This is a genomic window from Streptomyces sp. NPDC085481 (assembly GCF_044541845.1).
In the GTDB taxonomy this organism is placed as follows: Bacteria; Actinomycetota; Actinomycetes; order Streptomycetales; family Streptomycetaceae; genus Streptomyces.
In genome coordinates this window covers 507,439-619,846 of the sequence record NZ_JBITTJ010000002.1, presented here as the reverse complement: position 1 = coordinate 619,846, position 112,408 = coordinate 507,439, and the positions used below count along the sequence as shown (strand labels likewise).

The following is a 112,408-nucleotide window of genomic DNA, read 5'->3' as shown; positions in this document are numbered from 1 at the left end:
CAGTGACACCCCGCTGCCGAAGAACCTGGTCGCGATCGGCGAGGTCGGCCTCGCGGGCGAGGTCCGCCGGGTGACCGGTGTGCAGCGCAGGCTCGCCGAGGCGCACCGGCTCGGGTTCACCCACGCGCTGGTTCCCGGCGACCCTGGCAGGGTCCCGCCGGGCATGAAGGTGACCGAGGTCGCGGACATGGGCGACGCCCTGCGGGTCCTGCCGCGGGGCCGCCGGGCCCCGGCACCTCAGGAGGCGGAGGGCTAGACCGCTAGACTTTGCCCTGGTCTCGCCCATCCGTACGAGCCGGAGGAGTGCAGTGGCAGCCAAGGACAACGAGGCACTGATGCGTGCGTCGCTCAGTGCCGTCGCCCCCGGCACCGCCCTCCGTGACGGGCTCGAGCGCATCCTCCGCGGCAACACCGGCGGACTGATCGTCCTCGGGATGGACAAGACCGTCGAGTCGATGTGCACCGGCGGTTTCGTCATCGACGTCGACTTCACCGCGACCCGGCTGCGCGAGCTGTGCAAGCTGGACGGGGCGATCGTCCTCGACAAGGACATCACCAAGATCCTGCGGGCCGGCGTGCAGCTGGTCCCGGACGCGTCGATCCCCACCGAGGAGACCGGCACCCGGCACCGCACCGCGGACCGGGTCTCCAAGCAGTGTGGTTTCCCGGTGGTCTCGGTCTCCCAGTCGATGCGCCTGATCGCCCTGTACGTCAACGGCGAGCGCCGCGTCCTGGAGGAGTCGGCGGCGATCCTGTCGCGCGCGAACCAGGCGCTGGCGACCCTGGAGCGGTACAAGCTCCGGCTCGACGAGGTGGCCGGCACGCTCTCCGCCCTGGAGATCGAGGACCTGGTGACCGTCCGGGACGTCACCGCCGTCGCCCAGCGCCTGGAGATGGTGCGCCGGATCGCCACCGAGATCGCCGAGTACGTGGTGGAGCTCGGCACCGACGGCCGGCTGCTCTCGCTCCAGCTCGACGAACTGATCGCGGGCGTGGAGCCGGAGCGCGAGCTGGTCATCCGGGACTACGTGCCCGAGCCCACGGCCAAGCGTTCCCGCACGGTCGCCGAGGCGCTCACCGAGCTGGACGCGCTGACCCACCCGGAGCTTCTCGAACTGCCCATAGTGGCGCGGGCGCTCGGCTACACCGGTTCCCCCGAGACGCTGGACTCGGCGGTCTCGCCGCGCGGCTACCGGCTGCTCGCCAAGGTGCCGCGGCTGCCGGGCGCGATCATCGAGCGGCTGGTGGAGCACTTCGGCGGGCTGCAGAAGCTGCTCGCGGCGAGCGTGGACGACCTGCAGACCGTGGACGGCGTCGGCGAGGCGCGTGCCCGCAGCGTCCGCGAGGGCCTGTCGCGGCTCGCGGAGTCCTCGATCCTGGAGCGGTACGTCTGAACGCCTGCCGGCTCCAGCCCGGGGCTCGGCAGCGGCGCCTGGGGCGGCAGCGCCTCGGGCAGCGGCGCCTGGGGTGGCAGCGCCTCGGGCAGCGGCGCCTGGGGTGGCAGCGCCTCGGGCAGCGGCGCCTGGGGTGGCAGCGCCTCGGGCAGCTCAGTCCTTCGCCAGCGTGAACGAGGCCGGCAGCACCTTCACACCGGGCATCGCCGCCTCCACCAGGTAGGTGCCGGGGCCGACCGGGGCCGCCGGGGCGGTCGCGCACTGCGGGGCGCTCTGCCTGCGGTCCCATTCCACGGTGTGCGTGATCGTCGACTGGGCGGGGATCTTCAGGAGCAGCGGGCCGGCCGGGCGCGGGCAGTCCTTGGACGACCAGATCTCGTCGCTCTTGGTGTCGCTGATCGTCAACACCGCGCCGGCCGGGCCGAGATCGGCCTTGCAGGCGGCGGCCGAGGTGTTCCTGACGACCAGGTGGAAGCGGGGCTTCTCGCCGGGCTCGTAACTGACCTTGGCGCTCTTCAGCGTCAACTGCAGTGCTCCCGGGGCGCAGTTCGGCAGCGGAGAATTGGCCGGAACCTGCTGTCCGGCGCCCGTGCCGGCGCCCCCGTCGCCGCCCGCGCCGTCCGTGTCGCCGTTCTTGCCGCCGCCCGAGGCCCCCGCGTCCGTACCCGCGCCGGCGTCCGTACCGCCGTCGCCGCCGGCGCTGTCACCGCCGCCGGTCCCGCCGCCGTCGCCCGACTCGTCGCGACCGCCCGGCTGTTGGGTGATCGCCGGGCCGGTGCCCGAGGGCCCGGGAGTGATCGAGGGCGCGGGAGAGGCGCCGTTGGCGGAGTCGCTGGGCTTCTTCCCCTGTCCGCCACCGGAGCTGACGGCCCATACGGCGATCAGCGCGAGCAGGGCAACCAGGCACAGCGCCACGGCCCTCCGACGCCAGTAGATGGAGGAGGGAAGCGGCCCGACCGGATTGCGCAGAGATCCCACGCCACGAACCTTACGAGAGATCGCGGCCAACTCCCGCCCCACATGCCGCCCCAAGCATCAAGTTTTGCCGATGATCACATCCGGGCCGGAGCAGGGTTCTCCGGAAACCCCCGCACCACCCCCTACTTTCGTCGGGGTCGGCTGTCGCCCTTCGGCTCGGGTGGACCGCTGCCGGCGCCGGTTAACGTCGGTGACCATGGACAACCTCCCTGACCTCTCCGACGGCCTGTATCTCGACATCTCCGAGTTCGCCCACTCCACCCCGCACTGGTTCCAGCAAGTGGCGGAGGTGTGGACCGAGCTCGGGCTACTGCTCTTCGGGGTGCTGTTCGTGGCCGGCTGGTGGCGGTCGCGGCGGGCGCCGGGCGAGGCGATGGCGCTCGCGCTGCTCGCCCCGCTCGCGACGGCCTTCGGCTACGTGGTGAGCGAGGCACTGAAGTCGCTCGTGGACGAAGAGCGCCCGTGCCGGGTCCCCGGGGTGCCCGCCTCGCTCGTCGCCTGCCCGCCGCACGGCGACTGGTCCTTCCCCAGCAACCACTCTGCCATCGCGGGCGCTGCGGCCGTGGCGCTCGCCCTCTCCTGGCGCGGGATGGTCTGGCTGACCGCCCCGATGGCGCTCCTGATGGCCTTCTCCCGGGTCTTCGTCGGCGTCCACTACCCGCACGACGTGACGGTCGGCCTGCTGGTCGGCGGCGCGGTCGCGTTCCTCGTCGTCAAGGCGGCGAAGCGCCCCGTCCGCGCGCTGGTGGAGACGGCCCGCTCCAGTCGGAGCAGCGCGGTGGTGTGGTGCGTGGGGCGCGGGGTGCGCTCGCACGCCTCCGCGCGCCCCGAGGGCGTGCGCCACGGCGCGTACTGATCGCGGGGGGAACGTGCCAGGATCGGAAGCGACATGACTTCCATCGACACCTCCCCCAGCGACGTCCTTCCCTCCGAACTGCACGGGCCCGTCCTCGCCTGGTTCGACCGGCACGCCCGCGACCTGCCGTGGCGCCGCCCCGAGGCGGGGGCGTGGGGCGTGATGGTCAGCGAGTTCATGCTGCAGCAGACGCCCGTCGTACGCGTGCTGCCCGTCTACGAGCAGTGGCTGGCGCGCTGGCCGCGCCCCGCCGACCTGGCCGCCGAGGCGCCCGGCGAGGCCGTCCGAGCCTGGGGCCGGCTCGGCTATCCGCGGCGCGCGCTGCGGCTGCACGCGGCTGCCGTGGCCATAACGGAGCGGCACGGCGGCGACGTACCGAGCGATCACGGGCAGCTGCTGGCGCTGCCGGGGATCGGCGAGTACACGGCGGCAGCAGTGGCCTCGTTCGCGTACGGGCAGCGCCATCCGGTCCTGGACACCAACGTGCGGCGGGTCTTCGCGCGGGCGGCGGCCGGTGTGCAGTACCCGCCGAACGCCACCACGGCCGCCGAGCGCCGGCTCGCCCGGGCCCTGCTGCCCGAGGACGAGACGACGGCGGCGCGCTGGGCGGCGGCCTCGATGGAGCTGGGCGCGCTGGTGTGCACGGCGCGGAACGAGGACTGCGGGCGCTGCCCGCTGGCCGACCGGTGCTCCTGGCTGCTGGCCGGGAAGCCGGCTCACGAGGGACCGCCACGCCGTGGCCAGACGTACGCGGGCACGGACCGGCAGGTGCGGGGCAAGCTGCTCGCGGTGCTCAGGGAGGCCGTGGATCCGGTGGAACAGGCCGCGCTGGACGCGGTCTGGGACGAGCCGGTGCAGCGGGCCCGGGCGCTGGACGGCCTGGTCGCCGACGGTCTGGTCGAGCCGCTCGACGGCGGTCGCTACCGGCTGCCGCTGGCCTGAGCCGAGCGCCCGCGGGAGGCCCCGTCCGCGCCCCGACCCGCACCCCGATCCGGAACCTTTGAATCCGCTGTTACACAACCGATGGGCAGCCGTGCGTCCGCCGACGGCTGCCGCGCACAGCCCCGTGACAACCGCTCCGTAACTTCGTCGACGTAAGCAAGACAGGGCTGGTCACGGGGATCGGAGGCGGTTCGGGATGGCGCACGGCGAGGTGCTCGATTTCGAGGAGTACGTACGCACGCGGCAGGACGCGCTGCTGCGCAGTGCCCGCCGTCTCGTGCCCGACCCGGTGGACGCGCAGGACCTGCTCCAGACCGCGCTGGTCCGCACGTACGGCCGCTGGGACGGCATCGCCGACAAGTCGCTGGCCGACGCCTACCTCCGCCGGGTGATGATCAACACCCGCACCGAGTGGTGGCGCGCCCGCAAGCTCGAAGAGGTCCCCACCGAGCAGCTGCCCGAGGCCAGCGTCGACGACGCCACCGAGCAGCACGCCGACCGGGCGCTGCTCATGGACATCCTCAAGGTGCTCGCGCCCAAGCAGCGCAGCGTGGTCGTGCTGCGCCACTGGGAGCAGATGAGCACCGAGGAGACCGCCGCCGCGCTCGGCATGTCGACCGGTACGGTGAAGAGCACGCTCCACCGCGCGCTGGCCCGGCTGCGGCAGGAACTGGAGAGCCGGGCCGCCGAGGGTGACACCCGCGCTCTGCAGGCGGGGGTCCTGGAGCGGACCACGACCGTACGGACCTATGAACGGGGGCAGGAGCGGTGCGCGGCCTAGGTGCCAGAGAACGGGCGGCGAGCATCACGGCGGTGGCCGGGCTCGCCGCCGTCGGCGTGCTCGGCGCCGGAGTGCTCGTCGGCTGCTCGACCGGTGGTACCGGCTCGCGCGACGAGGGCGCGGCCCGTTCGGACGAGGTCGCCTCGACGGCCGCGGCCACCCCCACGCCCTCGGCCTCGCCGGGCGACGGTGCGCGGGAGGCCAAGCGGGTGGACCCGATCGCGCTGCTCAAGGCCGACCCGAAGATCGGCGAGCGGCTCAAGGCCGACCTGAAGCCGTGCACCGCGGACGCCTACCCGGTGGACACCTCGTACGGGAACCTCACCAACTCGACCTCGCCCGACATCGTGGTCAACGTGATGACCTGCGGGGACGCCGTGGGCATCGGCACGTACGTGTACCGCGAGGAGAACGACAAGTACACGAACGTCTTCATGGCCGAGGACGCCGCCGTGTACGGGACGATCGACCGCGGGGACCTGATCGTCACCAAGCAGGTGTACGCCGAGGGCGACCCGGTGGCGTACCCCTCGGGCGAGGACGTGATCACCTACCGCTGGCAGGGGAACAAGTTCACCCAGCACGACTGGGTGCACAACGACTACAGCCGGGCGGTCGGCGACGGCGGCATCGACGCCGCCACGCCGGAGCCGACCCCGTCCGGCGCGAACTGATCCCCTGAGTCTTACGGAGCTCCCCTCGCTGAGCTCCTCTTACGCGGAAAGGCACGCACGCCATGGCCGAGACCCATGTCCTGTTCGTCGAGGACGACGACGTCATCCGTGAGGCCACCCAGCTCGCTCTGGAGCGGGACGGCTTCGCGGTGACGGCCATGCCCGACGGCCTGTCCGGGCTGGAGGCCTTCCGTGCGAACCGGCCCGACATCGCGCTGCTCGACGTGATGCTGCCCGGCATGGACGGCGTCAGCCTGTGCCGGCGGATCCGGGACGAGTCGACGGTGCCGGTGATCATGCTGTCCGCGCGGGCCGACTCCATCGACGTCGTCCTCGGCCTGGAGGCCGGCGCGGACGACTACGTCACCAAGCCCTTCGACGGCGCCGTGCTCATGGCCCGGATCCGCGCCGTCCTGCGCCGCTTCGGGCACGCGGGCGGCCCGGGCGCAGGGGACGGCGGGGAGGCGGCGGCCGACGGCGGGGTGCTCGCCTTCGGCGACCTCGAGGTCGACACCGAGGGCATGGAGGTCCGCAAGGCGGGGGCACCGGTCGCGCTCACCCCGACCGAGATGCGGCTGCTGCTGGAGTTCTCCTCGGCGCCGGGCACGGTACTGTCCCGCGACAAGCTCCTCGAGCGGGTCTGGGACTACGGCTGGGGCGGCGACACGCGGGTGGTGGACGTCCATGTGCAGCGGCTGCGCACCAAGATCGGCCAGGACCGGATCGAGACGGTCCGCGGCTTCGGATACAAGCTCAAGGGATGAGCGGTTCAGTCGGTGGAGCGGGTCGGTCGGTGAAGCGGTCAGTCGGTGAAGCGAGTCGGTCGGTGAAGCAGGTCAGCACGTGGTGAAGGGGCTCGCCCTCCGTACGGGGGTCCGCTGGAAGATCGCCGTCGCCATCGCGGCGGTCGGCGCGCTCATCGCGGTCACGCTCAGCCTGGTCGTCCACAACGCGGCCCGCGTCTCCATGCTCGACAACGCGCGCGACGTGCAGATGTGGCGGCTGCTCTTCGCGCAGCGCGTGTACGAGACGTCCAAGCCGAAGGAGCCGCGCTTCGGCACCAAGGTCAACGACCCGGCACTGCCGCCCCAGCTCGACCGGCTGATGCGCGACGGCCGGCGCGGCACCTACGTGCAGGAGCACCACAGCGGCCCGCCGGACGTGTGGGCGGCCGTGCCGCTGGCCAACGGCGACGTGCTCTCCCTGCACGTGCCCTTCGCCGACCGCAGCGCCACGATCATGAAGGACCTCGACCGGGCCCTGATCATCGGCTCGGTGTCCGTCGTCTTCGGCGGCTGCGCGCTCGGCGTGCTCATCGGCGGCCAGCTGTCGCGCCGGCTGCGCAAGGCGGCCGCGGCGGCCGGCCGGGTCGCCCAGGGCAACACCGACGTCCGGGTGCGGGACGCCGTCGGCGGAGTCGTACGCGACGAGACCGACGAGCTGGCCCGGGCGATCGACGCCCTCACCGACGCCCTGCACGAGCGGATCGAGGCCGAGCGCCGGGTCACCGCGGACATCGCGCACGAGCTGCGCACCCCGGTGACGGGGCTGCTCACGGCGGCCGAGCTGCTGCCGCCGGGACGGCCGAGCGAGCTCGTACGGGACCGGGCGCAGGCCATGCGGACCCTGGTCGAGGACGTCCTGGAGGTCGCCCGGCTGGACAGCGCGTCGGAGCGGGCCGAGCTCCAGGAGATCGCCCTCGGCGAGTTCGTGGTGCGCCGGGTGCGGGTGCTCGACCCGGACGCGGTCGTCCGGGTCGTCCACGAGTCCTGGGTGAACACCGACCCGCGCCGCCTGGAGCGGATCCTGGGCAACCTGCTCGCCAACGCCATGAAGCACGGCAAGGGCCCGGTGGAGGTCACCGTCGAGGGCCGGGTGGTCCGGGTCAGGGACCACGGGCCCGGCTTCCCCGAGGCGCTCCTCCAGGACGGCCCGAGCCGCTTCCGCACCGGCAGCAGCGACCGCGCGGGCCAGGGCCACGGCCTGGGCCTGACGATCGCGGCCGGCCAGGCGCGGGTCCTCGGCGCCCGGCTGACCTTCCGCAACGCGGCCCCCGAGGGCACCCCGGAGGGGGCCGGCGGCGCGATCGCGGTGCTGTGGCTGCCGGACCACGCGCCGACGAACACGGGCAGCTTCCCGGTGCTGCGGCTGCCCGACTGATCAGCGTGTGATCAGTTCTCCGGGGTGGTCGCCTACGGGGTCGCCTACGAGGTCGCCTACGGGGTCGTCGCCTCCGGGGTGGTCCCGAAGTCCTTGGAGAAGTCGAGCTCCTCGTTGCGCTCGGTCAGCGAGTACCAGTTGCCGTTGTCGTCGCGGAAGATCGCCTCGACGCCGTACGGCCGCTCCTGCGGCTCCTGGAGGAACTCCACCCCCTTCGCCCGGAACTCCTCGTAGTCCCTGCGGCAGTCGTCGGTGCGGAAGGCCCCGGCACCCAGGACACCCTTGCTGACGAGCGTCTTCAGGGCGGCCGCGGACTCCTCGTCCATGGCCGGGCCCTCCGGGCTCATGAGGGCCAGCTCGACGTCCGGCTGCGCCTTGGCGCCTACGGTGACCCAGCGCATGGGTCCCATGGACAGGTCGGTCCGCACCTCGAAGCCCAGCTTCTCGGTGAAGAACCTCTTGGTGCGCTCCTGGTCGAGCGTCCAGACGGTGGTGATGCCCAGTCCCTTGATCATGGCTCCACCGTAGGCGGCCCCGCCCTCAGCCGGCTTCTTCCGTATTGCGCTGTCCGCGCCCGGGGAACGCGCCCGCGTAGAGCAGCGCGAAGCACCCGGGAATGAGCGCGGCTCCGCGGCCCACGTGGCGGGCCCGGTACTCGCTCGGGGTGAGGCCGGTCTGGCTCTTGAAGCGGGTGGAGAAGGTGCCGAGGCTGCTGAAGCCGACCAGGCCGCAGATCTCGGTGACGGTCAGGTCCGCCGTACGCAGCATCTCCTGGGCCCGCTCGATGCGCCTGCGCGAGAGGTACTGGCCCGGGGTCTCGCCGTACGCGGCCTTGAAGGCGCGGACGAAGTGGTACCGCGAATAGCCGGCAACGGCGGCCACCGCGTCCAGGTCGAGCGGCTCGCCCCAGTCGCGGTCCATGGCGTCCTTGGCGAGGCGCAGCCGGCGCAGAAGCGCCAGCCGCGCGTCGTCGGGGGTGCTGGTCGCCACCGATCAGACGGTCTCGGCGACCTTCGGGGCGTCGGCCCCTTCCTCCTTGGCCGCCGGGCCGGTCCCGCGCAGCGCCACCTCCTTGACGAAGAAGGCGAGGACGAAGCCGAGGACGGCGACGGCCGAGCCGACCAGGAAGGCCGAGTGGGTGCCGGCGGCGACCGCGAACTGGTACGCCTCACGGAGTGCGGCCGGCAGCTTGGCCAGGCTCGCCGCGTCGAGCTGGGCCGACTGCGAGGTCAGTCCCGAGCCGCCGCGGGCGGCCATCTCGTCCTGGACCCGGCTGGTGAACAGGGCGCCCATGATCGCGACGCCGAACGAGGAGCCGAGGGTCCGGAAGAGGGTGGTCGACGAGGAGGCGACGCCCATGTCCTTCATCTCGACGCTGTTCTGCGCGACGAGCATCGTGATCTGCATCAGGAAGCCCATGCCGGCGCCGAGCACCGCCATGTAGATCCCCGAGGTGAGCCGGGAGGTGCCGGTGTCCATCTGGGAGAGCAGGAACAGGCCGGCGACCATCAGGGCCGAGCCGATGATGGGGAAGATCTTGTACTTGCCGCTGCTGGTGGTGACCCGGCCGGCGATCATCGAGACGACCATCATCGACAGCAGCATCGGCAGGAGCAGCAGGCCGGAGTTGGTCGCGGAGGCGCCCTGCACGGACTGCTGGAACAGCGGCAGGAAGAGCACCGCACCGAACATCACGAAGCCGGTGAGGAAGCCGATCACGGACATGAGGGTGAAGTTGCGGCTGCGGAAGATGTGCAGCGGCATGATCGGGTCGGCCGCGCGGGTCTCGACGAACAGGAAGGCCGCGAGGGCGGCGACACCGCCGACCGCGAGACCGACGATGGTGGCGGAGCCCCAGGCGTACTCCGTGCCGCCCCAGGTGGTGACCAGGACGATCGCCGTGATGCCGAGGGTCAGCAGCGCGGCGCCGAGGAAGTCGATCCGGGTGCCGGCGGCGCGCTCCTTCTTCGGCAGGTGGAGCACGGAGCTGACCATCGCAAGCGCGATCACGCCGAGCGGCAGGTTGATGTAGAAGGACCAGCGCCAGCCCATGTGGTCGGTGATGGTGCCGCCGACCAGCGGTCCGCCGATCATGGCGAGGGCCATGACGCCGGCCATCATGCCCTGGTACTTGCCGCGGTCGCGGGGCGGGATCAGGTCACCGATGATGGCCATCACGCCGACCATCAGTCCACCCGCACCGAGGCCCTGGACGGCGCGGAAGCCGATGAGCTGGCCCATGTCCTGGGCCATGCCGCTGAGCGCCGAGCCGATCAGGAAGATCACGATCGAGGTGAGGAAGACGCCCTTGCGGCCGAACATGTCGCCGAGCTTGCCCCAGATCGGGGTGGAGGCGGCGGTGGCCAGGGTGTAGGCGGTGACGACCCAGGAGAGGTGCTCCAGGCCGCCGAGCTCGCCGACGATCGTCGGCATCGCGGTGCCGATGATCATGTTGTCCAGCATCGCGAGCAGCATCGCGATCATGAGGGCGAGGAGGACGACGCGGACGCTGCGCGGCTGTTCGGCCTTCCCCTCGGCTGTCGTCACTGTGTCTGTCGTCGCCATCGCCATTCCCTTACTTGCCGCCCGGCTAGTTACTACACTGGGGAAGGTAGACCGGTCACTAGCCGGGCGTCAAGTAAGTTTTGTTCGGCAGCGGAAGAAGCGAGAGACCATGGCCCAGGCCCGAGGCAACACCCGCCAGCGCATCCAGGACGTGGCCCTCGAACTCTTCGCCGAGCAGGGGTACGAGAAGACCTCGCTGCGCGAGATCGCGGAACGCCTCGACGTCACCAAGGCCGCGCTCTACTACCACTTCAAGACCAAGGAAGACATCCTGATCGGCATCTTCGAGGACCTCACCAGGCCCATGGACGAGCTGATCGACTGGGGCCGCGAGCAGCCCCGCACCCTGGAGACCAAGCAGGAGATCCTCCGCCGCTACCAGGAGGCGCTGCTCGCCGCCGCCCCGCTCTTCCGCTTCATGCAGGAGAACCAGGCCACGGTGCGCGAGCTGAGCATCGGCCTCACCTTCAAGGAGCGCATGATCGCGGTGATCGGCCTCATCCAGGAGCCGGACTTCACCATGACCGACAAGGTCCGCTCGGTCAGCGCGATCTTCACGATGCACGCGGGGACGTTCTTCATGGAGAACGTCGAGGGCGACCCCGAGGACAAGCACGAAGCCGTCCTCGAGGTCGCCCTCGATCTGATCGGTCAGGCCCACCAGGGCCGGTGACCGTCAGGCGTCATCCTGATCAGATGGAGACGCCGTGGGTCTGCAGGAACGCGACCGGGTTCACGGCCGAGCCGTAGTTCGGGGTGGTGCGGATCTCGAAGTGCAGGTGGGGGCCGGAGGAGTTGCCGGTGTTGCCCGAGAGGGCGATCTGCTGACCGGCGGAGACCTTCTGGCCGATGGCGACCTTGATCTTCGACAGGTGGGCGTACTGCGAGTACGTGCCGTTGGCGTGCTTGACGACGATCGCGTTGCCGTACGCGGGGCCGTCGCCGCCACCGTTCGGGCCGGCCTTCACGATGGTGCCGGCGCCGGCGGCCTTGACCGGGGTGCCGACGGGGACGGCGAAGTCCTGGCCGGAGTGCTTGTGGGCCCACATGGCGCCGCCCTGGTTGAAGCTGGCGCTCAGCGTGTAGGCGGTGACGGGCTTGACCCAGGCGGCGGCCTTCTTGGCGGCGACGACCTTGACCTGCGCCTTGGCGGCGGCGGCCTTCACCTGCGCGGCCTTGGCCTGCGCGGCGGCGGCCTTCACCTGGGCGGCGACCTGGGCCTGGACGTCGGCCTGCTTGGCGACGGCGGCGGACGCGGTGGCGACGACCTGGGTGTTCGCGGTGGCGGCCGTGCCCTCGGCGGCGAAGGCGGACCCGGCTCCGGCCACCAGCGACGCTCCCAGACCCGCGGCGGCGAGGGCGACGGCGGTGATACGGATGCTGGGCTTCATGACGCGCTTCGACATACGGGGGAGAACCTCCGGACAGAACGGGACCCGACGCGACAGCGGTCGACGCCGGGCTTGCTCATCCTTGGTAACCCAGACCCCCATCCGGGGTAAAACACCCCATCTACGACATCACGTCGTAGCGATCTCCCGGGAAGTTCAGCTCTTGACGACCCCGGCACGGGCGTACGAAATCGGACAAAGCGGCACCTTCTCACCGGTTTATCCGCACGTCGCGAGGTCCCGCACCGCCCAAATGGCCACGCCTCGTCCGCTTCGGGACCGTACGGGACCAAAGTCCCGGCGGTTCAGTCCGGAACGTCCCGGATCCGGACCAAAAGTCGCCACTATTCCGGCTAGTACCCTCCGAAACCCCTGTGCGCCTTGTCACCACGGAGCGCCCGCGAATGCGACCTGGGTCACGCAACCGAACCCCCCGGAACCCCCTCCACCGCCCCCGCGCAGCCGGACTCGTGCGCCGCGCCCTCACCGTCGAATGACAAAGGGGCGGCCCCGGAACCACCAGGTTCCGGGGCCGCCCCTTGTGCGCCAGGCGCTACCTACGCGTCACGCTTCCTTCGACAGGTTCGGGCCCGCGCCGCCCGCCGCCTCCACCGGAGGCACGTCGGGAAGTGCCGACTTCTCCTCGCCGCGGAAGGTGAACGTGCGCTCCTCGCCGTCGCCCTCCGTGTCCACGACCACGATGTGGCCGGGACGCAGGTCGCCGAAGAGGATCTTCTCCGACAGGGTGTCCTCGATCTCGCGCTGGATCGTCCGGCGGAGCGGACGGGCGCCGAGCACCGGGTCGTAACCCTTCTTGGCGAGCAGCTCCTTCGCGGACTGGGAGAGCTCGATGCCCATGTCCCGGTCCTTCAGGCGCTCGTCGACCCGGCCGATCATCAGGTCGACGATCTGCAGGATGTCGTCCTGCGTCAGCTGCGGGAAGACGATGATGTCGTCCACACGGTTGAGGAACTCCGGGCGGAAGTGCTGCTTCAGCTCGTCGCTGACCTTCGCCTTCATCCGCTCGTAGTTGGACTTCGTGTCGCCCTGGGCCGCGAAGCCGAGGTTGAAGCCCTTCGAGATGTCCCTGGTCCCGAGGTTGGTCGTCATGATGATGACCGTGTTCTTGAAGTCCACGACCCGGCCCTGGGAGTCGGTCAGACGACCGTCCTCCAGGATCTGGAGAAGGGAATTGAAGATATCGGGGTGGGCCTTCTCGACCTCGTCGAAGAGGACCACGGAGAACGGCTTGCGGCGCACCTTCTCGGTGAGCTGACCGCCCTCTTCGTAGCCCACGTATCCGGGCGGAGAACCGAAGAGCCGGGAAACGGTGTGCTTCTCGCTGAACTCCGACATGTCGAGGGAGATCATCGCGTCCTCGTCGCCGAAGAGGAATTCGGCGAGCGCCTTGGACAGCTCGGTCTTACCGACACCGGACGGGCCGGCGAAGATGAACGAGCCACCGGGGCGCTTCGGGTCCTTCAGACCGGCCCGCGTACGCCGGATGGCGCGCGAGAGGCCGATGACGGCGTCCTTCTGGCCGATGACGCGCTTGTGGAGCTCGTCCTCCATGCGGAGCAGGCGCGAGGACTCCTCCTCGGTCAGCTTGAAGACCGGGATGCCGGTGGCGGTCGCGAGGACCTCGGCGATCAGCTCGCCGTCGACCTCGGCGACGACGTCCATGTCGCCGGCCTTCCACTCCTTCTCCCGCTTGGTCTTCGCGGCGAGGAGCTGCTTCTCCTTGTCGCGCAGGGAGGCGGCCTTCTCGAAGTCCTGCGAGTCGATCGCGGACTCCTTGTCCCGGCGGACGGAGGCGATCTTCTCGTCGAACTCGCGGAGGTCCGGCGGCGCGGTCATCCGGCGGATGCGCATCCGGGAGCCGGCCTCGTCGATCAGGTCGATCGCCTTGTCCGGCAGGAAGCGGTCCGAGATGTACCGGTCGGCGAGCGTCGCGGCCTGGACGAGGGCCTCGTCGGTGATGGAGACCCGGTGGTGGGCCTCGTACCGGTCGCGCAGACCCTTGAGGATCTCGATCGTGTGCGGCAGCGACGGCTCCGCGACCTGGATGGGCTGGAAGCGGCGCTCGAGGGCGGCGTCCTTCTCCAGGTACTTGCGGTACTCGTCGAGCGTGGTGGCACCGATGGTCTGGAGCTCACCGCGGGCCAGCATCGGCTTGAGGATGCTCGCGGCGTCGATCGCGCCCTCGGCGGCACCCGCACCCACCAGGGTGTGGAGCTCGTCGATGAACAGGATGATGTCGCCGCGGGTGCGGATCTCCTTGAGGACCTTCTTCAGGCGCTCCTCGAAGTCACCGCGGTAGCGGGAGCCGGCGACCAGCGCGCCGAGGTCGAGGGTGTAGAGGTGCTTGTCCTTGAGGGTCTCGGGCACCTCGCCCTTGACGATGGCCTGCGCCAGGCCTTCGACGACGGCGGTCTTGCCGACGCCGGGCTCGCCGATGAGGACCGGGTTGTTCTTCGTACGGCGGGACAGCACCTGCATGACCCGCTCGATCTCCTTCTCGCGCCCGATGACCGGGTCGAGCTTGGACTCGCGGGCCGCCTGGGTGAGGTTGCGGCCGAACTGGTCGAGGACCAGGGACGTCGAGGGCGTGCCCTCGGCAGGGCCGCCCGCCGTGGCGGCTTCCTTGCCCTGGTAGCCGGAGAGCAGCTGGATGACCTGCTGCCGCACCCGGTTGAGATCGGCGCCCAGCTTCACGAGGACCTGGGCGGCGACGCCCTCGCCCTCGCGGATCAGGCCGAGCAGGATGTGCTCGGTGCCGATGTAGTTGTGGCCGAGCTGGAGGGCCTCCCGGAGCGACAGCTCCAGGACCTTCTTGGCACGAGGGGTGAAGGGGATGTGCCCGGACGGGGCCTGCTGCCCCTGACCGATGATCTCCTCCACCTGCTGGCGGACCGCCTCGAGCGAAATCCCGAGGCTCTCCAGGGCCTTAGCGGCGACACCCTCACCCTCGTGGATAAGGCCCAGGAGGATGTGCTCGGTGCCGATGTAGTTGTGGTTGAGCATCCGGGCTTCTTCCTGAGCCAGGACGACAACCCGCCGCGCGCGGTCGGTGAACCTCTCGAACATCGTTAATCGCTCCTCAGAGCGGTCAGTCAGTTAGGGGTCGATCCCCTCCCTGTCCTTCCGCAGCTTAGTCCCGCAAGCGGGGACCGCTCATTCCAACTGCCGACATCCGTCCGGATCACCCCCTTACTTCTTGGGGAGACCTGCTGCCGAACAGCCGACAAATGCTCCAACTCGATGGTGCGAGACGATGTTCCCGCAGGCCAAGTGGTTACCCGCGGCTCCAGTACGCCGATGGCGAACGTGAGACGCTTCTGCCCGCGAGACGCCCCTCCTCACATGGAATGTCTTACCCGTAAGCACTGACACTCCATGCGGCACACCCCCGTTCCCTCCGCTACGGGCGAACATCCTTGCGCTCTCGAATGCACCCGTACGCCCCCATCGTGGACACTCTGCGCGCCGGATCAAGGACCCTGCGTCACCGGGGAAGCGCCCGAGGGGCCCCGGGGACGTAACCAACGAGCCCTCGGCGGCGTTCCCCCGGTATGGCCTTCACCGTCCCGCCGCCCCGCTCGCCGATCGACGGCGGTGTGGCGCGGTGGTACGAGCACGAGCTCGGCTGGGCGACCGCGGCCGGACCTCCGGTGCAGCTGGTGACGGGGCTCCGCTTCGACGCCCTGGAGCTGCCTGCCGCGGCCGGCCGTGGCGTGCTGCGCCGGATGGGCTCCGCCGTGGGTCCGGTGGCCCTCATGGGGCGCAGGATGCGGCTGCTCGTGGCCGCGGGGAGCGCCGATGAGCTGCCCGGCCTGCTGGACTGGCTGGAGTGGGGCGGGATCTCACTGGATCTCGCGATGCTGGGCACCGACGGCCGGATGACCGCGCCCCGTCCCCCGGGGTGGAGCGGTTCCGGCGCGCCGGGCGCCGCGGTATGGCTGAGGGCCCCGGAGCCCGGTCGCGAGGTGGAGTCCTCGCTGCCGGCCCTGTGGCCCTCGGTGCGGGGCGGTGCGGGCGCCCCCTGTCTGGCCCGGCTCGTGGCCGCCGCCGCCGCGGAGTGCCACCGGGTGCGGCTGCTGAGTGCGGTCCGGGTCCGCCCGCGGGGGGCGGCGCCGGCGACTCAGCAGCTGGTGCCTCAGCGGTTCGCGTCCTCGTAAGCAGCCTTGATCTCCGCGGGCACGCGGCCGCGGTCGTTCACGTTGTAGCCGTTCTCCTTGGCCCACGCACGGATCTTCGCGGTGTCCGGGCTGCCACCGGAGACGGCGGTACGGCCCTTGCCACGGGCGCCCGCGCTGCGGCCGCCGGTGCGGCGGCCACTCTTGGTGTACGGCTCGAGCAGGTCACGGAGCTTGTCCGCGTTGGCGGTGGTGAGGTCGATCTCGTAGGACTTGCCGTCCAGCGCGAACGTCACGGTCTCGTCCGCCTCGCCGCCGTCGAGGTCGTCGACAAGAAGGACCTGAACCTTCTGTGCCACCGGATTTCCTTTCATCGAAAATGCAGTACGCGGAAAGGAAACCGCTTTTCCCGGAAAAACACAAACCCCTGGCAGAGGTTCAGAACCCCGGCAACGCGGGAAACGTGCGCGATTCGGACAAAGGCACTCGCTGACACCGCGCTCCGCACTCCGGTCACAGGTGCAGAAGCATCCGGCTGTTGCCCAAGGTGTTCGGCTTCACTCGTTCGAGACCCAGGAACTCGGCGACACCCTCGTCATAGGAACGCAGGAGCTCGCTGTAGACATCTCCGTCGACCGGAGTCTCGCCGATCTCGACGAAGCCGTGCTTCGCGAAGAAGTCGACTTCGAAGGTGAGGCAGAAAACCCGGCGCACCCCGAGCCAACGGGCGGTGTGCAGCAACTTGTCGAGCACGTGATGTCCCACTCCGGCGCCCTTGAAGTCGGGATCGACCGCGAGAGTACGGACTTCGGCGAGGTCTTCCCACATCACGTGGAGCGCGCCACAGCCGACGACCGTGGCGTCGTCGTCGCGTTCCGCTACCCAGAACTCCTGGATGTCCTCGTAAAGGGTCACGGTCGCTTTGTCGAGCAGGATGCCGCGGCGCACGTAGGGATCGACGAGGCGGCGGACGGCGGCGACATCGGAGGTACGGGCCCGGCGCACGGTGACGGCATTGGCGGAAGGCATGGGGGGACGTTATCGCCCCGGTTCCGCGGGCCCTGCGCCGCCCTCGGCGCCTTCCGCGGGGGCGGCGCCGGCCTCCGGGGTGTCCCGCGGGAGGATACGGATGGCGTCGTTCAGCGCTTCGCGCTGTTCCGTCGACATCATGCCGAAGAAGGCGACGAGGGCCGCGGCGGGGTTGTCGCTCTGCTGCCAGGCTTCGTTCATCAGTGCGGCCGAGTAGGCGGCCCGGGTGGAGACCGCCGTATATCGATAGGCGCGGCCTTCGACTTCCCTGCGCACCCAGCCCTTCTGGTGGAGATTGTCCAATACGGTCATGACGGTGGTGTAGGCGATGGACCGTTCCTGCTGGAGATCCTCCAGGACTTCCCGGACGGTCACCGGGCGGTTCCATTGCCATACGCGCGTCATGACGGCGTCTTCGAGCTCTCCCAATTGGCGGGGCACAGCGCCACCATAGTGCGGGATCACGGAATAAGCGCCCATTTGCGGAGGAAACACCTCACCAGGCAGCAAAAAGGACGTACGGCCAGGTGGCGGTCGTACGTCCCCAGGGGCTTGCGGGTCCGTTACGGAGCGGTGCTGCCGCCCTGCTGGCGGGCGGACTCGGCGCGGGCGAGGACGGCGTCCACGACCGCGTCCTCCTTGGCCTTGTTCGGGCCGCCCTGGCTCTTGACGATCACGACGACGAGGGCGATGAAGAACGCGGCCATCACGACGGGGGGCAGGAGCGCGGATACGTAGTCCATGCCGACCAGAGTAGCTATCCGGCGGCACGTTCCTCGGGTGGGGGCGGGGGTACGGGCCGCCGGCGCGGCGGGAACACCTCGGACGGCTTCGGTACGGGCCGTTCGCCGGGGGCGGGCGGCTTGGGGGCGGGCTTCCCCGGGGTGCCGGGCGTGCCCGGCTTGGGGCGCTCGTCGGCGGCGCGGCCGCCGGGCAGGGCCAGCAGGCGGGCGCGCGGGGCGCCGGCCGGGCGGGCGGGGGCGGGGACCGCCGCCGGGGCCGGGACCCGGACCTGCGCCTGGGCGACTCTGGCGAGGCGGGCGCGGACGGACCGCTCCGCCAGCACCTGGCAGCGGGCGAGCAGCGCGGCGGCCTGGGGGTTGCCGCGCAGGGCCCGCAGGGCGGCGAGGTCGTCCGCCCCGGGGTCGTGACCGGCGGCCAGGGCGTCCTCGAGGAGGCCCAGATAGCCGGTCAGGGAGCCGGGCAGGGCCTGGCGGTAGCGGACCAGGTCGGCGAGGAGGAAGGCGCGCAGCCGCCCGGCCTCGGCCACCGTCTCGTCCACGGATTCGGCCAGGCTCAGGCAGTCCTGGACGTCGTCGTCCTGAAGGGGGGCGGGGTTGAGGGCGATGGCGAGGGCGCGTCGGAGCACACGCAGCTCGTCCGCGCTGAACGCCATGCCGCCGCGGGGTCCGTAGGGCGTGGGCATGGACCGACGATACGCGCTAATCGGACAAATCTCTCGCCTTTCGATCTTCCCGGCGGGTCGGGCCCGGCTGGTCGGCCGGGCTGGTCGGCCCGGCTGGTCGGGCCCGGCTGGTCGGCCCGGCTGGTCGGCCGGGCTGGTCGCCCCGCCGGGAGATCACATCCGCGAGACGTTGCGCTCGTAGACCATCCGCAGGCCGATCAGGGTCAGCCAGGGCTCGTGGGCGCCTATCTCCTTGGAGTCGGCGAGCACCATCGGCGCCAGGCCGCCTGTGGCGATCACCGTCACGTCCGACGGGTCGCCGTTCGGGCCGACCAGCTCGCGCTTCATCCGCGCGACCACGCCGTCGACCTGACCCGCGTACCCGAAGACGATGCCCGACTGCATCGCCTCGACGGTGTTCTTGCCGATCACACTGCGCGGGCGGGCGAGCTCGATCTTGCGGAGCATGGCGCCCTTGACGCCCAGCGCCTCGACCGAGATCTCGATGCCCGGGGCGATCGCGCCGCCCGCGTACTCGCCACGCGCGGTGATCGCGTCGTACGTCGTCGCCGTGCCGAAGTCGACGACGATCGCCGGGCCCCCGTACAGCTCGACCGCCGCCACCGCGTTGATGATGCGGTCGGCGCCGACCTCCTTGGGGTTGTCCGTGAGGACCGGGACGCCTGTCTTGACGCCCGGCTCCACCAGGACCGCCGGAACGTCCCCGTAATAGCGGCGCGTCACCTCGCGCAGCTCGTGCAGCACCGAGGGCACCGTCGCGCAGATCGCGATGCCCCCGATGCCGTCGCTCAGCTCGACGCCGAGCAGCGGATGCATGCCCATGAGGCCCTGCAGCAGGACCGCCCACTCGTCGGCGGTACGGCGCGGGTCCGTGGAGATGCGCCAGTGCTCCACGATCTCGTCGCCGTCGAAGAGGCCGAGGACCGTCTGGGTGTTGCCGACGTCGATCGTGAGCAGCATCAGACGGCCGCCTCGCGCAGGTCGAGACCGATGTCGAGGATCGGGGAGGAGTGGGTCAGGCCGCCCACCGCCAGGTAGTCCACGCCGGTGGCCGCGTACGCCGCCGCGTTCTCCAGGGTGAGCCGGCCGGAGGACTCGAGGACGGCGCGACCGGCGACTAGCGCGACGGCCTCCTCGGTCTCGAGCGGGGTGAAGTTGTCGAGCAGGATCAGGTCGGCGCCCGCGTCCAGGACCTCGCGGACCTGGTGCATCGTGTCGACCTCGACCTCGATCGGCACCTCCGGGAAGAGCTCCCGCACGGCCTTGAACGCCTCGGCGACACCGCCGGCGGCCACCACGTGGTTGTCCTTCACCAGGGCCGCGTCCGACAGCGACATGCGGTGGTTGACGCCGCCGCCGCAGCGCACCGCGTACTTCTCCAGGGCCCGCAGGCCCGGCGTCGTCTTGCGGGTGTCGCGGACCCGCGCCTGGGTGCCCGCCAGGGCGTCGGCCCAGGCTCGGGTGGCGGTGGCGATGCCGGAGAGGCGGCACAGGATGTTCAGGGCGCTGCGCTCGCCGGTGAGCAGGTCGCGGGTGCGGGCGGTGACGCTGAGCAGCTTGTCGCCGGCCTGGACCCGGTCGCCGTCCTCGACGTGCCGCTCGACCTCGAACTCGTCGGTGCACACGATGGACAGCACCGCCTCGGCGACCCGCAGGCCGGCCACGACACCGGCCTCGCGGGCGGTGAAGTCACCGGTCGCGACGGCGTCCTCGGGGACGGTCGCCACGGTCGTCACGTCCACGCCGCCGTCGAGGTCCTCGGCGATGGCGAGGTGCGCGATGTCCTCGACCTGGACCGGGTCGAGCCCGGCGTCCGCGAGGAGCTGGGCGAGCGCCGGGTCGAGCCCGCACTCGAACTCGTCCTCGCCGCCCGCGCAGCCGCAGCCGTCGCCGCAGCCGCCGCCGGTCTCGGCAGGGGCGTTGATGTGGATCAGGGGGACGTCCACGGGCTTCGGACGTGCTTCCTCGGGCGTGCTCACGACTACGGCTCCCTGGTTGCGTCGGGGGTTACGGGCGGAAAGTCTGCGGTGCCGGTGCGGTGGACCGCCAATCGGCGGTCGGGCGTCAGCCGGACGACCAGGTGGCGGCGCCAGTTCTCGTCGTCCCGGTCGGGCCGGTCCTCGCGCCAGTGGCAGCCGCGGGTCTCCGCGCGCTCGCGGGCGGCGGCCACCAGGACGCGGGCGACGCACAGGAGGTTGGTGGTCTCCCAGGAGTCGACGCCGGGCTCGGCGGCCTTGCGCTCGTCCTCGGCGTCGAGCCGCAGCCGTTCGAGGGCGTCGGCCGCCTGGGCCAGGCTCTCGGCCGAGCGGAGCACGCCCGCGCCGCCGGTCATGATCCGCTGGATCTCCCGGCGGGTCTCGGGGACGAGCAGCGTGAGGACGGTGGGCTCGCCCGCGACGGCCGGCAGGCCCTCGCGGTGCGTTCCGTGGGCCGTGATGTCGTCGGCGATCCGCTCGGCGAAGACCAGGCCCTCCAGGAGGGAGTTCGAGGCGAGCCGGTTCGCGCCGTGCACGCCCGTGCAGGCGACCTCGCCGCACGCGTACAGGCCCGGCACGGTGGTGCGGCCGCGCAGGTCGGTGCGGACGCCGCCGGAGGCGTAGTGGGCGGCCGGGGCGACCGGGATCGGCTCGGTGACCGGGTCGATTCCGTGCGACCGGCAGGCGGCCAGGATCGTCGGGAAGCGGTGCTCCCACATCTCGGCGCCGAAGTGCCGGGCGTCCAGGTACATGTGCTCGGCGCCCAGTTCCTGCATCCGGCGCGTGATCGCCTTGGCGACGATGTCCCGCGGCGCCAGCTCGGCCAGCTCGTGCTGCCCGAGCATGAAGCGGACCCCGTCGGCGTCCACGAGATGGGCGCCCTCGCCCCGTACCGCCTCGGAGACCAGCGGCTGCTGGCCCTCGGAGCCGGCGCCCAGGAAGAGCACCGTCGGGTGGAACTGGACGAACTCCAGGTCGGAGACCTCCGCCCCGGCACGCAGCGCGAGCGCCACGCCGTCGCCGGTGGAGACGGGCGGGTTGGTGGTGGCCGAGAAGACCTGGCCCATGCCGCCGGTGGCGAGGACGACGGCGGGGGCGTGGACGGCGCCTACGCCGTCGTGCTGGCCCTCGCCCATCACGTGCAGGGTCACGCCTGCCGTGCGGCCCTCGGCGTCCTTGAGCAGGTCGAGGACGAGGGCGTGTTCGATCGTGCGCACGCCACGGTCGCGTATCGCCTCGACCAGCGCCCGGGAGATCTCGGCACCGGTGGCGTCGCCGCCCGCGTGCGCGATCCGGCGGCGGTGGTGACCGCCCTCGCGGGTCAGGGCGATCTCGCCGCCGTCGGTGCGGTCGAAGTCGGCGCCGGTCGCGATCAGCCGGCGGACGGCGTCCGGGCCCTCGGTGACCAGGGCGCGCACGGCCTGCTCGTCGCACAGCCCCGCGCCTGCCACGAGGGTGTCGTCCAGGTGCTGCTCGGGGGTGTCACCCTCGCCGAGCGCGGCCGCGATGCCGCCCTGGGCCCAGCGGGTGGAGCCGTCGTCCAGCAGGGCCTTGGTGACGACGACCGTACGCAGTCCGGCGGCCGTACAGCGCAGGGCCGCCGTCAGGCCCGCGACGCCGGAGCCGACCACGACGACGTCGGCGTCGATGGACCAGCCCGGGGCGGGCGCTTGCAGCCGTATTCCGGTCACTTCGTGACTCCGAAGGTCAGGGGGAGATTGTCGATGAGCCGCGTGCTCCCCACGCGCGCGGCGACGGCGAGGATCGCCTCTCCGTCGTGGTCGTCGTCGACCTCCGTGAAGTCGGCCGGATCGACCAGGGCCAGATAGTCCAGGGTGAGCGGCGGCTGCGCTTTCGCCGCGTCGTCGAGTACGGCACGGGCGGCGGCCCGTACGGCCTCGGCGCCCACGCCCTCGACCACCTGCGCGACCGCGTGCGCGTCGGCGGCGGCGCGGGCCTCGCCGAGCCGGGACAGCGCCTCGGCGCGGGTCTCGGCCCGGCCCTGGGCGCCGGGCAGCGCGGTGGCGCGGGCGCGCAGCGCCTCCTGGGCGGCGAGCCGGTCCCGGGCGGCGAACAGCGCGCGGGACAGCGCCAGGGCGGTGTGGCGCTGCTCGGCCGACAGGTAGCGGTTACGGCTGGACAGGGCGAGGCCGTCGGTCTCGCGGACGGTCGGCACGCCGACGATCTCGACCGGGAAGTTCAGGTCGCGGACCATGCGGCGGATCAGGGCCAGCTGCTGGGCGTCCTTCTGGCCGAAGAAGGCCAGGTCGGGGCCGGTGAGGTGGAGGAGCTTCGCGACGACGGTGAGCATGCCGTCGAAGTGGCCCGGCCGGGAGGCGCCTTCGAGGCGCTCGCCCATGGGGCCCGCGGTGATCCGCACCTGCGGCTCCCCGCCCGGGTAGACCTCGTCGACCGTGGGGGCGAACACCACGTCGGCGCCGGCCGCCTCGGCGATCGCCAGGTCGGCGTCCAGGGTGCGGGGATAGCGGTCGAGGTCCTCGCCCGCGCCGAACTGGAGCGGGTTGACGAAGACGGTGACCACGACGGTGCCGTCCGGGCCGACCCGGTCGCGCGCGGCGCGCACCAGGGTGGCGTGGCCTTCGTGCAGGGCGCCCATGGTCATGACGACGGCGCGGCGGGCTTCGGGAGGGTGCGCCCCGGGAGTGCCGCCGCCGGGGCCGTGCTCCTCGGCGGCGCGGGCCGCCGCGTCGCGGGCCGCCGCGGGATCGCGCGTGATCGCGCGGAGCTCGGCGGCCGTGCGGACCGGTGCGAAGGTCATCGGTGGTCGTCCCCCTCGGCGAGCACACCCAGCAGGTCCTCGGCGAGCTCGGGCTTGAGCAGGCCGTGCGCGAGCGCCCGGTCGGCGGTCGCGCGGGCCATCGCCAGATAGCCGGCGACGGTGCCGGGCGCGTGCTTGTGCAGCTCGGCGACGTGCGCGGCGACGGTGCCGGCGTCCCCGCGGGCGACGGGTCCGGTGAGGGCAGCGTCGCCGGAGCGCAGCGCGTTGTCGAGCGCGGCGCCGAGCAGTGGGCCCAGCATCCGGTCGGGAGCGGCGACCCCGGCCGTGCGGAGCAGCTCCATGGCCTGGGCGACCAGCGTGACCAGGTGGTTCGCGCCGAGGGCGAGGGCCGCGTGGTAGAGCGGCCGGTTCTCCTCGGCGATCCACTCGGGCTCGCCGCCCATCTCGATGACCAGGGCCTCCGCTGCCAGCCGCAGCTCGTCGGGGGCCGTCACGCCGAAGGAGCAGCCGGCCAGGCGCTGGACGTCCACGGACGTGCCGGTGAAGGTCATGGCGGGGTGCAGCGCGAGCGGCAGCGCACCGGCGCGCCGGGCCGGGTCGAGGACCCGAACCCCGTACCGCCCGGAGGTGTGCACGAGCAGCTGCCCGGGCCGGACGGCGCCGGTCTCGGCGAGGCCCTCGACGAGGCCGGGCAGGGCGTCGTCGGGGACGGTGAGCAGCACCAGGTCCGCGAGGGCGAGCACCCGGGCGGGCTCGACGACGGGGACGTCGGGCAGCAGCACGGCGGCCCTGCGGCGGGACGCGTCGGAGACCGCCGAGACGGCCACCGGACGGTGTCCGGCGAGCTGGAGGGCGGCGGCGAGGGCGGGGCCCACGCGGCCCGCGCCGACGACCCCGACGCTCAGCCGGGCGGGGCGGTCCTCGGCCCGGTCCGCCTGGTGGCGGACATCTGCCGGGCGTTCAGGTGGTGCGTTCACGATCGGGTCGGCCTTCCGTTCCAGTCCTCGGCGGGTACCGGACGATTTCTGGTCATGCTACGCCAGCGTTTCGCGCTGACTCGTGGCTGTCCACAGGGTGTGGGCGGCGGTGTGATGATCTGCCTATGGAGCATCAGAATGACGAGGAAGCGGCCCGCCGCCGGGCCCGGGCATGGCGGGAAGCACCGCGCAGGCTGTGGGACACCTCCGCCGACGGAACCGTCGGCACGCGGCTGCACGAGCTCGCCGGCTGGGCGGCGGCATCCCCGTACAGCGAGGACCCGCTCGACACGTACGGCGACGGACTCGTGGAGGAGCTCGAGCGCCGGGTCGCCCGCGAGCTGGGCTTCCCCGCCGCGGTCTTCTTCCCGACCGGCACCATGGCGCAGCAGGTCGTGCTGCGCTGCTGGGCGGGCCGCACCGGCAGCCCCGTCGTCGCCCTGCACCCGCTCGCGCACCCCGAGGTGCACGAGGGCGGGGCGCTCGGCGCGGTGAGCGGGCTGCGGACCGTGCACCCCACGGACGAGTCCCGGCTGCCGACCGCGGACGAGGTGCGCGGTCACCCCGAGCGGTTCGGGACGCTGATGCTGGAGCTTCCGCTGCGGGACGCCGGATTCGTGCTGCCGGACTGGGACGAGCTCGTCGACGTGGTGGACGCGGCCCGGGAGCGGGACGCCGTCGTCCACTTCGACGGGGCGCGGCTGTGGGAGACGGGCACCCACTTCGGCCGGGCGCCGCGCGAGGTCGCGCAGCTCGCGGACAGCGTCTACGTGTCGTTCTACAAGTCGCTCGGCGGCATGTCCGGCGCCGCCGTCGCCGGCCCCGAGGACCTGGTCGAGGAGGCGCGGGTCTGGCGCCACCGGTACGGCGGACAGCTCTTCCAGCAGTACCCGGCGGCGCTCTCGGCGCTGCGGGGCCTGGACACCGAGCTGCCGCGGCTGCCCTCGTACGTGGCGCACGCGCGGGTGGTGGCGCAGGCGCTGCGGGAGGGCTTCGCGGAGGCGGGCGCCGGCTGGTTCCGGGTGCACCCGGAGGTGCCGCACACCCATCAGTTCCAGGTCTGGCTGCCGTACGCCCCCGAAACCCTGACCGCGGCGTCGCTCGCCCTGGCGGAGGAGACCGGGACCGTGCTGTTCCGGCGCTGGTTCCCCGGACCCGCGGGCGGGACGCCCGGTGTGGCGGCCACCGAGGTGACCGTGACGGGGCCCGGACTCGAGTGGTCGGCCGAAGAGGTCAAGGAGGCGGTGCGGGGCTTCCTGGCCCGCGTCGCCTAGGGGGTGCCCGCGTCTCCTGATCCGTGCCGGCCTGCGCCTCCCGGGCGGCGGTTCGCAGGCCCCGGGGGCGGACGGAGGTCAGCAGGCCCCCGGGTGCAGCCAGCGGTGCAGGGCCGTCCGGACGCGGTGGGTGGCCGGGCGGCCGGCCAGGACCGCTTCGAAGCGGCGGTGGTCGCGGGCCGCGCGCAGTGCGGCGAGGTCGTGGGTGCCGGGGACCGGGGGTGCCGGCTCGTCGTGCAGGGCGGCCCGGTAGGCGTCGAAGAGGTACTGGTGGAGTGCGTTCATGGAGATCACCGTGCGCCTCCCGGCCGGCACCCCGCGCGTCGATTGACCGCCCTCGTCAAATGGCGCGACACCTCCCCCGGCCCGCCCCGCACCATAGGGGGGTGAGCGTGACCATCGACATCACCGGACTGCCGCACGAGCGGATCACCTTCTGCCCCTCGCCGCTGGCCGAGCTCGGCAACGCCCTGCACGCGCTGGCCGAGCCCGCCCACCACGCCCGGCTGCACGCGTGGACGACCGCGACCGCCGCCGCCATGAAACCCGAGCTCGCGGACCGGCTGCACGAGGCCGACTTCATGTGGCGGTCCACCCGCTCCGACTTCCTGCTGCCCGCCCAGCCGCGCGAGACGCTCGCCGAGGAGCTGGACGACGTCGACCGCATGGACGACGAACGGTTCGTCGGCGCGGCCCTGGAGATCTCCTGCAGCAGCCGTTACTCCGAGGGGATCCCCTCCCCGCTGGTCGACGAGGAGAGCCGGCGCCGCGCCCTCGACCTGGCGGCCGCGCGCGGGCCGCGCCAGGCCGCGTTCGTGGAGCGGATGCTGGCGGAGCCCACGGCCACCCGTGCCTGGATCCGGCGGCTCCTGGAGGACTTCGACGAGGCGTTCTTCGCCGACACCTGGCGCCGTGTGCGCGTCCAGCTCGCCGCCGACGCCCGCCACAAGACCGAGCTGCTGCGCCGCAAGGGCCTCGCCGAGGCGCTGTCGGCCGCGTCCCCGGCGCTGAGCCTGGAGGAGGGGCCGTTCGGCTCCAGGATCGTCGTCGACAAGCTGGTGCACGGGCGGACCGAGGCCCAGGGGTCGGCCGTGACGCTCGTGCCCACCGCCTTCGGCTGGCCGCACCTCTTCGCCCTGTCCGCACCCGGCTGGCAGCCGGTGATCCAGTACCCGGCGGCCGCCCGTGACGTCGGCGGCGCCGAGCCGGTCGAGACCGTCAAGCTGCGGCTGGAGGCCATCGCCCACCCGATGCGGATGCGCCTGTGCCGCAACCTGGCGCGCGGCCCGTACTCGACGAGCGAGCTGGCCGACGCGTACGGCATCAGCGCGCCCGAGGTCTCCCGGCACCTCTCGGTCCTGAAGAAGGCGGGGCTGCTCACCACCCAGCGCCGGGGCCGCTACGTGCTGCACCAGCTGGACTTCTCGGTGGTCGCCCGGCTGGGGAGCGACTTCCTGGAGTCGGTGCTGCGGTAGGGCGCGTCCGGCGGGCGCCGCCCCGCCCCGGCGGGCCGGTCAGACCTGGCCGCCGCCGGCCCGTACCAGGCCCGTCTCGTACGCGAGGACGACGACCTGGACGCGGTCGCGCAGGCCCAGCTTGGTCAGGATGCGGCCCACGTGCGTCTTCACCGTCGCCTCCGAGAGCACCAGCCGGGCCGCGATCTCGCCGTTCGACAGGCCCTGTGCCACGAGCAGCATGACCTCGCGCTCCCGGTCGGTGAGCCGGTCCAGTTCCTTGTGCCGGGGCTCGCCGCCGGAGGACGGCAGCATCGGCGAGAAGCGGTCCAGGAGGCGGCGGGTCGTGGACGGGGCGACGACGGCGTCGCCGCTGTGCACCGAGCGGATCGCGCCGAGCAGCTCGGCCGGCGGCACGTCCTTCAGCATGAAGCCGCTCGCGCCCGCCTTGAGCCCCGAGAACGCGTACTCGTCGAGGTCGAAGGTGGTCAGGATCAGCACCTTCGGCGCGTCCGGCCGGGAGCAGATCCGGCGGGTCGCCTCCACCCCGTCCAGCTTGGGCATGCGCACGTCCATCAGGACGACGTCCACCGCCGTGCCCCGCAGCACCTCCAGGGCCTCCACGCCGTCACCCGCCTCGGCCACGACCTCCATGTCCGGCTGGGCGGCGAGCACCATGCGGAAGCCGGTGCGCAGCAGCACCTGGTCGTCGACGAGCATCACGCGGATGGACATGTTCAAGGGGGTCCTCTTCTAGTGAGCGGGCTTGAGGGGGAGCAGGGCGCTGATGCGGAAGCCGCCGCCTGGGCGCGGGCCGGCGTCCAGGGTGCCGCCGACCATGCCGACCCGCTCACGCATGCCGATCATGCCGTGGCCACGGCCGTCGGCGCCGCCGTCCTCGTACATCTCCTGCGGCGCGCCCCGCCCGTCGTCCTCGACGAGCAGGCCGAGCCCGTCGTCGAAGTAGACCAGGCGGACGCTGGCGCCCACGTCGGGGCCGCCGTGCTTGCGGGTGTTGGTGAGGGCTTCCTGGACGATGCGGTACGCGGTGAGCTCGACGCCGCTGGGCAGCGGGCGCGGGGTGCCTTCGATCTTGAAGTCGACGGCGAGCCCGGCGCCGCGGACCTGCTCGACCAGGTCCTCGATCTGCTCGACGTCGGGCTGGGGGACGTACTCCCCGGCCTCCTGGTGCTCGCCGGTGCGCAGGATGCCGAGCAGGCGGCGCATCTCGGCGAGGGCCTGGCGGCCGGTGCTGGAGATGGTCTCCAGGGCCTGCTTGGCGGTGTCGGGCGAGGAGTCCATGACGTACGCGGCGCCGTCGGCCTGCACGACCATCACGGACACGTTGTGGGCGACGACGTCGTGCAGCTCGCGGGCGATCCGGGCCCGCTCGGCGGCGACGGCGACCTTGGCCTGTGCCTCGCGCTCCTTCTCCAGGCGGGAGGCGCGCTCCTCCAGCTGGGCGAAGTAGGCGCGGCGGGTGCGCAGGGAGTCGCCGAGGACCCAGGCGAGTGCGAAGGGCACGGTCATGATGACGGTGAAGAAGACCCGGGCCGGGGAGGACACGTCCACCTGCGGCCAGCGCAGCTGCGAGAGCGAGGCGGCGCTCAGCCCGCCGACGAGGGCGAGGCGGGAGGCCCAGCGGGGTCCGTCGTGCGCGGCGACGGTGTAGATGATCACGAGCATGGCGAAGTCGGCCATGAACGGGACGAGCCCGAAGGCGAGCTGGGCGAGGCCGAGCCCGACCGCGAGGAGCAGCATCTTCTGGGGCATGCGCCGACGCAGGGCGATGACCAGGGAGAACAGCGCCGCGACGAGGACGTGCCCGAGGGGGCTTCCCCCCGTCGGGTCGGAGCTCACCCACAGCAGGGAGAACCCGAACAGGACGACGGCCCAGAAGGTGTCGACGCCCGTCGGGTGTCTGCGGAGGAAGTCATAGAGGCGCTGCACGTAACCCAGCGTAGGGAAAGCGGATAGGTGCAGGGGTCAACCGTGGGGTCGATCCTTGCCGTGAGGCCCGTACTCCCCAAGGTGGAGACTGGGGCGCGTGACGGATGAGACGTGTCAGCGGCAGGGGTTCGACGGGTGGCTGAGGTGGCGTGACGCCACGGAGCGGGCGCTGTACGGCCCCGGGGGCTTCTTCCTGCGCCCCGAGGGCCCGGCAGGCCACTTCCGCACCTCGGTGCACGCCTCGCCGCTCTTCGCGGGGGCGGTGGCGCGGCTGCTCGCCCGCGTGGCGCAGGAGCTGGACACGGAGGAGCTCGCGTTCGTGGACGTGGGGGCGGGGCGGGGTGAGCTGTTGACGGGCGTCCTGGCGGCGGTGGACCCGGGCCTTCGGGTACGACCGTACGGCGTCGAACGCGCCCCCCGGCCGCCCGGCCTGGACCAGCGGATCGTCTGGACGGACCGGGTCCCGGACGGCGAGCGGGGGCTGCTCTTCGCCAACGAGTGGCTGGACAACGTGCCGGCGGACGTGGCCCAGGTCGACGCGGCGGGCGCGGTCCGCTTCGTCGAAGTGCGGTCGGACGGCACGGAACGGCTCGGCGGGCCGGTCGACGGGCCGGACGCGCAGTGGCTGGAGCGGTGGTGGCCACTGCGCGAGCCCGGCGACCGCGCGGAGATCGGCCGCCCGCGGGACGAGGCATGGGCGGCGGCGGCCGGCGCACTGACGGCGGGCACGGCGGTGGCCGTCGACTACGCGCACCTGTCCCCCGCCCGCCCGCCCTTCGGCACCCTCACCGCCTTCCGCCACGGCCGCGAGACCGCACCGGTCCCGGACGGCACCTGCGACCTGACCGCCCACGTGGCGATGGACGCGTGCGCGGCGGCGTACGGGGCGACCGCGGCCTCCCGACCTGCCCCGTGCGCGGCGACGGCCACCCCCGGGGAAGGCTCCGAGATCCTCACCCAGCGCGAAGCCCTCCACCGCCTCGGCGTCACCGGCACCCGCCCACCCCTCTCGCTGGCCTCCAGCGACCCGACCGCCTACATCCGCGCCCTTGCCACGGCCGGCGAGGCCACCGAGCTGACGGCACCGGGCGGTCTCGGCGACTTCCTGTGGCTGGTCCAGCGGGTCACGCCGACGGTGGGCCCGACGGTGGGCTAGGACCGGGAACGCCAGAGCGGGTCGCGGCGCGGGATACTGTCCGGCATGACGGAGACGACGGTCGGCATCGGTGGCGCGGCGGAGAGCACCGACATGGTGTTGAACATCGGGCCGCAGCATCCCTCCACGCACGGTGTGCTCCGGTTGCGGCTCGTGCTCGACGGGGAGGTCGTGCGGGAGGCCGAGCCGGTGGTCGGGTACATGCACCGGGGGGCCGAGAAGCTGTTCGAGGCGCGGGACTACCGGCAGATCATCATGCTGGCCAACCGGCACGACTGGCTGTCCGCGTTCTCCAACGAGCTCGGCGTCGTCATGGCCGTCGAGCGGATGCTCGGCATGGAGGTGCCCGAGCGGGCCGTGTGGACGCGGACGCTGCTCGCCGAGCTGAACCGGGTGCTCAACCACCTGATGTTCCTCGGCTCGTACCCCCTCGAACTGGGCGGCATCACCCCGGTCTTCCACGCCTTCCGCGAGCGCGAGGAGCTCCAGGCCGTCATGGAGGAGGTCTCCGGCGGCCGGATGCACTACATGTTCAACCGGGTCGGCGGGCTCAAGGAGGATCTGCCGGCCGGCTGGCTGGGGCGGGCGCGGCAGGCCGTCGCGGACGTGCGGTCGCGGATGGACGTGTACGACCGGCTGGTGCTCGGCAACGAGATCTTCCGGGGGCGGACCCGCGGCGTCGGGGTGCTCTCGCAGGAGGCCGTGCACGGGTACGGCGTGTCGGGGCCCGTCGCCCGCGCCTCCGGCGTCGACTTCGACCTGCGCCGGGACGAGCCGTACCTCGCGTACGGGGAGCTCCAGGACACCCTGCGGGTGGTCACCCGCACCGAGGGCGACTGTCTGGCCCGCTTCGAGTGCCTGCTGGACCAGACCCACAACTCCCTGGAGCTCGCAGACGCCTGTCTGGACCGGATCGAGGAGCTGCCGCAGGGGCCGATCAACCAGCGGCTGCCGAAGGTCCTCAAGGCGCCCGAGGGACACACGTACGCCTGGACCGAGAACCCGCTGGGCATCAACGGCTACTACCTGGTCTCCAAGGGCGAGAAGACCCCGTACCGGCTCAAGCTGCGCTCGGCCTCGTACAACAACATCCAGGCGCTGGCGGTACTGCTGCCGGGGACGCTCGTCGCCGACATGGTGGCGATCCTGGGGTCGCTGTTCTTCGTCGTGGGTGACATCGACAAGTAGGCCGGCGGGGCTCGGCGAGGAGCCGGGTCAGGCGCGGCAGGCGGCCCGTCAGGTGGGGCAGGCCGCCGCCGTCAGGCGCGGCAGGCGGCCCGTCAGGCGTGGCGCATGACCACGAAGTCGTGCTGCTCCCCTTCCGGGCGCCTGCGGTCCGCCGCCGTCCAGCCCCAGCGCTCGTAGCGGCCGGTCAGTTCGGGTACGTCGAGGGTCATCAGCAGCGCCGGCCGGTACGGCTCCCGCGTGAGCAGCGCGTCGTGGAGGGCGCGGCCGATGCCGAGGCCCTGGCGGTCCGGGGCGACGACGAGCTCCGCGAGTTCGAAGGCGGGGGCCTGGCCCTCGCCGGACAGGAACGTGCCGGTCCAGCCGGCCGCGAAGCCGTCCAGGGCGTCGTCGGCGTCGAGCGCGCCGACACAGCGGAAGTCCGGCTTCTCGGCGGCCCGCGTCAGCAGCCGGTCCACCGTCCGCAGCGCGCCGGCCGGCGGCTCGTGCCAGGGCGCGCCGCAGAACGCCTGGGCGCACAGCGCGATCAGCTCCTCGCGGCGCCCGGCCAGCTCGCCCGCCGCGAGGTCGGTGAGGCGGTACGTCACGAGCTGACGGCGCCGCGCAGCACGGCCACGTCGATCTGCTCGGTCTCGTCGTGCGCCGTCAGGTCGATGACCTGGCCGATCGCCCGCTGCTCCAGGACCGGCTTCGCGGCGGCCGCGAGGACCTCCTCGCCCACGACGTCGGCCAGGTCCGCGTTCTGCACGGCCTCGATCGCGGCCGCCGCCTTCTGCGTGCTCTGCGTACCGAAGTAGTCGAAACCGCCCCCGGGGCGGGGGGCCGGGCGACGGGCGGCATACGGGACGATCGCCGCCGCGGCGGGCACGTGCCGCATGGCGGGGGCCTTGGTGTGCTGGTCGTCCGCCTGCTCGACGGCCGCCGACTGCTCGGCGGACGCCGCCGGCTCGGGCTCCGGCTCGGGGTCCGCCTTCTCCTCGGCCTCGGCCTTGGTCTTGTCGTGCGTCTGCGCCTCGGGACCGGTCTGCTCGTCCGCCCTCGTCGCCAGGTTCCGCAGTGCCTCCGCCGCCTTGCGGTACGTCTCCGGCGTCGGGGTGGAGCCGGCGGGCGGCAGTGCCTTCGTCTCCGTCGCCGCCTCCAGGGCGAGCACGCGGCGTCCCTCGAGCGCGCTGGCCCGCTCGGTCTCGGCGGTCGCGTAACGGCGCAGCAGGTCGGCGTGCTCGCTGCGGAGCCCGGCGAGTTCGACCCGCTTGGCGCGCAGCTTGGCGTCGAGGCGGCCGCGCAGCTCGCGCGACTCCTCCAGGTCGGACTCCAGCTCGGCGACCCGCTCCTCGGTCTTCCACTGGTCCGCGGCGCGGGCCCGGTTCAGCTCGGCGACCTGCCGGCCGGCGCTCCGGTCCCAACTGCGCATGAGGACGGCACCGGTGACCGCGGAGGCGGCGGCGGCCGCGACGAGCAGCCGGAGCACCAGAAGGTCACCGAGCAGCCAGGCGCCCGCGGCACAGACGACCGACGCCCCGGCGACCGCCGAGGGCGGCAGGAGCTTGTGCAGGGGTGGGGAATGGCGGTGGCGTCCACGTGGCATGGCCTGAAATTTACCGTGCGTAGGCGGCGAATGGGGGGTCGGCCCGGCAATCTCTTGGCGAGTTCTCGCCGTAGTCGGCCGGGCTAGGCCCATTGCCGGGACGGGCCCGGCCGACCCCCCTTACCCGGCGTCTACTTCTTGAGCAGCCCCTTCGACTCCAGATAGGCCTTCGCGACGTCCTCCGGCTTCGCCCGCTCCGCGTCCACCTTGCGGTTCAGTTCGGCGAGATCCGCCGTCGTGAGGACCTTGGTGATCTTGTCGAGAGCGGCGGCTATCTCCGGAGATCCGGCGTCCTTCGCATTGACGACGGGCAGCACGTTGTCCGCGTTCTGCAGCTTCTTGTCGTCCTCGAGGAAGACCAGGCCGTACGACTCGACGGTCGCGTCCGTCGTGGTGGTCAGGACCAGCTGGTCCACACCGTCCTTGACGGCCTGCTTGGCCTGCGGGGTGCCGACTCCCTTGGGGTCGATGCCGGCGACGTCGATCCCGTAGGTCTTCTTCAGGCCCGGCGCGCAGAACGGGCGGATCTCGCATTCGTCACCGGCCGCGATCTTCACCTTCAGCTTGGCGGCACCGAGATCGGAAAGCGTCCTCAGCTTGTTCTTGTCGGCGAATTCCCTGCTCACCGCGAAGGCGTTCTGGTCGACGGCCGCGCCGACGGCGAGCACCTTCAGTCCGCGCGGCTCGGCGAGCTTCTTCAGCGCCTCGGTGGTGGCGGCCGCGTCACCGGAGGCGACCGGCTTCTCCTCGGGCGCCTTCGGCCCGTTCGTCTTCGCGTTGAGGAATTCCGCGATCGTCGCCGCGTATTCCGGTACGACGTCGATCTCGCCCTTCTCCAGGGAGGGCTCGTACAGCTCGCGATTCTTCACCGTGGTGACGCTCGCGGCGTACCCGGCGTCGTCGAGCACCTGGGCGTAGAGCTCGGCGAGGACCTTCGACTCGGTGAACGCGGCCGCGCCGACGACCAGCGAGCCCTTGCTCCCGCCGCCGCCCTCGGAGGCGCCGCCGCCGTTCTGCGACTTCTCCAGGCTGTCTCCGCCGCAGGCGGCCAGCGAGACCGTCAGCGCCGCCATGCCGATGAACGCACCCGCGATGCGCGAGGTCCTGCTCACAAGATCACCTATTCCCGATTTCGTCGTCCGTCACCGCGGCACCCCGCGGCCGATGAGCCGGTCCGCCGCCACGAGCAGCGCCTCCACCAGGAGCGCGAGCAGGGCCACGAGCAGGGCGCCGGCCACCACCTGTGGCGTGTTGTACGTGTTGAATCCGGCCGTGATGATGCGGCCGAGGCCGCCCTGGCCGACCATGGCGGCGATGGTCGCGGTGGCCACCACCTGGACGGCGGCGGAACGCAGACCGGCCATCAGCATCGGCCGGGCCAGCGGCAGTTCGACCCCGCGGAAGAGCTGGCCGCCCGACATGCCCATCCCCCTGGCGGCCTCCACCACCGCGCGGTCCACCTCCCGCACACCCACGTACGCGTGGGTGAGCAGCGGCGGTATCGCGAAGAGCACGAGCGCGATCACGGTCGGCACATCACCGGCGTTGCGCAGCGGCGACACCATGAACAGGGCCAGGACCGCGAAGACGGGGATCGCCCGCCCCACGTTGGAGACGTTGACGGCCACCGCCCCGCCCCGGCCCAGGTGCCCGAGCCACAGGCCGAGCGGCAGCGCGAGCGCGCAGGCCAGCAGCAGGGCGGCCCCGCTCACGTACAGGTGCTCGGCGAGCCGGTGCCAGACGCCGCTCTCGCCCGACCAGTTGGCGCCGGTGGTCAGCCAGGACCAGGCGTCCGCGAGGACCGACATCTCAGGCACCTCCCGCCCGCACCGCGCGTACGCGGGTCCAGGGCGTGAGGAGCCGCTGCAGGCCGAGGAGCAGCAGGTCGGCGAGGACCGCGAGCGCGACGCACAGCACGGCGGCGGTGAGCACCTGGGCCTTGAAGAAGGTGGGCAGCGCGTCCTCGATCAGGTTGCCGAGGCCGCCGCGGCCGACGATGGAGCCGACCGTGGTGAGCGCGATCGTGGAGACCGTCGCCATCCGTATGCCGGCCATCAACGCGGGCAGCGCGAGCGGGAGTTCGACCTCCCACAGCAGCCGCCCCGACCCGTACCCCATCCCCCTCGCCGCCTCCCGGGTCTCCGCGGGGACCGCCGCGAGCCCGGCCAGGATGCCGCGCACCAGGATCGTCAGCGAATACAACACCAGGCCCGTCACGACCAGCGCCGACGAAAGCCCGAGGAAGGGCAGGAGCAGCGAGAACATCGCGAGCGAGGGGACCGTGTAGAGCAGGGTGGTCAGCCCGAGCACGGCACCGGCCAGGCGCGGTCGCGCCCGTACGAGGAGGGCGAGCGGAAAGGCGACGGCGATCCCGAGGAGCACCGACACGACCGTGATTCCCACATGCTGGACGGTGGCGTCGGTCAGCTCCTGGGAACGGGTGCGCAGATACTCCCCGCAGATCCAGTCATTCGTCACCAGGCAGTTCGCCGCGGACATACGCACCCCCCCTTCCCACGCGCCTCCGAATGTCCGTGTGGCGACCCTAACCCCCGCCACTGACAATCACCGAGGAGAGCCACGATGTGGAAATACTTCCTTCACACAATGCGGGCCGCGAGGGTTCAGAATGGGGAACCATGATCCGGTTCGAGCAGGTGACCAAGCGGTACGAAGACGGCACGACCGCCGTCGACGACCTCTCCTTCGAGGTCGCGGAGGGGGAACTCGTCACGCTCGTCGGCCCGTCGGGCTGCGGCAAGACCACCACGATGAAGATGGTGAACCGGCTCGTCGAACCCACCGGGGGCCGCGTCCTGCTCGGCGGCGAGGACGTCTCCACCGTCGACCCGGTCCGGCTGCGCCGCACCATCGGCTACGTCATCCAGCAGGTCGGCCTCTTCCCGCACCGCACCGTCCTCGACAACACCGCCACCGTCCCCGCCCTGCTCGGCTGGAAGAAGGCCAGGGCCCGCGAGCGCGCCGCCGAACTGCTCGACCTGGTCGGCCTCGACCCCGCCGTCTACGGCCACCGCTACCCCGAGCAGCTCTCCGGCGGCCAGCGCCAGCGCGTCGGCGTGGCCCGCGCGCTCGCCGCCGACCCGCCGGTCCTGCTCATGGACGAGCCCTTCGGCGCCGTCGACCCCGTGGTCCGCGAACGGCTCCAGACGGAGTTCCTGAACCTCCAGGCCACCGTCCGCAAGACGGTGCTGCTCGTCACGCACGACCTGGACGAGGCCGTCCGGCTGGGCGACCGCATCGCCGTCTACGGGCAGGGCCGCATCGAGCAGTTCGACACCCCCGCCACCGTGCTCGGCGCCCCCGCCACCCCGTACGTCGCCGACTTCGTCGGCGCGGACCGCGGCCTCAAGCGGCTCGCCGTCACCCCCGTCACCGAGACCGACCTCGAGCCGGCCGCACCGGCGGACGGCCTCGCGAAGGCCCGGCTCCCCCTCGGCGCCTCCCTCAAGGACGCCCTCGCCGCCCTCCTCCAGGACGACACCGGACGGATCGCCGTCCACGCCCCCGACGACCCGGCCCGCACCCTCGGCGCGCTCACCACGGCCGGCGTCCACCGGGCCCTGCGCAGGAGCACGACCGAGGGCACGGCGGACCGCACGGCGAAGGGCCCGGCGCAGGCCCCGGCAGAGACCGCGCCGGAGGGCCCGGCAGACGGCCCGGCGGAGATCAGCTCGCGCTGAGCCGGCTGCTCATCCAGACCAGACCCGGCGGGATCTCCCGGTTCCAGGTGTTGAAGTTGTGCCCTCCGCTCTCCAGCGTGATCGAGGAGACCCGGGCGGGCGCCTTCACCTTCTTGATGAAGGCGCGCGTACCGGTGAGGTTCCCCTCGCCCTTCCGGGAGGTCGTCACCAGGAACGACGACTTCCCCTGCCGTACGTGGTCCAGGCTCCACAGCAGGTCGGCCCGCTTCTTCTCGGCCTTGTCGCCCTGGAAGAGGTCACCGGTCGTCACGTCGTCCGCCGCCTGGTAGTACGCCGAGAAGCCGGCGCCCGCCGAGAAGCGGTCCGGGTGGTGCAGCGCGATCTTCAGCGCGCAGTAGCCACCGGTCGAGTTCCCCATGAAGCCCCAGTTCCGCGGCTTCGTGCCGACCCGGTACGTCTCCGAGATCGCCTTCGGCAGGTCCTCCGCGAAGAAGGTCTCCGTCTGCGGGCCGCCCGGGACGTTCACGCACTCGGTGTCCCGGGGCGGCGCCACGGTCGGCCGCAGCATCACCAGGATCATCGGCTGCATCTTCTTGTCCTTGGCCTGCTGGAAGGCCGTCTTCGGGTACTTCAGACCCTTCAGCAGGTTCTCCGCCGTGCCCGGGTAACCGGTCAGCACCACCGAGGCGGGGAAGGTCGACTTCGCGTACCGGGCCTGGAAGTACTCCGGCGGCAGATAGACGTAGGCCGGCGAGTCGATCTTCGACTTCTCGCCCGCTATGACGACCTTCTGTATCTGCCCGCCGACCGACGGACGCCCGGCGCCCGGCACGTCGAGCGCCTGCGTGCCGACCACCTTCACGTCCCTGGAACCGGCCGAATGGTCGACGACCACGCCCATGTCCTGCTCCTGGCCGAACAGGTCCGCCCAGGAGCCGTAGAAGAGGAAGGAGTTGTTGGCGGCCAGACCCACCGACGCGAACAGGGCCAACTGGGTGGCGAGCAGCAGCCCGACCCGCCCCAGAACGGACCTCCAGCCGCCGCGCGCGAGCCGCGGCCACAGCCAGATCGTGGCGACGAAGAGCACCACGGCCAGCGCAACCGCCACGGCGAGGACTTTGTTGCTGGTGAGACCCATGAGACGTCCGAGCTTTCTTCCTGATATTTCCCTGAGATTTCCCTGACGGGCAGTGAACCCGCCGCATCGCTGCTCCGTCCTAGAAGGCGCAAACCCCCGGTACGGCCCCGCCCAGCGCCGAGCGCCGTACCGGATCAACGATCTCTCGCGGAACCACGGGAAGCACGGGAAGCGATGTCTGTCACGGTAGATGGGGACAAATCCGGATCGGTTCCGGATCACGTACGCCGGATTCTGCGCGGACCCCGCCCCGAGCGGGTCCCCGCACTCGTCGGAACGGCCTGCACACTGATCGGCCTGATCGACGTCGCCGCGGGTGTCTTCCCGCGGTTCCGCACCAGCCGCATGCACGCGATCGCCGAGATACTGCCCGGCACCCTCGGGCCGCTCTCCGCCGCCCTCTCGCTCAGCGTCGGCATCCTGCTGCTCCTCCTCGCCCACGGCCTCAAGCGCCACAAGCGCCGTGCCTGGCGAGCCGCCGTCGTCCTGCTGCCGCTCGGCGCGGTCGCCCAGTTCGTCTGGCGCCACTCCGTACTCGGCGCAGTGCTCTCACTCCTCCTGCTCGGCCTGCTGGTACGCCACCGGAGCGAATTCGCGGCCCTGCCCGACCCGCGCAGCCGCTGGCGCGCGCTCGCCAACTTCGTCGTCCTGGGCGCCGGATCCATCGCCCTCGGCCTCGTCATCGTCAGCGCCCACCCGCGCCGCGTCGTCGGCAGCCCCAGCCTCACCGACCGCCTCGAACACGTCCTCTACGGCCTGTTCGGCATCGAGGGCCCCGTCGCCTACACCGGCAACGTCGACTGGACCGTCGGCTACTCCCTCGGCGCCCTCGGCATGCTGACCGCCCTCACCACCATCTACCTGGCCTTCCGGCCCGAGCACCCCGCCGCCCGGCTCACCGAGGACGACGAGACCCGGCTGCGCGCCCTGCTCGACAAGCACGGCGCCCGCGACTCCCTCGGCCACTTCGCGCTCCGCCGCGACAAGGGCGTCGTCTTCTCCCCCAGCGGCAAGGCCGCCGTCTGCTACCGCGTCGTCTCCGGCGTCATGCTCGCCAGCGGCGACCCCATCGGCGACGTCGAGGCCTGGCCCGGCGCCATCGAACGCTTCATGGACGAGGCCAAGGCCCACTCCTGGACCCCCGCCGTCATGGGCTGCTCCGAGACCGGCGGCCAGGTCTGGACCCGCGAGACCGGCCTCGACGCCCTCGAGCTCGGCGACGAGGCCGTCGTCGACGTCGCCGACTTCTCCCTCTCCGGACGTGCCATGCGCAACGTCCGCCAGATGGTCAAGCGCATCGAACGCAACGGCTACACCACCAAGGTCCGCCGCGTCGCCGACCTCAGCGACGGCGAACTCGCCCGCGTCCGCAAAGCCGCCGAGGACTGGCGCGGCACCGACACCGAGCGCGGCTTCTCCATGGCGCTGGGCCGCATCGGCGGCCCCGGCGACGGGGAGGCGGTCATAGCGACCGCACACAAAGAGGACGACGAGGGAAACGAGTCCCCCTACGGCGACCTGAAGGCGATCATCCACTTCGTCCCCTGGGGCACCGACGGCATGTCGCTCGAGCTCATGCGCCGCGACCGCAGCGCCGACCCCGGCATGAACGAACTCCTCATCGTCGCCGCCCTCCAGAGCGCCCCCCGCATCGGCATCAAGCGGGTCTCCCTCAACTTCGCCATGTTCCGCGCCGCCCTCGCCCGCGGCGAGAAGATCGGCGCCGGCCCCGTGCTCCGGCTGTGGCGCGGACTGCTCGTCTTCCTCTCCCGCTGGTTCCAGATCGAGTCGCTGTACAAGTTCAACGCCAAGTTCCAGCCCCGGTGGGAGCCCCGCTTCGTCGTCTACCGCAAGAGCCGCGACCTGCCCCGCATCGGCTTCGCCGCCATGCAGGCCGAAGGCTTCGTCAACCTCTCCCTGCCGCGCCCCTTCACCCGCCGCTCGCACGCCGCGACCCCGCGCCCGTGCGCGCACATCGTCCCCTCCCAGGCCGAGCACGAGATCCGCGCGGCGTGACAGCGCGGGCCCCGGCGGGCGGGACCAGGGCCGAGGCCCCGAAGAGACCCGGGGGCCCACCCCGGCCTCCGGGCCCTACGCTGGACGCATGAGTACGACGATCGACCGGGGCACGGCGCTCGGCCTGCCGGAGTGGGACCGCTGCGCGGTCATGGGCGTGGTCAACGTGACCCCCGACTCCTTCTCCGACGGCGGCCGCTGGTTCGACACCACGGCCGCCGTCAAACACGGCCTCCACCTCGTCGCCCAGGGCGCCGACCTCGTCGACGTCGGCGGCGAATCCACCCGCCCCGGCGCCAGCCGCGTCGACGAGGAGGAAGAGCTCCGCCGCGTCATCCCCGTCGTCCGGGGCCTCGCCGCCGAAGGCGTCACCGTCTCCGTCGACACCATGCGCGCCACCGTCGCCGCCCGCGCCGTCCAGGCCGGCGCCGTCCTCGTCAACGACGTCAGCGGCGGTCTCGCCGACCCCGCCATGATCCCCGCCGTCGCCGCCGCCGAAGTCCCCTTCGTCGTCATGCACTGGCGCGGCTTCAGCGACAAGATGAACAGCCTCGCCGTCTACGACGACGTCCTCGGCGAGGTCCTCACCGAACTCCGCACCCGCATGGAAGCCGTCATCGACGGCGGCATCGCCCCCGAGCGGATCGTCCTCGACCCCGGCCTCGGCTTCGCCAAACTCGCCCCGCACGACCTCGCCCTCGTGGCACACCTGCCCCAGCTGCGCGCACTCGGCCGCCCCCTCCTCGTGGCCGCCTCCCGCAAGCGCTTCCTCGGCCACGTCCTCGCCCACGAAGGCGCCGCCCCGCCCCCCGCCCGCGAACGCGACGCCGCCACCGCCGCCGTCTCCGCCATCGCCGCCCACGAAGGCGCCTGGGCCGTCCGCGTCCACGAGGTACGGGCCACCGCCGACGCCGTACGCGTCGCCAGAGCCGTCGAAGGAGCCGCGTGACCCGCGCCCGCCACGCCGACAGAGCCGCCGTCGAAGCCGCGAACACCGCCTTCTACGAGGCGATGGAGCAAGGCGACTTCGACGGCATCACCGACCTCTGGCTCGACGACGGCGCCACCCCGATCTCCTGCGTCCACCCCGGCTGGCCCGTCCTCACCGGCCGCGGCGAGGTGCTCCGCTCGTACGCCCTGATCATGGCGAACACCGACTACATCCAGTTCTTCCTCACCGACGTCGAGATCTCCCTCGCCGGCGACGTGGCGGTCGTCACGTGCACCGAGAACATCCTCAGCGGCGGACCCGCCGAGGACGGCGCCTCCCTCGGCCCCCTCGTCGGACAGCTCGTCGTGGCCACGAACGTGTTCCGCCGCACGTCGGAGGGGTGGAAGGTGTGGTCCCACCACGGCTCCCCGGTGATCCCCGAATCCGACGACAACGACGGCGAGGACACCGCCGACTGAGCGCCCCGCCCCGAGCCGCCGACCCGGCTGTCGGTGCCCGCAGGTAGATTCGGTGCTGGACACCCGGCCGTCCGCACCCGGCTGCGTGGCCACCCGAACTACGACAGCAGGAGTGATTCGCGTGGATCGTGTCGCGCTGCGCGGCCTCAAGGCCCGAGGACACCACGGCGTCTTCCCCAAGGAACGCGAGGAGGGCCAGACCTTCATCGTCGACCTCACCCTCGGCCTGGACACCCGCGCCGCGGCCGCCGGGGACGACCTGACGAAGACCGTGCACTACGGAGTCGTCGCGGAAGAAGTCGTCGACGTCGTCCAGGGCGAACCGGTCGACCTCATCGAGACGCTCGCCGAGCGCATCGCCCAGCAGTGCCTCAAGCACGCCGGCGTCCAGGAGGTCGAGGTCGTCGTCCACAAGCCGGACGCGCCGATCACCGTCCCCTTCGACGACGTGACCGTCACCATCACCCGGAGCCGCGCATGAAGCCCCAGCACAGCGATCCGACCGTGCAGCCCGTCCCGGCCGCGGTGACCGCCGCCGTCGACGCCGCCGACGTCACCCTCTCCAACCCCAAATGGGCCGTCCTCGCCCTCGGCGCCAACCTCGGCAACCGCCTGGAGACCCTCCAGGGCGCCGTCGACGCCCTCGAGGACACCCCCGGCCTCCGGGTCAAGGCCGTCTCCCCCGTCTACGAGACCGAGCCCTGGGGCGTCGAGCCCGGCTCCCAGCCCTCGTACTTCAACGCCGTCGTCCTCGTGAAGACCACCCTGCCCCCCTCCTCCCTCCTGGAGCGGGCACACGCCGTCGAGGAGGCCTTCCACCGCGTCCGCGAGGAGCGCTGGGGCGCCCGCACCATCGACGTCGACATCATCACGTACGCCGACGTCATCTCCGACGACCCCGTCCTCACCCTCCCGCACCCCCGCGCCCACGAGCGCGCCTTCGTCCTCGCCCCCTGGCACGACGTGGACGCCGGAGCCCGGCTGCCCGGCCACGGCCCGGTCGCCGACCTGCTCGCCGCCCTCGGCCGCGAGGGCGTGGTCCCCCGTGTCGACCTGGAACTCCGGCTGCCCGAGTAATCGTTAGTCTCGGGGCAGACCCCCGCTCGGACCACGCGAAGGACACCCGGTGAAACAACTGCGGCTCAAGGTGCTCGCCGGACTGTTCGTCGCGGCCGGGATCCTCTCCTGGGGCGCCGCCCGGCTGTGGGACGCGGTCGGCACCCTGCCCAGCGTGCCCCTGGCCGCGCCCATCGTCCTGGCCTCCATCGCCGTCGTCCTCACCGCCACGGCCCTGTCGCTCCGCGCCCGCCTCAAGGCCCAGCGCGAGCGCCGGCCCGGCGCCAAGGGCGTCGAACCCCTCATGGCCGCCCGAGCCGTCGTCTTCGGCCAGGCCAGCGCCCTGGTCGCCGCCCTGGTAGCCGGCATGTACGGCGGCACGGGCGTCTTCCTCCTCGGCTCCCTCGACATCCCGGCCCGCCGCGACCAGGCCATCTACGCCGCCTTCGCCGTCCTGGCCGCCATCGGCGTCATCGCCGCCGCCCTCTTCCTGGAACACGTCTGCAAGCTCCCGGAGGACGAGGACAACGCAACAAACGGCGAAGGCCCGGGCCGAGCCCGGGCCTGAGGCCGGCAAGGGGCGTCAACGCGCCATGATCAGGCTCATCGCCTCGGCGCGGGTCGCGGGGTCGCGCAGCTGACCGCGGACCGCCGAAGTGATGGTCTTGGCGCCCGGCTTGCGGATGCCGCGCATCGACATGCACATGTGCTCGCACTCGAAGACCACGATCACGCCGCGCGGTTCCAGGATCTCCATCAGGGAGTCGGCCACCTGGGTCGTGAGCCGTTCCTGCACCTGCGGGCGGCGGGCGTAGACGTCGACGAGCCGGGCCAGCTTCGACAGACCCGTGATCTTTCCCGTGGTCGACGGGATGTAGCCCACGTGGGCCACGCCCCGGAACGGTACGAGATGGTGCTCACATGTCGAGTACACCTCAATGTCCCTGACCAGCACCATTTCGTCATGGCCGATGTCGAACGTGGTGGTCAGGACGTCCTCGGGCTGCTGCCACAGACCGGCGAATATCTCCTTGTACGCCCGCGCCACCCGCGCCGGGGTCTCCTGGAGGCCCTCGCGGTCGGGGTCCTCGCCGACCGCGATGAGGAGCTCCCGTACGGCGTTCTCGGCGCGCTTCTCGTCGAACTCGCCGATCGTGCCCTCGCCGTCCAGCGTCACCGGGTCGGTCATCTGTGCCTCGTTCCGTCTGTCTGTGCATGGCGCGAAAAGAGCCGCGCCCCCACAGGCTAGAACCTGTGAGGGCGCGGCATCCATTCCGGATAGGGGTTCCCGGGTCAGGCGTCCGGGGTTTCCTCCGGGGCGATGTCGATCGCCTTGGTGGTGTCGACCGGGGTCGTCGCCGACGAGGAGCCGTTGGCGCTGTTGGTCAGGGCCAGCTCCTTCGGGGAGAGGACCGGCGGGCGGGTGGAGGGGGTGCGGCGGGCGGAGCCCGTCCAGGCCGGGCGGGCCGGGCGCTTGACGATGGGGGCGAAGATCTCGGCGATCTCCTCCTTGCCCAGCGTCTCCTTCTCCAGGAGCTGCAGGACCAGGTTGTCGAGGACGTCGCGGTTCTCGACCAGGATCTCCCACGCCTCGTTGTGCGCGGTCTCGATGAGCTTCTTGACCTCTTCGTCGACCAGCGCGGCGACCTCTTCCGAGTAGTCGCGCTGGTGCGCCATCTCGCGGCCGAGGAAGGGCTCTGTGTTGTCGCCGCCGAACTTGATGGCGCCGAGCCGCTCGGTCATGCCGTACTGGGTGACCATCGCGCGGGCCGTGGCGGTGGCCTTCTCGATGTCGTTGGCTGCACCCGTGGTCGGGTCGTGGAAGACCAGCTCCTCCGCCGCGCGGCCGCCCAGCATGTAGGCCAGCTGGTCGAGCATCTCGTTGCGCGTGGTGGAGTACTTGTCCTCGTCCGGCAGGACCATCGTGTAGCCCAGGGCGCGGCCGCGGGACAGGATGGTGATCTTGTGGACGGGGTCGGAGTTCGGCGAGGCCGCCGCGACGAGGGCGTGGCCGCCCTCGTGGTACGCGGTGATCTTCTTCTCCTTGTCCGACATGATGCGGGTCCGCTTCTGCGGGCCCGCGACCACGCGGTCGATCGCCTCGTCCAGCGCCGGGTTGTCGATCAGCTTCTTGTCGCTGCGGGCGGTGAGCAGCGCCGCCTCGTTGAGGACGTTGGACAGGTCCGCGCCGGTGAAGCCGGGGGTCCGGCGGGCGACGGCGCCGAGGTCGACGTCCGGGGCGACCGGCTTGCCCTTCTGGTGGACCTTGAGGATCTCCAGGCGGCCCTGCATGTCGGGTCGGTCGACGGCGATCTGGCGGTCGAAGCGGCCGGGGCGCAGGAGGGCGGGGTCGAGGATGTCGGGCCGGTTGGTGGCGGCGATCAGGATGACGCCACCCTTCACGTCGAAGCCGTCCATCTCGACGAGCAGCTGGTTGAGGGTCTGCTCGCGCTCGTCGTGTCCGCCACCGAGGCCAGCGCCGCGGTGGCGGCCGACCGCGTCGATCTCGTCGACGAAGACGATGGCCGGGGCGTTGGCCTTGGCCTGCTCGAAGAGGTCGCGGACGCGGGAGGCGCCGACGCCGACGAACATCTCGACGAAGTCGGAGCCGGAGATCGAGTAGAACGGGACGCCCGCCTCGCCGGCGACGGCGCGCGCGAGGAGGGTCTTGCCGGTGCCGGGCGGGCCGTAGAGCAGCACACCCTTGGGGATCTTGGCGCCGACGGCCTGGAACTTGGCCGGTTCCTGCAGGAACTCCTTGATCTCGTGGAGTTCCTCGACCGCCTCGTCCGAGCCCGCGACGTCGGCGAAGGTCGTCTTGGGGGTGTCCTTGGTGATGAGCTTGGCCTTGGACTTCCCGAAGTTCATGACCCGGGAGCCGCCGCCCTGCATCTGGTTCATCAGGAACAGGAAGACGACGACGATGAGGACGAAGGGCAGCAGCGAGAGCAGGACCGAGACGAACGGCGACTGCTTCGTCGGGGAGACGGTGTAGCCGTCTTCGATCTGCCCGGCTTCGAACTTCTCCTGCAGCTTGTCGGCGAGGTCGGCGCCCTGGGTGCCGATGTAGCTGGCCTGGACCTTGCTGCTCTTGTCGATCTTCTGGCCGTCGATGAGCTCGATCTTGACGACCTGATCGTCACCGGTGGTGAGCTCTGCTGATTTGACCTGGTTCTTGTCGATCGCCTGGACGACCTTGCCGGTGTCCACCGTCTTGTAGCCCTCGGACGAGCCGACGACCTGCATCAGCACGACCACGGCGAGGACGGCCAGCACGATCCACATGACCGGCCCACGGAAGTATCGCTTCACGTCCATCCATACGGGGCGCGGTGCGCCCCGTCCCTCCTGCCCGTAGGTGAATGCTGCTGTTTAAAGCTGCGTTTGGTTGAGCTGCGTAATGACGCTATGAGAAAAGCTGTTCTTCGGACGGTACCCCAGCATTGTCACCCGCGGCCGTCTTCCCTTGCTTCAACGGTGGGAAGACGGTGCGGGTTCCCCTGGGGCCGCGGCCCTCAGCCGCCGTAGACGTGCGGGGCGAGGGTGCCGACGAACGGGAGATTGCGGTACTTCTCGGCGTAGTCGAGGCCGTATCCGACGACGAACTCGTTGGGGATGTCGAAGCCGATCCACTTCACGTCGATGGCGACCTTGGCGGCCTCCGGCTTGCGCAGGAGGGTGCAGACCTCCAGGGAGGCCGGCTCGCGGGAGCCGAGGTTGGACAGCAGCCACGACAGGGTGAGGCCGGAGTCGATGATGTCCTCGACGATCAGGACGTGCTTGCCCTTGATGTCGGTGTCGAGGTCCTTGAGGATGCGGACCACGCCGGAGGACTGGGTGCCGGCGCCGTAGGAGGAGACGGCCATCCAGTCCATGGTGACGGGGGTGGACAGCGCGCGCGCCAGGTCCGCCATCACCATCACGGCGCCCTTGAGGACACCGACGATGAGCAGGTCCTTGCCCGCGTACTCTGCGTCGATCTTCGCGGCCAGCTCGGCCAGCTTCGCGTCGATCTCTTCCTTGGTGATGAGCACCGACTTGAGGTCGGTGCCCATGTCCTTCTCGTTCACCCGGGTCACTTTCGTTGCAGCTTGCGTCAGCCTTGCCGAATGACCAGTCTGCCACCCTGGCGGCGTGCCTCGACGCGGCCGGGCAGGTTGATGGCTCCTTGGCCGCGCCAGCCGGTGATCAGCCGGTCGACCTCTTCGATGTGGCGGGCGAAGAGGGAGCCGGCGGGGGCGCCTTCGGCGATCATGGCGCGGCGCAGCACGCGGCGGCGGACGGCGGGGGGCAGTCCGTGGAGTTTGGCGCACTCGAGCCGGCCGGTCTCGTCGCGTACGTGGGCCTCGGCGTCGGCGGCCCAGGAGTCGAGGGCGTCGGCGTCGTCGCGGGACAGCTGGGCCGTCCGGGCGAGGGCTTCGACGACTCCCTTGCCGAGCGCCTTCTCCAGGGCGGGGAGCCCTTCGTGGCGCAGGCGGGAGCGGGTGTAGGCGGGGTCGCTGTTGTGCGGGTCGTCCCAGACGGCGAGTTCCTGGGCGATGCAAGCCTTGCGTACGGTCTGCCGGTCGAGCTCCAGGAAGGGGCGGCGGTAGCGGCCTGCGGTGCCGGAGACGGCGGCCATGCCGGACAGCGAGCGGATGCCGGAGCCGCGGGCGAGGCCGAGCAGGACGGTTTCGGCTTGGTCGTCGCGGGTGTGGCCGAGCAGGATCGCGGTGGCCCCGTGGCGTTCGGCGACGGCGTCGAGGGCGGCGTAGCGGGCGTCGCGGGCGGCGGCTTCGGGGCCTCCGTCACGGCCGACGGTGACCGTGACGGTCTCGACGGGGTCGAGGCCGAGGGCGGTCATGCGGTCGGCGACTTCGCGGGCGCGCTGCTCGGAGCCTTCTTGGAGGCCGTGGTCGACGGTGATGCCGCCGGCGCGGAGGTCGAGTTTGCGGGCTTCGAAGGCGAGCGCGGAGGCGAGTGCCATGGAGTCGGCGCCGCCGGAGCAGGCGACGAGCACGAGGGGGTGCCGGCCGGGTGTGGCGCTCGGGGTGGTCTGGTGCTCGGTGAGGACGTCGTGGAGTACGCGGCGGACCGCCAGGCGTATCGCCGCGACCGCAGGATGGGGACCCATGTCCGGTGCCCTTCGTGATGGGGTGGGGTGCCTCGGTCGGAGTCTTAACGGTCGGAAGTGGGGGTTCGGTCACTCAGAGTGCGTCGATGGTGACAGAACCTGGCCGTTACCCGAGCATTGCACGCCTTACCCGTCGCCTACGGTCCCTCGGATGGGTGATTGGTGGGGTGCTCTTCCGTCATGCGACGCACCTGTCTCATGAGTCTGCCTTACGGTGCACCCTCGCCACCCAGTCGGCGGGGGCGGCGATCTCGGCCTTGGTGGGGAGCGTGTTGGGCGAGGTCCACACGCGGTTGAAGCCGTCCATGCCGACCTGGTCGACGACGCCGCGCACGAAGCGTTCGCCGTCGCGGTACTGGCGCAGTTTGGCGTCGAGGCCGAGGAGTTTGCGCAGGGCGAGGTCGAGGCGGGAGGCGCCGCGGGCGCGGCGCTGCTGGAACTTCTCGCGGATCTCGGCGACGGAGGGCACGACGTCGGGTCCCACGCCGTCCATGACGTAGTCGGCGTGGCCTTCGAGCAGGGACATGACGGCGGTGAGGCGGCTGAGGATCTCGCGCTGTTCGGGGGTCTGGACGAGTTCGACGAGGGAGGGGGCGGGTTCGTCCCGTTCGCCTTCGGGGCGGCCGCCGGCGAAGGCCTGGGCGGCTTCGCGGAGGCGTTCGACGACGGTCGAGGGGTCGACGTCGGTGGCGGCGAGGAATGACTGGATCTCGCCCTGGAGGTGGTCGCGCAGCCAGGGGACGGCGGTGAACTGGGTGCGGTGGGTCTCCTCGTGGAGGCAGACCCAGAGCCGGAAGTCGTGGGGGGAAACGTCGAGCTCGCGTTCGACGTGGACGATGTTGGGGGCGACGAGCAGGAGCCGGCCGGCGCCGTCGGATCCGGCGGGCAGTTCGCGGGTGGCGGGGGCGAAGGTCTCGTACTGGCCGAGGATGCGGGAGGCCAGGAACGACAGGAGCATGCCGAGTTCGACGCCGGTGACCTTGCCGCCGACGGCGCTGAGGACGGCGCCGCCGGCGGAGCCGGAGCGGCGTTCCTGCATCTTGTCGAGGAGCGGGGAGAGCAGTTCGCGGAAGCCGGCGACGTTGGCCTTGATCCAGCCGGCCCGGTCGACGACGAGGACGGGCGTGTCGGTGATGTCGGCGGGGTCGTGGCCTTCGGGGATCATCCGGGTGTAGGCCCGGACGTGCTCTTCCGCGGCCTTGGCGTGTCTGCGGAGTTCGGCGACGACCTCGCGGGCCTCGTCCCGGCTCACCTCGGGTCCCGGGCGCACGAGGCGGGTCGCCGTCGCGACGGCGAGATTCCAGTCGACCATCCCCGATGTGCCTGCACCACCGATGCTCGTCATGCGTCAACGGTACGTTCTCGGCGCCTGTTCGGTGAGGCTTCGGACGACTATTCGCCCGGGTCAGGCCAGTGGCGGGGGCGGCGGCCCGGCGCCGTGTGAGGGCCGGTCGGCGAGCGGCCCGCGGGGTGGTGGGCGGGCCGGTCGGCCGGCCGGTCAGCGGGGCGGGGCGAGGGCGGCCGAGAGGCGGTCGAGGGCGGGCTGGGCGGTGTCCGGGGAGGTGGTGCGGCCGGCGAGGAAGGCGAAGGCGAGCAGCCGGCCGTCGGCGGTGACGACGGTGCCGGCGAGGGTGTTGACGCCGGTGAGGGTGCCGGTCTTGGCTCGGACCAGGCCCGCGCCGGAGGCGGCGGGGCCGGTGCCGAAGCGGCCGGCGAGGGTGCCGCTGAAGCCGCCGACGGGCAGTCCGGTCAGGACGGGCCGCAGGGTGGGTCGGGCGGGGTCGGCCGCGCGGGTGAGGATGCCGGTGAGCAGGGCCGCGGAGACGCGGTCGCGCCGGTCGAGTCCGCTGCCGTCGGCGAAGTGGGCGCCGGCGAGCGGGAGGCCGAGGCGGGCGAGCTCGTCGTGGACGGCCTTGGCGGCGCCGGCGAAGCTCGCGGGCTGCCTGCGGGCGAGCGCGGTCTGCCGGGCGAGGGCCTCGGCGAGGTCGTTGTCGCTGTTGGTGAGGGTGCGCTCGACGAGGTCGGCGAGCGGCGCGGAGTACGTACGGGCCAGGGGCGCGGCCTGCGTGGCTCCGGCGGTCTTCGCCTGCGGGGCCTTCGGGGCCCTGCCTGGCGCGGGGTCGCCGTCGACGGTGACGCCGGCCTTGCGCAGGAGCTCGGCGAAGGCGGTGGCGGTCTCGCCGGCCGGGTCGGCGGTGCGCGGGGCGGGCCCGCTGCGGCTGTCGTCGAGGCGGCCCTCGTCGGTCATGAGGGCGCTGAGGGGCGCGATGTTCTCGTTGCGGCCGATGGGGTGGAGCTCGGGACCCTTGTAGAGGCTGGTGTCGTACGTGAGGCGTACGTGTACGGGGTTGGCCCGGGTCCTGAGGGCGCGGGCGGTGGCGTCGGCGAGGGCCTTGAGGCGGGCCTTGTCGAGGGTGGGGTCGCCGCCGCCGACGAGGGTGACGGTGCGGCCGTCGGGGGCGGCGACGGTGCTGGTGGCGATGCGGTGGTCGGGGCCGAGGGCGGAGAGCGCGGCGGCCGCGGTGGCGATCTTGACGGTGGAGGCGGGGGTCATCGGGGTGCCCGCGCCCTCCCCGTACAGCTGCCTGCCGGTGGCGGTGTCGACGACGGAGGCGGTGCGCAGGGGGCCGAGGCCGGGGTCGGCGAGCAGGGGCACGAGGACGGCGGCGAGGTCGTCGCCCTTCCGGGTGGCCGTGGTGCCGGGTCCGGCCGGGGTGCCGAGGGCGCGCAGGACGCCGGCGGCGCTGGGTGCGGGGGCCGGGCGGCGCGGTGCGGCGGCGGGGGCGCCGGCGTGATGTGCGCCACCTGTCGTTCCGGCTGCGACCGCGCGGGCCCGCTCGGCCTTACGCTGACCGTTGTCCCACGGGCCGGCCGCGGCCACCGCTCCGGCGGCCAGGGCCAGACCGAGCACGGCGGAGCCCGCCGCGAGCTGCCAGGTTCTCGGCTCCGGCATGTGATGACCAGCCCCTTTCGCGATCAAGACCCTGCGTGAGGGACACTTAACCACCGCGCGTCGTCGCGAGCATTGACATGTGTTGATTCAGGAGGAGATCCACCCGTGGAGTTCGACGTCACCATCGAGATCCCCAAGGGATCGCGGAACAAGTACGAGGTCGACCACGAGACCGGTCGGATCCGCCTGGACCGCCGTCTCTTCACCTCGACCGCCTACCCGACCGACTACGGCTTCGTCGAGAACACCCTCGGCGAGGACGGTGACCCGCTGGACGCGCTCGTCATCCTCGACGAGCCGACCTTCCCGGGCTGCCTGATCAAGTGCCGCGCCATCGGCATGTTCCGCATGACGGACGAGGCCGGCGGCGACGACAAGCTGCTGTGCGTCCCGGCGACCGACCCGCGGATGGAGCACCTGCGCGACATCCACCACGTGGCCGAGTTCGACCGCCTGGAGATCCAGCACTTCTTCGAGGTCTACAAGGACCTGGAGCCCGGCAAGTCCGTCGAGGGCGCCGACTGGGTCGGTCGCGCCGAGGCCGAGGTCGAGATCGAGAAGTCGTACAAGCGCTTCAAGGAGTCGGGCGGCCACTGAGCCCCTGCTCGGCTGGGCCCATGAGGCTTCGGGGCCTGTGAGGCTTCGGGCCTGTGAGGCTTCCGCGCCGGTGAGGCTTCCGGCCCCGTGAGGCTTCCGCGCCTGTGAAGGGCGGTGCACCTGCTGAGGTGCACCGCCCTTCGCGCGTTCATACTGGCGGGGAACGGGCCCGTATGGGGCCCGGCGGTGCGGGTAGCAGGCCGGAGTGAGGGCGGACAGAGTGGTGGCGAGGCCGGACGGGCCCGAGGAGGCCCCGGAGGACCGGAAGCCGCAGTCGGACGAGGCACACAGCGCGTTCACCCCGCCGGCCGGGGTGGAGCAGCCGGCGCCCCCGGAGGAGGAGCATCCGACCTCCGAGTTCGCCCTGCCGGAGGGGCTCGCGCCCGAGCCGCCGGCGGAGCAGGAAGGTTCCGCCTTCGCCACGCCCTCGACGTACTCGGCCAAGGACTCCCCGCCTGCCTTCACGCCCGCGTACGGCGTGCCGCTGGTCAAGCTGTCGCAGGACGCGCCCTGGCAGGACCGGATGCGGACGATGCTGCGGCTGCCGGTGGGTGAGCGGCCGGTGCCGGAGTTGCCGCGCAAGGAGGACGAGAGCGGCCCGCCGGTGCCGCGCGTGCTCGACCTGACGCTGCGTATCGGCGAGCTGCTGCTCGCGGGCGGCGAGGGCGCGGAGGACGTCGAGGCGGCGATGTTCGCGATCTGCCGTTCGTACGGTCTGGACCGCTGCGAGCCGACGGTCACCTTCACGCTGCTGTCGGTCACGTACCAGCCGTCGCTGGTGGACGACCCGGTGACGGCGAACCGCACGGTACGGCGCCGGGGCACCGACTACACCCGTCTGGCGGCGGTCTACCAGCTGCTCGCCGACATCAATCTGAAGGCGCACGAGGTGTCGCCTGAGGAGGCGTACCGGCGCCTGGCGGAGATACGGCGTAACCGGCACCCGTACCCCGGGTGGGTGCTCACCGGGGCGGCCGGTGTCCTCGCGGGCGCGGCGTCGGTGCTGCTCGGCGGCGGGCCGACGGTGTTCTTCGTGGCGGCGCTCGGCGCGATGCTGGGCGACCGGCTCGCCTGGCTGTGCGCGGGGCGCGGGCTGCCGGAGTTCTACCAGTTCCTGGTGGCGGCGATGCCGCCGGCGGCGGTGGGTGTGGCGCTGACGATGCTGCACGCGGACCTGCGGCCCTCGGCGGTGATCACCGGTGGCCTGTTCGCGCTGATCCCGGGGCGGGCCCTGGTGGCGGCCGTGCAGGACGGGCTCACCGGCTTCTACATCACGGCCTCCGCCCGGCTCCTGGAGGTCGGGTACTTCTTCGTGGCCATCGTGGTGGGCGTGGTGTCGGTGCTGTACCTGGCGGTGCAGTTCGGCGCCCCGCTCAATCCGGAGGGGACGCTGAGTCCGGTCGAGCGGCCGGTGGTGCAGATCGCGGCGTCGATGGTGCTGTGCGCGACCTTCGCGGTGCTCTTGCAGCAGTCGCGGGCGACGGTGCTGTTCGCGACGCTGAACGGCGGGGTCGCCTGGGTGATCTACGCCTCGATCGCGGTGACGGCGGACGGCTCGGCGGTGATGGCGACGGCGGTGGCGGCCGGTCTGGTGGGGCTCTTCGGGCAGCTGGCCGCCCGCTACCACCACACGTCCTCCCTGCCGTACGTGACGGCGGCGATCGGTCCGCTGCTGCCGGGTTCCGCGACGTACTTCGGGGTGCTCGCGATCGCCCAGAACAACCTGGACCAGGGCTTCGCCTCGCTTGCGAAGGCGGCGGCCCTGGCCCTGGCGATCGCGATCGGCGTGAACCTGGGGGGCGAGCTGGCCCGGCTGTTCATGCAGGCGCCTGGGGCGGCGGCGGCCCGCCGCGCGGCGAAGCGTACGAGGGGCTTCTAGGCGGCCTTCCCCCAGGGCCTGGCGCGGCGGCCGCCTCTAGCGCTTGGCGTGGCGGCCGCGCTCGGCGGGCGGGTTCGGGGTGCCGGGGGCGTCGTGGTCGTTGTCGCCGTCGCCGCCGTCGTTCGCGGCGTTCTTCTTCGACTGGGAGCGGGCCCGCAGGTACTCGATCACGATCGGGACCACCGAGATCAGCACGATCGCGACGAGGATCATCTCGATGTGCTTGTGCACGAAGTCGATCTTGCCGAGGGAGGCGCCGAGCAGCGTCACGCCGGCGCCCCACAGCAGGCCGCCGATGATGTTGAAGGTGATGAACGAGCGGTAGTTCATCCGGCTGACACCGGCGATGATCGGCGTGAACGTCCGCACGATCGGCACGAAGCGGGCCAGGATGAGCGACTTCGGGCCGTGCTTCTCGAAGAACTCGTGCGCCTTCTCGACGTTCTCCTGCTTGAAGAGCTTGGAGTCGGGGCGCTTGAAGAGGGCCGGTCCGACCTTGCGGCCGAAGAGGTAGCCCACCTGGTCGCCGAGGATGGCCGCGGCGACCACCAGGGTGCACACCAGCCACAGGGGCTGGTCCAGCTTTCCGGTGGTGACGAGCAGGCCGGTGGTGAAGAGCAGCGAGTCACCCGGCAGGAAGAAGCCGATGAGGAGTCCGGACTCGGCGAAGACGATGACGAGGACACCGATCAGGCCGAAGGTCTGGATCAGATAGTCCGGGTCCAGCCAGCTCGGTCCGAGGGCAAGCGTGTTCACGGGTTCCGGGCTCCTGCGGTCGGTGGGGGCGAGACGGGGATGTCGTACGGGACTGCTGCCCCAAACTATCAACGCGAGGTGAACCCGCCGGGTTCCACCCGGCTCCCTCCGGGATGCGCGCGGGCCCGGCGCGCACCAGGCTGAGGCCCAGGAGGTGGATGCGGATGAGCATCGACGAGTACGGCGGCGGCCAGGGTGCCCAGTCGGATGTGCTGGTGGTCACGACGAACGACGTGCCGGGCTACCAGGTACGGCAGGTGATCGGCGAGGTCTTCGGCCTGACCGTCCGCTCCCGGCATCTGGGCAGCCAGATCGGCGCCGGGCTGAAGTCGATGATCGGCGGGGAGCTGAAGGGCCTGACCAAGACCCTGGTGCAGACCCGCAACCAGGCGATGGAGCGCCTGGTGGAACAGACGAAGGCGCGCGGCGGGAACGCGGTGCTCATGTTCCGCTTCGACGTCACGGACGCCGCGGACGTCGGCACGGAGGTCTGCGCGTACGGCACAGCGGTGGTGATCGCGCCGCGCGCCTAGCCAGGGGGTGCCTTTCGGATCAGCCCTGGCCACGAGCAGCCGGTTCCTGACGCGACGTGAGGCGCAAGCCGGGTCGCGACAGTTTGGGCGATTTGCTCACTTATGGTGGTTCGGTGGCCACCGAACCTCCCGCCCTTGAGGCCCCTCTTCGGGTCCTGCTGCCCCAGATCCTGCCCGCTCTCGTGGTCGGGGTGGCCTCGGCGCTCCTGTTCCTGGGGATCAGCGAGCTCGCCGACGAACTCAAGGAGGTGCTGTGGGACACCCTTCCGGACGCGCTCGGCATCGGCAGCTACTCCTCGCTGTGGGTGATCGTCATGCTCACCGCGAGCGGCCTCGCGGTCGGACTCGTCGTATGGAAGGTGTACGGGCATGCCGGCCCCGATCCGGCCGCCGAGGGGCTCGGGGGGCCGCCGTCCCCCCCGGGTGTGGTCCCGGGCCTGCTGCTCGCCAGCGCCCTCGCGCTGGCCGGCGGCGTCAGCCTCGGCCCGGAGAACCCGACGATCGCCTCGGCCATCGCCCTCTCCTACTGGCTGGGCCGCCGGGTCGCGCCGGCCGTGCCGGGCGCCTTCTGGGTCTCGCTGGCCATCTCCGGCACCCTCGGCGCCCTGTTCGGCACCCCCGTGGCCGCCGCGCTCGTCATCTCCGAGGCCCTGGTCGGAAAGCCGGGCCCCGGCTCGCTGTGGGACCGTCTGTTCGCCCCGCTGCTCGCCGCCGGGGCCGGGGCCACGACCACCCAGCTGATCGCCCACCCGAGCTTCGCCATGGGACTGCCGCCACTGGGCGACCCCGGCTTCGAGGACGTGCTGGCCGCGCTCGTCGTCGCCACCCTCGCCGCGGTCTTCGGTCTTCTCGCCTGCTACGCCTTCCCGTACGTCCACCGCGCCTTCCGGCGGCTGAAGCACCCGATGCTGATGCTGCCGGTCGGCGGCCTGGTCCTCGGTCTGCTGGGCGCGTTCGGCGGGCAGCTGACGCTCTTCAAGGGACTGGACCAGACCAAGGAGCTGGTCTCCTCGATCGGCGTCTACGACTCGGGCGAGCTGACCAAACTGGCGGTGGTGAAGGTGCTCGCCCTGCTCGTCGCCGCCTCGGCCGGCTTCCGCGGCGGCCGGGTCTTCCCCTCCGTGTTCGTCGGCGCCGCGTTCGGCCTGATCGCCCAGGCGCTCATCCCCGAGATCCACCCGGCGGTCGCCGTCTCCTCCGGTGTCCTCGGCGTCCTGCTCGCCACCACACGGCAGGGCTGGGTGAGCCTCTTCGTCGCCGACGTGGTCGCCTCCTCGCCCTCGATGCTGGCCGTGCTCTGCCTCGCCTCCCTGCCCGCCTGGCTGGTCGTCACCGGCCGCCCCATCCTCCAACTCGACGAGCACGGACACTCCCTGCGCTGAAACCGAACCCCCGAACGAAGGAGCCCCCGTGGCCTTGCACCAGGGTCCTGACGCCCAGGACACCCGACACTTCCGCCGCCTGGCCTTCAACCCCTTCTACGGTGAGGCCAACCCGGTCGGCGGCATGACCGAGGCACCACCCCTCCACCGGCTCCCCGACGGGCCGCTGCCACCCATGAGCGCCTATCAGCTGGTCCACGACGAGCTGATGCTCGACGGCAACTCCCGTCTCAACCTGGCCACCTTCGTCACCACCTGGATGGAGCCCCAGGCGGGGGTGCTCATGGCCGAGTGCCGCGACAAGAACATGATCGACAAGGACGAGTACCCGCGCACCGCCGAACTGGAGCGCCGCTGCGTCGCCATGCTCGCCGACCTGTGGAACGCCCCCGACCCCTCCGGCGTCGTCGGCTGCTCCACCACCGGCTCCAGCGAGGCCTGCATGCTGGCCGGCATGGCCCTCAAGCGCCGCTGGGCCAAGCGCAACGCCGACCGCTACCCGGGCAGCGCCCGCCCCAACCTGGTGATGGGCGTCAACGTCCAGGTCTGCTGGGAGAAGTTCTGCAACTTCTGGGAGGTCGAGGCCCGCCTCGTGCCCATGGAGGGCGAGCGCTTCCACCTCGACGCCGAATCGGCCGCGGCGCTCTGCGACGAGAACACCATCGGCGTCGTCGCCGTCCTCGGCTCCACCTTCGACGGCTCCTACGAGCCCGTCGCCGACATCTGCGCCGCGCTCGACGCCCTGCAGGAACGCACCGGACTCGACATCCCCGTCCACGTCGACGGCGCCTCCGGCGGCATGGTCGCCCCCTTCCTCGACGAGGACGTGGTGTGGGACTTCCGGCTCCCCCGGGTCTCCTCGATCAACACCTCCGGCCACAAGTACGGACTCGTCTACCCGGGGGTCGGCTGGGCGCTGTGGCGCTCGCCCGCCGAACTGCCCGAAGAGCTGGTCTTCCGGGTCAACTACCTGGGCGGCGACATGCCCACCTTCGCCCTCAACTTCTCCCGACCCGGCGCCCAGGTCGTCGCCCAGTACTACACGTTCCTCAGGCTGGGCCGGGAGGGCTACCGGGCGGTCCAGCAGACCACCCGGGACGTCGCCCGGGGCCTGGCCGAACGGATCGACGCCCTGGGTGACTTCCGCCTCCTCACCCACGGCGACCAGCTCCCCGTCTTCGCCGTCACCACCTCTCCCGAGATCACCGCCTTCGACGTCTTCGACGTCTCCCGCCGGCTGCGCGAACACGGCTGGCTCGTCCCGGCCTACACCTTCCCCGCGAACCGCGAGGACCTGTCGGTGCTGCGGATCGTCTGCCGCAACGGCTTCTCCGCCGACCTGGCGAACCTCCTCATGGAGGACCTGGAGCGACTGCTCCCCGAACTCCGCAGCCAGTCACGCCCGTTCACCCATGACAAGCGAGCCGCCACCGCCTTCCACCACTGAGGCCGCGCCGCGCCCCGGTCAACCGCTCTCGCCGACCGGGTCCTCACAGGCCAGCCGGAACTCGGCCCAGCGCACCCCGTCCCGCGTCGTCGCGTACTGGCAGCGGCTCGCCTCCCTCAGCAGCCCGACCCCGGTGCGCCACACCCAGGACGTGCCCTCTCCGGTGCCGTGGAAGGTGCGGCCGCCGTCCGCGCTCTCGTACGGCGAGAGCTGGCCCGGGACCGTCACCCGGCCGCCCGGACCGGGCACCGGCAGGCCCGTGATGGTGCGCGGCTCCCGGACCGCGTCGGTGGTCCACATCCGGGTCCAGGTGCGACCGCCGTCGAGCGAGCGGTGCAGGGCCCGCATCGGGTTCTTCACGGGCTCGCCACCGGCCAGCTCGCCCAGCTCCGCCGCGTAGACCGCGTCCGGGCCCACCGCGACCGAGACGCCCCACCCGGGGGTCGTCGCCGTGCTCGGCAGCCGGCTCGCGGACCAGCTGCGGCCCGCGTCCCGCGAGACCGCGACCGCGGCCCCACCCGTGACCGGGTCCCTGCCCGCCACCCACCAGGAGCCGTCCGGCTCGGCCACCTGCGCCGGGCGCGGGCTCGCCCCGAGCCGCGGCACCCGGGCGAGGGTCCGGCGCCGGCCGTCCTGCGGCGAGACGACGACCAGCCGCTCGCTCTCGCACTCGTCCGGCGCGGCCCGCAGCGGCTTCACGCACGCGGTGGTGAGGACCGCGCCGTCGGGTATCAGCGGGGCCGTGCCGATCGTGCGCCGGTCGATCGCGCGCCAACTCCGTCCGCCGTCCCGGGTGAACCAGGTCCGCTCCGGCTCCTCGCCGCCGCCGTCCTCGACGACCGCCCGCCCCGACCCGAGGACCAGGAGGTTCGCGGAGACGCCCTTGGTGGCCGGTATCTCGGGCAGCGGGGTGGACCGCACCGCCCACGAGCGGGCGCCCCGGTCGAGGACCGCGACCAGCTGGCGGCAGAAGCCGTCGGCCGGCCGGGCCCCGTCCGTCACACAGTCCACGAGCAGCGTGAACCCGCTGCCGTCGGCCGCGAACCCCGTGCCGTACGCCCACCCGGGCAGCCCGGGCGCGGACGGTATCCGCGCCGGAGCCCCGTACGAGCCGCCCGACGGCCGTGCCGTCGGCGCTGTCCTCGTCGGTGTGCTCGTCGGTGTCGTCGTCGGCGTGGTCACCGGTCTCGGTGCCGGTGCCGGTGCCGGTGCCGGCGGACTCGTGCAGGCCGCCGACAGAAGCAGCAGTAGCAGAGCGGCACAGGCCGCCGTCCAGGAACCGCGCATCGCACTCCCCCTGTTCTCCGTCTGCTTCTGTTACACCGCTCACCGCCTTCGGGTTCCCACCTCCGCGCCCCCTTTTTTTCCGCGTTCACGGAAGGACGCCGACGAACGGCTCGCCCTCCCCCGCGAAGACGTACGCCCCGCCCTCGATCCGGTCGATCAGGCCCAAGGTCCACTCACGGCCGGCGTCCGCCGAGTGCACCCAGAGGTGCATGATCTCGCCGATGTGGCCGAGCTGCCCCGGACCGCCCTCCGGCGTGTAGTACTCGGTGACCTCCGCCCGCCAGGCGTCCAGGCCCCGCAGCCGGGCCCGCAGCAGCTCCACGGCCTCCGCCCGGGGCAGGTCCACGATGAAGCCGATGGCCGCGGACAGGACGTCCGTCTGCTGGTCGTACGTGGAAAGGGCCTCGCGCAGCAGCCGGAAGTACTCCTCGGCGCCCTCGGCCGTGATCTCGTACTCGACCCGCGGCGGGCCGCCCGCCGTGCTCGGCGCGATCTCGTCCGCGCGCAGCAGGCCCTGCTTCGCCATCTGCTTCAGCGCGTGGTAGATCGAACCGGGCTTGGCGTTGGACCACTCGTGCGCGCCCCAGTACTCCAGGTCGTGGCGCACCTGGTACCCGTGGGCGCGACCGTGCTGCTTGACCGCGCCCAGGACGAGCAGCCGGATCGCCGACATCCCACGTACCTCCCTGGTCAATGCCGACCAGGGTAGGGGCGTTCAGCCCTGCCGCTCCAGCTCCAGCAGGTCGAAGGAGCCCTTGCCGTCCAGGGACTCGCGGATGACGTCCGCGTGCCCGGCGTGCCGGCCCATCTCCTGGACCAGGTGCAGCAGCATCCAGCGCACCGTGACCCGGCCGTCCTTCGGGAACCAGGGCGCCGGTGGCAGCGGGAAGGTGTCGTCCAGGCTCGGCACGGACCGGACGAACTCCTCGGTCTCCTTCGCCACGCCCTCCCAGAAGGCCAGCGTCTGCGGGATGCTCTCGCCGTCGAGGATCCGGAAGCCCTCGTTCCAGGTCTCCTGGGTACGCTGCCGCTCGTTCGGCCGCTGCTGCGCGAGCCGCAGCCAGTTGAGCTCGACCTCCGCGACGTGCTTGATCAGGCCGGAGAGGGTCAGCTCACTGGCGCTGGGGCGGCTCGCCGCCTGCTCCTCGGTGAGCCCCGATGACGCCCGGACGATCGCTGCGCGCTGGGCCTCGATGAAGTTGAGGAACGCGCCGCGCTCGTCGCCGGGGGCCTCTGCGGGAACGAGAGCAACCATGATGTCCGCCTTCCGTGCGTCTTCTTCTTCCGACACCGACAACGCTACGGATGCACGCGGACAGCTTCTGTCCTAAATCGCGCCGTGAAGCCGATTCCTAGAACGGGAAGCGGCTGCGGCCGTGCTGGATCGAGATCCACTTCTGGGTGGTGAAGACCTCGACCATCGCCTCGCCGTTGAGCCGGCCGATGCCCGAGTGCTTCTCGCCGCCGAACGGCACGATCGGCTCGTCGTGCACGGTGCCGTCGTTGATGTGGATCATGCCGGTGTGGATGCGCTTGGCGACCCGCACACCGCGCTCGATGTCGCCGGTGTGGACGGCGCCGCTGAGCCCGTACGGCGTGTCGTTGGCGATCCGTACCGCCTCCTCCTCGCCGTCGAAGGGGACGATCAGGGCCACCGGGCCGAAGATCTCCTGACCCAGGACCGGCGCGTCCGCGGCGATGCCGGTGAGGACGGACGGCGCGACGACATTGCCGTCGACCGCGCCGTGCAGCAGGGCCGTCGCGCCGGACTCGATGGTCTGGTCGACGAGCGCGGACACGGCCTCCGCCTGCTGGGAGTTGATGAGCGGGCCGATGTGGGTGGCGGGGTCGGCCGGGTCGCCGACCCGCAGGGTCTTCACCTTCGCCACGAACTTCTCGGTGAACTCCGCCTCCAGGCTGCGGTCCACCAGGATCCGGTTGGCGGCCATGCAGACCTGGCCCTGGTGCACGAAGCGGCTGAAGACGGCCGCGTCCACCGCGTAGTCGAGGTCGGCGTCGTCGAGGACGATCAGGGCGCTGTTGCCGCCGAGTTCGAGCACGGCGTGCTTGAAGTTCTGGGCGCAGACGGTGGCGACATGCCGGCCGACCCGGTCGGAGCCGGTGAAGGAGATGACCTTCGGGACCGGGTGGGTCAGCAGCGCGTCGCCGATCTCGGCGATGTCGGTGACGACCACGTTGAGCAGGCCGGCCGGGAGCCCGGCGTCCTCCAGGACCTTGGCGACGAGGGTGCCGCCGCAGATCGGGGTGTTCTGGTGGGGCTTGAGCACGACCGCGTTGCCGAGGGCGAGCGCCGGGGCCACCGACTTGATCGACAGCAGGAAGGGGAAGTTGAAGGGCGAGATGACGCCGACGACGCCGACCGGCAGGCGGTAGACCCGGTTCTCCTTGCCGTCCACCGGCGAAGGCAGGATGCGGCCCTCGGGGCGCAGCGCCAGCTGGATCGCCTCGCGCAGGAACTCCTTGGCCAGGTGCAGCTCGAAGGCGGCCTTCAGGCGGGTGCCGCCGAGCTCGGCGACGATCGCGTCGGCTATCTCCTGCTCGCGGTCCTCGACGATCCGCAACGCGCGCTCGAAGACGAGGCGGCGGGTGTACGGGTTGGTCTCGGCCCACTCGGCCTGGGCGCGCTCGGCGGCGCGGTAGGCGCGGTCGACCTCGGCGACGCTGGCCACGGTGATCGCGGCCAGCTTCTCCCCCGTGTACGGGTTGAAGTCGATGATGTCCCAGGAGCCGCTGCCGGGCTTCCACTCGCCGTCGATGTACTGGTGGGCCAGTTCGGTGAAGTAGGACGACATGGAACGAGACCCCTTACCCGCGGTGGCGGACGTCGGCACGGACGACGGACAGACGCATCACATCACTGATGTCACGTCATCGTACTTACGTCTCATGAGAGTTGGAGGAGTCCCCGAAGAAGGTCTCGACTTTCGGCCGGGTCCGGACTGTCCTTCTGCAGCCGCTGCATCACGCGCGCGTACTGGCCGACCTCCTCGCGCTTGTCGAGGTAGAGGGCGCTGGTCAGCTGTTCCAGGTAGACGACGTCGGAGAGGTCCGACTCCGGGAAGCTCAGCATCGTGAAGGCGCCGCTCTCGCCGGCGTGGCCGCCGAAGCTGAACGGCATGACCTGGAGCGTGACGTTCGGGTGTTCGGAGATCTCGATGAGATGCCTCAACTGGCCCTGCATCACCGACCGGTCGCCGTAGGGACGGCGCAGCGCGGCCTCGTCGAGGACGGCGTGGAACCGGGGCGCGCGCTCGGCGACGAGGACCTTCTGCCGCTCCAGGCGGAGCGCGACCCGGCGGTCGATCTCGGCGCGCGGCGCGTCGGGCATGCCGCGCGTGACGACGGCGTGCGCGTACGCCTCGGTCTGCAACAGGCCGTGGATGAACTGGACTTCGTAGATACGGATGAGGGAGGCGGCGCCTTCGAGGCCGATGTACGTCTGGAACCAGCCCGGCAGGACGTCGCCGAAACTGTGCCACCAGCCGGCGACGTTGGCCTCGCGGGCCAGGCCGAGGAGCGAGCCGCGCTCGGTGTCGTCGCTGACTCCGTAGAGCGTGAGCAGATCCTCGACGTCCCGGGCCTTGAAGCTCACCCTTCCCAACTCCATACGGCTGATCTTGGATTCGGACGCGCGGATCGAATAGCCGGCCGCCTCGCGGGTGATGCCGCGCGATTCGCGCAGCCGCCTCAACTGGGAGCCCAGCAGGATCCGGCGCACCACACTCCCGCTCGCCCCGCTCGCTTCGCCTGCCGTCACGGCTCCAGCCTCCCCTTCACGGTGCTCCCTACGATGCCGAGCCCCCGTCGAGCCCCGGATTCTGCCACTAAACGCTTCAGCGCGTACACATTCGATTACGCAAAGAGGGCGGGTTCAGGGCACAGCGCATCCCTCTTGGGGACGACTTATGCACAGATTCGGCACGTGGGCGGACAGGTCCGGCGCGTGCACGTGCATCTGCCCTTGCATCCCTTCGACGCATTCGGAACCATGGACCCCGCGCAGCCGCGTATCGCGCGCGTTGCCGCACCGTTGTCGCACCACCTTGTCGCACCACCGCCGCGATTCCCGGGAGTGCCTCGCATGGGACCGAATGGATCGACCATGCTCGAGCCGTTACGGCAGGGGCTTCCGCCGATCGATCCCGCGGCCGTCTCCAACTCGGCCTCCTGCGCCCTGCCACCCCGCTACGAAGCGGTGCGCGGCGCGCGGAAGTTCACCCGGCAGACGCTGACCAACTGGGACCTCGCGGAGCGGTTCGACGACGTCGCCCTCGTCGTCTCGGAGCTCGTCACCAACGCGCTGCGCCACGCGGTGCCGCCGGACGCTGCCCCGGCGTACGAGGAAGGCCTGAATCCGCCCGTGCGGCTGCATCTGATGCGCTGGGCCTCACGCCTGGTGTGCGCCGTGCGCGACCCCAGCCGGCACAGCCCGGAGGCGCGGGAGGGCGACGAGGACTTCGCGGCCGAGTCGGGGCGCGGGCTGTTCCTGGTGGAGTCGTTCAGCGACAGCTGGGGCTGGCACCCGCTCGCGGGCACGCTGCACGGCAAGGTGGTGTGGGCGCTGTTCCGGCTGGGGCCGGAGTAGCGCAGCGCATACGCCGGAGCAGCGTCGCGCACCCCCCGGAGCAGCACCGCGCATCCCTGCGCATACGAGAAGGGCCCCGGCGGCTTCGTCGCCATCGGGGCCCTTTTCGTTCGTACTCCGTCACATCCGGTGGGATCGTCACACCAGGTGGTCGAACTCCCCGTCCTTGACGCCGAGCAGCAGGGCCTCTATCTCGGCGGGCGTGTAGACGAGCGCGGGGCCGTCGGGGTGGCGCGAGTTGCGGACGGCGACATCGCCCCCGGGCAGTTTGGCGAACTCCACACAGGAACCCTGGGAGTTACTGTGCCGGCTCTTCTGCCACACGACACCACGAAGCTCCGTGGCCGCCATGCCGTTGTACGCGTGGTCCGCGTGATGCACTGGTAGCTCCCCGAAATGTTTGGTGCACGTGTCAACTTCCTCGGATCATAGCTGTGTTCATATGCCAATGCGTGAGCAGATGCACGTGCACGAGGGGTGGCGTAGCGACTACGCGACTCCGCGCTACCGGCCAGTACGGGGCCGTCGGCCCTGGCCGTCACCCCTAGGGCATCCCCGGCAGCTCGGTCAGGCGCTTGCCCGTGCGGTCGTAAAGGGCCACGTCGGGGCTGTCGGCCGGGTCGGCGGGCGGCGGGGTGTGGGCGTACCAGACGCCCCAGCCCGGGCGGCCGGCCAGTTCGAGGAGGGTCGCGACGGTCTTCTTGCCGTCGACACCGGTGAGTTCGACCTTCCCGGCGTCGCGGGTGCCGTAGAACAGGCCCGAGTGGAAGATCCCCTTGCCGTCGCCCTCCGACTGGTGGCTCACGCCCGGTTCGGACCGGTCGATGTTGCCGTCACCCACGCTGCGGAAGTTCTCGAAACCGTCGGGGCCCGACCAGTACTTGCCCTCCTTGGTCAGCCACACCGTCGATCCGCCGCCGGCGTCGACCCGCTGCCCGGGGCGCACGGTGCGGACCGGCGGCAGGAGGGGCTCGGCGGATCCCGTGCTCCTGGCCACGGTGGGCGGGGCGGCGACGGACGGCACCGACGCCATCGGCGAGCGGGTCGCCCACCGGGGGACGAGGAGGTCGGCCGCGACCCCCGTCGCCGTGCCGGCGCAGAGCACCGCCAGGGCCGCCAGCGCCACCTTCCGGCGGCGGCGCTGCGCGCGGCCCGCGCGGGCGACGGCCGCCAGGGGGACCGGGTTCGGGGTGATCTCGTGCGCGGCCCGCGCGAACGCGACGCGGAGATCGTCGGCCACGTCCACGTCCCCGTCCAGGTCGGACTCGGACTCGGGTGTCATCGTCGTGCTCCGGAGGGGGCGGAAGGGGCGGCGGGGGCCGCTGGGGCGGGGACGTGCGGGAGGTGGGCGGTACCGGCCAGGGCCGGGTGGGCGCGCAGGGCCGCGAGGCCGCGCCGGGCATGGGTCTTGACCGTGCCGATCGAGCAGTGGAGCACCGTCGCGATCTCCTGCTCGGCCAGATCCTCCCAATAGCGCAGCACCATCACGGCGCGCTGCCGGGCGGGCAGGTCGCCTAACGCCGCGAGCAGCGCGGTGCGTTGCTCCACCGCCTCGGCGTGCCCCGCGGACGCGTGCCGCAGCGACTCCGGCAGCACCGGGGTGAGCAGGTGGACCACCCGCTTGCGGCGCAGCCGGCTGAGGTTGTTGTTGATCAGGGCGCGCCGCACATAGAGGTCGATCTCCTCGCGCGGGACCCGGCGCCAGCGGCCGTAGACCTTGGCGAGGGTCGTCTGCACCAGGTCCTCGGCCTCGTGGAAGTCACCCGTCAGCAGCTGTGCCGTACGCACCAGGCGCGGCCAGGCGGCGACGGCGAACTCGACGAAGCCGTCGTCGATGTCGCCGTTCCGGTCGCCATGCAGGTGCCGGTCGCCATGCCGGTGCCGGTCGGCGGACTCGTGCGACGCGGACTCGTGCGACACCGTGAGGGACCTCGTGATCGTTCGGGTGGGAAGGAAGGCAGGGCCCGCCCCGTGCCGGGCCCTGCCTGGTTCGTACGGCGTGGAAGCCGCGGTTCGTACGGCGCGGAAGCCGCGTTCGTACGGCGCGCGCCTCAGAAGCCCGGCAGCTCCGCGAGCAGGCGGCCGTTGCGGTCGTACAGCTTCACGCCGACGCCGTCGACCGAGCCCGCGCGGTGGGCGTACCAGACGCCCCAGCCCGGCCGGCCCGGCAGTTCGAGCAGGGTCGCCGAGGTCCTGCGTCCCCCGGCGTCGGTCAGCACCACCTTGCCCGCCTTCTTGGTGCCGTAGAAGAGGCCCGAGTGGAAGGTGGCGGTGGCGTCGCCCTCCGACTGGTGGCTGACGCCCGGCTCGGACGGGTCGATGTTGCCGTCGACGACGCTGCGGAAGTTCTCGGTGCCGTCGGGCCCCACCCAGTGCTTGCCCTCCTCCGTCAGCCACACCGTCCAGCCCTTGCCGGCGTCCACCCGCTCGCCGGACCGGACGACGCTCACGGGCGACGGGGGCTTGGCCACGGCGACGGCCGTCACCGTCGTGGTCCGCGCGGGTGCGGCGGCGACGGCGGCTGGTGCGGCGGTCACGGCGGCGGTCGCGAGCACGGCCGCCGCCGACAGGTACTTCTTCATGCGCTTGCTCCTGGTTCGGTTCCTCTGGCTCCTGCGCTCTCTCCACTCCTTCCAACTCCGTCCGGGATCCCGGCGGATGACACGGCGTCCGGAATCGCCGCAAAAGAAGTGCCCGGTTCCGCTCGGGGACGTCCTGACCCGCCCTCGCGCGCTCAGCGCGTGCGCGCGGGGTCGTCCAGCGCCGCCGACAGCTCGTCCAGCGCCTCCAGGAGCAGGGCGGCGCCCTTGACCAGAAGGAAGTGGTCCGGGGCACCCTCCCCCTCGTTCCAGGCCGTGACCGTCTCCCGCAGGTCGCCCCAGCCCGGCACCTTGCGCTCCCGGACCGCCTTCGCGCCCCGCTCCGTCGTGCGCCGCAGCGCCTCCGCGAGGGCCGCGGCGGCCGGTACGGGCGGGGCGCCGCGCTCGGGCAGGTGCGCCTCCAGGAGCATGGCGACCCGGCCGAACTGGGCCAGGGCGTGCTCGGCGTCGTCGGCCGCCGCGTGGGACAGGCCCCGGTGGCGCACCGGCTCGTGCGTGGCCCGGGCCACGCCCTCCTGCCAGGCGATCCTGGCCGTACGGGTGCCGAGCAGGGCCTCGCGCACGTCGGGGCAGACGGGTCCCGCCGGCTCCGCGTAGTGGGCGACGACGGCGGCCGCGTACCGCCCGTCGGCCACCAGCCAGTCCGCGATCCGGCCGCGCAACCGCGGCGTCTCCCAGGCCGGGTAGACGGCGTACGCGAGCATCGCGAGCGCCCCGCCGAGCAGCGTGAGCAGGACGCGTTCGCGGACGGTCTGGGTGAGGCCCGCGCCGTCCATGCCGAGCAGGAAGACGACGTACGCGGCGACGAAGACCTGGCTCGCCGCGTACCCCGTACGCATCAGGAGGTACATCGCGAAGGCGCACAGCACCGCGAGCGCCGCCGACAGATAGGTGCCCGGGTGCGCGGCCCGCACGATGGCCGTCGCGAGGCCGACCCCGACGAGGGTGCCGCCGAGGCGGGCGACGGAACGCGCGTACGTCTGCGAGAAGTCCGGGCGCATCACCATCACGGAGGCCATCGGCGCCCAGTAGCCGTGGCCGAGCGGAAGGGCGCTGCCGAGGAGGTAGCCGGCGCAGGCCACGGCGGTGACCCGGACGGCATGGCGCAGGACCGGCGACTCGTGCCGCAGTTCGGCCCTCATCTTCCCGAGCGCGACGGGCACCAGCCGGGCGAGGGTCGGGCGGCTGCGGGCCTCGGCGGCGGTCTCGGTGCGCGGTTCGGCCGTCTCCACGACGTCGTCGAGGAGCGCGGCGAGCCGGACGGCCGCCCTGCGGGGCGCGCCGGACAGGATCGCGAGCGTGTCCGGGGTGTGCAGCGCGGCGACCGCGGCGGGCGGAAGGGCGACGGGCTCGCCGTGCCGGATGGCGTGCGCGCAGGCGTCCAGGACCTCGCCCGCCGCGCCGAGCAGCTCGCGCACCCGGTCCCGCTGCGGCCCCTCCGCGGCCGCGCCGACGGCCGGGTCGGCGAGGGAGGCGAGCACCGGTCTGATCCGCTCGGCGAGCCCGCGCGCCCCGTGCAGCTCGGCGGGGCGGCGGCGGGCCTGGCGCGGGGTGACGGCGGCGGCGCTGCGGGCCGTCATGAGCGGTACGGGGTCGAAGGAGGCGGTCGGGTCGTGGCGCAGCCTGCGGGCGTAGTCCGCCTCGGCGGCCAGCGCGTCGGCGAGCGCGTCGCGCTGGGCGCCCCAGCGGCGTACCGGCAGCGCGACGATCAGCGCGGCCTGCACCAGGCCGCCGACGGCGATCATCGCGGCGTGGCCCGCGGCCGTGGCCACGGAGGTCGGGAGGGTGACGGTGACCAGCATGATCGCCACGTTGGAGGAGGCGATGATGCCGACGGTGGGGCCCGCGGCCCAGGCGAGCCCGGACAGGAAGGTCCACAGGGCGAGCAGGGCGAGGAAGAGGACCAGGTGGGTGCCGGTGAGGTAGCCGAGGAAGGTCGACACGGCGAGGCTCGCGCCGGAGGCGAGCGCGAGGGTGGGGCGGGGGCGGTACGAGCGCTGGAAGGTCGCGATGGCCGCCTGGAACGCGCCGAACGCCGAGGACGCCGCCACCGCCGGGCCGAACGCCGCCAGCGACACCCCGACGACGAGCGCGAGCCCCAGCGCCCCGCGGGCGGCCACGGCGGGTTCCAGTCGCCGCCGCTCCACGGTGAGGCCCGAGCGGGCGGTCTCCTTCAGCGCCCGGAGCCAGCTCATGGCGGCGAGCCTAGCCGCGATCTTGAGTGAAACGGGCATTTCGGAAGGGCCTTGGGAGGGGGAAGGCCTCTCTTCGGCTTTCGCGCCGTAGTCGCGCGGCCGCGCCGTCAGCCCCGCGCACCGGCATCGTCAGCCCCGCGCACCGGCGCCGTCAGCCCCGTCGCACCGGCGCCGTCCCCCCGCCCGTGGGCGGGTGCCGCAGGCCCGCCCGGTCGGCGGCCGAGGTGCCGTGGGTCCAGCCCTCCTCGTCCCAGGCGGCGCGTACGCGGCTGGTGCGGGTCTCCGGGAACAGCTCGTCCGTGCGGCCGGTCACCGCCAGGTCGCGGGAGGCCAGGGCGGGCAGCAGGGTCGGGGCCTCGGCGGCGACGCGGCGGGAGGTCGAGGAGAGGCGGGCGCCGAGACGGTTGGCGTAGGCGAGCAGGAACGACTGGCGGAAGGACTTGGTGCGCTTGCGGCCGCCCGCCCGCTGCTCCGCCTCCGCGCGGGTCATCGCGGCGGTGCCCTGGACGAGGAGGGAGGTGTAGAGGAGCTCCACCGGTTCAAGGTCGGCCTCGAAGCCGACGACCGTCGAGAAGCCGAAGCCCTCGTTCCACACCGCCCGGCAGTGGTTCGCCGTCGCCACCGCGTCGAGCAGGATCGCCTTGGCCTGCTCGTACGGCGGGTCGACGCCGATCCGGATCGCCCCCGGCGTCTCGGCGGTCGGCCCGCCCGCCGCGAGGCTCGCCTCGTCCAGGCTGTGCCGGGCCATCAGCTCCTGGGCCTTGGCGGTCAGCGCCTCGGCCTCCTCCGCGTACGTCGTCGCCTCGGCCTTCGCGAGCAGCGCCCGGATCCTGGTCAGCATCTTCGGCTCGCCCGCGGGCGGCGGCAGGGGCTCCCCGGGCACGGGTCCGACGGCGTCGAGGCGGGGCAGCCGGACGAGGAGCCGGTACAGCTCCAGGACGGCCGTCGCGTACGAGAAGCGGTCGGCGCTCCAGGTGTCGGTGTCCAGCACGTCGAGCTGCGCCTGCCAGCGGTGCGGCAGCCGCTCGTAGCGTGCCGTCTCGGCCCGGACGATGCCGCACAGGAGCCGTACGTGCTCGTCGGCCAGCTCGCGCCGGGCCATCCGGACGAGGTCGGCCGGCTGCCAGCCCCGCGCCCACAGGCTCCGGACGAACTCCTCGCCGCGCCGGGCCAGTCCGGCGTCCGCGCCGCGGTCGGCGGCGAGCAGGGAGGCCGCCGTGTCCAGCGCCCTGTCGTCGTCTCCGTACAGCGCCTCCAGTGCCTGCTCGACCGTGCTCCTGGTCATGCCGGGTGCCTCCGCGCCTTCACAGATCCTCTTCCCAAGATCACTTCCGTCCCTTCACGATGGTCCCAGGCGCTCCGCCACCTTCACCAATCGATCCAGGAGAATCCATGCTGCTCGTCACCGGTGTCTCCGGCGCGCTCGGCAAACTCGTCGCCGACCGGCTCTCCGGCCGCGAGGACGTCGTCCTCGGCACCCGCGCCGGACTGCCCGGCACCCGGCTCGTCGACTTCGACGACCCGTCCACCCTGCCGGCCGCCTTCGCGGGGATCGACACCCTGCTGCTGATCTCGGCCGGTTACGGCGAGGACGACGTCGTCGTCGCCCGGCACGAGGCCGCGATCTCCGCCGCCGAGGAGGCCGGGGTCGGTCACATCGTGTACACCAGCATCTCCGGCGACGGTGACCACCTCACGTACGCGCTCGCCCACCGCTGGACCGAGCGCCGGCTACAGCGCTCCACCGTGCGGTGGACGGTCCTGCGCAACGGCCTCTACGCCGAGTTCCTGACCTGGATCGCCGTCCCGGACGCCGACAACCGCATCACCGGCCCCCTCGGCGAGGGCGGTCTGGCCGCCGTCGCCCGCGCGGACCTCGCCGACATCGCGGCCTCCGTCGCTGCCGACCCCGCGCCGCACGCGGGTCGCGTCTACGAGCTGGTCGGCGACCGCGCGCTCGGCGGCGCCGACCTGGCGAAGGCGCTGGGCACCACGTACGCGCCCGGCACGCTGGCCGAGGCTCGTACCGCCATCGCCGCCTCCGGGGCGCAGGGCTTCCAGGTGCCGATGCTCGCGAGCACCTACTCGGCGATCGCGCACGGCTTCATGGACGGCAGCGGGGTCGAGAGCGACCTGCGCGCGCTGCTCGGCGGGCGGGAGCCGCTCGACGCCCTTGAGGTGTACGCCGCCGCCGTACGGCAGGGGTAGGGGCCCCGCCGCACGGCAGGCGTAGGGGCCCCGCCGCACGGCAGGGGTAGGGCCGGCCCTACCCCTGGACGCCCCCCAGTGGTCGTGATCGGGGGGTGGTCCGGGCGGTTCGCTGGGGCCATGACGACTTACGCCGTTCGGCTCGGCGGCCTGCGCCGCCATCACCGAGACGTCCGCGCCCTCGACGGCGTCGACCTCGACTTCCCCACCGGCACCTTCACCGCCGTGATGGGCCCGTCCGGATCGGGGAAGTCCACGCTGCTCCAGTGCGCGGCCGGCCTCGACCGCCCGACCGCCGGGCGCGTCGAGGTCGGCGGGGTCGCCCTGGAGGGCCTGAGCGAGCGGCGGCGCACGCTGCTGCGGCGGGACCGGATCGGCTTCGTGTTCCAGTCCTTCAACCTGCTGCCCGCGCTGACCGCCGCCCAGAACGTGGCCCTGCCGCTGCGGCTCGCCGGGCGCCGCCCGTCCCGTACGCAGGTACGGGACGCCCTCGCCCGGGTCGGCCTCGCGGGCCGTGAGCGGCACCGGCCCGGCGAGCTCTCCGGCGGGCAACAGCAGCGGGTGGCCCTCGCGCGGGCGCTCATCACGCACCCGGCGGTCCTCTTCGGCGACGAGCCGACCGGCGCCCTGGACTCCACGACCGGCCGTGAGGTCCTGGACATGCTGCGCGAGCTGGTCGACACGGAAGGGCAGTCGATCGTCATGGTCACGCACGACCCGGTGGCCGCGGCCCGCGCGGACCGCGTGGTGTTCCTGGTCGACGGCCGGGTGCAGGGCGAGCTGTACGCGCCGACGGCGGGCGCGCTGGCCGAGCGGATGGCGGGGCTCGAGCCGCGGGGTGGTGCGGTCCCGTGCTGAGCGTCGTGGTCTCGGGGCTCCGGGCCCGCTGGGCCTCCTTCCTGGGGAGTTTCACCGCGCTGGCGCTCGGCGTCGGGCTGCTCGCCGTCATGGGACTCGGGCTGTCCGCCGGCGCCCACGCGCCCGAACGGGCGCCGCAGCGATTCGCGTCCTCGCCCGTCGTCGTGCAGGGTCAGGACCGGCTGTCCGTGGAGGTGCGGCGCGGGCCGGGGACCACGGTGGCGAGCGGGCGGCTCGACCGTCCACAGCCTGTGGACACCGAACTCCTGCGCGAGCTGCGGGCCCGCTGGACCGTCACCTCCGCGGGCGGGCCCGACGCCGTCGGCGTCGACGCGCCCGCCGAGCGGGTCCTGGCCCTCGTCGGCGACCGGGCCCAGGTGCTCACCGGCGACGAGCGGCGGCGGGTCGACCCCGAGACCGAGCGGGACGCCAGGGCCCTCGTCACCCTCAACGCCCTGCTCGGCACCGCCGGCGGCGTCACCGCCTTCGTCTCCGTCTTCGTGGTCGCCTCCACCTTCGCCTTCGCCGTCGCCCTGCGGCGGCGCGAGTTCGGCCTGCTGCGCACGGCCGGGGCCACGCCCGGCCAGGTGCGGCGGATGCTGCTCGCCGAGGCGGCGGCCGTCGGGGTGCTCGCCTCGGCCGCCGGGTGCCTGCTCGGGGCCTGGGGCGCGCCCCGTCTCGCCCGGGTGCTGGTGGACGGCGGGGTGGCGCCGTCCTGGTTCACGATCGGGAGCGACGCCGTGACCTGGCCCTTCCACACCGCCTTCTGGACCGGGGCGGGCGTCGCCGTCGCGGGCGCGGTCGCCGCCTCCCGGCGGGCCGGGCGGGTCGGCCCGACGGCGGCCCTGCGCGAGGCGGACGTCGACACCGACCTGCTGCCGCCCGGCCGGGCGCTGCTCGGCGCGGGGCTGCTGCTCGGGGGCCTCGGGCTGCTGGTGTGGACGTGCGCGACCGAGCCTTCGGAGCTCCTGAAGCGCAAGACGTACACAACCCAGCCGATGCTGCTGATCAGCGGTGTGGCCCTGCTCTCCCCGCTGCTCGTCCGGCCCGCCGCCCGTGCGCTGCGGCTGCCGGGGGCGGTCGGCACTCTCGTACGGGAGAACGGCGCGGCCGCCGTACGCCGTACCGCAGCCGTCGCCGCCCCGGTCCTGGTCACGGTCGCGCTGGCGGGCACGCTGCTCGGCTCGGCGGCCACCGTGACGAACGCCAGGGCGGCGGAGGCCCGGCAGCAGACGGCGGCGGCGTACGTGACGACGGGCAGCGGCCTGCCGCTGCCCGTGCCCCGGTCCGGCGCCGCCACCGGCGCGAGTTCCGTGTTCGTACGGGACGGGGCCGAGGCCCTGGTCAAGCACGGGGCGCGGGCGGTGGCCGACCCGGCCGCCTGGGCCTCGTACGCACGCCTTCCGGTCGTCGCGGGCGACCTGCGGGGCCTGGACGACCGGTCGATCGTCGTGAACGAGGACTTCGGGCGGCGGACGGTCGGCGAGAGCGTCGAGGTGTGGCGGGCGGACGGGAGCGGGCCGGTACGGCTGCGGATCGCGGCGGTGCTCGCGAAGGGGACCGGCGCCAACGGCCCGTACGTGACCTGGGCGAACGCCCCGGGCGCGACGGCGGACCGGATCGACACGGACCTGCCGGCCCCGGTGCCCGGCGGCACCGTCCGCACCGCGGCGGCCTGGGCCGCCGCCACCCACCCGGTCACCACCCCGCAGACCCGCCTTGGCCTGCTCCTGGTGCTCGGCATCGCGCTCGTCTACACGGTGATCGCCCTCGCCAACACCCTGCTCATGGCCACCTCGGTACGCGGCCCGGAACTGGCCTCGCTGCGGCTGGCCGGCGCCACCCGGGCGCAGATCCTGCGGGTGGTCGCGGGCGAGACGCTGCTCGCGGTGGGGATCGGCGCGGCCCTGGGCCTGGGCGTCACCGCGCTCTGCCTGGGTGGCCTGGGCGCGGGCCTCGCGGCCCTCGCCGCGCCGGTCGCGCTCACCGTGCCGTGGGGCGCGGTCGGCGCGGCGGCGGGGGTGTGCGCGGTGGTCGCGACGGCGGCCTCGGCGCTCCCCGCGTGGCGGCTGACGGCTTGAGGAGCGAGGCTGGGAAGTCGGGACGGGACAGGGACCGGGGTCGGAGCCGGGTCCCTGTCCCGTCCCGCCCCCCTTGCTCCTGTCCCCGTACCGCTGTCGCTGCTCCTGTCCCCTGCCGCTGTCCCTGTTCCTGTCCCCTGCCGCTGCCCTTGCTCCTGTCCCGTGCCGCCTCCGGCCGCTGTCAGTGGCGGGAGGTACGTTTCCGTCCGGCTGGCCCGAGCCGCGGGCCGTCGAACGGGGGAACACGCGGTGAGCCACCACCTGCACCTGAGAGCCGTTGCGGAAACGGACGTCAAGGACGATCACGCCTTTCTCGCGGCGTTCATGTCCACGGCCTGGGACAACCACGAGGTGGAGTGCGCCGCGGGCGTCGCCGACTCCATAGAGAAGGACTCCGCCACACTCCACGACCTCTACGGGACGAGCGCCGACGACGCCTCCCGGCTGCCGGTCTACGGCGGCCGGCCGCCCTCCGGCGCCCCGGCCGACCGTCCGGCCGACCCGCCGCTGACCGTGCTCGACCCGGCCGGGGTGCGCGGGGCGGCGGCGTTCCTGACGGCCGTCTCCTTCGACGAGCTCTGGTCCGCCGCCGGCGACGGGATCCACGCCTCCTTCGGCCCCGGCTGGTCCGAGACCCTGGTCCGGGAGATCCACCTCGGCCACCACGGCGGCCTGCGGGCCTTCTACGGCCGGGCCGCGGCGGCGGGGCACGCGGTGGTGAAGGCGGGCTGGTCCTAGACGTCCCTCAGGGCCCGCCCGCGCCGGGCCGGCCCGCCACCGGACGGGCGCTACGGCAGCAGCACGAGCTTGCCGCGGACATGGCCCGACTCGCTCAGTTCCTGGGCGCGGGCGGCCTCCTTCAGGGGGAAGGTGTCCGCGAGGTCGAGGCGGAGGCGGCCCTCGGTGACCAGGCGGGCCTGGGCCGTGAGCCAGCCCCGGGCGACGGGCGGCTCGACGGTGACGCCGGAGAAGACGATGCCGTGGTCGGCGGCGTCCGGGGCGGCGATGGTGACGATGCGGGACCTGTCGCCGCCGAGCAGCTCGACGGAGACCGGCAGGGTGTCGTGGCCGGCCGCGTCGAAGACCGCGTCGACGCCCTGCGGGGCGGCCGCCCGGACACGGTCGGCGAGGCCCTCGCCGTAGGTCACGGGGGTCACGCCGAGCTCGCGCAGGAAGGCGTGGTTGCGCTCGGATGCCGTGCCGATGACCGTGACGCCGGACGCGACGGCCAACTGGGCGGCGACCGCGCCGACGGCGCCCGCGGCGCCGTGCAGGAGCAGGGTCTCGCCCTCGCGGACGCCGAGCAGGTCGAGGACGCGCTGGGCGGTCTCGCCGGCGACCGGGAGGCTCGCGGCCTGCTCCCAGGAGAGGGCGGCGGGCTTGGCGGCGACGACACCGGCGATGGCGTACTCCGCGTAGGCACCGGTCTTCGTCCAGCCGAACACCTCGTCGCCGACGGCGAACTCGCTCACGCCCTCGCCGAGCGCGTCGACCGTGCCCGCGAACTCCAGGCCCGGCACGGCCGGGAACGTCGTCGGGTAGAACTCCTCCACCCAGCCGTGACGCCGCTTCCAGTCCACCGGGTTGACGCCGACCGCCGCCACCTTCACGCGCACCTCGCCCGGACCGGGCTGCGGCACCGCCACGCCCGTCTCGTGGCGCAGCACCTCGGGGCCGCCGAACTCCTCGTAAACGATCGCTTCCATGGTGATCCCCCAGGTCGTGGTGATGATCCGTTCCGATGGGACAAGCCTCGCTCCCGCACCACCCGGTCCCCGCCACCCGAACGGACAGTCCCACCTGTCCGAAAGGACGGTCGTACCCTGGTGCCCATGGAACTCACCGCGACCGGCGCCCTGTTGGCCGCCCACGACATCATCGGCCAACCGCTGGGCGAGATCCTGCCCCGGCTCTCCGAGGTCCTGGCCCCGCTGATCCCGCACCGGGCCGCCGCCGAGCTCTCCACGCACTGCGCCCACTCGCCGTTCAAACGGACCGAGTCCGACCTGCCGTTCACCGCCGCCGAGCTCACCCCGCTGCTCGCCGCCGGCACCCCGGGCCGGCCCTGGCAGGGGCGCGCGGTCGTCGGCGGGGCGGAGCGGGAGGTGATCGCGGTACGGAGCGACGCCACGCCCCGCGGCTCGGTCCTCGTGCTCGTACGGGAGGACGACGCGAAGCCCGCGAAGGAGACCGAACTCGCCGTCGCGCAGGCCCTGTGGGACCTGGTGACCAGCCACTTCGACCGGTTCTCCAGCGAGGCGATGCCGGGGGCGCTGGCCCGCTCGCGGGCCGCGGCCGACACCCGGGCGCGGGTGACCGCCGAGCTCACCACCGCGCACGCCGCCGCCCTCTCCGGAGTGCTCGGGGTGCTGCGCAGCCGCGCCCTGGACGACTCCGCCGCCCGCGCGACCGCGACCGACCTGGCGGTGTCGGCGCTGGTCGAACTGCGGGCCGAGGCCCAGCGGGACCGCTCGGTCGCCGAGGAGCCCGCCTTCGAGGCCTTCGCCCGGCTCGCCGACACGCTGCGCCCGATGCTGCGGCACAGCCCGGTACGGCTCGAACTCGGTGCGCCGGACGCGAGCAACTCCACCCGCACCCTCCCGGGGGACGTGGCGCACGGCGCCCGGGCGATCGTGCGGGCGCTGCTCCTGGTGGTCCTGGAACAGGAGGCGGTCTCCCGAGTGCACGTCGGCTGGACGCTGACCGAGCACGAGCTGCGCGCCTCGGTACGGGACGACGGTCCGGGGCTGCTCGACGCCTGCCCGCTGGGCGCGGGCAGCATCACCGACCGCCTCGAAGTGCTCGGCGGGCGCCTGGAGATGGACGCCGTGCCCGGCTGGGGCACCACCCTGACCGCGACCCTGCCACTGGCCCTGCCGGAGGCACCGGTCGCCGCGATGGACCCGCTCAGCGGGCTCGGTGAGCGCGAGGTGGAGGTGCTGACGCATCTGGCGCTCGGGCACCGCAACCGGCAGATCGCGCAGGAGCTGCACATCAGCGAGTCCACGGTGAAGTTCCACGTCGCCAAGATCCTGAACAAGCTCGGGGTCGGCTCCCGGGGCGAGGCCGCGGCCCTCTTCCACAAGGCGGCGTAGCCGCACGGCTCGCCGTGCCGGCCACCCACCGTGTGTGGGACGGCCACGGCCATCCACAGGGCGGCGCCGCCACCGGGTCGTTGTCAGTGGCGGGTGCCAGACTCGCACCCGTGACCGAAAGGTGGGCACTCGCGCCCGAGCCGGAGGGGGACGGGGCGCTGCTCGTCCCCCTCGGGCCCGACGCGCTGCCCGCCGGCGAGGTGCGGCGGGAGCCGGACCTGGTGGACGCCGTCCGCTCCCGCCCGGACGTCGCCCGCTGGGTGTGGCGCGCCACCGCCGAGGTGTATCCGCGGCTGCTCGCGGCGGGGGTGCGGGTCGAGCGGTGCTACGACGTCGAGGACGCCGAGCAGCTCCTCCTCGGCCACGAGGGGCGGCTCGGCGAGCCCCGCTCGGCCGCGGCCGCCTGGGCCCGGCTGCACCAGGCGCCGGTGCCCTCCGACCCGCCGCTCAGAGCGGCCGAACCCGGCTCGCAGGACTCCCTCTTCGAGCCGGCGCCCACCGTGGGACTGCCCTTCGACGCCCTCCTTGAGGTGTACGCGGAGCAGCAGCGCCGCCACGACCTGACCGAGCACCCGGGCCGGATGCGACTGCTCACGGCCGCCGAGTCCGCCGGGATGCTGGTCGCCGCCGAGATGCACAGGGCCGGGCTGCCCTGGCGGGCCGACGTGCACCGGGAGGTGCTGCACGGGCTGCTCGGGGAGCGGTACGCGGGCGGCGGCGAGCCGCGCCGGCTCGCGGAGCTGGCCGACGAGGTGTCCGCCGCCTTCGGCCGCCGGGTGCGGCCCGATCTGCCCGCCGACGTGGTGCGGGCCTTCGCGCAGGCCGGGATCCGGGTGCGGTCCACCCGGCGCTGGGAGCTGGAGGAGCTCGACCACCCGGCGGTCGCGCCCCTCGTGGCGTACAAGAAGCTGTACCGGATCTGGACCGCGCACGGCTGGTCCTGGCTGCAGGACTGGGTGCGCGACGGCCGCTTCCGGCCCGAGTACCTGCCGGGCGGCACGGTCACCGGGCGCTGGACCACCAACGGCGGCGGGGCGCTGCAGATCCCCAAGGTCATCCGGCAGGCCGTCGTCGCCGACGAGGGCTGGCGGCTCGTCGTCGCCGACGCCGACCAGATGGAGCCGCGGGTGCTGGCCGCGATCTCCCGCGACCCGGGCCTGATGGAGGTCGCGGGCCACCCCGACGACCTCTACACCCGGCTTTCCGACCGGGCCTTCTCCGGCGACCGGGACCACGCCAAACTGGCCCTGCTCGGCGCGGTCTACGGGCAGACCAGCGGCGACGGTCTGAAGAACCTGGCCGCGCTGCGCCGCCGTTTCCCGCGCGCGGTGGCGTACGTGGACGACGCGGCGAAGGCGGGCGAGGAGGGCCGGCTGGTGCGCACCTGGCTGGGCCGCACGAGCCCGCGGGCGGCCGGCGCGGCCGAGGACGAGGAGGCGGGCCTGCCACAGGGCCTCCCACAGGAGGAGGGCGCCGAGGGGTACGTCCCGGGGTACGCGTCGACCGACGCCCGCGCCCGGGGCCGCTTCACCCGCAACTTCGTCGTCCAGGGCAGCGCCGCCGACTGGGCGCTGCTGATGCTGGCGGCGCTGCGGCGGGCCACCGCGGGGATGCGGGCCGAGCTGGTGTTCTTCCAGCACGACGAGGTGATCGTGCACTGCCCCGCCGAGGAGGCGGAGGCGGTCACGGAGGCGATCCGCGCGGCGGGCGACGAGGCGGGGCGGATCGCGTTCGGGGCGACGCCCGTGCGGTTCCCGTTCACGACGGCGACGGTGGAGCGGTATTCCGACGCCAAATGACGCCGGCACACGGGCAGCCGACATGACGGTCCGGGCCCCCGCCGGGGCCCGGACCGTCGCTCAGGGGCTGATCCAGTGCTACTTCCGGGTCAGCGCGCGCCACTTCGGGCTCAGCGCGATGGCCTTCAGCTGCTCCGTCGTCAGCGCCGGCTCGGCGCGCGTGGCGGCCTCGTGCTGGGTGCCGGCGTTGAAGGCGGAGATGACGACCCGGAAGTCGTCCGGGCCCAGGGTGTCGGCGGTCCACATCACGACGCCCTCGCCGCCCTTCTCGCCCGGCTCCTTCGTCAGCCGCACCCGCGTGTCATCCGGCTCGACGGTGACGTCACCGCCGCTGAAGAGCTCCTTGCGCACGTCCATGAAGGGCTGGACGTTGATCTGGACGAGGCTCCTGCCCTTGCCGTCGTCGACGACCACATAGCCGTAGCCGCTGTCGCCGCCCTTGGAGACCGTCCGCACGCCCTTGGGCATCAGGGAGACCAGCGTCGACTGGATCTCGGCGGCACTGGGCTCGTGCCTGGCCCCGCCGCCGGCGCCGGGGTTGTCCGGCTGGATGGCCGGCAGCCGCTCAAGCAGCGGGCGCCAGCCCGCGGCCGTGACCAGCGTCTTCAGCTGGGCCGGGTCGAACGGCGGGTCGGGCCGGCTGATCGGGGCGTCCTTCTGGGTGGCCGCGTTCCACTCGCTCGCGTCGACGAGGAAGCCGTCCCGGGTGAGCAACACGGCCCGCCAGCTCTTGGTGTCCACGCGCCGGTCGGGGTACTCGTACCCCTGGACGACCATCAGGCGGGAGCCGTCCGCCAGCCGCTCGGTCTTGCAGTCGTCGAACGGCACGGCCACCGGGTCGGGGCAGGTGACCTGGCCCTCGCCGGACTCCGGGGAGAAGCTCGCCCGGTACAGGCCGACGGAGACGCCCGCCTTGCCCTTGCCGTCGTCGTACACGGCGGTGACGGACTGGCCCTTGCCTTCCGGGTCCTGGATCTCCCAGTCGCCGGCCGGGGTGTTGCCCTTGAGGACGGTCACGAGGTCGGCGACGGGGATCTCGGCCTCGCCGCCCGGCTTCACCTCGCCGCCCCCCTTGCCGGTGGGCCTTGGCGCCGCCACCGAGGACTTCTCCACGGCCTCCCCCCGGCCGAGGACCGATCCGCCGTAGACCCCGCCCACGCCGATCGCGGCGAGGGCCAGGGTGCCGCCGGCCACGGCGAGCCGGCGGCGCAGCAGCCGGCGCCGGCCGCGGGTGAGGCCGCCGGTGACCAGTTCGCGGTGGTCGTCGGCCTCGAAGGCTGCTCCGGTGCTGCGCAGGGCCGCGCCCAGTTCCTCCTCGAATCGTCCGTTCGTCGCTTCGTGCTGTTCGTGCTGAGGCATGGCGGGATCACCGTCTCCGGTTCCGTGGGTCGAAAATGAGGATCGGGGGTGGTGCGGCGCGGGTCAGCGGGCGGCGAACTCGGTGATGCTGCCGCCGAGCCGGTCGCGCAGCTTCCCCAGCGCGCGCACCGACCGGGTGCGGACCGCCGCCGAGCTGACGTGCAGGGCGTCGGCGGTCTCCTCGACGGTGCGGTCCTCCCAGTAGCGCAGCACCACGACCGCCCGGTCCTTGGGTGCGAGCCCGGCCAGGGCGTCGAGCAGGGCGATCCGCAGGGTGGGGTCCTCGCCGTTGTCGGGGAGGTGGTCGGGCAGCTCGCCCAGGGGGCGCTCGGTGGCCGAGCGGCGCCGCTGGTGGCTGAGGAAGGTCCGTACGAGCACGGTCTGTGCATAGGCCGCCGGGTTGCCGACGCGGGCCATACGGCCCCACACGGCGTACATCCGGCCGAGCGTCTCCTGCACCAGGTCCTCGGCGAGATGCGTGTCGCCGCTGGTCAGCAGGCACGCCGAGCGGAACAGATGCCCCGATCGCGCCGAGGCGAACTCCAGGAACCCGTCCGCGCGGGACGTTCTCATGTCCCTCCCCTCCGTCGCTGTCACGAGTTCGCTTGGTTGCTTACACCCCATTGACGCGGCGGGCGCGGGCAAATGTTTCAGATGGAATTCGGTCCGTGGGAACAAACAGCGCGAAACGGGGTAATCCTGGAGTATGAACACTTTCCTCGTGGATTCCGCCCAGGTGACCACGGCGGCCGGTGTCTGGCAGTCCGGGCTCGCCCAGGTCATCGGCGGTCTGGTCGTGGTCGCCGTCCTCATCGGCGCCTTCGCGCTCGGCATCCGGATCAGGAACAGGGAATCTCCGCCTCCCGACCCCGAAACGCAGCCGCACCGGCCCGACAGCGACGAGTTGCCCGGCGAGACGAGCGAGTACCGCCGGCCGCACGAGATGCCGCAGACCGACGGCGAGCACCGGCTCATGCCGTACCAGCTCGGCACCTCCGGGAGCGAGACCTCGCCCGACCCGCCGAGCGAGGAGAAGCGCAAGTGGGGCGGGATTTCCAGCGGCGGCTTCGGCAGCGGCGGAACCGGCCACGGCGACTGACGACGACCCATGTCCCTGCCGATGGACGATCACGGCGTGCTGACGGAGCGCTTCGAAGAGCACCGGACGCGGCTGAGAGCGGTCGCGTACCGGTTGCTCGGCTCCTACGGCGAGGCCGACGCGGCCCTGCGCGAGGCGGGGCTGCGGCTGAGCCGCGCCGACTCCGACGAGAGGGACCGGACGGTCGTCGCCCGGGTCTGCCTGGAGCGGCTGCGCTCGCGCGAGGCCCACAGCGCGGACCCGCCGGACCCGTGGGCGCCGACGCCCGCCGAGCGGGTCGCGTCCGTGCTGCACGACGCCTTCGCGGTGCCGTTCGACGAGATCGCCCCGATCGTGGAGCGCACCCCCGCCGCCGCCCGGCAGCTGGTCGTCCGGGCCAGGCGGCGGATGCAGGGCACGGAGGAGATGCCGGAGCCCGATCCGCGGCGCCAGCGCGAGGTCGTCACGGCCTTCCTGGCGGCGGCGCGCGGCGGCGACCTCGACGAGCTGCTCGCGCTGTTCGACGGTGACGTGGTGCTCCGAGCGGACGCCGAGGCGGTACGGACGGGCACGCGGCCCGCGCACGGGGCGCGGGCGGTCGCGCGCGGCCTCGCGGCGCGGGCACGGGAGAGCCGCCCGGCCCTGGTGGGCGGGGCGGCGGGTCTCGCCTGGGCGCCGGACGGGACGCCGCGGACGGTCTTCGGCTTCACCGTCCTGGAGGGCCGGATCACGGCCGTCGACGCGATCGCCGACCGGGAACACCTCGACCGCCTGGACCTGCGGCTCCCCTGAGGACCCTGGGGACCTGGGCCAGGCCCTGGGGGTGTCAGGCGGCCTTGGCCGTCTCCGTCACCCAGCGGGCGAGGACCTGCTGCCTGCCCCCGCCGGCGGCTGCCTGCGCCAGCTCGGCGAGGAGGACGCCGACCTGGCCCTCGCCGCGCACGACGGAGATGATGCGGCAGCCACGGGTGATGACGACGGTCCCGTTGGAGCGGTGTTCGTATCCGAAGGTGTGGGCGGGATGCATCACTTGACTCCGATCGCTTCCTTGTCCGGGGACTCGGCCGACAGCTCGGCCTCGGGCAGCCGCGGCTCGCCGCCCATGCCGAGCAGCCGGAGCAGCGGACCGGCCATGGCGGTGGTCACCAGGGCCATCAGCACCATCATGGTGAACAACTCGGGCCCGATCAGACCCAGTTCGCGGCCCACGCCGAGGATGACGATCTCGGTGAGCCCGCGGGTGTTCATGAGCGTTCCGAAGGCCGCCGAGTCCCGCCAGCTCATCCCGGAGAACCGCGCCGGGACGGCCGCACCGGCGAACTTGCCTACGATCGCCGCGACGAGCACGAGCAGCAGGGCGACGAGTCCGGACCAGCCGAGCCCGCCGACGTCGACGGAGAGGCCGGTGACCACGAAGAAGACCGGCAGGAGCAGCGAGGACGCCTTCTCCAGCGGCACCTCGATCTGCCGGCGCAGCTCGGGCAGCGCGTCCCTCGGCATGATCAGGCCGAAGGCGAAGGCCCCGAAGATGGCGTGAATGCCGACCCACGAGGTCGCGAAGGCGGAGAGCAGCACGCCGGCCGCCACGACCGGCAGCCGCCCGTTGCCGGCCCAGCGCAGCGCCCGCCGGAGCAGCGGGCGGACCGCGAAGAGCATCACGGCGGCGTACACCGCGGTCCAGCCGAGCACCTGGAAGAACCCGCCGGTGCCGCCGGAGCCGGCCATGGCGACCACCAGGACGAGCACGCACCAGGCGACCACGTCACCGGCGGCGGCGCAGGCCATGGCGGTGGTGCCGACCCGGGTGGTGCCGAGGTTCTGGTCCCGGATGATCCGGGCGAGCACCGGGAAGGCGGTGATGGAGAAGGCGGTGGCCAGGTAGAGCACGAACATGTCGGAGCCGACCCCGGCGGGCGCCAGCGAGTCGTAGAGCAGCGCCGCCGCGCCCGCACCGACCGCGAAGGGCACGGCCATCGCGAGGACGGCCGTGGAGCCGACCGAGGCGGTGCGGCCCCGCAGCTTGCCGAGGTCCAGCTCCCAGCCGGCCAGGAACATGAAGAGCGCCAGGCCCACCTGGGAGAGGGCCGAGAGCATCGGCCTGGCCTCCGGCGGGAAGATCAGCGCCGGAAGGTCACCGGGAAGGAGACCTAGCAGGCTCGGGCCGAGCATCAGGCCGGCGGCGATCTCCGCCACCACCGGCGGCTGGTGGATCCGTCTGCCGAGCCGGACCATCACCGCCCCGACCACCAGCACGATCGCCACGTCGGCCAGGACCACCGCGTCGATCGGCACACCTTGGGACGCTGCCATCGCGCCTCTCCTCCCCTTGGTCCTCCGGTGATAGCAGACGTCGCTGACGGCGGCCGCCCGGTCGGGGGCGGCCGCCGTGGCGCAACGTCAGATCAGGACACGCCCGGCGGCCGTGTCCCGGGTCTCGCGCGACTTGCGCAGATCGCGGGTGATGATCGCCTTCTGCAGCCAGCGGTCGGTCCCGTCGTAGCGGGCCGTGAACGCCTTGCGGCCGTGTACGGCCAGGTAGTTGTCGACCACGAGCAGCGTGCCGGCCTCGACGACGACGTCCTGGGTGGCCTGCTCCAGCTCGCGGACGAGCTCCTTCAGCGCCTGCTCGGCGGCGGAGTCGCCCTCGACGCAGCGCATGAAGAAGGGGTCGATCCGCAGGTACGGGGAGTCGGGGGCGCCGAAGAGCACGGCGACCGGCTCCGGCGTCTCGCGCATGGCCCGCATCCGCAGCAGCCCCGGGTGGTCGGGCTGCTGGGCGGCCAGCTGCCGCAGGTGCTCGTCGTCGGGAAGGATGTAGAAACGCGGCTCGGAAAGGATCTTGCGGGTCTCCGCACTGAGCGCCACATCGCGGATGGAGGCGACGGTGGTCGGCACCCGGTCGTGGTTGCGGATCCCGAAGAGGGCCAGATAGTCGCACCGGTAGGGGTGGAATCCGTCCTCGGTGTGCCATTCCAGCAGGACATCACTGCCGTGACCGCTCTGCTCGTTCTCCTCGCCGGCGATCGGCAGCACGTTCTGGATCATTCGGCCGGTCTGCAGAGTAGGCCAGCTGAATATTTCACCGAGGCTTTTGCCGATGAGCGACAGGAAGATTTCCTCGCGTCGGGTGCGGAGCGACGCGGCGGCTTCCGCCCAGTTCTTCGGCGTGGGCCCGACGCCCTCGTCGTCGACGGTGAATCCCCTGATCTTGAAAGCGTGGGCCGGATCGTCGCGGCGGAACTCCGCGAGGAACTTCCGCAGCCCCACGGGAAGCCGGCCGGTCAGGTCCCAGGCCTCGTCGTGGAAGCGCGGGTGGCCCGGGTCACTGCCCGTCTCCTTCAGCTCGGCGATCAGCGCGTCCAGCTGGGCGACTTCGTCGGTGGACAAGTCGTAGTGGAGTACGCCCTCTTCAATGGTCACGGGAATTCGCCCTCTCTGGCATGGTGGGTGGGGGAGGCCGGGGCGGCCTGGGGGTGCCCCCACGCCCCTGGCGTGGGGAGGGTCAGTCCCAGCCCCAGCTGTCGCCGCCGTCGGTCGCGGTGGCGTTGCTCGTGTGCAGGGTGTCGGCGGCCTGCGCGGCGGAGGCGCCCATGACGGACGCGGAGATCGCCACGGCGCACGAGACCAGGTAGACAAACGCCTTGCGTCGCATTTTCTTTACCGTCCGATTCCCTCGAAGTGGCTTGTGGCTTACTCGATTTGGCTTTCGCAGCAGCTTTTGACCGGCTGCTGTCGAGTAATCTGCCAGGGGCCGAACGGGCATTACAAGGAGTTCAGTTGGCACCAAGGTGCAGTGGCTGCAAGTGGCCACATCCGCCACCCGTGGCCGAGAAGCTATGGCCGAGAAGCGGGTGTGGCCGGACCACCGTCAGAACGCCTTACGGTGTTTCCCGCCGCGCTTGCGCTCGTACATCTCGCGGCCCGCCGCCTCACGGCGACGCCATTCCCGGCCGAGCTCGGCACGCAGCCGGGCATCGGTCCGTGAAGCGATCCAGGCGCTCTCGCGCAGGAGTTTGCGGTAACTCTCGAACCGGCGGTGCGAGAGGGTGCCGTCCTCGACCGCGGCGAGGACCGCGCAGCCGGGTTCGGCGTGGTGTTCACAGTTGTGGAAGCGGCAGTGCGCGGCCAGCTCCTCGATCTCCGCGAACACCTGGGTCAGGCCGTCGTTCGCCTCCCACAGGCCGACACCGCGCAGCCCCGGGGTGTCGATCAGCAGCCCGCCGCGGGGCAGCAGGAGCAGGTCGCGCGTGGTGGTGGTGTGCCGGCCCTTGCCGTCGCTGCCGCGTACCTCCCCCGACTCCTGCTCCTCGGCCCCGAGCAGGGCGTTGACGAGCGTGGACTTGCCGACGCCCGACTGGCCGAGCAGTGCGGACGTACGGCCGGAGAGCGCGCCGGCGAGGGCGTCGAGGCCGTCGCCGCCGAAGGCGCTGACGGGGAAGACCTCGGCGCCGGGCCCGGCCTCGGCGACATCGGCCACCAGGTGGGTGATGTCGGGGACGAGGTCGGTCTTGGTCAGGGCGACCACGGGCTGGGCACCGCTGGACCAGGCCAGGGAGAGGAAGCGTTCCAGGCGGCCGAGGTCCAGCTCGACGGCGAGCGAGACCGCGATGACCGCCAGGTCGATGTTGGCGGCGAGCACCTGCCCCTCGGAGCGGGCAGAGGAGGTCGACCGGGTGAAGCGGGTACGGCGCGGCAGCAGCGCCCGGACCACGGGCCCGCCCCCGGTGGCGGGGGACGGTTCGACGACCGCCCAGTCGCCGGTGCAGGGCCCGGCGGTCGGGTCCGTGTCGAGCACGGGCCCGCTGTCGGCGCGTAACACCGTGACGGGCGAGTCGGGGTCCGCGCCGTCCACGGCGGCCACCACCTCGCAGCGGCCGCGGTCGACCCGCACCACCCGGCCCGGGACGGACCCGGGGCCGGCGTGCGGGGCGAAGGCGTCCGCCCAGGTGACGTCCCACCCGTAGGCGGCGAGTGTCGGTACAAAGGCGCTGGTCACAGCGGTCCCCTCGATCGGTGGTGCGGATCGGGGCCATTGTCCGGCCGGCGGACGGCCGTGGCCGTGAGGACCAGGCCCTCCCTGACCAGAAACCCTCCGTCGAACCCGGTCAGCCGTACGCCGTCCACCACCGGCCCCTCCACGAGCAGCCGCGCGCTGAACGTCGACGTGCGCGGCTGGAACGTGACGGCGGCCTCGGTGAAGTCCAGCCAGCGCCCGGTCAGCGGCGACCAGGCCTTGTAGACGCTTTCCTTGGCGCTGAACAGCGCCCGGTCCCAGTGGATCTCGGGCCGCGCCACCGCCAGTTCGGCCAGGTGGGCCCGCTCCTCCTCGCCGGCGACCATGTGCAGCACGCCGGTGTGGTCGAGCGCGGCGTGCGGTTCGGCGTCGATGCCGACCGCCGCCAGCTCCGCGCCACGGGCCACCGCGGCGGCCCGGTAGCCGGTGCAGTGGGTGATGCTGCCGACGATCCCGCGCGGCCACTGCGGGGCGCGGGAGGCCCCGTACGGGATGGCGACGGGGGCCACGCCGAGCCCCCCGAGGGCCTGCCGCGCACAGGCCCTGGCGGTGGTGAACTCGCGGCGCCGCGCGGGGACGGCGTGGACGAGCAGGTGCTCCTCGCCCGGGAAGGGGACCGGCGCCCCGGCCGGGTCGCCGAACGCTTCCGCGGTCGCGACCGTCCGGGGCAGCAGTTCCTCGATCATCGGGCTAGCCGGCCTTCCTCAGGTCGACCGGCGGCCGCTCCGCGTCCGCCACGGACCTCAGCGCCGATATCGTCGCCGTGTCCTCCCACCACCGGATGGGGCGGTCGATCGGATCGATCGGCATGACGGACTTGAACATGTCGTTCTCGAGGTTGGCGAGCTCCGCGTCGTACGGCTTGCCGACGGCCTGGAACGCCCGCTGGATGCGGGTGCGCCGCTTGTCGATGGCCTCGGCGTTGCGCTCGAAGGTGGAGGCCGGCTGGAGCAGGAAGTAGGTGTGCGGGGAGCCGTGGTTGTACCGCGGCGAGTGCTCCGGGTAGCAGGGCGCGAAGGAGACGACGAAGAAGCGCTCACCCTCGATCATCGCGTACCAGGTCTCGTCGGGCTCCGGGTCCTCCGCGATGTACACGGACGGGTAGATCTCGCACAGCGCCTCGAAGAAGCGCCTGGTGAGCCGGGTCAGGGACGCCAGGCTCGCGCCCAGGGCCCCGTCGGCGAAGGTGAGCACCATGCCGTCGTACTCGCGCTCGCGCGCGGTGCGGAAGAACTCGGCGATGGTGTCCTGGTGTTCGCGGAGTCCGGTCTCGATGTCGGCCGTGTGGACGGTGACCGGGGGCCCCATCTTGGACGGCTTGGCGAACGGGCAGAGGGTCTTCTTCACGATCTGGTCGAAACTCATGATGACCTCACCACTTCTTCACTTTCCTTGCTGGCCGTGGGGTCGGCGGCGCGGCAACCGAGCACGTAGAACCACCAGCCGGCGATGACCAGGGCGATGAGCGCCGCGAACATGGCCGCAGGGGAGGCGTGCACGAGGAGGAAGCCGCAGATGATGGGGCCGACCGCGACCCCGATGTGCACGAGGTTCTGCGCCCCGAAGTAGCTGCCGCGGAGGTTCGCGGGAGCGATGTTGTCGATGAACATGTACTCGGCGGGGACGACGATGACCTCGCCGAGGGTGAAGACCACGATCGCGGCGACGATGATCCACACGTCGGTGGACAGGGCCATGCCGATCAGGCCGAGGACGAACGCCCCGGTGCCCCAGGTCAGCCAGCGCAGGAGGGTCTTCTCCTTGAGCCGGCTGCCGATGACGTACTGGGTGGAGATCACCACGATCGCGTTGGCGGCCGAGATGTACGCGACGAGCTGGTAGGCGGTGTCGCGGGACTCGACCAGGACCAGGTACTGGGACATGTAGGTCAGCAGCGGGCCGTAGACCACGATGCTGAGGATGCCGCCGAGGGTGAACAGGCCGAGCCGGCGGTCGGCCCGCATGACCCGGAGCACCTCGCGGAAGTTCATGGACTCGTCGTCGGACCCGCCCTCGGCGTCCGTCCCCTTCTTCGCCAGGGCGTCCCCGACGAAGAGCCGGCGGAAGATCGCGAGCGGCAGGAGGGCGGCGAAGATGACGCCGGCGGCCAGCCAGAACGGGCCGCCGGCACCGGCCTTGACCGTCCACACGCCGAGGAAGGGACCGACGGCCGCGCCGATGTTCTGCAGCGAGTAGCGCAGCGAGAACACCTTGGCGCGGTTCTCCGAGGGCAGCAGGTCGGCGAGCAGCGCGTTGGCGGTGACGCTCATCGACGAGGACGCGGTGTTGGCGACCAGCAGGACGCCGATGACCAGGATCGGGGAGTCGATGAACGGCAGCCCCGCGTAGAGCAGGGTGAGCAGCACGTCCAGGGCGATCATGAAGTCGACCTTGACGAACCGGTCGGCGAGGTAGCCGCCGTAGACGCTGACCATCGTGCCGACCAGCAGGCAGACGCCGAGGACGTAGCCGACGCTGGCGCCGTCCATGCCGAGCGAGTCGTTCAGGTAGATCGGCAGATAGGCGAGGATGCCGAAGAAGCTGACCGCCCGCGCCATGGCGCACAGCAGCATGATCCGTACGGCGGTGGGCAGTTCGCCGATCAGCTTGAGGAAGTTCTTCATGCGCCGGCCTGCCCCGCGATGGTCTCGATGATCTCGATGAGGGTTTCCTTGACGAAGTCGATCCGCTTCGCGTCGAAGAGATCGGGGTGGTGGCCGAAGAGCAGTTCCAGACGCTCTCCGGGGATCACGGTGATGCCGAGCGGATAGTGCGAGACGCCCTTGGCGCCGTCGGTGCGCTCGGTCGCGCGCAGCTCGCCGAGGCCGGCGAAGCCCTCCTCCTGGTCGGGGTAGTTCTGGAAGACGTAGTACGAGTCGAACAGCTCGCCCACACCGGCCAGCCGCTGGATCTCGGTCAGCCCGAGGTGGCGGTGCGGGAAGACGTCGAACTGGGCGGACTGGACCCGGGTGAGGGTGGTCCGCAGCGGCTCGCCGGCCTCGGCGCGCACCCGCAGCGGCACGGTGTTGATGAGCAGGCCGACGACGGACTCGATGCCCTCGATCTCGGCCGGCCGCTCGGAGACGGTGGTGCCGAAGACGACGTCGCCGCTGCCGGTGAGCCGGCCGAGGAGCAGCCCCCAGGCGGTCTGCACCGCCGTGTTGAGGGTGATCCCGAGGCGGCCGCAGGCCCGCTCCAGGTCCCGGGTGAGCTCGGCCGGCAGCACCGCGCTCGTCATCCGGGGCAGCACGTGGGAGGCGAGGCCCGGGTGTCCGACGCGGGTCGGTCCGGCGAGCCCGTCCAGGTACGTCTGCCAGGCCGTGACCGCCTCCGCCTGGTCCTGCTCGGCCAGCCAGGCCAGGTACTCGCGGTACGGGGTGACCGGTGGCAGCTCCTCGCCGCGGCCCGCGTACAGCGCGAACAGGTCGTTCCAGACCACCGGCATGGACCAGCCGTCGAGCAGGATGTGGTGGTCGGCGACGAGCAGCTCGTGGCGGGTGGCGGCGAAGCGGATCAGGGTGAAGCGGAGCATCGGGCCGCGCGCCAGGTCGAAGCGGAGCCTCGCGTCCTCGGCGACGATCCGGTCCCGCTCGGCCTGCTGGTCGGCGGGCGGCAGGCCGGTCAGGTCGTGCAGCTGCCAGGGCACCTCGACGGAGGACCTGATCACCTGGACGGGATTCTCCAGACCGCGGACGGCGAACGCGGCCCGCAGGTTGGCGTGGCGCATGAGCAGCCCGTGGGCGGCCACGCGCAGCCGCTCGGCGTCGAGCGGTCCTTCCAGGTCGAAGACGGTCTGCCCCTGGTACGGGTCGTCGTCGTGCTCCGGGTCGGCCGCGGCGCTGACGTGGAGCAGCAGACCCTGCTGGAGCGGGGCGAGCGGCAGCACGTCGTCGAGGCCCGGGTAGCCGCGCTCCAGCTCGGTGAGCGTGGACTGCTTGAGCGGGAGCAGGGTGATGTCGGAGGGGGTGAGGCCACCGAGCTCGGGGTGGCCGGTGAGCGTGGCGAGCCCGCCGAGCAGCTGCTCGAAACGGTCCGCGAGGGCCGCGACCTCGTCCGCGCCGAAGAGGCCGGTGTCCCAGCGCCAGCGTGCGGTGAGGCCCGCGCCTTCGGGCCGTACGTCCACCTGGAGGGCGTACGGGGCGTCCGCCGGGGCCTCTGAGCCGTACCGGAGCACGACCCGCGAGGGGGTGAACTCCGCGTTCCGGCCGGCCAGTTCCGCGTAGTTGCGGCCGTCGGCCGGGACCGAGCGGACCTGTTCCTTGATGCGCTTGAGGGCGCGGGCGAGGCCCTTCGGGTCGGTGAGCGCCTTGTCGAGGTTGGCCAGGCCCGGGGTGAGCTTGACCGGGTACGGCGTGCCGGCCCGGTCCGCCGCCAGGTCGACGCGGAGCGCGGACTGGGCGGCGGGCAGGCGCTTGGCGCGCCACTCGATGAGGGCGGGGGCCAGGGCGGTGAGCGCGATGTGCTCGGGCGCGGCGTGGAAGAGCGTCGGCAGCGCCGTGAGCAGTGCGCCGGCCGGTTCGCCGGTGACGGTCCTGGCGAACTCCCCGTAGGCGAGTGCCGGTTCGCCGTAGGAGGGGTCGGGGGTCTCCAGGGTCTTCAGCCAGTACGGCAGCTCGGTCGCGGCCACCGCTGCCGGGTCGACCGTCTCGGCGGCCTGTGCCGCCCGGGCGATCAGCGCCTCGACGGTCTGGTGCTGGAAGACGTCGCGCGGGGTGATGACGAAGCCCTCCGCGCGGGCCCTGCTGACCAGCTGGATCGAGCGGATGGAGTCGCCGCCCAGGTCGAAGAACTGGTCGTCGACGCCGACCGTCTCCAGACCGAGGACCTCGGCGAACAGCCGGGCCAGGGTGACCTCCCGCTCGGTGCGGGGCGGCCGGACGGCACGCGAGGTGAAGTCCGGGGCGGGCAGCCGGCGGGTGTCGAGCTTGCCGTTCGGGGTGAGCGGCAGCCGGTCGAGCAGGACCACGGCCGCGGGGACCATGTGCTCGGGCAGCTGCTTGGCGGCGTGCCGGCGGACCTCGAGGGCAAGCTTGCGGGTGTGCTCCTCGGCGCGCGGGTCGTTGCCGTGCGCGTACAGGCTCTGTCCGGCGGCCGCCTTGTGCCGGAAGACGTCGGTCAGCCAGGGGGCTGCGGCCCGCTCGGGGCCGATGAGGACGGCGTCGAAGCGGTCGCCCTCGGCAGCGTCGGTCCAGGTCAGCCGGGCCTCGTAGCCGAGCTCGGCGGCCAGCGCGTGCACGGCCTCCGGGTCGGTGCCGGGCCGCTCGCCCGCCATGAGCTCGCGCACGGTGACGGAGCTCTCCGTACGGACGCGGTGGGCGGTGTCGACCTCGGCGGCGACGCGCCAGTTGGGGATGCCCGTGACGCGAAGCAGCGCGGGCCGCTCGGCCTCCAGGTGGGCGCGCACGGCGTCGAGGCCGCCGAACACGATCTCCTGCGCGTCGGCCACGGAGACCAGGGACGCGCCCTGCTTGTGCAGGACGACCTCGTAGCGGAAGTCGGTCAGCTCGTTGCGGTGGTGGGCCCGCTTGAGCTGGATGTCGACGCCCGCGACCTCGGGGAGCTCCTCGCCGATCCGGCTGAAGAACGCCGGGTCCAGGAGGAGTTCGCTCTCCAGGGCCATGGTGTGTTCGACCAGCTCGCGCACCACGCCGGCCTGCTCGTCCGCATGCGCGCCGTCGTGCAGGGCGATCGCGGTGAGGAAGGGGTGGAGCAGGCCGAGGTGGCGGATGTCGCCGAGGAAGATCCGGCCGCCGGGCTCCAGGAGCTCCATGGCCTGCCTGATCACGTCGATCAGGTAGTGGACGCTCGGGAAGTACTGGGCGACGGAGTTGATGACCACGGTGTCGTACGTGTGGCCGGCGAGGTCGCCGATCTCGTGCGCCGCGAGACTGCGCAGCATGATCTTCTCGCGCAGCTCCGACTCCTCGGCGCGGTTGCCGAGGGTCTGGATGAGCGAGGGCGAGAAGTCGACTCCCGTGTAGTGGTCGACGTGCGGGGCCACCTTCCACAGGATGAGGCCGGAGCCGACCCCGACCTCCAGGACGCGGCGCGGCTTCAGGTCGAGGATGCGGGTGATGGTGGCGGCCTGCCACTCGCGCATCTGGTCGAGCGGGATGGGCCGGTTGTCGTAGCTGCTGTTCCAGCCGGTGAAGTCCTGCTCGACGCCCAGGTCCTCCTGCTCGCTGTAGCCCTGCTCGTGGATCTCCTGCCACTTGTCGACGTGCTCGATGTCGTCGGCGAGGTCGTGCCCGCGCTCCTCGCCGCTCCTGGCCACGACGTAGCCGATGAGCTGCTTGTGGTCGGGGGTGTCCTCGCGGACGACGACGGCGGACTGGGCGACGTCCTCGTGGGTGTCGAGGACGGCCTCGATCTCGCCGAGCTCGATCCGCATGCCGCGGATCTTGACCTGGTCGTCGGCGCGGCCGGTGAAGTCGACGACGCCTTCGCCGGAGGGCAGGGTGCGCCACTTGGCGAGGTCGCCGGTGCGGTACATGCGGCCGCCGGGCTCCCCGTACGGGCAGGCGACGAACCGTTCGGCGGTCAGGCCCGGCCGGTTGAGGTAGCCACGGGCGAGGCCGTGGCCGGCGATGTACAGCTCGCCGACGACACCGGGCGGCACGGGCCGCAGTTCGGCGTCGAGGAGGTAGACGCGGGTGTTGTGCAGCGGGCGGCCCACGGGCACCGAGTCGGCCTCGAAGGCGGGCCCGTTGTCGCCGACCCGCCAGTACAGGGTGTCGACGGTGGCCTCGGTCGGACCGTACGCGTTGATCATGGTCCGGCCGCGCGACCAGGTCGCGGCGAGCCCCGGCGGGCAGGCCTCGCCGGCCACCATGATGTGCGGGACGGCGGCGAGGGCGTCCTCGGCCATCGAGCCGAGGATCGTCGGCGAGAACGTGATGTGGGTGGGCTTGTAGCGGGCGGTCAGCGCACGCTGGCGGTCCGGGGAGAGCAGCTCCTCCGGCGAGGTCAGGATGACGGCCGCGCCCGAGAGCAGCGTGCAGCACATCTCGCAGAAGGTCGGGTCGAAATTGATCGACGAGAACTGCAGGAACCGTGAGTTCGCGTCGAGACCGAACCGCTCGATGTAGCTGCGGGCCAGGTTGGGGATGCCGAGGTGGGTGACGGCCACGCCCTTGGGGCGGCCGGTCGAGCCCGAGGTGTAGATGACGTACGCCAGGTCGCCGGGGCGCAGCGGGGCGCGCCGGTCGGCGTCGGTGGGCGCGTGGTCGGGCCGGGCGTCGAGCTCCGCCCGTACGGCCGGGTCGTCGAGTTCGAGCCGGAGGACGTCCCGGGCCTCGGCGGGCAGCTTGGCGACGACGTCGCCGGTGGTGATCAGCACCCGCGGGCGGGTGTCCTCCACCATGAACGCCAGGCGCTCCGGCGGGTAGTCCGGGTCCAGCGGCAGGTAGACGCCGCCGGCCTTGAGGATGCCGAGGAGGCTCGCGAGCAGGTCGGGCGAGCGGCGCAGCGACAGTCCGACGACGTCGTCGCGGCCCACGCCGAGCCCGATCAGCTGGTGGGCGACCCGGTTGGCGCGCCGGTCGAGTTCGGCGTAGCTGAGCTCGGTGTCCTCGTGGACCAGGGCGAGCGCCTCGGGGGTACGGGCGACCTGGGCCTCGAAGAGCGCCGGGAAGCTGTCGCCGGGCAGGTCGAGTGCGGTGTCGTTCCAGGTGTCGAGGACCGCGGTCCGCTCGGCCTCGTCGAGCAGGTCGATGCTCTCCAGACGCCGCTCGGGGTCGGCGACGACCGCGTCGAGGACCCGGAGGAGATAGCGGGCGAAGCGCTCGACGGTGGACCGGTCGAACAGGTCGGTGGCGTACTCGATCTCGCCGCGCAGCCCGTCGGGGCGGCCCTGGGCGTCGGAGCGCTCGGTGAGCTCGATCGTCAGGTCGAACTTGGCGGTCTGCGTCGGCACCGTCTCGTGGACGGCGTCGAGGCCGTCGAGCCGCCACTCGGGCTCGACGTTGTTCTGCAGCACCAGCATCACCTGGAACAGCGGGTGGTGGCTGGTGGTGCGGGCCGGGTTGAGCACCTCCACCAGGTACTCGAAGGGCAGGTCCTGGTGGTCGTAGGCGGCCAGGTTCGACTCGTTGACGCGGGCCAGGAGCTCGGTGAAGGCCGGGTTGCCCGAGGTGTCGGTGCGCAGCACGAGCGTGTTGACGAAGAAGCCGACGAGCTCGTCGAGGGCACTGTCGGCGCGGCCGGCCAGCGGCGAGCCGAGCGGGATGTCGGTGCCCGCGCCGAGCTTGGTCAGCATCGTCGCGGCGGCCGCCTGGAGCACCATGAAGAGACTGGCCCGCTCCCGCTGGGCGAGGGCCTGGAGCCGCTCGGTGAGCTCGGCGCCGACGTCGAAGCGGACCACGTCGCCGCGGAAGGTGGCGAGCGCCGGCCGCGGCCGGTCGGTGGGCAGGTCGAGCAGCTCGGGCGCGCCGGCGAGCCGGCCCTGCCAGTAGGCGAGCTGCCGGGACATCGGGGACTCGGGGTCCTCGGGGGTGCCCAGGAGCTCGCGCTGCCACAGCGTGTAGTCGGCGTACTGGACGGCGAGCGGCCCGCTCTCGGGGGCGGTGCCGTGCTTCGCGGCCTCGTACGCCTCGCACAGGTCCTTCACCAGCGGGGCGAGCGACCAGCCGTCGGAGGCGATGTGGTGGATGCAGAGCAGCAGGACGTGGGCCTCGGGGCCGGTGCGGAAGACGTCGACGCGGGTGGGGATCTCGGCCGACAGGTCGAAGAGGTAGCCGGCGGCCTTGTCGACCGCCGCCTGCACCTCGGTCTCGGCGACGTCGTGGACGGTGACCTCGACCCGGGCGCCGGCGGCCGGCACCACGATCTGCTCGGCGCCCTCGGGGCCCTCGCCGAAGTAGGTGCGCAGGCTCTCGTGCCGGGTGACCAGGTGGTCCACGGCGGCCCGCAGCGCGGCCAGGTCGAGCGCGCCGGTGAGGCGGACCGCGATGGGCAGGTTGTACGTGGTGCTGGGGCCCTCCAGGCGGTGCAGGAACCACAGGCGGCCCTGCGCGTACGAGACGGGCAGGTGCGCGCCGCGCTCCATCACGCGGGGCGCGGGCCGGGCCGGGACGCCCTCGTCGAGCCGGAGCGCGAGGGCGGCCGGGGTGCGCTCCTCGAAGACGGTGCGGATGGGGAGTTCGACGGCGAGCTCGGCGCGGACCCGGGCCACCAGACGGGTGGCGAGCAGCGAGTTGCCGCCGAGGTCGAAGAAGCTGTCGTCGGCGCCGACCCGGTCGACCCGCAGCACCTCGCGGAAGAGCGCGGCGAGTGCCCGCTCCGCCTCGGTGACGGGTTCCCGGTAGGCGGTGGTGGTACCGAACTCCAGCGGCGGCAGGGCCTTGCGGTCCACCTTGCCGGCCGGGGTCAGCGGGAATCGGTCGAGGACGCCGACACCGGCCGGGACCATGTGCGCGGGCAGCCAGTCGGCGAGCGCGGCGCGCAGCGCGCCCGGCTCGGGGGCGTGGCCGGGCGCGGGCACGACGTAGCCCGCGAGGTGCGTGGAGCCGGGGCCGCCGTCGGAGCGGACCACGACCCGGGCCTGGGCGACCTCGGGCAGGCGGCGCAGCGCCTCCTCGATCTCGCCGAGCTCGATGCGGTAGCCGTGGATCTTGACCTGCTCGTCGACGCGGCCGAGGAAGTCGAGGGCGCCGTCGGGGCGGCGGCGCACGACGTCGCCGGTGCGGTACATGCGGGCGCCGGGGGTGTCGCCGAACGGGCAGGCGACGAACCGCTCCGCGGTGAGGCCGGGGCGGCCGTGGTAGCCGCGGGCGAGGCCGTCGCCGGACAGGTACAGCTCGCCGGGCTCGCCGTCGGCGACCGGCCGGAGCCGCTCGTCGAGGACATGGACGCCGGTGTTCCACATCGGCGTGCCGATGGTCACCGGCTCGCCCGCGCGCACGGGAGCGACCAGGGACCAGATGGTGGTCTCGGTCGGGCCGTACAGGTTCCACACCTGGGCGTGGCCGCCGGCGGCGAGGAAGTCGGCGAGGTCCTGCGGCAGCGCCTCGCCGCCGCACAGCAGCCGCGTCCCGGCCGGGAGGTCGGCCGGGGTCCAGCCGGCCTCGCGCAGCAGCTGCCACAGCGCCGGGGTGCCCTGGATCAGGGTGGGCCCGGCCTCGGCGAGCCGGCGGCGCAGGGCCGCGCCGTCCACGGTGGTCTCGCGCGGCACCAGGTGCAGGGTGGCGCCGTTGACCAGCGGCAGGTAGAGCTCGAGGCCCGCGATGTCGAAGGAGATCGGGGTGGTGGAGAGCACGGTGTCGGTCTCGTGCACGCCGTACCGGTCGGTCATGAAGGCGAGGAAGTTCGCCAGCGAGCGGTGCGTGACGACGACGCCCTTGGGGCGGCCGGTGGAGCCCGAGGTGTAGATCGTGTACGCGCCCTGGCCGGGCCCGGTGAACCGGCCCTCGGGGTCGGTGTCCGCGGCGGCGGCCTCGTCCCCCGGGTGCAGGCGGGCGACGGACGGGTCGACCGGCCCGAGGCCCGGTTCGACGTCCGGGGTGGTGATCAGGGCCCGCGGGCGGGCGTCCGCCGTCATGTACGCCAGGCGCTCGCTCGGGTAGCCCGGGTCCAGCGGCAGGTACATCGCGCCGGCCTTGAGGGTGCCGAGGAGGGCGGCGACCAGCTCGGGCGAGGACGGCAGGGCGACCGCGACGGTGGCCCCGGGGCCGATGCCGAGGCCGATCAGCCGGTGCGCGATCCGGTTGGCGCGGGCGTTGAGCTCCGCGTACGTGAGGGTGGTGACCCCGTCGGTGAGGGCGACGGCGCCGGGGGTGCGGGCGGCCGTCGCCTCGAAGCGGCCGACGAGCCCGCCGGTCCACGGGGCGACGGGGCCCGCGGAGTGCTCCAGCTGTGCGGTCATGAGTGCAGGTCCTGTCCGGTGGTCGCCGCCGGCGCGAGGGCCGTCCAGTGCTCCTCGACGTACGCGAGGCAGGCCGTACGCGTCTCGGGGCCGAACGCGGCCTCCCAGCCGGCCGGTATCTCGGCGAAGTCGGGCCACAGCGAGTGCTCACCCGCGGCGTTGGTCAGCACGCGGTAGCCGCCCGACTCGTTCTCGAACGGATTGGTGGTCTCCGTTGCCTGGTCTGCCGTGCTCATGTCCTCAGCCCTCGCCCACGAAGTCGTCGATGCGTGCGGCGATCTCCACCGCGTCGGTCATGCAGAGCTTCACGCCGTACGAGTCGGAATCCATGACCTCGGCGGTCAGCTCGCCCGTGATGGCCGCGCGCCACTTGTCGAAGGTCTCGTTGTCCTTGGCGAGCAGCATCAGCGCGTCCACGTCCAGCGGCTCGGGGCGGTAGGTCTCCAGGGCCCGGCCGGTGGTGCGGAAGGCCTGGTAGACGCGCTCGGCGAAGCGGGTGGCGCCGCCGCCCTGCGCCGCGGCCTCGGCGCCGAACAGGACCGCCGCGACCTCCTCGTAGACCTTCTCGTGCACGGCCTCGGCCGGGTCGAGCGACGCGTGGTCGGTGTGCGGGTCGATCAGCCGCAGCATGTCGTAGCGGTAGTCGACGAGCCGGACCCCCTCCGCTGCCGGGTCCTCCTCGCCCGTACGGGAGCCGTCGAGGTAGCCGTCGACGATCACCAGCTTCTGCAGGCCGAGCCCGCGCTCCTCGGCGATGCGGGCGATCTCGTAGCCGATCACGCCGCCCGCGCAGGCGCCGACCAGGTGGAACTCGTCCTCGCCGAACTCGTCCTCGATCAGGTCCGCGTACTGCTGGGCGAGCTCGCGCATGTCGTCGGACACGTCGACGTCGCTGATGTGCGGGGACTGCACGCCGTAGCAGGCGCGGTCGGTGCCGAGCAGCCGCACCAGGTGGCCGTAGCCGTCGACCAGGCCGGTGCCCGGGTGGATGAACACCAGCGGGGTGCGCGAGCCCTGGTTGCTCATCCGGATGACGGACCGCTCGGTGGGAGCGGCCTGGAGAACCGCCTTCTTGGCGCAGAGCTTGGCGATGGTGCGGTAACGCAGCAGGTCGCCCATGTTGAGGGCCCAGCCGAGCCGCTGGTTGATCTGCTCGATGGTGACCAGGGCCAGGAGGGAGTCGCCCCCGGTCGTGAAGAAGTCGTCGTCGAGGCCGACCGTGTCGCGGTCGAGCGTGGTCTTCCAGATCTCGACGAGGGTCTGTTCCACCAGGCTCTGCCCCGGCGTGACCTCGGACTCCTCGATGGTTGTCTGCCGAGTACTCACAGCGGAACTCTCACTTTCGTCGCTTAAGTGGGGAGGGCGTACGTGGGGAGGGAGGGCGTGCGGCCCGCACACGCGGGCCGCACGTGGGCGCGTACAGGGGGCTACGCCCAGCCGCCCGTGAAGGGGATGACGTCACCGGTCAGGAAGTCGGCGGAGCCGCTGGTGAGGAAGACCACCAGGTCGCCGATCTCCCGGGCGGTGCCGAGGCGGCCGGCCGGCAGCAGGCCGCGGAGCTTCTCCCGGCCCTCGTCCGTCGCCCACGCCTCCGGCGGGTAATAGGTCTCGCTCTCCAGGAAGTTGGGGGCCACGGCGTGCACGGTGACGCCGTGCGGGGCGAGTTCGCGGGCGGCGGCCTGGGCGTAGGCGGAGGCTGCCGCGCGCAGCGAGCTGTAGACGGAGAAGCCGTGTTCGGGCCGAAGGGGTGCGGCCGAGGTCATCAGGACGATGCGCCCGCTCCCCCGCCGCTTCATGTGCGCGGCGGCCTTGCCGAGGACGGCCGCGGGCGTGACGAGCAGCGCCTCGGCGGCACGCCGCAGCTCGGCCGGGTCGGCCTGGTCGACGGGCAGATAGCGGGCCGGGTACACGTCGTTGCTGACCACCACGTCGAGCCGGCCGAAGCGCCTGACGGCCTGCCCGACCGCGCCGGCCGGACTCTTCGCGTCACTGGCGACCGCGCCGTCCCGGCCCTCCTCGAACGCGGCCCGCACCTCGGCGTCGAGGAAGTCGTCGTCCTGGCAGAGCACGGTGTACCCGGCCTTGCGCAGGGCCTCCACCGAGCCGGGCCCGGCGTAGCGCGTCGCCTGGGTGACCAGGGCGACGCGCTCCGCCGGGGCGGACGTGGCGGCGTCGGCGCTCACGCGCCACCGCCGATGAACTCCCGCAGCATCGTGTAGACCTCGGGGTCGGGGATGAGGATGTCGTGGTGGGTGCCCGACTCCCGCTCCTCGACCCGGACCTCGCCGCGGACGAGGTCGCCGAAGTGGCGGGCCGTCTCGGGATGGGTCATCCGGTCCGTGCTGCTGGTGGCGATGAGCACCCGCTGGGTGATCGCCCGGGCCGCCTCGTTCGCGTCGTACGCCATGAGCGCGTAGTTCTGCTTGGCGTACCGGTGGAACAGCTCGACGTCCCCGTACGGGTAGAGGATGTACGGCGCGAGCCGCGGCTCCACGCCGAACAGCATGTTCGGGTCGAGGAACAGGCCCAGGGTGTCCCGGGCCCGGTCGGCACTGGCCGCCGCACCCGCGAGGACGCTCTGGAACTGCTTCTGGAACGGGGTGCGCATGACGCCCGCGCCGAAGTTCAGGTCGGGGTGGAGCACCGTGAGGGTCTCCACCCGGTCGCCGAACGCGGCCGCCGCGGCGACCCCGACGGGCGCACCGCCGCAGATCCCGATCAGATGGGCACGGGTGATCCCGTAGGCACCGAGCAGCGCGCCGACCAGCGCGGTCTCCTCGGCGAAGTCGCCCTCCGGGGTGTCCAGGGTGCGCCACTGCCCGAAGAGGTACGGGTTCTCGTACGTGATGACGAGACGGTCGTCGGACAGCTCCTCCAGCCAGGGCCGGAACAGCGTGGCCGGCACACCGGAGGGAAGGATCAGGACGATCGCCTCCTCACCGGCCGGCCCCGCCGCGAAGGCGTCGAAGGCGGGCACGCCCTCGGCCTCGATCCGGCGCCGGCCCGGGAGGGCGGCGAGCCCGGACGGGCCCGCCGCGATCTCCTCCACGTCCCCCGAGCTCTCGGCGACGGGACGCCAACTGCCCAGCTCCAGGTCGAAGTAGGTGCTGAGGGCGACCTCCAGGGCGGACGGCTGCTCCGGGGCCGTGGCCTCGAACCACGGGACGACCAGGCCGTACGCGTCGCCGACGGCGGCCAGGACCTCGTTGCACCGCGCCGCCTCCTGCGGCCCGTAGGCCTCCTCGGCCCGCTCACCGGCGGGGAAGACCCGCAGGGTCTTCGTGGAGGCGGACAGCAGCGGCTGGCAGAGCTCGAGGACCTCGACCACGCTCAGGGTCTTGGTGGTCATGTCAGAACTTCTTCCCCCGGGTGGTCTCCGTGACCATGCGGTTCTCGGCGTTGTTGTTCTCGCCGCTCACGAGGACGCTGCCGTAGCGCTCCAGGCTGATCTTGCCGCCGTACTCCTCGATGTGGTCGCTGCCCGGGTAGACGGTGACCGTGGAGGGCACGTAGCGGGAGGCGAAGCCCATGCGCATCTCGTTGGTCTTGCCCTCGTGCGGGTGCGAGGCGTGCATCAGGGTCGACCAGAAGATGATGAACTGGCCGGGGCGCATGACCTGCGAGACGGCCGCGTCCTCGTCCGGAGTCCAGTTCGGGTCCTTCTGCAGCTCGCGGTAGTCGTAGCCGAAGAAGCCGCGCCGGACGCCGTCCTTCTCCACCGCGTTGATCGCGTTGGGGTCGTAGTGCATCCGCTTGGTCTCGTCGTAGTTCATCGACTCGTGCGTGCCGGGGATGAACTGCAGGCAGCCGTTCTCGACCGCGGCCTCGGTGAAGGCCGACCAGACGGTGATGGTGCCGCCGAAGTCGGAGTTGTCCGGCCACAGGATCTGCGGGGTGCCCGAGGCGTTGGCGAAGGTGTCCGCCTGGTGCCAGTCGGTGCCCTCGTCGCCCGGGTGCTTCGGGAAGAACTCCGTACGCCAGCAGATGACGTCCGGGCCGAGGATGGAGGCGACCCGGTCGACGATCTCGGCGCGCCCGATGTGGGAGGCGAGGAAGTCGTTGTCCAGGTGACGGTCGTAGTTGGAGATGTTGGTGGCGCCGGACAGCTCGTCGTCCGGGTACACGGCGTCGCTGCGGTCGAGCAGCTGGAGCCGGGTCTTGCGCCACTGCGCCTTCATCTCCTCCGGCGTGTAGAGGGTGAACGGGCCGATGAAGCCCTGCCGGTGGAACTGGGCGAGCTCTTCCTCGCTCAGGGAGAACTTGCGAGTCGTCTCGGTGGTCATGTGAGGCTCCTGGCGGTGGTTAGCGGGCGGTGACGGCGAGCTTGTCCTTGACGGCGGTGGCCAGGGCGGCGATGTTCGCGCCCTCGGCGAGGGTGCCGACGTTGAGGCTGAGCTTGTAGCGGTCGTTGACGACGCTGAGCATGTGGATCAGGGAGAACGAGGTGCCGCCGAGGTCGAAGAACTCGTCGGCGTCACCGATGTCCTCGGCGCCCCCGGTGCCGAGCACCTCGGCCCAGATGCCGCGCAGCACGTCCTCCACGGCGGTGCCCTGCTCGCGGGCGCTGTCGGCGGCCTCGGCGAGCTGGAGCTCCAGGCGCTTGCGGAGCACGGTCTCGTCGAGCTTGCCGTTGACGGTGACCGGGATCTCGTCGATGGCGAGGTACGTGGCCGGCGCCATGTACGAGGGCAGGGCGGCGGCGACGGCGTCCTTGAGCTCGGCGGCGAGGCGCTCGGCGTCCGTACCGGCCTCGGCGACCGGGTAGGCCACCAGGCGCGGGTCGCCGGAACCGAAGTCGGCGGCGAGGACGACCGCGTCACGCACGGCGGCGTGCTGCTTGAGCACGGTCTCGATCTCGCCCGGCTCGATGCGGTAGCCGCGGATCTTCACCTGGCGGTCGGCGCGGCCCGCGTAGGCGAACTGGCCCGGGGCGATCTGCACACCGCGGTCGCCGGAGTCGTACCAGCGGGCGGTGGTGCCATCGGCCAGGGTGCGCTCGGTGAAACGCTCTGCGGTCAGCTCCGGGTGGCCCAGGTAGCCGCGGGCGACACCCTCGCCGGCCACGTGCAGCACGCCCTCCTGGCCGATCGGCAGCTCCTGGCCCTGCTCGTCGAGGACGGCCAGACGGAGGTCGGCGATGGGCGTGCCGATGAGGCTGTCGCCCTCGCGCGCCAGGTCGCCCGCACCGATGATCTTCCAGGTGACGTGCACCGTGGTCTCGGTGATGCCGTACATGTTGACCAGGGCGGGGGTGTCGATGGCGTGGCGCTCGACCCAGGGCTCCAGGGAGCGGTAGTCCAGCTTCTCGCCGCCGAAGATCACGTAACGCAGGCTCAGCGCGTCCGCGGCGTCGGCCTCCGCGTCCGCGGCGATGAGGTTGCGGAAGGCGGACGGCGTCTGGTTGAGGACGGTGACGCCCTCTCGGTGCAGCAGCGAGCGGAAGGCCTGCGGGTCGCGGGCGGTGTCGCGGTCCACGATCACCAGGCGGCCGCCGAAGAACAGCGCGCCCCAGATCTCCCACACGGAGAAGTCGAAGGCCGTGGAGTGGAAGTTGGTCCACACGTCGGTCTCGTCGAAGGCGAAGACCGGGGCGGTGGCGGTGAAGAGACGGACCGCGTTGCGGTGCTCGATCTCCACGCCCTTGGGCTGACCGGTCGAGCCCGAGGTGAAGATGACGTACGCGAGGCTGTCGGCGTCCGCCGCCTGGTGACCGGCCGGCGCCTCGGCGACGGCCTCGGGCAGCTCGTCCACGCGGACGACCGTCTGCCCGGTGACCAGGGAGGCGGTCCCGGCGTCGGCGACGACCAGGCCCGAGTCGCAGTGACCGAGGACGAACGCGCGGCGCTCGGCCGGGTAGGCGGGGTCGACCGGCACGTAGCCGGCGCCGGCCTTGATGATGCCGAGCAGACCGACGACCAGGTCCGTGGAGCGCTCGACGAGGAGCCCGACCCGCTGGTCCCGCCCGGCACCGGCGGCCCGCAGCGCCCCGGCGAGACGCTCGGCCCGCTCGTCCAGCTCGCGGTACGTGAGCTGGGTGCGGCCGTCGGTGACGGCGACGGATTCCGGGAAACGGGACGCGGTCCGCTCGAAATTCTCGTGGAGGGTGACACCGGCGGGTTTCATGGACGGAAGACCTTTCCCAGAAAGAAACAAGGACAGGGGACTGGGGATGCGGAAGGCGGGGAGCGGAACTCGGAGAATCGGGGACTGGAAGGCGGGGAATCGACAATCAGGATTCGAATTCGGCACGAGCGCACCGGCCTTCTCGAATCTGTCAGGCGGCGGCGGGCCCTTCAAGGGATTCCCGTGGCACCAAGGTGCAGTGGCTGCAAGTGGCCAGCGGCGGCCCGGGACGCTCAGAGCGGGAGCGCGCGTTCGTCGACGACGGAGACGACGCCGTGGCAGAGCCCCACGTCGCGCCCCTCGCGGGGTACTCGCAGCTCGACTCGGAGCCGGCCGGAGGGCGGCGGACGCAGCAACAGGTGCTGGACGGCGGCGAGTACCCCGGTACCGGCCTCGGGGGCGGAGTCGGCCGAGACGTAGAAGACGGTCCGGTAGACGTGTTCCACGTGGCAGCTGGAGACCTGGGGGACCACCCGGGCGAGATCGTTCAGATCGATCCGCGCCCGCCCGAATTCACCGGGCGGCAGGTCGAGATGGATGGCGTACATGGCAGAGAGAATCCCAGCCGCATACCGGCTATCGACCCGATAACACGGGCAGCTTGATGCCATGGCAGCAAAGGGCCCACCGATATCCGGTGAGCCCTTTGTATATGACGGTTCAGAGCCAGCCGGCCCGTTCGGCGAGCACTCCGGTCTCGAACCGGCTGCGGGCGCCGAGACGATGGGAGATCGTGGACATCATCCGGCGCGTGGTGCGCAGCGAAAGGCCCAGCTTGCGGGCGGCGACCTCGTCGGTGTGGCCCTTCTGCAGCAGCCGGAGCAACTCGATCTCCTGCTGGGTCGGTTCGTCGGCGGCGGGCTGCTGTTTTCCGTGCAGCGGGGCGGCGCTCTCCCACACCATCTCGAAGAGCGCGAGAAGCGCGGTGACGACCCCGGGGGCGCGCAGGATGACGGCCCCGGCGCGGGAGTCCTCGGGGCTGACCGGGAGCAGGGCGACGGAGCGGTCGGCGATCAGCATGCGCAGCGGCAGCGAGGGCGTCGTCCGTATCTCACCGCCGAGCTCGGAAAGCCACCGCGCGTACTCGGTGGTGGCCCGGTCATTGCGCACGCTGTCCAGATAGATCGTCCGCAACCTCACCCCGGCGGCCAGACTCTGCTCGTCGAGCGGCCGACTGGCCTCCAGGGCCTCGGGGCTCTGCGCCCCGCCGGGCATGAAGGCGAGGATCTCGGTGTCGGCGTGCCGGGCGAGCTCGGAGAGCCGGGCACGCACCTCGTTGACGCCTTCGAGCTGTTCCAGGCCGGCGTTTCCGTGCCGGGCGCGCTGCGAGGCGTAGATCGCGGTGAGTTCGGCGGTGGCGGCCCGCATCGCCGCCAACTCGAGTTGCTGTGAATGGATTTCGGTTTCCCGCCGGTGAATGTAGGCGGCGAGTCCGACTTCCGGACTTATCGGCGCCACATCGGTGGCGTCCTTGGCGGGATAGAGCATGGACAATTCCGCCAGTTTGTCCAGACAGGCCCGGACGGCGGGCTCCTCGATCCCCAGCTCTGCGGCGATCTCCGCGACCCCCCACCGCGGCTCGGTGATCACCAGTCGATAGACGTCCACGCAGGTCTCGTCCTGCCCGATCAACGACGCCAGCGAAGAGAAGCCGGCACCTGGGCGCGTCCCTCCGCACGGGTCGGCGAAGCCCCCCATTGTTCTCACCCTCACTCGTCGGGTCGATCCGTCGAATCCTTTGATCGGCCCCGAAGCAACGGCCCCGGATGGTCATTTCCGGTGAGGAGTTCAGGGCACCCTTTCGGGTGTGTGACATTACAGGACGGCGCGGGCGCTGGAAACTGCTCCAAATCGACGTTTGAAGGCCCGCATTGAGGGAACCCACCGGCGAATGATGAAAAGTCAATGAACACGGTCACAAACCGCAGCGACCCCCCTCGCAGTGGGTAGTCTCCCCTTTCCCCCACACGGTTCCGGCCCCCCGTACACGCCCGAGCCGGCTGCCACCAGCACCGCCCAACCGGCATGCGAGTCCACCGCGAGGACCCGAGGTGACATAGAAATCCGGCCAATCCCCGCCACCACCCGCGACCGGGGACCACGCCCTCGCTGCGACGGGCAGGGGGCGCCACCGGATCCCGCCTTCGGGATCCGGACCCGAGACCTGCGCATACGAGACCCCAAGATCATCCCGCGGGCCCAGGCGGAGGGGCCCGTGCCCGGCGTGAGGTCAGATCCGGCCGAGATCGATCTCCACTGGGAAGGGCGCGGAAACCTTGACGACACCAGTGAACACGTCTCCGTTGCGGTAGGACCTGGTCGCGGGGTCGAGAACGTAGGTGTACACAAGCGGGACGCCGGTCGCGGCCTGCTCGACCCGCCAGTAGAAGGCGATGCCGGACTTGGCGTACTGATCCGTCTTCACGATCCGGTCGGTGGTCTCGGATCCCGGCGAGACGACCTCCACGACCAGCAGCACGTGCTCCGGCCGGGTGGGCGTGATGTCGATCGTGCCCGCGCGGTACACGACGACATCCGGGTGCCGATTCGTAAGCGGGACGTCCTGAAGCCGGACATCGAAGTGGGTGTCGGCGTTCCATTCAGGCCCCGCAGCTGCTTCCAGCGCATTCGCCAGGATCCGGGCGATCCGGTTGTGGCGCCTGGAGGCACTGGGACTCACGACGACCATCCCGTCCACGATCTCGATCCCCGCACACTGCTCCTCGGACCAGGAGTCGTACTGCTCCGCCGTGATCTGCTCGCGCATCCACGCAGGGGCTGTCCTACCGGCACTCATGACGCATCTCCCGGACACCATGCGAGCGGGCCGATCCCGCTGGGATTTCAGCGTGCTGTCCCGGCTCCCCCACGCCGGACGCCGGAACGGCCGACCCGAACACACCTGCCACCGGCAGCACGACAAGCAACCATGTGTCCGAGCAGGTCAATTGCCGGCCATCAGAACCAAGAAGCCCCGGGTCAGATATCTGACCCGGGGCTTTCGTGGAGCCGCCTTCGGGATTCGAACCCGAGACCTACGCATTACGAGGCCCCGCAAGATCATCCCGAGTAGTGCTGGATGGTGCCACCAAATCCCGTTTCCCCCGGTCAGAGGCACCTGACTGTGATCACCATGACGCTGGGTCCACCCTAGTGCCACCCAGTCCGCTCACGCAGCGCTCACGCAAACAGGCCGCCCAGCGACCGCAAACCCGCAGGTCTCAGGTACTTCCAGAAGCGACCACCCGTACGAGTCATTGCACCTGGCTCGGCCGCGGGGTGAGCTGTTGTCATGCATCGCTGGTCTCCCCTGAACGAACGACAGCTCGGCCGGCTCGCGAACGGCAAGGAGTCCGATGAGCCCTGGGACCCCGGCGAGTTCCGCACCGCCTACGCGCTGCGCGACCGAGGGCTGGTGACGATCAAGCGCAGCGGGGGTGAGGTGGATGCCCAGGTCACCGAGGCAGGCACCTTCTACATCCAGCACGGCCACCACCGACGACCCCGCGCACGCCGGGGCAAGAGAAGACTGCCAAGGGGAAGACGGCAGGCGGCACCCGCTCCGCGTCCTACGCCGACAGGCCAGTGGCACTCGCCCGTCGGACCAAGGCGAACGAGCTCATCGGGCGACTCGTTACGGACAGGCGGGTCACCTTCACCGAGCCCGACGACGCCACGGTGATGGAGTGGCGACGCGTGATCGACTACGCGAAGCGCCACAGCCTCGTCCCTGAAGGCAAACGCATCGAGAGTCTCCGCATGTGGAATCGCGACTTGCAGATCACTCTCGTCGAGGGCCCACACCCCAACTCACGGAGGCAGAGGCCGGATGAGGCGCCGCCCGTCCACGTGCCCACTCAGTTGCGCTCTCCGCATCCGGCCGTGGCCGCACTGAGGGACGACGAGGGCCGACTCGTCGTGCCCGCCCCTCTGCGCCGCCGATCGTTGCTGCTTCTCCAGGGCCTCGCCGCCGAAGCAGTACGTCGCGGGCACAAGGTCAAGGAGCATGAAGTCCCCTCCCGCCACCGCAGCCATGCCTACACGTACAACGGGCGCCACTACCCCTCCAGCTACTCCCGCCGCGAGGGCGAACTTGACCTGGTCGTGGATGGCTTCACCTACACCGTCACGATCCAGCAGGAGTTTCCCCAGTCCACTGATCCAGAGGGCTCCAAGAGCCTCGTCATCGATCTCGGCTACAGCCGATCCAGCCGGCAGTCCCGCTGGGCCGATCGCAAGCGCTGGGTGCTGGAGGACATCCTCGGCGCCGTGCTCCGGGAGATCGAGACCCGCGCCGTAGAGGACGCGCAGCGCAAGGCGGACGAGGAGCGGGCGAAGGCCGAGCGCGAGGTTCGCTGGCGGGCGGCCATGGAGAAGGCAAAGGAGCTGGCCGCCCAGGAACAGTTTGCTGAGGTACTTCGTGCTCAGGCCCGCCAGTGGCAGGAAGCGACTGCGCTTGGCGCGTACTGCAACGCCCTGGAGCGTCGGCTGGAAGAGGCGGTCGGGGAAGATAAGGCCTCGGTGGCCTCGGCACGAGGGTGGCTAGCCTGGGCACGCCGTTACGTTCAGAGCCTCGACCCACTGACCCGTCCACCCGCCATGCCCACCGCTCGCGAACCGAAGCCCGGGGAGCTGGCGCCCTACCTGAACGGCTGGAGCCCACACGGCCCCGAAGCGCACCGCGGCTGGGGAGCCTGAGCAGAGATCCGGGCTACTCGCCAACGATGCGCAGAGGAAGGCGGATACGGAACGACGCGCCGCCCAGCTCCCCGTACGCGTCGGCCGCGAGATCCCCATCCTCAACCACCGACCTCCTGCCACACATGTCAGCAACAGCATCACGGACGACTGTCAGGCCGAATCCGACGCTCTCGGTCCCCGACCCAGTTACACCCGGACGCCACATGTGTGCGACGTCAACGTCGACAATCCCCGGACCTGAATCGGAGAAGTCAAAGGCCGCGCGGCCCTCCTCAACCCGAGTCCGGACCTTTACGGCTCGGTCCCCCAACAGATCGCCGGCACGCGCGAATGAGCTCATGGAATTGGCGGACAGATTGAAGACGATCGCTTCCAGGTCCGACACTGCGGCCGCGACATGGATCGGCTCGTCCCAGTACTCCTCGTTGATAGAGATGCCGCGTCGCTCCAGCTGGGGGCGTACCGCACCCAAGGCACGGCTGACCGCTTCGTTCAGGTCGACAATGTCGACGCGGAAACCATCTGCCCGGGCCGCTCGTGTAGCGATTCCCACAAGGTCGATCACCCCGCGACCTACTTCGCTGGCATCGCTTCCAGCTGCTGTCTCACGCCCGAACGCGGAAGCAAGGATCCCAGCAGTGGCGAGGGACCGGTACAAGAGGTGCTCCGGTCGCATCGCTGGCAAGGGTGCCTCGTCGCGCTGCGCAGGCAGCCTCGGCGCCAGCGTCAGCAGCTCCGGTTGCGATGCCGTCTCCCAAGCCCTGCGGTCGTCCGCCGAGCTTGTGGGCGCCTCGGGGCGGTCCGTGACAGGGACAGGCACAGGACGCTGGGCAGGCGAAGGCCGCTGGGCGGGCGAAGGAATCCCGAGCTTTTCACCGTCTCGGATCCTCTTTCGTTCCCTTGCCGCCCACTCTGTGGCGCCTCGGGCAAAATCGCGGAGTTCAATGAACGCGACGTTCTCCTGGAACCCCATCCGGTCTGTCTTCGGGATGAGCAGGCCATCCGGGTCATCTACCGATACACGCCCGATGCTGTTGTTGGTGGAGGGCCGGAGTTGTGGGTTACGGGCCCGCAAGAGGTTCAGGTCTAGCCAATCGAAGCCCGGATCGCCATAGGGATGCACACGCAGCCCCCGGTGGAAGAGGTGAACGCCACCGACAACCTTGAGCCACGGACGCAGCGCAGTGAACTGATTCTTCGAGCCACGAAGTTCGAACGAGCGCTTGTCCAGCAGGAACATCCACAGCTCGAAGGACGCCGCTGGCGCTTGATACCTCAGAGGGGGCTGGAGTCGCCCCCCGCGACTATCCGGCGCGATGTCGACGTGCTCCCCTCGGGTGATGACGCGGCCTTTCCAGTCGTAGAGGACGGTACTCGCGTACCCCTCTTCGTCGAGATTGGCTTCGAGCTTGTATTCATACTCGTCGAAGAAACTTCGATTTACCGCTTCCGAGACCCGATCGAACTGGGGCGCAATGAGCGTCGCGGTGAAGCCTGTGTCCTCGTCATTGAAGAACCCGGTGACCAAACGCATGGCACGAGCAAGCCGATCCATCTGCTCTTTCTCGAAGCCCTGCCGCAGCTGGTGAACGGTCAATGAGGTGCCGGGCTTCTTCGATGTTGTCTGCGTGACAACCATGAGCTCGACCTCTTCGACCGAGCCAACCGAGTCGTAGTCAGACCAGTCGATGACGAGCCTGTGCTCCACGCCGGGCTCGCTACGCGGGCGGGACAGCAGCTCCACCCGGCGCCCAAGGCGCAGTGCCGCCAGGCGACCCAGCCCCTTCTCGCCGATGCGACGCCGCTTGGAGCGGCTGTCCGTTGCACCAGACTTCTGCGACCTCCCGATGAGGAGGAAGCCTTCGCGAATGTCCTCGGCCGTCATGCCGTCGCCATCATCCTCAACCACAAGGGTGCCGCCGGCTTGGGTGGCGTTGTGGAGCTGAACGACGGCCTTCGTTGCATCCGCGTCATAGGCGTTGCGGACGAGTTCGATCACCCCGAGGTCGGGGTGCGGGATCAGCTCCTCCCCCAGGCGGATCAGGATCTCCGGCGCAAAGCGCAGATGCGTGTTCAAGCGTCCTCCTTCGGGCTCAGATCCGCCCGCGTCACAAGATCTCGGGAGGCACGCAGCGTAGCCATCTGCACGCACAGCGCAGGCCAAGTGGCTAGATAACCTCGCTACCAAGCGGCACACTTGGCCGGTTCTCACCCATTGCCGACACGCGGACCACGACCGTCAGGCCACCACCTGCCACTTCGGGGATCCCGGGCGCCGAGGGCGACCAGCCCATCGGCCGGGTCGGAACGCGATCGCCAGCCGCCTCCCGGCCAGCCCCGTCGGCCTGCGCGGCAGTACAAGCCAGGTGCACAGCGGCCGCTATCCGCCTGTATACTCAGCCAACGAAAGCGCTTCTACGCTAGGAAGCGCTCACCAGATTTTCGGTGACCATAGCGGCGAGGAAACGCCCGGTAACATTTCGAACCCGGAAGCTAAGCTTGCCAGCGCCGATGGTACTGCGAGGGGGACCTCGTGGGAGAGTAGGTCGTCGCCGAATTGAACTCGAAGGGGCCGTCCCGCAGTTTTGCGGAACGGCCCCTTTCTTTGTGTCGATCCTAGCTATACGGACCCAAGAAGCGCTCACCGTTAAAGTGAATCAGGTGCGTAGGGTTATCCGCGCACCAGACATCCGTCTCCCAAGCAATTTCCTTCAGGTACTTACGCAGCTCAGCGCGCGACGGCAGTGCTGAGATGAAGACGAGGCCAGCCGATGAACCTCGGAAGAGTTCGCTGAGCTCCCTGTGCCTTTTGGCATCCACCGGGCCGTGGGAGGACGCCGCTTCAATCAGGACGAGCCAGTTCCGATCCCGAAGAAAGACAACAACATCCGGCATTTTTCCGTGCGAATCAACCTCGACACCGAGCTCCGCGAGTGAACCTTCTTCAAAGATCGCCCATTTGTTGTCAGCATCACCAACATAGAGCACCTCGCCATTGGGCGTGTACCGCTCGCAAAACTCGTTTATGATCTGCACGATCAGGGTGTTCTGACCACCGGGACTGAGGTCGATCTTCTTGCCCCCGGGAAGCTGGACCGGAATCCTGTTCATCTCCCGCTCCCGCGCGTACAACGCCTGAAGACCGGGGCGCTCTGCAAGGTACTCGGCAAGCCGCTCATCGAATCCCTCCTGCCCGAACGATGTAATGAGGCCATAGGCAGCGGGCTCTATCTGGTAGCACCACTTCGGCGAGTTCACCGGCCGGTCCGGCTGATCTGGATTCTGCACAACGAGGCCAGCATCGACGAACTGGTGCAGCGTGAACCGGCGAATCGTCTCACGGCTGTTTGCAGCGTAATCCTTCTCGTAGAAGTCGCGCAGCCACTGCATGATCTGCACAGTCCGAAGCATGGACCGTTCAGCTTGCGTCCAGTCCTGATCAGGGCCAAGTTCCAGAAGGGCTAGGAGCACATAGGCCGAGCGCTCATTGGAGCGCTCCAAGTCGAAGCCAAGAAGCTGGAGAAGCCTACGGGCCTCCGTAAGCTTATTTTCACGCGCGCCTCCATCAAATTCCATGACGGTCTGCTCGGTCATTTAGTTTTCAGTCTCCGCTTTCTCGATATTCCGCTCGACGACTTCGTCGATCTTTTCCTGCCCCAGCCAGACACCACTATCCCAGCCCCGCCCCATTTCGGAGAGTTGCTCTCGACTTGGATAGCGAAGGTTTCGCAGGTCTGTGGCATTTACTTGAGTGTGGCCGCTGAACCGTCGAATGAACCGATCCAGCAGCGTTGAATTCAGCCACAAACAAAGGCCCCTCGCAACGTCTTCAGGCAAGCCTTCCCCACCCTCATGGAAGACGTTCACATGATTCTCGAATCCAATCCGGTCGCAAGGAATCTGGCTCGGATCGAAAACGGAAGCCACGACGCGACGCTTCTCCTCCTTGGAGGAGAGGCGCTTCACTACGACGTAATAACCGCGAGGGAACGTCATCTTCTCGGTGTCCCCGTTTAGCATAATGGCATTGTTCTTCTTCGCACCCGGGACGGGCCAAGAAATGCCACCCTCGCGCATATGCAAGGGGTAGATCAGAGGAACAGATCCAGGGACGGGGTCAGGCCGGAGGTGCTCCTTACTGCGGAAGTCGACCACACGCCCAGTAGAGACCAGACAGCGAAGGTCAGCTAGGGCCGCCGGCAGGCTGGCATGGGCCTGCGCTAGCTGCGTGTCCTCTTCGTCGGCGCTGATGTGAATAAAGAATTCTCGATCCTCCGGGTGGACCATCTCCGCATAACGAACACTGCGGCTTCGAATCTCGCTCGAGTAGCTTTTGCTGGTCGAAACCGTTACCGGGCCGCGGCCACTTGCATCGGTGCGCGTCGCCGAGAAGATGACATTCTCTTGCAGCACATCAGTGTCGGCGAAGACCTTGTTGCGAGCTTCGAATACATGCACATGATCGAGGTGCATTCGGTCCAGGAAATACTTCCGGAACGGCCGGAAGTAAGGTCCGTTAGCAAAGCTCCGAGGCGTGATCGCCACCAACTGGCCGCCAGGCGCCAGCAGATGAACACCAAGCGCCATGAAGGCCGAGTAAAGATTTGACGTTTCGGTGCATTTCTCGGTGACCGCCCTGCGCTCCCGCGAGTTTGCAGCGAGTTTCTTGTAGGGCGGATTCATGATCACCAGGTCGAAACGCTCTCGCGTCTCAGCGAACAAGCCTTCGTCCTCGGTCGCCCACGCGATGAAGTCGCCAGGTACGAGGTTCACCTCGACCGAACCGCCGACTGCTTCCGCTGTGCTGACGCAGTCGGCGAGCGTGGCAGCCAGAGTCGCATGCATCTGCGGATCCACCTCGCATGCCGTGACAGAGATGTGCGACCGCGGTTGCTCGCGCAAGATCCGCATGACAAGGGATGCCGTGAGGGAGCCGGCACCAGCACCAGGATCCAGAACGCGGATCGTCTCAGACGCTTCCAGCCTGGCGAGGGAGGCGATGAAGTCTGCGGCAGGGGCAGGGGTGAAGTACTGACCGAGCTTCGCACGCTGCTTAGCGTCCAACGCCGAGGACGATTCCTGCCTGCGCGCTTCCGTGCGGATCACAAGATCCGTTACCGCTGCTGGTGCTCCTGTTGCCATAGACACAGCCTAGCCAGCTGTGGCTCTGGTCCTGCGTGCCTGTGGATAACACGAGGGGCTGGCGTTCGTGGCGAGCCATGGGGAGCGGGTTACGACCCGAACGGGTTTCGAAGATCATGGCCGACCATGGGCGAGGCGATGGTGCAGGTGGGGCCTAGACGAAGGCGTGATTCAGCCAGGTCGCATACCAGCGCCGTGATTCCGTTGCGGGGGATTTGCATGGTCCCTATCCTCGTGGGCAACGCGTAGACGGAGACGAGTAACCGAAGTGCACGCGAGCAGAGAGAGCCGCCGGTAGCTGGGAAGGCGGACTCGCGCCCGAGGTGAAGACCCTCCTGAGCGCGGGGAGGAACGGCCGCCTGGCCCAATGCCCCGCCGGTTCGCCCCCGTCACAGGGCTGAATGAGGCCGCTGCCCTCGGGTGGCGGCGAAAGTGCGGTGGTACCGCGAGTTCCCTTCTCGCCCGCACTCCCAAGGGATCATGACGACGCCCCTGGAGGGCTGCGATGATCCACACCATGAGCCGCGTTATGACCTCTGACCTACGCGGCCACATCGACCAGACCGTCTCTGTCTCCGGCTGGGTGAACGCACTCCGGGTGCAGCGCAAGATGCAGTTCGTGATCCTGCGCGACCACTCCGGCATGGTCCAGGTGACCCACAAGCGCGACGGCGGCCCGCTGGAGGAACTGCTCGAGTCCCTCACCCCGGAGTCCGCCGTACGGATCACCGGCCGCGTCGTCGACGCGGCCCAGGTCAAGCTCGGCGGTCTGGAGCTCGTCCCCGAGTCGGTCGAGGTGCTGAACCTGGCCGAGACCCCGCTGCCGATCG

At 71.7% G+C, this 112,408-nt stretch carries 104 protein-coding genes and 1 rRNA gene (2 of these 105 running past the window's edge); 38 read left to right on the top strand and 67 right to left on the bottom strand.

All coding sequences use genetic code 11. The features are described 5' to 3' along the window. Both radA and disA read left to right on the top strand, forming a co-directional pair. Window positions 1–256, top strand: partial view of a DNA repair protein RadA gene (gene radA / locus ACIGEZ_RS08715; RefSeq protein ID WP_399827521.1) — the 3' end only. Its footprint begins 1,151 nt before the window's first position; only the last 256 of its 1,407 coding nucleotides appear in the window; the start codon falls outside the window, past its left edge; it ends in the stop codon at window positions 254–256. A gap of 79 nt (window positions 257–335) precedes the next feature. Further along, window positions 336–1,394 carry a DNA integrity scanning diadenylate cyclase DisA gene (gene disA / locus ACIGEZ_RS08710; RefSeq protein WP_399827623.1) on the top strand — a complete coding sequence of 353 codons (1,059 nt, stop codon included), beginning with the start codon at window positions 336–338 and terminating at the stop codon, window positions 1,392–1,394. A gap of 153 nt (window positions 1,395–1,547) precedes the next feature. Here the strand turns inward: disA and ACIGEZ_RS08705 are convergent, their stop codons facing one another. Continuing rightward, window positions 1,548–2,372 (bottom strand): hypothetical protein, encoded by an 825-nt coding sequence (locus ACIGEZ_RS08705; protein WP_399827518.1) that lies wholly within the window; start codon window positions 2,370–2,372, stop codon window positions 1,548–1,550. Between the two features lie 196 nt (window positions 2,373–2,568). Here ACIGEZ_RS08705 and ACIGEZ_RS08700 point away from each other — a divergent pair, with 196 nt between their 5' ends. The 6 genes from ACIGEZ_RS08700 (at window position 2,569) to cseC (ending at window position 7,785) form a co-directional block, all read left to right on the top strand. After that, window positions 2,569–3,228, top strand: coding sequence for a phosphatase PAP2 family protein (locus tag ACIGEZ_RS08700; protein ID WP_399827515.1), 660 nt, complete (start codon window positions 2,569–2,571; stop codon window positions 3,226–3,228). Between the two features lie 33 nt (window positions 3,229–3,261). After that, the gene (locus ACIGEZ_RS08695) at window positions 3,262–4,170 is read left to right on the top strand and encodes an A/G-specific adenine glycosylase (RefSeq protein ID WP_399827512.1); all 909 of its coding nucleotides are present in this window, start codon (window positions 3,262–3,264) and stop codon (window positions 4,168–4,170) included. Between the two features lie 196 nt (window positions 4,171–4,366). Further along, the gene (locus ACIGEZ_RS08690) at window positions 4,367–4,951 is read left to right on the top strand and encodes a SigE family RNA polymerase sigma factor (protein WP_399827509.1); all 585 of its coding nucleotides are present in this window, start codon (window positions 4,367–4,369) and stop codon (window positions 4,949–4,951) included. 32 nt (window positions 4,952–4,983) lie between these two features. Beyond that, window positions 4,984–5,625, top strand: coding sequence for a hypothetical protein (locus ACIGEZ_RS08685; RefSeq protein ID WP_399827506.1), 642 nt, complete (start codon window positions 4,984–4,986; stop codon window positions 5,623–5,625). Between the two features lie 62 nt (window positions 5,626–5,687). After that, window positions 5,688–6,389, top strand: coding sequence for a two-component system response regulator CseB (gene cseB, locus ACIGEZ_RS08680; protein WP_399827504.1), 702 nt, complete (start codon window positions 5,688–5,690; stop codon window positions 6,387–6,389). A gap of 82 nt (window positions 6,390–6,471) precedes the next feature. Further along, a complete protein-coding gene (gene cseC / locus ACIGEZ_RS08675; RefSeq protein ID WP_399827621.1) occupies window positions 6,472–7,785 on the top strand; it encodes a two-component system sensor histidine kinase CseC in 1,314 nt (437 codons plus the stop codon). A 56-nt stretch (window positions 7,786–7,841) separates the two neighbouring features. On the opposite strand, the gene ACIGEZ_RS08670 is transcribed toward cseC, so the two are convergent. The 3 genes from ACIGEZ_RS08670 to ACIGEZ_RS08660 form a co-directional block, all read right to left on the bottom strand. Beyond that, the gene (locus ACIGEZ_RS08670) at window positions 7,842–8,300 is read right to left on the bottom strand and encodes a VOC family protein (protein ID WP_399827501.1); all 459 of its coding nucleotides are present in this window, start codon (window positions 8,298–8,300) and stop codon (window positions 7,842–7,844) included. A 25-nt stretch (window positions 8,301–8,325) separates the two neighbouring features. After that, window positions 8,326–8,706: a helix-turn-helix transcriptional regulator gene (locus ACIGEZ_RS08665; protein WP_399827619.1), complete on the bottom strand. Its 381-nt coding sequence runs from the start codon at window positions 8,704–8,706 to the stop codon at window positions 8,326–8,328. Between the two features lie 72 nt (window positions 8,707–8,778). Continuing rightward, complete coding sequence (locus ACIGEZ_RS08660; RefSeq protein WP_399827498.1) at window positions 8,779–10,350, bottom strand: MDR family MFS transporter; 1,572 nt, start codon at window positions 10,348–10,350, stop codon at window positions 8,779–8,781. A 109-nt stretch (window positions 10,351–10,459) separates the two neighbouring features. Here ACIGEZ_RS08660 and ACIGEZ_RS08655 point away from each other — a divergent pair, with 109 nt between their 5' ends. Then, complete coding sequence (locus tag ACIGEZ_RS08655) at window positions 10,460–11,023, top strand: TetR/AcrR family transcriptional regulator (protein ID WP_399827496.1); 564 nt, start codon at window positions 10,460–10,462, stop codon at window positions 11,021–11,023. A gap of 19 nt (window positions 11,024–11,042) precedes the next feature. Here ACIGEZ_RS08655 and ACIGEZ_RS08650 read toward each other — a convergent pair whose 3' ends face one another. Both ACIGEZ_RS08650 and ACIGEZ_RS08645 read right to left on the bottom strand, forming a co-directional pair. Further along, complete coding sequence (locus tag ACIGEZ_RS08650; protein WP_399827494.1) at window positions 11,043–11,756, bottom strand: M23 family metallopeptidase; 714 nt, start codon at window positions 11,754–11,756, stop codon at window positions 11,043–11,045. A gap of 549 nt (window positions 11,757–12,305) precedes the next feature. After that, window positions 12,306–14,828: an ATP-dependent Clp protease ATP-binding subunit gene (locus ACIGEZ_RS08645; RefSeq protein WP_399827492.1), complete on the bottom strand. Its 2,523-nt coding sequence runs from the start codon at window positions 14,826–14,828 to the stop codon at window positions 12,306–12,308. A 485-nt stretch (window positions 14,829–15,313) separates the two neighbouring features. Between ACIGEZ_RS08645 and ACIGEZ_RS08640 the strand changes: the two genes are divergently transcribed. Next, window positions 15,314–15,919, top strand: coding sequence for an SCO3374 family protein (locus tag ACIGEZ_RS08640; protein WP_399827489.1), 606 nt, complete (start codon window positions 15,314–15,316; stop codon window positions 15,917–15,919). Here the strand turns inward: ACIGEZ_RS08640 and ACIGEZ_RS08635 are convergent. From ACIGEZ_RS08635 to ACIGEZ_RS08590, 10 genes are all read right to left on the bottom strand, one after another. Next, window positions 15,898–16,236, bottom strand: coding sequence for an Lsr2 family protein (locus ACIGEZ_RS08635; protein ID WP_399827486.1), 339 nt, complete (start codon window positions 16,234–16,236; stop codon window positions 15,898–15,900). The two genes, ACIGEZ_RS08640 and ACIGEZ_RS08635, sit on opposite strands and share 22 nt — an antisense overlap. Window positions 16,237–16,390: 154 nt before the next feature. Then, the gene (locus tag ACIGEZ_RS08630) at window positions 16,391–16,906 is read right to left on the bottom strand and encodes an amino-acid N-acetyltransferase (protein WP_399827484.1); all 516 of its coding nucleotides are present in this window, start codon (window positions 16,904–16,906) and stop codon (window positions 16,391–16,393) included. Window positions 16,907–16,915: 9 nt separating this feature from the next. Continuing rightward, window positions 16,916–17,347: a BlaI/MecI/CopY family transcriptional regulator gene (locus ACIGEZ_RS08625; RefSeq protein WP_399827617.1), complete on the bottom strand. Its 432-nt coding sequence runs from the start codon at window positions 17,345–17,347 to the stop codon at window positions 16,916–16,918. 122 nt (window positions 17,348–17,469) lie between these two features. Then, window positions 17,470–17,649, bottom strand: a complete 180-nt coding sequence (locus ACIGEZ_RS08620; protein WP_399827482.1) for a hypothetical protein — start codon at window positions 17,647–17,649, stop codon at window positions 17,470–17,472. 14 nt (window positions 17,650–17,663) lie between these two features. Then, window positions 17,664–18,302 carry a hypothetical protein gene (locus ACIGEZ_RS08615; protein WP_399827614.1) on the bottom strand — a complete coding sequence of 213 codons (639 nt, stop codon included), beginning with the start codon at window positions 18,300–18,302 and terminating at the stop codon, window positions 17,664–17,666. A 183-nt stretch (window positions 18,303–18,485) separates the two neighbouring features. Continuing rightward, window positions 18,486–19,292, bottom strand: coding sequence for a type III pantothenate kinase (locus tag ACIGEZ_RS08610; RefSeq protein WP_399827480.1), 807 nt, complete (start codon window positions 19,290–19,292; stop codon window positions 18,486–18,488). Beyond that, the gene (gene nadC, locus ACIGEZ_RS08605; RefSeq protein WP_399827477.1) at window positions 19,292–20,311 is read right to left on the bottom strand and encodes a carboxylating nicotinate-nucleotide diphosphorylase; all 1,020 of its coding nucleotides are present in this window, start codon (window positions 20,309–20,311) and stop codon (window positions 19,292–19,294) included. Before nadC ends, ACIGEZ_RS08610 begins: the two co-directional genes overlap by 1 nt. 2 nt (window positions 20,312–20,313) lie before the next feature. Further along, complete coding sequence (locus ACIGEZ_RS08600) at window positions 20,314–21,999, bottom strand: L-aspartate oxidase (protein WP_399827474.1); 1,686 nt, start codon at window positions 21,997–21,999, stop codon at window positions 20,314–20,316. After that, window positions 21,996–23,087, bottom strand: a complete 1,092-nt coding sequence (panC, locus tag ACIGEZ_RS08595) for a pantoate--beta-alanine ligase (RefSeq protein WP_399827472.1) — start codon at window positions 23,085–23,087, stop codon at window positions 21,996–21,998. Before panC ends, ACIGEZ_RS08600 begins: the two co-directional genes overlap by 4 nt. Next, window positions 23,084–24,025, bottom strand: a complete 942-nt coding sequence (locus ACIGEZ_RS08590) for a Rossmann-like and DUF2520 domain-containing protein (protein WP_399827470.1) — start codon at window positions 24,023–24,025, stop codon at window positions 23,084–23,086. Before ACIGEZ_RS08590 ends, panC begins: the two co-directional genes overlap by 4 nt. 125 nt (window positions 24,026–24,150) lie before the next feature. Here ACIGEZ_RS08590 and ACIGEZ_RS08585 point away from each other — a divergent pair, with 125 nt between their 5' ends. Further along, window positions 24,151–25,299, top strand: a complete 1,149-nt coding sequence (locus ACIGEZ_RS08585) for a threonine aldolase family protein (RefSeq protein WP_399827467.1) — start codon at window positions 24,151–24,153, stop codon at window positions 25,297–25,299. 78 nt (window positions 25,300–25,377) lie between these two features. Here ACIGEZ_RS08585 and ACIGEZ_RS08580 read toward each other — a convergent pair whose 3' ends face one another. After that, window positions 25,378–25,584, bottom strand: coding sequence for a hypothetical protein (locus tag ACIGEZ_RS08580; protein WP_399827465.1), 207 nt, complete (start codon window positions 25,582–25,584; stop codon window positions 25,378–25,380). 101 nt (window positions 25,585–25,685) lie between these two features. Here ACIGEZ_RS08580 and ACIGEZ_RS08575 point away from each other — a divergent pair, with 101 nt between their 5' ends. Next, entirely contained in the window at window positions 25,686–26,774 is a 1,089-nt protein-coding gene (locus ACIGEZ_RS08575) for a DUF5937 family protein (RefSeq protein ID WP_399827463.1), read from the top strand. Between the two features lie 39 nt (window positions 26,775–26,813). On the opposite strand, the gene ACIGEZ_RS08570 is transcribed toward ACIGEZ_RS08575, so the two are convergent. Together ACIGEZ_RS08570 and ACIGEZ_RS08565 are read right to left on the bottom strand one after the other, a co-directional pair. Continuing rightward, complete coding sequence (locus ACIGEZ_RS08570; protein WP_399827460.1) at window positions 26,814–27,488, bottom strand: response regulator; 675 nt, start codon at window positions 27,486–27,488, stop codon at window positions 26,814–26,816. An 18-nt stretch (window positions 27,489–27,506) separates the two neighbouring features. Further along, entirely contained in the window at window positions 27,507–28,703 is a 1,197-nt protein-coding gene (locus tag ACIGEZ_RS08565; protein ID WP_399827457.1) for a sensor histidine kinase, read from the bottom strand. A gap of 97 nt (window positions 28,704–28,800) precedes the next feature. On the opposite strand from ACIGEZ_RS08565, the gene ACIGEZ_RS08560 reads away from it, so the two are divergent. Both ACIGEZ_RS08560 and ACIGEZ_RS08555 read left to right on the top strand, forming a co-directional pair. Next, window positions 28,801–29,859 carry an SAM-dependent methyltransferase gene (locus ACIGEZ_RS08560; protein ID WP_399827454.1) on the top strand — a complete coding sequence of 353 codons (1,059 nt, stop codon included), beginning with the start codon at window positions 28,801–28,803 and terminating at the stop codon, window positions 29,857–29,859. Between the two features lie 45 nt (window positions 29,860–29,904). Next, window positions 29,905–31,047 carry an NADH-quinone oxidoreductase subunit D gene (locus ACIGEZ_RS08555; RefSeq protein ID WP_399827452.1) on the top strand — a complete coding sequence of 381 codons (1,143 nt, stop codon included), beginning with the start codon at window positions 29,905–29,907 and terminating at the stop codon, window positions 31,045–31,047. A 92-nt stretch (window positions 31,048–31,139) separates the two neighbouring features. Here ACIGEZ_RS08555 and ACIGEZ_RS08550 read toward each other — a convergent pair whose 3' ends face one another. From ACIGEZ_RS08550 to ACIGEZ_RS08530, 5 genes are all read right to left on the bottom strand, one after another. Further along, window positions 31,140–31,631 carry a GNAT family N-acetyltransferase gene (locus ACIGEZ_RS08550; protein ID WP_399827449.1) on the bottom strand — a complete coding sequence of 164 codons (492 nt, stop codon included), beginning with the start codon at window positions 31,629–31,631 and terminating at the stop codon, window positions 31,140–31,142. Next, entirely contained in the window at window positions 31,628–32,629 is a 1,002-nt protein-coding gene (locus ACIGEZ_RS08545; RefSeq protein WP_399827447.1) for a hypothetical protein, read from the bottom strand. The genes ACIGEZ_RS08550 and ACIGEZ_RS08545 overlap by 4 nt, the downstream gene beginning before the upstream one ends. A 131-nt stretch (window positions 32,630–32,760) precedes the next feature. Then, window positions 32,761–33,741 (bottom strand): ABC transporter substrate-binding protein, encoded by a 981-nt coding sequence (locus tag ACIGEZ_RS08540; RefSeq protein ID WP_399827445.1) that lies wholly within the window; start codon window positions 33,739–33,741, stop codon window positions 32,761–32,763. Window positions 33,742–33,771: 30 nt separating this feature from the next. Further along, complete coding sequence (locus ACIGEZ_RS08535) at window positions 33,772–34,437, bottom strand: ABC transporter permease (protein WP_399827443.1); 666 nt, start codon at window positions 34,435–34,437, stop codon at window positions 33,772–33,774. A 1-nt stretch (window position 34,438) separates the two neighbouring features. Continuing rightward, window positions 34,439–35,128, bottom strand: a complete 690-nt coding sequence (locus ACIGEZ_RS08530) for an ABC transporter permease (RefSeq protein ID WP_399827441.1) — start codon at window positions 35,126–35,128, stop codon at window positions 34,439–34,441. Between the two features lie 140 nt (window positions 35,129–35,268). Between ACIGEZ_RS08530 and ACIGEZ_RS08525 the strand changes: the two genes are divergently transcribed. Beyond that, complete coding sequence (locus ACIGEZ_RS08525) at window positions 35,269–36,330, top strand: ABC transporter ATP-binding protein (RefSeq protein ID WP_399827439.1); 1,062 nt, start codon at window positions 35,269–35,271, stop codon at window positions 36,328–36,330. On the opposite strand, the gene ACIGEZ_RS08520 is transcribed toward ACIGEZ_RS08525, so the two are convergent. Continuing rightward, entirely contained in the window at window positions 36,317–37,429 is a 1,113-nt protein-coding gene (locus ACIGEZ_RS08520) for an alpha/beta hydrolase (protein ID WP_399827436.1), read from the bottom strand. The genes ACIGEZ_RS08525 and ACIGEZ_RS08520 overlap by 14 nt on opposite strands. A gap of 174 nt (window positions 37,430–37,603) precedes the next feature. Here ACIGEZ_RS08520 and ACIGEZ_RS08515 point away from each other — a divergent pair, with 174 nt between their 5' ends. The 6 genes from ACIGEZ_RS08515 (at window position 37,604) to ACIGEZ_RS08490 (ending at window position 42,479) form a co-directional block, all read left to right on the top strand. Next, window positions 37,604–39,445 carry a phosphatidylglycerol lysyltransferase domain-containing protein gene (locus ACIGEZ_RS08515; RefSeq protein ID WP_399827433.1) on the top strand — a complete coding sequence of 614 codons (1,842 nt, stop codon included), beginning with the start codon at window positions 37,604–37,606 and terminating at the stop codon, window positions 39,443–39,445. A gap of 88 nt (window positions 39,446–39,533) precedes the next feature. After that, the gene (folP, locus tag ACIGEZ_RS08510; RefSeq protein WP_399827431.1) at window positions 39,534–40,394 is read left to right on the top strand and encodes a dihydropteroate synthase; all 861 of its coding nucleotides are present in this window, start codon (window positions 39,534–39,536) and stop codon (window positions 40,392–40,394) included. Between the two features lie 62 nt (window positions 40,395–40,456). Beyond that, complete coding sequence (locus ACIGEZ_RS08505) at window positions 40,457–40,855, top strand: nuclear transport factor 2 family protein (protein ID WP_399827611.1); 399 nt, start codon at window positions 40,457–40,459, stop codon at window positions 40,853–40,855. A 121-nt stretch (window positions 40,856–40,976) separates the two neighbouring features. After that, entirely contained in the window at window positions 40,977–41,336 is a 360-nt protein-coding gene (gene folB / locus ACIGEZ_RS08500; protein WP_132917724.1) for a dihydroneopterin aldolase, read from the top strand. Next, window positions 41,333–41,932, top strand: coding sequence for a 2-amino-4-hydroxy-6-hydroxymethyldihydropteridine diphosphokinase (folK, locus tag ACIGEZ_RS08495; protein ID WP_399827428.1), 600 nt, complete (start codon window positions 41,333–41,335; stop codon window positions 41,930–41,932). Before folB ends, folK begins: the two co-directional genes overlap by 4 nt. A 49-nt stretch (window positions 41,933–41,981) precedes the next feature. After that, the gene (locus ACIGEZ_RS08490; protein ID WP_399827426.1) at window positions 41,982–42,479 is read left to right on the top strand and encodes a DUF3180 domain-containing protein; all 498 of its coding nucleotides are present in this window, start codon (window positions 41,982–41,984) and stop codon (window positions 42,477–42,479) included. Window positions 42,480–42,494: 15 nt separating this feature from the next. On the opposite strand, the gene folE is transcribed toward ACIGEZ_RS08490, so the two are convergent. From folE to dacB, 6 genes are all read right to left on the bottom strand, one after another. Beyond that, window positions 42,495–43,100 (bottom strand): GTP cyclohydrolase I FolE, encoded by a 606-nt coding sequence (gene folE, locus ACIGEZ_RS08485; protein WP_399827424.1) that lies wholly within the window; start codon window positions 43,098–43,100, stop codon window positions 42,495–42,497. Window positions 43,101–43,204: 104 nt separating this feature from the next. Beyond that, a complete protein-coding gene (ftsH, locus tag ACIGEZ_RS08480) occupies window positions 43,205–45,229 on the bottom strand; it encodes an ATP-dependent zinc metalloprotease FtsH (protein WP_399827420.1) in 2,025 nt (674 codons plus the stop codon). 197 nt (window positions 45,230–45,426) lie between these two features. Further along, a complete protein-coding gene (gene hpt / locus ACIGEZ_RS08475; RefSeq protein ID WP_064067358.1) occupies window positions 45,427–45,966 on the bottom strand; it encodes a hypoxanthine phosphoribosyltransferase in 540 nt (179 codons plus the stop codon). A gap of 41 nt (window positions 45,967–46,007) precedes the next feature. Next, window positions 46,008–47,024 carry a tRNA lysidine(34) synthetase TilS gene (gene tilS / locus ACIGEZ_RS08470; RefSeq protein ID WP_399827418.1) on the bottom strand — a complete coding sequence of 339 codons (1,017 nt, stop codon included), beginning with the start codon at window positions 47,022–47,024 and terminating at the stop codon, window positions 46,008–46,010. Between the two features lie 196 nt (window positions 47,025–47,220). After that, entirely contained in the window at window positions 47,221–48,369 is a 1,149-nt protein-coding gene (locus ACIGEZ_RS08465) for a zinc-dependent metalloprotease (protein ID WP_399827415.1), read from the bottom strand. A gap of 153 nt (window positions 48,370–48,522) precedes the next feature. Continuing rightward, complete coding sequence (dacB, locus tag ACIGEZ_RS08460; RefSeq protein ID WP_399827412.1) at window positions 48,523–49,977, bottom strand: D-alanyl-D-alanine carboxypeptidase/D-alanyl-D-alanine-endopeptidase; 1,455 nt, start codon at window positions 49,975–49,977, stop codon at window positions 48,523–48,525. Window positions 49,978–50,082: 105 nt separating this feature from the next. Between dacB and ACIGEZ_RS08455 the strand changes: the two genes are divergently transcribed. Together ACIGEZ_RS08455 and ACIGEZ_RS08450 are read left to right on the top strand one after the other, a co-directional pair. Beyond that, the gene (locus ACIGEZ_RS08455; protein WP_399827409.1) at window positions 50,083–50,574 is read left to right on the top strand and encodes an inorganic diphosphatase; all 492 of its coding nucleotides are present in this window, start codon (window positions 50,083–50,085) and stop codon (window positions 50,572–50,574) included. Window positions 50,575–50,794: 220 nt separating this feature from the next. Then, window positions 50,795–52,453, top strand: a complete 1,659-nt coding sequence (locus ACIGEZ_RS08450) for a threonine/serine exporter family protein (protein WP_399827608.1) — start codon at window positions 50,795–50,797, stop codon at window positions 52,451–52,453. A gap of 36 nt (window positions 52,454–52,489) precedes the next feature. Here the strand turns inward: ACIGEZ_RS08450 and ACIGEZ_RS08445 are convergent, their stop codons facing one another. Beyond that, window positions 52,490–53,209 (bottom strand): DedA family protein, encoded by a 720-nt coding sequence (locus ACIGEZ_RS08445; protein ID WP_399827407.1) that lies wholly within the window; start codon window positions 53,207–53,209, stop codon window positions 52,490–52,492. Between the two features lie 164 nt (window positions 53,210–53,373). Here ACIGEZ_RS08445 and ACIGEZ_RS08440 point away from each other — a divergent pair, with 164 nt between their 5' ends. From ACIGEZ_RS08440 to ACIGEZ_RS08430, 3 genes are all read left to right on the top strand, one after another. After that, complete coding sequence (locus tag ACIGEZ_RS08440) at window positions 53,374–53,742, top strand: YbjQ family protein (RefSeq protein ID WP_399827404.1); 369 nt, start codon at window positions 53,374–53,376, stop codon at window positions 53,740–53,742. A 113-nt stretch (window positions 53,743–53,855) separates the two neighbouring features. After that, window positions 53,856–55,124, top strand: coding sequence for an ion channel protein (locus tag ACIGEZ_RS08435; RefSeq protein WP_399827402.1), 1,269 nt, complete (start codon window positions 53,856–53,858; stop codon window positions 55,122–55,124). Window positions 55,125–55,152: 28 nt separating this feature from the next. After that, window positions 55,153–56,571, top strand: coding sequence for a glutamate decarboxylase (locus tag ACIGEZ_RS08430; protein WP_399827399.1), 1,419 nt, complete (start codon window positions 55,153–55,155; stop codon window positions 56,569–56,571). Window positions 56,572–56,589: 18 nt separating this feature from the next. Here the strand turns inward: ACIGEZ_RS08430 and ACIGEZ_RS08425 are convergent, their stop codons facing one another. The 5 genes from ACIGEZ_RS08425 to ACIGEZ_RS08405 all read right to left on the bottom strand — a co-directional run bounded on the left by ACIGEZ_RS08425 (window position 56,590) and on the right by ACIGEZ_RS08405 (window position 61,636). Further along, on the bottom strand, window positions 56,590–57,753 hold the full coding sequence (locus ACIGEZ_RS08425; RefSeq protein ID WP_399827396.1) for an exo-alpha-sialidase: 1,164 nt from the start codon (window positions 57,751–57,753) through the stop codon (window positions 56,590–56,592). Between the two features lie 190 nt (window positions 57,754–57,943). After that, window positions 57,944–58,531, bottom strand: a complete 588-nt coding sequence (locus tag ACIGEZ_RS08420; protein WP_399827394.1) for a PadR family transcriptional regulator — start codon at window positions 58,529–58,531, stop codon at window positions 57,944–57,946. A gap of 42 nt (window positions 58,532–58,573) precedes the next feature. Continuing rightward, on the bottom strand, window positions 58,574–59,113 hold the full coding sequence (locus ACIGEZ_RS08415; RefSeq protein ID WP_399827391.1) for a DinB family protein: 540 nt from the start codon (window positions 59,111–59,113) through the stop codon (window positions 58,574–58,576). A gap of 97 nt (window positions 59,114–59,210) precedes the next feature. Then, window positions 59,211–60,671: an aldehyde dehydrogenase family protein gene (locus ACIGEZ_RS08410; protein WP_399827388.1), complete on the bottom strand. Its 1,461-nt coding sequence runs from the start codon at window positions 60,669–60,671 to the stop codon at window positions 59,211–59,213. A 92-nt stretch (window positions 60,672–60,763) separates the two neighbouring features. After that, the gene (locus ACIGEZ_RS08405) at window positions 60,764–61,636 is read right to left on the bottom strand and encodes a helix-turn-helix domain-containing protein (RefSeq protein ID WP_399827385.1); all 873 of its coding nucleotides are present in this window, start codon (window positions 61,634–61,636) and stop codon (window positions 60,764–60,766) included. A gap of 324 nt (window positions 61,637–61,960) precedes the next feature. Between ACIGEZ_RS08405 and ACIGEZ_RS08400 the strand changes: the two genes are divergently transcribed. Next, window positions 61,961–62,464, top strand: coding sequence for an ATP-binding protein (locus ACIGEZ_RS08400; protein WP_399827383.1), 504 nt, complete (start codon window positions 61,961–61,963; stop codon window positions 62,462–62,464). Between the two features lie 138 nt (window positions 62,465–62,602). Here ACIGEZ_RS08400 and ACIGEZ_RS08395 read toward each other — a convergent pair whose 3' ends face one another. The 6 genes from ACIGEZ_RS08395 to ACIGEZ_RS08370 form a co-directional block, all read right to left on the bottom strand. Then, window positions 62,603–62,815, bottom strand: a complete 213-nt coding sequence (locus ACIGEZ_RS08395) for a DUF397 domain-containing protein (RefSeq protein ID WP_063992029.1) — start codon at window positions 62,813–62,815, stop codon at window positions 62,603–62,605. Between the two features lie 193 nt (window positions 62,816–63,008). Beyond that, a complete protein-coding gene (locus ACIGEZ_RS08390; RefSeq protein WP_399827380.1) occupies window positions 63,009–63,746 on the bottom strand; it encodes a hypothetical protein in 738 nt (245 codons plus the stop codon). Continuing rightward, window positions 63,743–64,324, bottom strand: coding sequence for a SigE family RNA polymerase sigma factor (locus tag ACIGEZ_RS08385; protein WP_399827606.1), 582 nt, complete (start codon window positions 64,322–64,324; stop codon window positions 63,743–63,745). The genes ACIGEZ_RS08390 and ACIGEZ_RS08385 overlap by 4 nt, the downstream gene beginning before the upstream one ends. A gap of 191 nt (window positions 64,325–64,515) precedes the next feature. Then, a complete protein-coding gene (locus ACIGEZ_RS08380) occupies window positions 64,516–65,046 on the bottom strand; it encodes a hypothetical protein (protein WP_399827377.1) in 531 nt (176 codons plus the stop codon). A gap of 152 nt (window positions 65,047–65,198) precedes the next feature. Next, a complete protein-coding gene (locus ACIGEZ_RS08375; protein ID WP_399827375.1) occupies window positions 65,199–67,259 on the bottom strand; it encodes an FUSC family protein in 2,061 nt (686 codons plus the stop codon). 151 nt (window positions 67,260–67,410) lie between these two features. Further along, window positions 67,411–68,544 (bottom strand): DUF2786 domain-containing protein, encoded by a 1,134-nt coding sequence (locus tag ACIGEZ_RS08370; RefSeq protein ID WP_399827372.1) that lies wholly within the window; start codon window positions 68,542–68,544, stop codon window positions 67,411–67,413. 107 nt (window positions 68,545–68,651) lie between these two features. Here ACIGEZ_RS08370 and ACIGEZ_RS08365 point away from each other — a divergent pair, with 107 nt between their 5' ends. The 4 genes from ACIGEZ_RS08365 (at window position 68,652) to ACIGEZ_RS08350 (ending at window position 73,144) form a co-directional block, all read left to right on the top strand. After that, complete coding sequence (locus tag ACIGEZ_RS08365; protein ID WP_399827369.1) at window positions 68,652–69,467, top strand: NAD(P)H-binding protein; 816 nt, start codon at window positions 68,652–68,654, stop codon at window positions 69,465–69,467. Window positions 69,468–69,587: 120 nt separating this feature from the next. After that, window positions 69,588–70,325, top strand: coding sequence for an ABC transporter ATP-binding protein (locus tag ACIGEZ_RS08360; protein ID WP_399827367.1), 738 nt, complete (start codon window positions 69,588–69,590; stop codon window positions 70,323–70,325). After that, window positions 70,319–72,406, top strand: coding sequence for an FtsX-like permease family protein (locus tag ACIGEZ_RS08355; protein ID WP_399827364.1), 2,088 nt, complete (start codon window positions 70,319–70,321; stop codon window positions 72,404–72,406). Before ACIGEZ_RS08360 ends, ACIGEZ_RS08355 begins: the two co-directional genes overlap by 7 nt. Before the next feature lie 249 nt (window positions 72,407–72,655). Then, window positions 72,656–73,144, top strand: coding sequence for a DUF1877 family protein (locus ACIGEZ_RS08350; RefSeq protein WP_399827361.1), 489 nt, complete (start codon window positions 72,656–72,658; stop codon window positions 73,142–73,144). Between the two features lie 50 nt (window positions 73,145–73,194). Here the strand turns inward: ACIGEZ_RS08350 and ACIGEZ_RS08345 are convergent, their stop codons facing one another. Beyond that, window positions 73,195–74,112 (bottom strand): NADP-dependent oxidoreductase, encoded by a 918-nt coding sequence (locus ACIGEZ_RS08345; protein ID WP_399827358.1) that lies wholly within the window; start codon window positions 74,110–74,112, stop codon window positions 73,195–73,197. A gap of 126 nt (window positions 74,113–74,238) precedes the next feature. On the opposite strand from ACIGEZ_RS08345, the gene ACIGEZ_RS08340 reads away from it, so the two are divergent. Continuing rightward, on the top strand, window positions 74,239–75,501 hold the full coding sequence (locus ACIGEZ_RS08340) for a LuxR C-terminal-related transcriptional regulator (protein WP_399827356.1): 1,263 nt from the start codon (window positions 74,239–74,241) through the stop codon (window positions 75,499–75,501). A gap of 110 nt (window positions 75,502–75,611) precedes the next feature. Then, the gene (locus ACIGEZ_RS08335) at window positions 75,612–77,300 is read left to right on the top strand and encodes a bifunctional 3'-5' exonuclease/DNA polymerase (RefSeq protein WP_399827354.1); all 1,689 of its coding nucleotides are present in this window, start codon (window positions 75,612–75,614) and stop codon (window positions 77,298–77,300) included. 78 nt (window positions 77,301–77,378) lie between these two features. Here the strand turns inward: ACIGEZ_RS08335 and ACIGEZ_RS08330 are convergent, their stop codons facing one another. Together ACIGEZ_RS08330 and ACIGEZ_RS08325 are read right to left on the bottom strand one after the other, a co-directional pair. After that, entirely contained in the window at window positions 77,379–78,659 is a 1,281-nt protein-coding gene (locus ACIGEZ_RS08330; RefSeq protein ID WP_399827351.1) for a hypothetical protein, read from the bottom strand. A 63-nt stretch (window positions 78,660–78,722) separates the two neighbouring features. Further along, window positions 78,723–79,232, bottom strand: a complete 510-nt coding sequence (locus ACIGEZ_RS08325; RefSeq protein WP_399827348.1) for a SigE family RNA polymerase sigma factor — start codon at window positions 79,230–79,232, stop codon at window positions 78,723–78,725. 133 nt (window positions 79,233–79,365) lie between these two features. Between ACIGEZ_RS08325 and ACIGEZ_RS08320 the strand changes: the two genes are divergently transcribed. Next, a complete protein-coding gene (locus ACIGEZ_RS08320; RefSeq protein ID WP_399827345.1) occupies window positions 79,366–79,758 on the top strand; it encodes a DUF6479 family protein in 393 nt (130 codons plus the stop codon). Window positions 79,759–79,794: 36 nt separating this feature from the next. Beyond that, window positions 79,795–80,529, top strand: a complete 735-nt coding sequence (locus tag ACIGEZ_RS08315; RefSeq protein WP_399827342.1) for an RNA polymerase subunit sigma-70 — start codon at window positions 79,795–79,797, stop codon at window positions 80,527–80,529. Window positions 80,530–80,563: 34 nt separating this feature from the next. Here ACIGEZ_RS08315 and ACIGEZ_RS08310 read toward each other — a convergent pair whose 3' ends face one another. The 18 genes from ACIGEZ_RS08310 to ACIGEZ_RS08225 form a co-directional block, all read right to left on the bottom strand. Further along, window positions 80,564–80,764, bottom strand: coding sequence for a hypothetical protein (locus ACIGEZ_RS08310; RefSeq protein WP_399827340.1), 201 nt, complete (start codon window positions 80,762–80,764; stop codon window positions 80,564–80,566). Next, complete coding sequence (locus ACIGEZ_RS08305; RefSeq protein ID WP_399827338.1) at window positions 80,764–82,047, bottom strand: cation:proton antiporter; 1,284 nt, start codon at window positions 82,045–82,047, stop codon at window positions 80,764–80,766. The genes ACIGEZ_RS08310 and ACIGEZ_RS08305 overlap by 1 nt, the downstream gene beginning before the upstream one ends. Before the next feature lie 87 nt (window positions 82,048–82,134). After that, complete coding sequence (gene gntD / locus ACIGEZ_RS08300; RefSeq protein WP_399827336.1) at window positions 82,135–83,157, bottom strand: guanitoxin biosynthesis L-enduracididine beta-hydroxylase GntD; 1,023 nt, start codon at window positions 83,155–83,157, stop codon at window positions 82,135–82,137. A gap of 82 nt (window positions 83,158–83,239) precedes the next feature. Next, window positions 83,240–83,389: a hypothetical protein gene (locus ACIGEZ_RS08295; RefSeq protein ID WP_399827333.1), complete on the bottom strand. Its 150-nt coding sequence runs from the start codon at window positions 83,387–83,389 to the stop codon at window positions 83,240–83,242. A gap of 216 nt (window positions 83,390–83,605) precedes the next feature. Further along, a complete protein-coding gene (gene rsgA, locus ACIGEZ_RS08290) occupies window positions 83,606–84,733 on the bottom strand; it encodes a ribosome small subunit-dependent GTPase A (RefSeq protein WP_399827331.1) in 1,128 nt (375 codons plus the stop codon). Beyond that, a complete protein-coding gene (locus ACIGEZ_RS08285; protein WP_399827328.1) occupies window positions 84,730–85,437 on the bottom strand; it encodes a 4'-phosphopantetheinyl transferase in 708 nt (235 codons plus the stop codon). The genes rsgA and ACIGEZ_RS08285 overlap by 4 nt, the downstream gene beginning before the upstream one ends. A 4-nt stretch (window positions 85,438–85,441) precedes the next feature. Then, on the bottom strand, window positions 85,442–86,116 hold the full coding sequence (locus ACIGEZ_RS08280; protein WP_399827326.1) for a hypothetical protein: 675 nt from the start codon (window positions 86,114–86,116) through the stop codon (window positions 85,442–85,444). Then, window positions 86,113–87,375 (bottom strand): MFS transporter, encoded by a 1,263-nt coding sequence (locus ACIGEZ_RS08275; RefSeq protein ID WP_399827323.1) that lies wholly within the window; start codon window positions 87,373–87,375, stop codon window positions 86,113–86,115. The genes ACIGEZ_RS08280 and ACIGEZ_RS08275 overlap by 4 nt, the downstream gene beginning before the upstream one ends. Continuing rightward, a complete protein-coding gene (locus ACIGEZ_RS08270; protein WP_399827322.1) occupies window positions 87,372–95,612 on the bottom strand; it encodes an amino acid adenylation domain-containing protein in 8,241 nt (2,746 codons plus the stop codon). Before ACIGEZ_RS08270 ends, ACIGEZ_RS08275 begins: the two co-directional genes overlap by 4 nt. Continuing rightward, window positions 95,609–95,848 carry an MbtH family protein gene (locus ACIGEZ_RS08265; RefSeq protein ID WP_399827319.1) on the bottom strand — a complete coding sequence of 80 codons (240 nt, stop codon included), beginning with the start codon at window positions 95,846–95,848 and terminating at the stop codon, window positions 95,609–95,611. The genes ACIGEZ_RS08270 and ACIGEZ_RS08265 overlap by 4 nt, the downstream gene beginning before the upstream one ends. A 4-nt stretch (window positions 95,849–95,852) precedes the next feature. Beyond that, window positions 95,853–96,938, bottom strand: coding sequence for a thioesterase domain-containing protein (locus ACIGEZ_RS08260; RefSeq protein ID WP_399827317.1), 1,086 nt, complete (start codon window positions 96,936–96,938; stop codon window positions 95,853–95,855). Window positions 96,939–97,039: 101 nt separating this feature from the next. Further along, window positions 97,040–97,795 (bottom strand): SDR family oxidoreductase, encoded by a 756-nt coding sequence (locus ACIGEZ_RS08255; protein ID WP_399827314.1) that lies wholly within the window; start codon window positions 97,793–97,795, stop codon window positions 97,040–97,042. Next, a complete protein-coding gene (locus tag ACIGEZ_RS08250; protein WP_399827312.1) occupies window positions 97,792–98,961 on the bottom strand; it encodes an alpha/beta fold hydrolase in 1,170 nt (389 codons plus the stop codon). Before ACIGEZ_RS08250 ends, ACIGEZ_RS08255 begins: the two co-directional genes overlap by 4 nt. 1 nt (window position 98,962) lies before the next feature. Then, window positions 98,963–99,895 (bottom strand): chlorinating enzyme, encoded by a 933-nt coding sequence (locus tag ACIGEZ_RS08245; RefSeq protein WP_399827309.1) that lies wholly within the window; start codon window positions 99,893–99,895, stop codon window positions 98,963–98,965. A 19-nt stretch (window positions 99,896–99,914) separates the two neighbouring features. Beyond that, window positions 99,915–101,735 carry an amino acid adenylation domain-containing protein gene (locus ACIGEZ_RS08240; RefSeq protein WP_399827306.1) on the bottom strand — a complete coding sequence of 607 codons (1,821 nt, stop codon included), beginning with the start codon at window positions 101,733–101,735 and terminating at the stop codon, window positions 99,915–99,917. A 233-nt stretch (window positions 101,736–101,968) separates the two neighbouring features. Continuing rightward, a complete protein-coding gene (locus ACIGEZ_RS08235; protein ID WP_399827304.1) occupies window positions 101,969–102,283 on the bottom strand; it encodes a hypothetical protein in 315 nt (104 codons plus the stop codon). 112 nt (window positions 102,284–102,395) lie between these two features. Further along, window positions 102,396–103,367 (bottom strand): helix-turn-helix transcriptional regulator, encoded by a 972-nt coding sequence (locus ACIGEZ_RS08230; protein ID WP_399827303.1) that lies wholly within the window; start codon window positions 103,365–103,367, stop codon window positions 102,396–102,398. A gap of 598 nt (window positions 103,368–103,965) precedes the next feature. Then, on the bottom strand, window positions 103,966–104,532 hold the full coding sequence (locus ACIGEZ_RS08225; protein WP_399827301.1) for a Uma2 family endonuclease: 567 nt from the start codon (window positions 104,530–104,532) through the stop codon (window positions 103,966–103,968). 899 nt (window positions 104,533–105,431) lie between these two features. On the opposite strand from ACIGEZ_RS08225, the gene ACIGEZ_RS08220 reads away from it, so the two are divergent. Next, window positions 105,432–106,433, top strand: a complete 1,002-nt coding sequence (locus ACIGEZ_RS08220) for a hypothetical protein (RefSeq protein WP_399827298.1) — start codon at window positions 105,432–105,434, stop codon at window positions 106,431–106,433. 13 nt (window positions 106,434–106,446) lie between these two features. Here ACIGEZ_RS08220 and ACIGEZ_RS08215 read toward each other — a convergent pair whose 3' ends face one another. Then, window positions 106,447–108,513, bottom strand: coding sequence for an ATP-binding protein (locus tag ACIGEZ_RS08215; protein WP_399827295.1), 2,067 nt, complete (start codon window positions 108,511–108,513; stop codon window positions 106,447–106,449). Between the two features lie 364 nt (window positions 108,514–108,877). On the opposite strand from ACIGEZ_RS08215, the gene rrf reads away from it, so the two are divergent. Further along, window positions 108,878–108,994: ribosomal RNA gene (rrf, locus tag ACIGEZ_RS08210) — 5S ribosomal RNA — on the top strand. 58 nt (window positions 108,995–109,052) lie between these two features. Here rrf and ACIGEZ_RS08205 read toward each other — a convergent pair. Then, a complete protein-coding gene (locus tag ACIGEZ_RS08205) occupies window positions 109,053–110,030 on the bottom strand; it encodes a BsuBI/PstI family type II restriction endonuclease (protein ID WP_399827291.1) in 978 nt (325 codons plus the stop codon). After that, a complete protein-coding gene (locus ACIGEZ_RS08200) occupies window positions 110,031–111,578 on the bottom strand; it encodes an Eco57I restriction-modification methylase domain-containing protein (protein WP_399827288.1) in 1,548 nt (515 codons plus the stop codon). A 505-nt stretch (window positions 111,579–112,083) separates the two neighbouring features. On the opposite strand from ACIGEZ_RS08200, the gene aspS reads away from it, so the two are divergent. Continuing rightward, window positions 112,084–112,408, top strand: the beginning of a protein-coding gene (gene aspS / locus ACIGEZ_RS08195) for an aspartate--tRNA(Asn) ligase (protein ID WP_399827286.1). Its footprint extends 992 nt past the window's final position; only the first 325 of its 1,317 coding nucleotides appear in the window; its start codon is at window positions 112,084–112,086; the stop codon falls past the right edge of the window.

Bases quoted from the DNA above. Each gene is read 5' to 3' on its own strand.
- ACIGEZ_RS08440 (WP_399827404.1), top strand. From the start codon at position 53,374: ATGAGCATCGACGAGTACGGCGGCGGCCAGGGTGCCCAGTCGGATGTG.
- ACIGEZ_RS08345 (WP_399827358.1), bottom strand. From the start codon at position 74,112: ATGGAAGCGATCGTTTACGAGGAGTTCGGCGGCCCCGAGGTGCTGCGC.
- ACIGEZ_RS08670 (WP_399827501.1), bottom strand. From the start codon at position 8,300: ATGATCAAGGGACTGGGCATCACCACCGTCTGGACGCTCGACCAGGAG.
- folK (WP_399827428.1), top strand. From the start codon at position 41,333: ATGAAGCCCCAGCACAGCGATCCGACCGTGCAGCCCGTCCCGGCCGCG.
- ACIGEZ_RS08340 (WP_399827356.1), top strand. From the start codon at position 74,239: ATGGAACTCACCGCGACCGGCGCCCTGTTGGCCGCCCACGACATCATC.
- ACIGEZ_RS08535 (WP_399827443.1), bottom strand. From the start codon at position 34,437: ATGTCGGTCCTCGCGGACGCCTGGTCCTGGCTGACCACCGGCGCCAAC.
- ACIGEZ_RS08200 (WP_399827288.1), bottom strand. From the start codon at position 111,578: ATGGCAACAGGAGCACCAGCAGCGGTAACGGATCTTGTGATCCGCACG.
- ACIGEZ_RS08205 (WP_399827291.1), bottom strand. From the start codon at position 110,030: ATGACCGAGCAGACCGTCATGGAATTTGATGGAGGCGCGCGTGAAAAT.
- dacB (WP_399827412.1), bottom strand. From the start codon at position 49,977: ATGCCGGAGCCGAGAACCTGGCAGCTCGCGGCGGGCTCCGCCGTGCTC.
- tilS (WP_399827418.1), bottom strand. From the start codon at position 47,024: ATGGGTCCCCATCCTGCGGTCGCGGCGATACGCCTGGCGGTCCGCCGC.
- disA (WP_399827623.1), top strand. From the start codon at position 336: ATGCGTGCGTCGCTCAGTGCCGTCGCCCCCGGCACCGCCCTCCGTGAC.
- ACIGEZ_RS08320 (WP_399827345.1), top strand. From the start codon at position 79,366: ATGAACACTTTCCTCGTGGATTCCGCCCAGGTGACCACGGCGGCCGGT.
- ACIGEZ_RS08395 (WP_063992029.1), bottom strand. From the start codon at position 62,815: ATGGCGGCCACGGAGCTTCGTGGTGTCGTGTGGCAGAAGAGCCGGCAC.
- ACIGEZ_RS08515 (WP_399827433.1), top strand. From the start codon at position 37,604: ATGTCTGTCACGGTAGATGGGGACAAATCCGGATCGGTTCCGGATCAC.
- ACIGEZ_RS08310 (WP_399827340.1), bottom strand. From the start codon at position 80,764: ATGCATCCCGCCCACACCTTCGGATACGAACACCGCTCCAACGGGACC.
- ACIGEZ_RS08370 (WP_399827372.1), bottom strand. From the start codon at position 68,544: ATGACCAGGAGCACGGTCGAGCAGGCACTGGAGGCGCTGTACGGAGAC.
- hpt (WP_064067358.1), bottom strand. From the start codon at position 45,966: ATGGGCACCGACCTCAAGTCGGTGCTCATCACCAAGGAAGAGATCGAC.
- ACIGEZ_RS08265 (WP_399827319.1), bottom strand. From the start codon at position 95,848: ATGAGCACGGCAGACCAGGCAACGGAGACCACCAATCCGTTCGAGAAC.
- ACIGEZ_RS08660 (WP_399827498.1), bottom strand. From the start codon at position 10,350: ATGGCGACGACAGACACAGTGACGACAGCCGAGGGGAAGGCCGAACAG.
- ACIGEZ_RS08525 (WP_399827439.1), top strand. From the start codon at position 35,269: ATGATCCGGTTCGAGCAGGTGACCAAGCGGTACGAAGACGGCACGACC.
- ACIGEZ_RS08615 (WP_399827614.1), bottom strand. From the start codon at position 18,302: ATGGCGTTCAGCGCGGACGAGCTGCGTGTGCTCCGACGCGCCCTCGCC.
- folE (WP_399827424.1), bottom strand. From the start codon at position 43,100: ATGACCGACCCGGTGACGCTGGACGGCGAGGGCACGATCGGCGAGTTC.
- ACIGEZ_RS08250 (WP_399827312.1), bottom strand. From the start codon at position 98,961: ATGACCACCAAGACCCTGAGCGTGGTCGAGGTCCTCGAGCTCTGCCAG.
- ACIGEZ_RS08630 (WP_399827484.1), bottom strand. From the start codon at position 16,906: ATGCCTTCCGCCAATGCCGTCACCGTGCGCCGGGCCCGTACCTCCGAT.
- ACIGEZ_RS08400 (WP_399827383.1), top strand. From the start codon at position 61,961: ATGGGACCGAATGGATCGACCATGCTCGAGCCGTTACGGCAGGGGCTT.
- ACIGEZ_RS08360 (WP_399827367.1), top strand. From the start codon at position 69,588: ATGACGACTTACGCCGTTCGGCTCGGCGGCCTGCGCCGCCATCACCGA.
- ACIGEZ_RS08225 (WP_399827301.1), bottom strand. From the start codon at position 104,532: ATGAGTGCCGGTAGGACAGCCCCTGCGTGGATGCGCGAGCAGATCACG.
- ACIGEZ_RS08415 (WP_399827391.1), bottom strand. From the start codon at position 59,113: ATGGTTGCTCTCGTTCCCGCAGAGGCCCCCGGCGACGAGCGCGGCGCG.
- ACIGEZ_RS08375 (WP_399827375.1), bottom strand. From the start codon at position 67,259: ATGAGCTGGCTCCGGGCGCTGAAGGAGACCGCCCGCTCGGGCCTCACC.
- ACIGEZ_RS08555 (WP_399827452.1), top strand. From the start codon at position 29,905: ATGACGGAGACGACGGTCGGCATCGGTGGCGCGGCGGAGAGCACCGAC.
- ACIGEZ_RS08620 (WP_399827482.1), bottom strand. From the start codon at position 17,649: ATGGACTACGTATCCGCGCTCCTGCCCCCCGTCGTGATGGCCGCGTTC.
- ACIGEZ_RS08655 (WP_399827496.1), top strand. From the start codon at position 10,460: ATGGCCCAGGCCCGAGGCAACACCCGCCAGCGCATCCAGGACGTGGCC.
- ACIGEZ_RS08380 (WP_399827377.1), bottom strand. From the start codon at position 65,046: ATGAAGAAGTACCTGTCGGCGGCGGCCGTGCTCGCGACCGCCGCCGTG.
- ACIGEZ_RS08235 (WP_399827304.1), bottom strand. From the start codon at position 102,283: ATGTACGCCATCCATCTCGACCTGCCGCCCGGTGAATTCGGGCGGGCG.
- ACIGEZ_RS08280 (WP_399827326.1), bottom strand. From the start codon at position 86,116: ATGAGTTTCGACCAGATCGTGAAGAAGACCCTCTGCCCGTTCGCCAAG.
- ftsH (WP_399827420.1), bottom strand. From the start codon at position 45,229: ATGGACGTGAAGCGATACTTCCGTGGGCCGGTCATGTGGATCGTGCTG.
- ACIGEZ_RS08240 (WP_399827306.1), bottom strand. From the start codon at position 101,735: ATGAAACCCGCCGGTGTCACCCTCCACGAGAATTTCGAGCGGACCGCG.
- ACIGEZ_RS08270 (WP_399827322.1), bottom strand. From the start codon at position 95,612: ATGACCGCACAGCTGGAGCACTCCGCGGGCCCCGTCGCCCCGTGGACC.
- ACIGEZ_RS08365 (WP_399827369.1), top strand. From the start codon at position 68,652: ATGCTGCTCGTCACCGGTGTCTCCGGCGCGCTCGGCAAACTCGTCGCC.
- ACIGEZ_RS08420 (WP_399827394.1), bottom strand. From the start codon at position 58,531: ATGTCGGCGATCCGGCTGCTCGTCCTGGGCGCGGTCAAGCAGCACGGT.
- ACIGEZ_RS08305 (WP_399827338.1), bottom strand. From the start codon at position 82,047: ATGGCAGCGTCCCAAGGTGTGCCGATCGACGCGGTGGTCCTGGCCGAC.
- ACIGEZ_RS08690 (WP_399827509.1), top strand. From the start codon at position 4,367: ATGGCGCACGGCGAGGTGCTCGATTTCGAGGAGTACGTACGCACGCGG.
- ACIGEZ_RS08505 (WP_399827611.1), top strand. From the start codon at position 40,457: ATGGAGCAAGGCGACTTCGACGGCATCACCGACCTCTGGCTCGACGAC.
- ACIGEZ_RS08330 (WP_399827351.1), bottom strand. From the start codon at position 78,659: ATGCCTCAGCACGAACAGCACGAAGCGACGAACGGACGATTCGAGGAG.
- ACIGEZ_RS08640 (WP_399827489.1), top strand. From the start codon at position 15,314: ATGGCCTTCACCGTCCCGCCGCCCCGCTCGCCGATCGACGGCGGTGTG.
- ACIGEZ_RS08645 (WP_399827492.1), bottom strand. From the start codon at position 14,828: ATGTTCGAGAGGTTCACCGACCGCGCGCGGCGGGTTGTCGTCCTGGCT.
- ACIGEZ_RS08610 (WP_399827480.1), bottom strand. From the start codon at position 19,292: ATGCTGCTCACGATCGACGTCGGCAACACCCAGACGGTCCTCGGCCTC.
- ACIGEZ_RS08650 (WP_399827494.1), bottom strand. From the start codon at position 11,756: ATGTCGAAGCGCGTCATGAAGCCCAGCATCCGTATCACCGCCGTCGCC.
- ACIGEZ_RS08465 (WP_399827415.1), bottom strand. From the start codon at position 48,369: ATGACGAGCATCGGTGGTGCAGGCACATCGGGGATGGTCGACTGGAAT.
- ACIGEZ_RS08275 (WP_399827323.1), bottom strand. From the start codon at position 87,375: ATGAAGAACTTCCTCAAGCTGATCGGCGAACTGCCCACCGCCGTACGG.
- panC (WP_399827472.1), bottom strand. From the start codon at position 23,087: ATGACCTTCGCACCGGTCCGCACGGCCGCCGAGCTCCGCGCGATCACG.
- ACIGEZ_RS08285 (WP_399827328.1), bottom strand. From the start codon at position 85,437: ATGATCGAGGAACTGCTGCCCCGGACGGTCGCGACCGCGGAAGCGTTC.
- ACIGEZ_RS08700 (WP_399827515.1), top strand. From the start codon at position 2,569: ATGGACAACCTCCCTGACCTCTCCGACGGCCTGTATCTCGACATCTCC.
- ACIGEZ_RS08530 (WP_399827441.1), bottom strand. From the start codon at position 35,128: ATGTCCGCGGCGAACTGCCTGGTGACGAATGACTGGATCTGCGGGGAG.
- ACIGEZ_RS08520 (WP_399827436.1), bottom strand. From the start codon at position 37,429: ATGGGTCTCACCAGCAACAAAGTCCTCGCCGTGGCGGTTGCGCTGGCC.
- ACIGEZ_RS08665 (WP_399827619.1), bottom strand. From the start codon at position 8,706: ATGGACCGCGACTGGGGCGAGCCGCTCGACCTGGACGCGGTGGCCGCC.
- ACIGEZ_RS08325 (WP_399827348.1), bottom strand. From the start codon at position 79,232: ATGAGAACGTCCCGCGCGGACGGGTTCCTGGAGTTCGCCTCGGCGCGA.
- cseB (WP_399827504.1), top strand. From the start codon at position 5,688: ATGGCCGAGACCCATGTCCTGTTCGTCGAGGACGACGACGTCATCCGT.
- ACIGEZ_RS08585 (WP_399827467.1), top strand. From the start codon at position 24,151: ATGGAGCATCAGAATGACGAGGAAGCGGCCCGCCGCCGGGCCCGGGCA.
- ACIGEZ_RS08410 (WP_399827388.1), bottom strand. From the start codon at position 60,671: ATGTCGTCCTACTTCACCGAACTGGCCCACCAGTACATCGACGGCGAG.
- ACIGEZ_RS08570 (WP_399827460.1), bottom strand. From the start codon at position 27,488: ATGTCCATCCGCGTGATGCTCGTCGACGACCAGGTGCTGCTGCGCACC.
- folP (WP_399827431.1), top strand. From the start codon at position 39,534: ATGAGTACGACGATCGACCGGGGCACGGCGCTCGGCCTGCCGGAGTGG.
- ACIGEZ_RS08580 (WP_399827465.1), bottom strand. From the start codon at position 25,584: ATGAACGCACTCCACCAGTACCTCTTCGACGCCTACCGGGCCGCCCTG.
- ACIGEZ_RS08545 (WP_399827447.1), bottom strand. From the start codon at position 32,629: ATGCCACGTGGACGCCACCGCCATTCCCCACCCCTGCACAAGCTCCTG.
- ACIGEZ_RS08390 (WP_399827380.1), bottom strand. From the start codon at position 63,746: ATGACACCCGAGTCCGAGTCCGACCTGGACGGGGACGTGGACGTGGCC.
- ACIGEZ_RS08695 (WP_399827512.1), top strand. From the start codon at position 3,262: ATGACTTCCATCGACACCTCCCCCAGCGACGTCCTTCCCTCCGAACTG.
- ACIGEZ_RS08295 (WP_399827333.1), bottom strand. From the start codon at position 83,389: ATGCGACGCAAGGCGTTTGTCTACCTGGTCTCGTGCGCCGTGGCGATC.
- ACIGEZ_RS08245 (WP_399827309.1), bottom strand. From the start codon at position 99,895: ATGACCACCGAGACGACTCGCAAGTTCTCCCTGAGCGAGGAAGAGCTC.